The sequence below is a fragment of the Thermogemmata fonticola genome (genome assembly GCF_013694095.1).
Taxonomy (GTDB): domain Bacteria; phylum Planctomycetota; class Planctomycetia; order Gemmatales; family Gemmataceae; genus Thermogemmata; species Thermogemmata fonticola.
In genome coordinates, this window is the sequence record NZ_JACEFB010000002.1 from 461,372 (window position 1) to 576,714 (window position 115,343).

Sequence of the window (115,343 nt, forward strand, 5' to 3'; positions counted from 1 at the left end):
GCTGCCTCGACGAATGTGCAAGCTGGACCCGTCTCACCGGGTGGAAGTGGCATTGGTGCGGCCTTGCCGGACCGTGGAGGCCCAGCAGAGCGGGAAATGACCGATCGCGCCCGCAAAGTTCAGGAGCAAATCCAGGAGCTTAGCCGAAGTCTCGCCCAAGCTGAGGCCCTCGCCCAGCGGCTGAACTATAACCGTGCCGAGTTGTTGCAACGGGCCTGGGAACTCAAGCAGACGAAGGAGGGGCCAGAGGCTCTCCGTTCCGAGCACGACTCAGTTCCCAGCAGGCTAAAGTTAGAAACTGTGAGAACACCCTCGGCGAAAACGCGGCAATCTTCGGAGCCTGACAACAAACAGGACGAGGCGAATCAACGGCAGAACTGGCAAGTGTTGGAGTTGCTTCCGCCAGCCGCTCCTCCCCTGGTGGTCCGGGAATACGCCCCAGCGTTACCCCTGCCCGACTCACACCAGTCTGGAGACACCCTCCTGTGGATGCCCGTGATCATTGTCCCTGAAAGCGGCCAAGTGCAACTGCCACACGTCCTGGGAACGGCGCAGGGAGGGTATGACCTCATTGTGGCCGGCCATACCCAAGACGGTCGGCTGGGAGCAATCCGGACGCCGCTGTCGCAGATTTCGCCTCAACCGAGCCGTTGACGCCGCCGCGGATGCCGCCTGCACGTTTTCTGCTGATCCCGCCGATGGCGCCGCTAGGATCGGCCTTGCCCCTCCCATTTCCTTACTGTCCCGGTGCAATGCGCCCCGCTTTCTGGCCGATAGGCGCCATCAGGGGTACTACGCATGATGCCGAGGAACCAAACCAAAGCCAAAGGTCCGAGCCACGCGCGCGTTCCGCGGTGGGTTTTTCCCACTCTCGGCGTGATCGTGCTGGGAGTCGGCTTGCCGCTGTCGGTTCGCGCTCAAACCGTCGCTGTCATCGGCACTGAAACCGGAGGAGTTCCGGCCCCAGATGCCGGCCGGGTCGAAGAATCGGGAGTTTCGGGACCAAAAACTGCTTCCGACCCGCCCTCACCTCTACCCTCTGGCAAAGCGGTGGAGCCTTCAGGCCATCTGATCCGGCGTAAGGACTGGGAAGCCCGCCTCAAACCCGTTTCTCCCTTACCTCCTGCGGCAGAAGCGCCGCGGTGGAACATCACAGCCGCAGTCGGCCCCCCCTTCGGGCCGGGGTACTATCCCAGCGGTTGGCCTTACGGACCCCGCGTGGCGCCGCCCTGGAGTTATCCCGGTTTGGCCGCTGGTCCCTATGTGGGTTATCCCTGGGGTTTTCCAGGTTATTCTGCGCGGGCCGGCAGTTTCTGGTCCAATGGTCTGAGTCTCTATGGTCCGCCTGTGCCAGTGTACGGTCCCATTCCGGGGGTTTTTGGTAACGAAGACTTGGTCCGCCAATGGCGCGCGGTTCCTAATCCCGGTTTCCCGTTTGGATGGGTGGGCATTTTCGCGGCCTCGCCCCGCGTGAAGAATCCCACTGTCCGCGTCTGGCCCGCCCTGGAAGCAATCGGCGAAACCACTCCGGGCCACTCTCCCAGCATCGCTCCCAGCACGCCGGATGCGCCGCTTCCAGGATCAACCCTCCCCTTGCCTCGCCCCACGTCGTCCGCCGGATGCCTTACCCTCTCCATCCGCGTACCCCAACCCGCCGCTGAGGTCTGGATCAACGATTACAAAACGCAACAGACCGGGTTGGAGCGGTTGTTTGAATCTCCTCCCTTGCCAGAGGATCGCTTGTACGACTACCAGGTGACGGTCCGCTGGCAACAGGGGGGACAGTGGCGGCAGGAGAGCCGGCGGGTCCAGGGCCGCCCTGGCGAAGTCCTGCGCGTGGACTTTACCCGATAACTGACATATGGGGGCGATTTCTTCGCTCGAAAGGTCGAGGAACACACGCTGGGAAGGGGCCGCATCACCTCCGCAGTGACTTCAGAGAGCGAGTTTACGTCAGGGAGTGAGTTTACTTCAGGGAGCGAGCCAACTCTGGAATCCTCGATGTGACGGATATGTCTCACCTCAAAACCTTCTGTGTCGGCCAGGCACAGAGGGCGTGTTGGGGCGGTCCTTGCCGGGGGTGCATGTGCATCCTTTCACGCGATCGTCCGGCTTGGCATTGCCTTTGCATCCCTCCCTAGTCGGGTCGGAACACGCCGCATGGACCATTCCGGAGGGAGACATCATGAGCCAAACAGGATTGGAAGCCTTCGACAGCACGATTCAGACGACCAACATCTGGCTCAACGGGATCATGGAGCGGATGGGTTGGACAGATCGACATCGGGCGTATAGTGCCCTGCGGTCGGTGCTGCATGCGTTGCGGGACCATATGACCGTGGATGTGGCGGCTTCGTTTGCGGCTCAGCTTCCTTTGCTCATCCGCGGGGTGTTCTACGAAGGCTGGCATCCGGCGGGCAAACCGATCAAAGACCGCCATCGCTCGGCCTTTCTGGAGCAGGTCCGTCGCGAGTTTCGGGGCTACCCGGAGGCCGACATCGAGGAAGTGGTCAAGGCGGTGCTGCAAGAGATCTCACGCCATGTCACGACGGGGGAAGTCGAAGGGGTGAAGCAAATCCTCCCCCATGAAATTCGGGCGCTTTGGCCGTGACCACCTGAGTGGGTTTCGGAACAGACGGGTCCATCCCTGCGCACAGGACGGAATGGCAGGGGGCAGGCAAAGATAGGAGCCTCCCTGCTCTTCCGTCTCGGTGTTCCTTCGGGTATCCTAAACGCGAATGGGCTGCCGTTTCTTCCCGGATGGAACGCCGCAGTTCCCTCAGCGGGTAGCCCGAAAGGAGGGAGTTAGAGCTGCTCGTGCTACGGTGGCAAATCTCAACCCAGCTTCCCGACAATGAGGAAAAGGAGAGCTTGTCCATGCAACTGCCCATGCAGATCACCTTCCACAACATGGAACCGGATGCGGATGTCGAACAGATGGTCCGGGAGCGGGCCAATAAACTGGAACGATTCTACGAACGCATCATGTCCTGCCGGGTGGTGATCGACATTCCTCACCGCCATCACAAAAATGGCAACATGTATCAGATTCGGCTGGATATTACTGTGCCTGGCGGGGAGATTGCCGTCTCGCGGGAAGCACCGGGCCACACTCCGGCCAAGGCCCTCCCGATTGCGATCAAGGAAGCGTTTGAAGCGGCCATCCGCCAGTTGGAGGATTACGTCCGCAAGCTGCGGCATGATGTCAAGCACCTGGAATCTCTGCCGCACGCCAAGGTCCGGATCGTCTTCCCCGATCAGGATTATGGCTTCCTGATCACTGCGGATGGGCGGGAAATCTACTTCCACAAGAACGCCTTGGTCAACGCGGAGCTGCGGGACTTACAGCCGGGGACCGAGGTGGCCTTTGTGGAGCAGATGGGGGAGAAGGGACCCCAGGCCAGCACCGTGCGGGTGGTGGGCCGGCATGGCCACGCTTGAGACGCTGGAACGGACCCTGCCGTAGCGTCCGCCGGTCAGTCGCCGACGGTATCGGGGGCGAACCCCCGGCGCAGTTGATTGATGGTCACAGTGCGCGGCCAGAGGAATTGGAGCAGATAATCCGGCCCGCCCGCCTTGGACCCGATGCCACTGCGTTTGAAGCCCCCGAAGGGCTGCCGTTCCACCAAAGCACCAGTGATCTTTCGATTGATATACAAGTTCCCAACTCGGAACTCGGCAATGACTCGGCGCAGATGTTCCGGATGGCGTGTGTAGCAGCCGCCGGTGAGAGCGTAAGGGGTGCCATTGGCGATCCGCAGGGCATCCTCCAAGTCTTTCGCCCGCAAGACGGCCAGAACAGGACCGAAAATTTCCTCCTGAGCCAGCGGCGAGTCTTCGGGAACATCCGTGAAGATCGCCGGTCCGACGTAAAACCCCTGCTGTGCCAGGGGGCCTACCGAGGCGCGGTACACCAGGCGGGCATAATGTTCCGCCGCGGCTATGGTGCTCTCGATTCGCTGCCGCGCTTCGGCGTCGATCACAGGACCGATAAAACACGACGGGTCATCCGCCGGAGCGATCACCAGGCTGCGGGTTGCCTCGATTAGCCGATCCAGAAAGGCCTTATAAATCGGCTCCAAAACGATGACTCGCGAACAGGCCGAGCATTTCTGGCCGCTGTAACCAAAGGCCGAATCCACGACTCCTTTGACCGCTTCATCCAAATCGGCATCGGCATCCACGATGATTGCGTTTTTTCCCCCCATCTCCGCAATCACCCGTTTGACGTGATCCTGGCCTGGAGGAGTACGCGCCGCCGCCTCCTGAATCCACAAACCGACTCGCATCGAGCCGGTGAATGTGATGATCGAGACATCGGGATGTTCCACGAGGATCGGGCCGATCTCTTCCCCGATTCCGGGCAGGAATTGGACGACATTCGGCGGTGCTCCCGCCGCCTGAAGGCAGTCCATCAATTGGGCCGCCACGACCGAGGATTGCTCCGCGGGTTTGAGAATGACAGTATTCCCGGCGACCAGAGCAGCCGTGGCCATGCCGGTGAGGATCGCTAGCGGAAAGTTCCAGGGCGCGATGACCACAGCGACTCCCCGCGGTTCGTAAAAGTACAAATTGTCCTCTCCCGGCACATGGCAAGTCCGTGGCACCGCCAGGCGGAGCATCTCGCGCGCGTAATACTCGCAGAAGTCGATGGCTTCGGCGACATCAGCGTCGGCCTCACGCCAGGGCTTGCCAGTTTCGTAGATGATCCAGGCGCTCAGGTCCCAGCGACGTTGGCGGAACTCCTCGGCCAGACGGCGCAATAGCTCGGCGCGTTCTCGCACTGGTGTGTCCCGCCAGCGGGGGAAAGCCTGGCGAGCGGCCGCAATCGCCGCCTGGGCCTGCTCCGGGGAGGCCAAGGCAACCCGGCCCACAATCTCCGCTAGGCGCGACGGATTGACGCTCTCCAGCCAGCGGGCACCTGCCACGGCCTGCCCCGCAATCACCAATGGATAGGTGCCGCCGAACTGACTGCGGACCCGCTGCAAGGCCGCACGCATCTGTTCCTGCGCCCGGAGTCGGCTGAAGTCAGTGTGCGGCTCATTGCGGAACGCCGGCCAATCGGGTAGATCCGCCGGGGATAGGAACGGTCCATCGTTTGCCGATGACAGGGATAGTCCATCGTCTCCCCTTCCACCTCCTGACATTGGGCGAATAGGATGGGACGGAGGGGAGGGTTGGGACATCCGTAGAGAAGTAGGCGTAGCAGCAGCCTGATTCTGGGGATTCATGAGTAGAACCTCCTCGGAGGTTCCCTCCGCGAACCCTTGGCGGAGGAAGGAATCATTCGATGAGTTTTCCAACAGACGGCGGACTAAGTAAGCCATGCCGGGTAAAAGTTGGCCAAAGGGGGTGTAGATTCGGACGCGGCAGCCTAACGACCGCAGGGCGTCCTGAATGGGTTCCCCCATGCCATAGAGCATCTGGAACTCAAAGCGGGGCAGCGGCATTTCCCGTGCTTCGGCAGCGGCTAGCACGTGAGCCAGACTGCGAATGTTATGGCTGCCAAAGGCGGGGCGCAGCCATTCGCTTTGTTCCAGGAGGAAATCGCTGAGCTGCTCAAAGGCAGCATCGCTTTGCCACTTGCGCGTGAAGACGGGAACGGGCCAGCCGTTCTGGGCTGCGAGGACTGTTTCGTAATCCCAGTAGGCCCCCTTGACCAGCCGAATCCACACGGGATAGCCCCGGACGCGCTGGGTCCACTGGAGCAGCTCCTGGAGGTCGGCGGGTGTCTCCTTCAGATAGGCTTGCAGGGCGATGCCGACGTCAGTCCAGTCCCGGAACTCTGACTCACTCAGAACATCTCGGAAGATGTGCAAGGTCAAGTCCTTGACCGCATAATGTTCCATGTCGAAATTGACGAAGGCGCCGCGTTGCCGGGCCAGGCTCAGGATGGGGCGTAGGCGCTGGCGGACGGCGCCGCTGACCCGCTCCGGATCCATCGGGTCGAATTGGCTGTAAAGTGCAGAGAGCTTGATCGAGATGTTGACGCGGGGGATAGGTCCGCGATCATCACGATCGAGCAGGGGTTGTTCCGGCCAGGAGTGGACGCTCGGTGTCAGTCCTTCGAGCAGGTGGAGGTACTGGCGTTGCACAGCATCGGCTTCCGCCTCCGTGAGGGTGGCTTCGCCGAGCAGGTCCAGGGTGAAAGCCAACTGGCGCTGGCGCAAAACCTGAAGGGTTTGCAAGACTTCTTCGAGGGAGGTGCCGGCGATGAAGCGGCGCGCCAGGCGGCGGACCGACCACTGGGCGAGAGTGGCGAGCCAGCGCGACGGCAGTCCCCGTCGCGGTAAAAGGGGCAGAGTTGCCTGCACCCACCGGGGCAGATCGCTCTGCGCTTCCCGGAGGTAGGCGAGGAGATGGTCAGCGACATCCTCGGCCTGGGAGAGGGTGGGCAACGTATCGACAAAACGGAAGAGCTGGACCTTCAGCGCGCTATGGTGCATGCCGAGGCGCAAGAGGTGGTCATCGAACCAAGTGCGCGACAGGGGCTGAGGGGCGAACTGCTCCGCCCGCGCAAAAATTTCCCGGCCCCATTGCTGGGTGCGGTCCTCGATGGCCGCGGCGGAGATGGGCACTGTCGGCTCACGACCCATTGCTACTGGTCCTGATTCTCGAATCCCTGACTCGCTCCCGAAGCGGCGGCGCTATCCCATGGTTCCACCCGTATGCTACGCTTGTTCCACCGATATGCTACGCTGTAGCATGAGTAGCATGATCAGCAAAGGCGCAGCGAGAAATCGCGCACAGCAGTCTGCACCATTTTACGAGTGATAACCATGACGATTGACAAAATCGGCAGGTTCACGGTCTTGGAAACCCTCGGTGGAGGCGCTCACAGTAGCGTCCTCCGCATTCGCCGCGAAGAGGATGGGCGCGAGTATGTCCTTAAGCTCATCTCCATTGATAGTCCGGAAGACCTGAAATATCTCGACCAGGCCCGGCATGAGTTCCGCGTCGGGCAGATGCTCCAGCATCCGAACTTGGTCAAGGTGTACGCCCTGGAAGTCGAGAAGGGCTGGTTCACAGGGCCGAAGAAGGCCCGCCTGCTCATCGAATATGCGCCGGGCACGCCGATGGACAAGCTCCCCTTGCTGCGCCTGCCGAAACTGCTGCGGGTGCTGGAACGGATCGCCGACGCCCTCACCCACATGCATAAGCAAGGGGTCTATCACGGAGATATGAAACCAGGCAACTTGATCTACGATCGCGGCACGCGGGTCAAGGTCATCGACTATGGCTTAGCCTGGATTAGGGGGGAAGGCAAGAACCGCGTGCAAGGAACGCCGGAATACATGGCCCCGGAGACGGTGGAGCACAAGATCATCAACGAACGGACGGACATTTACAACTTCGGCGCCACCATGTACCGCTTGACCACCTTGCAACTCCCCCCCTGCTGGGTGCCTCCGGAAGGCGGATTGCCCCTAAATTCTCGGCTATTCCTGGAACAGCTCAAGCCGGTCCGTTCGCTCAATCCGGCGGTTCCTGAGCGACTGGCGGAGTTGATCCACGCCTGCCTCCAACCGAATGCCCACAAACGCCCCGAACGGATGAGCGTGATTCAAGGGGTGCTCGATGAATTGGCCGATGCCGCTGCCGCTCAGCTCGATCCTGCGGAATGGGAAGAGTGAAACTGCGAAATCGTGTCCCTAGCAGCCTCTTGCGACTATTTCTAGGGTTTTTCTGCACTGCAAACGAAGGAAGTACGAACGTCCTCCCTTTCCACAACCGCGCCCACTATGACTAGAAGTTCAAGTGCCGCGAGGGGGTACTACGATTGTGACACGGCGAGGCCCGGTTTCAGACCATACAAGAGGGCGGCGGGCCGCGATACGGGAAGGGCGGCTGCGGGTATGGCATCCATGATCCAGCGATTGATGCGGCGCAAACCCTGGAGATACCAGGGCGAGCCGAAGGGCCAGCTTTCCTGCTGCACCGCCGCTCCCAGACGGCGGTAGTGAGCGGCCAAGCGGCGGATGGCCGAACGGGATAGGGGGGGGCGTACTTCTGCTCCCAGAAACAAACGCAGACCCGGTCGGATCGCTTGGCCGAGCGTTCCTTGCCGGATGTGTTCCGCCGCGGGATGGAGCAAAGCCAGGCCAGAGATCGCCCCCAGATAGGAGGCAGCCAAACGTTCGGCTAGCACGGCAGCCTGACCGACACCGATGACGTAGACCCGCGGGTTGGGGGTGCTCCAGCGTTGGCAGGCCGCATCGAGCAGGCGTTGCAGATAGCCGATGTCAGCCGGCTGTCCTTCCGTCCAGCTCCAACGGATCTGGCCGTAGCTATTGGGAGTGACAGGGCGGCTGCCGCGGGGGCAGAGCACGATGTAGTTGCGGTTGCTCAGGTGGGGTACGCGCGCCAGAGTTTCCCACTCGTCGCTGCCGTGAGGATGGAGTAGCAGAACTAACGGGTAGGGGTATTTCGGCTGGTATTCCGCGGGAAGGAAGACAGGGCAGGGTCGGCGGCGCGCTCCCGGCACCCGCAATTGGCCCGGACCGGAAGGTTTGCTTCGGCGGAGCCGGTAAAAATCATCGTCCGGCATAGATCGCTACCTGTTGGAAGGGGTCTATTCACCCGTCAGGGCGTTCGTGCTGCTGGCGACCACCCTCTGTCACGCCTTGCTCTAGCGGAGGGTGTGCGACAACTCTACGTTGAGTTGCCCGCACATTCAAGGCAAAGACGCCACTTCTTGAGGAAAAATCGCCACGAGAACGATTTTTCCGCGCGATTACTCCGACTGCACATATTGCAGTGGAATGGGAAAACGGCGCGAAGTCAACCGACTCTGGCGATTTCAGCGGCTTTTTCCCGCTTGTGGCCATCGGGCGCGCGGAGTAACTGGCCGGATCGCTGCCATCCGTCTATCCGCAGCGCTCCGCACAATCGGAGCGACGCACAGACTCCGTCCGCCGCCCGACGGATTTTCGCCAGAGGAGAGTTTTTTAGACTGTCAGCCGCGACCCGGAAGAGCCGCCCGGATCCAGCAAGCCGCGCTCGTGCAGATAATTCAGGATCATCGCCACCCCCTCTTCCACACTCTGACGGGAAGCGTCGTAGGTTAGTTCCGGATGAAGGGGGGGTTCGTAAGGATCGTCGATGCCCGTGAAGCCCATGCCGCGCCCGGCAGCCACAGCAGCCCGCGCCTGCTGATACAGCCCTTTGGGGTCCCGCTCCTCGCACCAGGATAACGGCGTGCTCACGTAAATCTCGATAAACGGCAGCGGGCCGCCCTTGTTCTGCTCGTGAATCCGCCGTACTGCATCCCGGTCCTTGCGATAGGGGCTGATGAAACTGGTCAGGGCAAACACCCCGGCGTCAGCAAACAGGCGGGCCACCTCCCCGATCCGCCGGATGTTCTCCTCTCGATCCGCCGCACTGAAGCCCAGGCCAAAGCGCCGCGCCTGCTCTTCCGAATACCCCCGGCTTTCCATGAGGATCTTTGGCCCGGCGTTCAGTCCGAAGCGGATATTGTCGCCATCGAGCACATAGGCGGCGTGGCCCCGCTGGATCAGCACCTGTTCCAGGGCCACGGCCAGCGTGCTTTTGCCGGAACCCGATAATCCGGTGAACCACAGCGTTCCCCCGCTTTGGCGGAGCAACGCTCGCCGCTCCTCACGTGTCACCGCGCCGGGATGATAGAAAATCTGAGTGGGTTGAATGGTTTCCATGGGTGATCGCCTTCCTCTTTCCAACTCACCTCGCATACCGTTTTTCCCCCACGAGGGAGAAGATGTTTTAGTCTGAACCGCCTGTTGTGTCTGGGTGGGGGCTTATGGTCCTGGGCAGAGAGCTGATTGTGACAGAAGGGACGTTCTGAAGGCCATGTCCCCGTTGAGGGGGATTCTCCTTCCTGGGAACTGGCCGCGTTTTCAGGGTCCAGCCACGCGAAACTCAACCGCTGCCGACGGCCCGCTCCGGCGCCCCGCTGCATCGCTCACTTCGACCGTGGCCGTATAAACCCCCGGTTGCTCCGGCACCGGGAAGGCACAGAGCAGGTAGTAATCCCGGACTGGTCCGCGGGTGTAACGGTTCTCCTCGAAGCGCATGACCGGCACACGCCGCCGGCGGTCCGAGGGATCGGGCATAGACACGGGTTGGCCATGGGCATCGCGGATGACAACCGAGGCCTGGACCTGGATGAGCCAGCTTTCCCCGCGGGGTCCGCGACTTGGCTGTCCCCCGATGTTGCGGACCTCGATGTAAAGCTGAGCCAAGTCGCCAGGGCGATAGGGTGTGTTTGCTGGCCACAGTTCGTACCGTCGGTAGCCATGCACGGGGTGGCAGAAAGCGACGGTTCCCAGGCGTAGGGCGGCGTATTTTTCCAGCCGATCAGTCAGGGCTTGGAGTTGCCCCACCAGCTCGGCGGCAGCCTGGGCATCTTCACGCCAGCGTGTCGCTGCCCCGCTGCTGAGAATCGGTAACAAGGCCAAAACAAAATCCTGGTTTTCCGCCTCGAGCATGGCCAGGGCATCCAGGGCACGCTCCGGTTTCCCCTCCACGTGGGCGCGGACCGCCGCCAGCAGAGGAGGGTCTGGTCCTGGGGAAAGAGCCGCTGCCGCGGACGAGACCGGCCATACTGTCCAATTCTCGAACCGCTCCCGTCCGCCTTCCGTAGGCCGTTCCCCTCCTATTGGGCCGGGCGGCGAATGTTTCGTCTCCCCTCGATCCAGCCGGTCGGCTGCGCTGGGTGTCTCAGAAGAGCTTGGCCCTGCCAGGGGACCTGCGTTTCCTTCCGCCCGGCGCACCACCTCCCCCGGACGGCTCGGATAGCTGGCAAAATCCGTCACGGCTAAGGGAGGCGCCGGCGGACCTTCAGGCGGCGACTTGACCCGGCCTTTTTTATCCCCCTCGTCGAGTGCCGGGGGTGCAGGCCAGGGAAAAAGGGTCTTGCAGCCACAGACACCCGCCCACCACAAGCATGCGCTCACCAGGCCGATCCGCCGCCATTGGCTCCATTCCATTGATCCTCTCACCGTGGGGTGGTTCACCGTCTGAATCCTGCGAGCGGCCGGGTTGCTCCCCAGTCATGAATCCAACCCGCTGTCCCATACCTTGACCCTCCGTTGGCGCCAAGCCGACTCCGTCCCCTGCTACCTCGGTTTCGGTACCGGCACGCATCTCCCCTCCGCACGCTTGGCTTTGGGAACCGCTTACCTCACGCGGCCCTCTCCTCGGGGCAAGCTTGGGATCGCTTTTGACCCAATCGCCTCAATAAATGCTTGTGATCGGCGAATCTCCAAGTTAGACTAGTGGTGGATGTGATGGATAGGACAAACATCCCTTGGTGTGATAAACTTCCTGCGGGAGGTCAATCACCATGTATCGCCGAATGATCGGAATGATTGTTCTGCTGGTGATTTGTACAACTCTGGCCTCGGGACGGGCACAACCCCCGGTGGAGTCTCAACCTCCACGGGAAGCGGGCCAAGCAGATAGTTTGGTTCCCCTGACCAGGGGAATCAAAGTTCTGCTGAATGTCTACTTGCCCCTGGATTCCGGAAAAAACATTAGGGTGAACATCCATTACTACTCCGATCGTACGACGATCATTCCCCTGCCGGTGTGGGTGATTGTGGGAGAACCGGAGGTCTTCCTAGAAGGGAAGTGGCAAACCCGACCGCCAGTTTGGGCACCGCAAGCCGGGGATAGCAAAAACCCGCTCAGGATCCGCTTTCGCCTCCTCAATCTGCTAGCAGACGAGAAGACCCGCAAGGTCGTATACGATCATTTACGCCAAGTGGCCAAGTCACAACCGAATCAGGTCCAAATCCACTTCGATCAACCAAAACTCGCGGAGGATAAGTTTACTGTCTCATTGTTTCGCGTCAGGGATAAAGGGCCCCTGATGTTGGTCGCCGGTCCTCAGCAGATCTCCCAAGTATGCCTTCAAGATTCAGAGGGGGGATGGGTCGAAATGGAGATCCCGCCTCAGAATTTATCCCCGGCGCCTCAATTGCAGCAATTGCGTGTTCAAGTTCACGGTCCGATATATGCCCAACTCCGGCGGGAGCAAATCTCCGCCACGGTCAGCCAGCTCCGCTACTCGTACCACCAACTCCTCAACGATATCAAGCCGAAGTATCACTCGGCCCAGCCGGATTATCTCCTCTTCTTCCCTACAAAACAAGGTGTAGCGGAGCAACAGACCAGCTTTGATCGATTCCTGTTCCAGTACCTCTCGATTGAGTTGTCCGTGCGGCAGGACCTTTCGGCCAACGACCGCACCTTTCCCGAAAGCATGCTCCGTGAACTCGTTCGCATGACCATCAAAGAGGTGGAATTGCAACAAATTCAGGACCAGCAGACCGTGACGATCCTGCTCGGCCAGCAGGTCCACATCACGGCGACCTTGGGCGAAATCCGCCAGCTTGCCTCGAAAAAGCGGGCAGAACGGGAGCAGGCCCTCAAGGAAGCCCTCGATCGTCACTACAAGTATCAGCAGCAGCAATCGCGGGAAAGCAGCTCTGAGAGTTCCTCGCAAAAAAGCAGTGTTCGGGGTGGGGGGATTTCCGTGGGATTCCGAACCCCTGTCTACGGTGTGACGGCTTCGGGGACTTACTTTGAGGGGGGCTCCAACAAATCCAGCAACAAGTCCTCTGAGAAATCCTCCGAAGCGTCCAGCCAAGAAAACGACTACAAACACAATCTCGAATACCTCCAAAAAGCTTTGGATGAATTGCAGCAACACTTCCAGGGGAGCATGAAAACCCTCTCCGGTGTGGCTCTGAACCAGAAGTCTCTCAGCCAAAGTTTCGAGCAGCTTGAAGGGAGCTACAAGCAGTACCAATTCGTCACAGATTGGTATCGCTACGATTGGCCGCCTATTTCCTTGACCATGTCCGCCGACATTCTCGGCTGCATGCAGATGATGGAGGAGCGGTATCGGCAAGTCACGGATGCAGAACAGAAACTGCAACAATCCCTGGAGGCGGCCAACAAACAGCTCCAGGTGCTGCGTGCTGCGATGCAGGACAATGCCAAGGACTACCAGAAATTCTGGCAGCTGCTCACTCGCTGCCAGCAGGAGTTGGCGGAAATCCAGAAGCAAGTCAGCCAACTGCCGCAGGGCAAACTCCAGGAGAACATCCGGCAACTTTCGCAGCGACTGGAGATGCTGGAAATGTTCCTGGTCGGGCAAGCTCAACGCGTGTTGGCAGGACATCAAAATTACGTTTACCGCGTTGCGGCAAGCCGGGATGGTGGTGTGGTGGTGTCGGGGGGGAAGGATGGTCAGGTGTTGGTGTGGGATGGTGTGCGTGGTCAGTTGCGGCATCGGCTGGAGGGGCACAGGGGTGGGGTGTTGGGTGTTTCCGTGAGTGGTGATGGTGGTGTGGTGGTGTCGGGGGGTAGTGATGGTCAGGTGTTGGTGTGGGATGGGAGGAGTGGTCAGTTGCGGCATCGGCTGGAGGGGCACAGGGGTTGGGTGAATGGTGTTTCCGTGAGTGGGGATGGTGGTGTGGTGGTGTCGGGGGGTAGTGATGGTCAGGTGCTGGTGTGGGATGGTGGGAGTGGTCAGTTGCGGCATCGGCTGGAGGGGCACAAGGGTTGGGTGTTGGGTGTTTCCGTGAGTGGGGATGGTCGGGTAATAGTGTCTGGGGGTGAGGATAGGACGGTGCGGGTGTGGGATGTAGAGAGTGGGCGATTGCTCCATACGCTAGAGGGGCACAGCGATTGGGTGCGGGGTGTCTCCGTGAGTGCTGATGGTCGGCTGGTGGTCTCAGGAAGTGATGATCGCACAGTGCGGGTGAATTACCTGCCGTTGATAGCACTTACCAAAGCCAATCCGCGTTAGGGGATGAGCTTGGATTCGAGATAAACTCAGCCTCAGGTTGGCCGGCTTTATGACAGGAGGGGGGTATGGCCCCCTCCGTCTCATTTTCCTTGGACTTCTGGGTGGTGTGTTCCGGATGTGCATCAAGTAAGGGCGGAGGGGAGCTTGCAGCTCGTTCAGGGGGTAAGATTTTCGCCTCAGAGGTGGCAATTTGGCCGGCCGGACCATATTAGTGACGATGGGGAAAGGGAAAAGGTCGTGGTGAGCGTCGTGCAAGTCCTTCCAGTCATGGGCAGGCGCATGAGTACAGGATACTGGCTAGGGGTAGACCTGGGCGGGACGAAAATCCTGTCGGGACTCTTCGATGCCGAGATGAAACTGGTGGCTCGGTCCAAGCAGCCGACGGCGGCGGAGGGCGGCCCCAGTGCGGTCATCGGCCGGCTGGTCCAGGGGATCGAAGCCCTGCTCAAGGAGGCCGGCGTGGAGTTGCAGCAGGTGCGGGGGATGTGCATCGGCGTACCGGGGCAAGTGGAGATTGGCACCACGCGCGTCCGCTACGCACCGAACCTGGATTGGCGGGAGGTAGACATCCGACCCCTTCTGCCGGCGCATTGGACGTGGCCGCTGATCGTGGAAAACGACGTGCGTATGGGAACGTATGGGGAGTTCACCTACGGGGCAGCCCGCGGCTCGCGGCATGTCCTGGGCGTCTTCGTGGGCACGGGAGTGGGCGGCGGGCTGATCATCGACGGCAAGCTATACACCGGCTTCAACGGCAACGCCGGCGAGTTCGGCAACCTGGTGGTCCACTGGCGGCAGGGGACGATCCTGGAACACATCGCCGGACGCAAGTTCATGATGAAGCGTGCCAAGGACATCCTGGATGATGCCCCCAAGCGGGTCCGCAAGGAGTGGAAGGGGATAGATTTGGCCCATGTGCGTAGCTCGCAGCTTGCCGAGTTTTATCAGCGGGATGATCCAGTGGCGGTGCAACTGGTGGATGATGCAGCCCGTGCTTTGGGTGCGGCGATCGGCGGTGTGGTCAATTTCCTTAACCCGGAGGTGATCGTCATCGGTGGCGGGGTTACGACGGCCTTGGGGGACAGTTTCATCGAGCGCATCTGGGAGATTGCCCGCCGCTATACGCTGCCGTATGCCGCCGATGGAGTGCGCTGTGTCATGGCGGCGTTGGGGGATGATGCGGGCATCATCGGCAGTGCGGCCTATGCCCAGGCCCAGGTGTCAATGATTTCCGCCGCGGATGTAGCTTGAGTAGGGCACGAGTAAGCTGCCCCACCGGCGCTGTCCTCCCCGGTTTTCTGGTTCCGGAGAGCGAGGAGTGCCACGGAGCGGGGAAGGGGCAGGCCGGAGACGCCGGGGGAATCCATGAATCCAGCATGGCGTGCACGTTATGAGGTGGCGCGGACGGCGGTGCGCCAGGCGGGGCAATTGGCCCGGCGCTACTTCCATGCCACGGCCCTCGCGGTGGAGCAGAAGATCGATCAGACGCCGGTAACCGTCGCGGACCGCGAAGCGGAAGCCTTGCTGCGCCACGTGCTGACCGACGCTTTCCCTGACGACGGCTTTCTCGGCGAAGAGTACGGCAACCAAAATGGCTCCTCCGGGTACCGCTGGATCGTCGATCCGATCGACGGCACCAAATCGTTCATCCGCCACATTCCCCTGTGGGCGACGCTTCTGGGGCTGGAATATCGGGGGGAGTTGATCGCAGGGGTCGTTTACGCTCCGGAGATGGACCGCCTCTATCACGCCTTGCGGGGGGAGGGGGCCTACGTCAACGACCGCCCGCTGCGTGTGTCCCAGGTGTCCAGCCTCGATCAGGCGCTGTTATGCTACTCCAGCTTGCGCTGGTTTTTGGAGGCGGGGAAGGAGGATGTCTTTTTGGAATTGGTCCGGCGGACGGAGCGGCAGCGCGGCTATGGGGATTTCTACGGCTTTGTTCTGGTGGCAGAAGGGGCGGCCGACATCATGATCGACCACGGCCTGAGTCCCTGGGATGTTGCCGCGCTGATTCCGATCATCACCGAGGCCGGGGGCTGCATCACCGATTGGCACGGCCAGAATGCTTTCACCAGTAGTGCGGTCGTCGCCACGAACGGCTGCCTGCATACCGAGGTGTTGGGCATCTTGCAACGTGCCTGAAGTGCTGCCTTGCCTATCCTCTCTCCGCGGCAGGATCGTCCCATGATTGATCCGCACTTTTCCGCCATCTGAGGTCTCCTCCGGTTGCCACTTCCGCCCTGCTGCACGAAAAATACTCTCGACTGGCTTTTTGCGAGCCGTTGAGCTGTAACCTTTACTGCAACGAGGGAGAATCACGTATGAAATCTCTGGGGACTGCCTTGGGCACTGTGGCTCTGCTCGCCTTTTCCACCACCGCGCTCCAGGCCCAGCAGTGGGCCACCGTTAAGGGACGCGTGGTGTTTCCCGAAGACAAACCCATTCCCGAACGCAAGCCCCTCAATGTCACGCAGGACAAGGACCACTGCCTAGCCAAAGGTCCCATCCTCGATGAATCCATGATGGTCAATCCCAAGAATCGGGGCATCAAAAATGTGGTCGTTTGGCTGCGGCCCAATGACAAGGACCCCAAGTCCAAGTTCCTGCCCTCTCAGATTCATCCCGATTTTGCCAAACGCAAGCCTGCGGAGATCGTCATTGATCAGCCCCAATGCATGTTTGTCGATCGCGTTACCATCGCCCATCCGGGGGACAAGCTCATCGTCAAGAACTCTTCTCCCGTGGCGCACAACTTCTTCTGGAACAGCGGCAACAACGGCAATTACAACGTCACCATTCCCAAAATGGACCAATGGGTCATGCCGCAACCGCTCCAGTTTGAGTCCCCGCCCATCAAGTACTCCTGTACCATTCACGGTTGGATGACCGGCTACGTGCGCATCTTCGACCATCCTTACGTGGCTGTCACGGATGAAAACGGCAACTTTGAAATCAAGAACGCACCGGTCGGCAAGTTCCGCATCGTCTTTTGGCATGAGAACGGCTTCCTCGGCGGTGCAGCGGGCCGCTTCGGGCAGGAAATTGAAATCAAAGGTCCCGTGACAGAACTCAAACCGACGGTGTTCGACATTACACCCCGCCAGTGAATCGCCACCGGCTCGTGGGAGGATTCTGCAACCTCCTCTGCCCTGGATTGGGGCCAGCCAAGTCCAACTGTTGGAGCCGGTCCGCTCTCAGCTCGAAGGCGGACTACTGGGGGTGAATAAACTCAGTGATGAGACGGACCTCTCGGTTCGTCTTGATTTGTTTTTTGCGAAACCTTGGAACTATGGCGTCCGGATTGGCTGCGAGAGTCCTAGGAGGGCCGTGGGGGCACGGAATCAGCCGACGGTTACGATGGCGCGCTCGCGGTTGTCCGTGCGGTTGCCTTCGCGGAGCTGGCGGTGGCGCAAGGCGGCGGCGATGAAATCCCGGAAGAGGGGATGTGCCTGAGTCGGCTTGGATTTGAACTCCGGATGGAACTGCACGCCGACAAACCAGGGATGATCCGGTAGCTCGATGATTTCCACGAGTTGGCCGTCGGGGCTGCGGCCGGCCACGACCAGCCCGTGGGCTTCCAATTGTTCCACATAGCGGTTGTTGACTTCGTAACGGTGGCGGTGGCGTTCGCTGATCATTTCGGTGCCGTAAGCCTCGAAGGCCCGCGTGTCCCGCCGCAACCGACAGGGGTAGGCGCCCAACCGCAGGGTGCCGCCCAACTGGGCTACCTGCTCCTGCTCGCTCAAAAGGCAGACGACGGGGTGCGGCGTGGCTTTGTGGAACTCGGTGCTGTTCGCTTCGGCAAGCCCTACCACATGCCGGGCAAACTCGATCACCGCACATTGCAAGCCGAGGCAGATGCCGAAGAAGGGGAGGCGCGACTCACGAGCATAACGGATCGCTGCGATTTTTCCTTCGATGCCGCGCTTGTCAAATCCTCCCGGCACGAGCAGGCCATCGACCGCGGTCAACGCCGCTGCCGCTGCCGACTCGGAGGTCAACTTCTCCGCATCGATTCGGATCACTCGCACCCGCACTCGGTGGTAAATCCCGGCATGATCAAGGGCTTCATAAACCGACTTGTAAGCGTCCCGGTGCTTGACATATTTGCCGACGAAGCCGATCACGACCTCCCCGTCGGGATGAATCAGCCGGTCCACCATTTCCCGCCAATCGTCGATCTGGAGCGGTTGGGCATGGGTCAGCCCCAATTTCTCGACCAGAAGTTGATCCAATCCCTTTTCGGCAAAGCCTAGCGGCACCTCATAGACGCTGTATTCCTTGTCCTTTTCCTCAATGACAGCCCGGCGCTCGATGTTGCAGAACAAGGCGATCTTTTCGCATTCGCTTTCTGGAATTTCTCGTTCCGTTCGGCAGATGAGCAGGTCCGGCTGGATGCCGATGGCGCGGAGTTCCCGCACGCTGTGTTGAGTCGGCTTCGTCTTCAACTCGCCTGCCGCTTTGAGGTAAGGGACCAGGGTCAGATGAATGAACAAGCAGTTTTGTTTGCCGACTTCCAGGGCAAATTGGCGGATGGCCTCGAAGAAGGGCATTCCTTCGATGTCGCCCACGGTGCCGCCGATCTCGGTGATCACGACATCGACATCCGGGCCGGCCAGCTTGCGGATGCAGTTTTTGATCTCGTCGGTGATGTGCGGGATGACCTGGACGGTCTTGCCCTTGTAGTCGCCGCGCCGCTCCTTTTCGATGACGGAGAGATAGATTTTCCCCGTCGTATAGTTGCAATCTTTGTTCAGGGGGGCGTGGGTGAACCGTTCATAATGGCCCAAGTCGAGGTCGGTTTCGGCTCCGTCGTCCAAGACATAGACTTCCCCATGCTGGTACGGGGACATGGTGCCGGGATCGACGTTGATGTAGGGGTCCATCTTCTGCATGCGCACGCGCAGTCCCCGGCGCTCAAGGAGCATGCCGATGGACGCTGAAGTTAAACCCTTACCCAGGGAGCTGACCACGCCCCCCGTCACGAAAATGTGTTTGGTCATAGTTCTGCGTTCCCGCTCATGAAAAGAGTGGGAACGCGGCGTGAAAAATGCGCGTCGTCCCCACAAACTCCAGTATATGAGCGCCGCAGAAAGTGACCAATCGCAAAGGCGCGGAATCAGCCTCCGAGTTCCCTAGGCTGCCTGACGCTCTTGTTCCCTTCGATAGTTGCGGACAAACTCGGCATAGTCGGCAGGAGTGTCGATTCCCTTGTGAGCATGGGAAACGATTCCGACTCGGAGGGAGATGCCGAGCGCTAATGCCCGCAACTGTTCCAGTTGCTCGATCTGCTCCAGGGGATGGGGAGGCGTAGCCGCCAATTCCCGCAGAAAATGCCGCCGATAAGCGTAAATCCCCAAATGCTGGAGATAGAAGGGGGAAGGCTTCTGCCAATCGGGCGGGCCGTTCCGGTGGTAGGGAATAGGCGCGCGGGAGAAGTAGAGGGCACGCCCATGTCCATCGCAAACCACCTTGACCACGTGAGGACTGAAATAGTCCTCGCTACAGCGCAAGGGGGCGGCCAGGGTCGCCATCGGGCAGTCGCTATGGTTCCGCATCAAGGCGATCAGCGTCTCAACGTGGCTCGGCTCAATCTGGGGTTCATCTCCCTGAAGATTGACGATGACATCGGCTGTCAAACGGTTGGCGACTTCGGCGATGCGGTCGGTGCCCGAAGGATGGTCTTCTCGCGTCAGCACGGCCTGGCCGCCGAAACTTTCGACCGCTGCGACGATGCGCGGATCATCCGTAGCCACCAGTACCCCTTGCACGCCGCGGACGCGTACGGCCCGCTCATAGACATGCTGAATGAGATACTTGCCTGTTTCTCGAAGCAACGGCTTGCCCGGCAAGCGACTCGAAGTAAACCGAGCGGGAATGACAATGACGGCCTCCATCGCCGACTCTCCCTGAGTGAAGCATCGGAAAATCGGCGGCATTAGAGCAAAAAGCCAGGACGGGAACAAGGGCAAGGCGCTAGTCAGCAGTCGGAAAGGAGGAAGCCGATCAACCTTTCTCCCCCCGCTCTCCGAGCATGGCTTCCCACTGTTTGCGGAGCTTCTCGTGAGCCGGACCGCTCCCTTGCGCCAAATCCGCTACATCACTGAACGTCAGTTGTGGGTCCGGGAAAGGCAGGTGAGACAGAGCTTCCTCCAGCGTCCCTTTCAGGGCATAACGGTGGTCTTCGCCGATTTCGATGGGAATCTTCAACTCCCGGAGAGCCTCCAAATCCCTGTAGAAACCCCGAATGTCCAGGTGCAACCGCTTCATGATCTGTTCCCGCTTTTGCGGCCCTTTCTCCACCAGCTTCAAGAAGCGAAACAGCCGGATCAGACGTCCGCGAGTCAGACTTGGGCGAGCGGTACTGGTTCCCTTGCGTTTCATTCTGCCTCCTCTGAAGTTAGATGGTGTGACGTCAGCCCCATTCCCACGCCCTGAGCCAATCTTCTGTCACTTCTGCGAATCTGCTCAGGGGGATGGGCATGATGGTAGGCAGAAATTGCTCAGAAATCAAGTTGCTAACTGGGGAGAATGTCAGAATTAAGATGCCATCAAAAATACCAGTATTTCGTCCCGGTATTACTGAAAGCCCAATAGTAGTGGGAATTTTTGCTAACGTGGAGAAAATTGACTATTCCCTGGCGGAGGACGGCTGGCATTGGGACAACGATCAGACCATTTCACCGCCACGCCTTGCCTCGCCGTCTGACATTGGTTGGGCGGACAAGCGAGGGGTCTCCGGGATACATGCGGCCAGAACAAGGGGAAAGGCGGAGACGGAGTTGGGGAAAGAATCCCCAACGGTCCTGGGCCGCGGTTTCGAGAAATGGTGCTGTCTGGCCAGGCGACCTGCTTAGACGCGCAGTGCGAATCACCGCTGGATCAGGGCTGCCCGGAGTTTATGGAGTGCCACCGCTTGGACCTGACGAACCCGTTCCTTGGACAATCCCACAGATCGGCCCACCTGTTCCAGCGTAGGGGCGCCTCCGTTATCGCCCCACCCAAAGCGCAGCTTGAGGATTGCCTTTTCCCGGTCGGTGAGGAGGGGATGGTCATGCCGGAGGAACTCATCGATGGGGAGTGAGCTGCGGGGTTCGCTAGCTGGTGATGGCGTAGCAGCGGGGACGTTCGGTTCACCATCCGGGAGGGAATCGAAGGAGAGAGCTTGACTGAGCCGATCGGTGGCCAGCCGCTGATTTTGCCGCGATAAGGCACGAACAAGGCAGGTGTAGGCGTAAGTGCTGAAGCGGATGTTGAGCCAAGGATTGAAGGCAGCGACCGCGTGAATAAGCACAATGTGGCAGTCGCTGATGAAGTCATCGGTGTGGGACGCTTGCAGGACCCGGCGACGCACCGCACGAAAGATGAGCTTGCGATTGCCCAGCACGATCCGATCTCGCAATTGGTAGTAGGCATCCAGCCAGCGTTGCCGAGTGGCCTCCTGAGTGCTTTGGTGGGCGCGGTAGGCGGCGTAATGCATCCGGCGGGCGAACTCGCGGGTCAATTCATCGGGCATAAAAGGCTGTTGAGTGTCGGAAGTATCCTTCAGAAGAGGGGCAGGGTCATATTGCTGGATCGCTGTTTTCTCCCGGAATGAGGGATGGAAGACATAGGCTGGCAGGCGGTTGCGGCGGGACACGCGCCGCGTTGAGGTTGTGTGGGCAGGCATGGCACGCTCCTGAAAGTTGTACGTTTTGGACGATTTTCTTGCTGCCGCCACCTCATTATACCGTACTGCGAACGGAATGTTTCACCAAAAAACGTCCAAAACGAACATTTTTTAGGGGCAACAGGCATAGGCTTTCCTTCCCTTTCCAATTTCCTTGGAAAACAATAGGTTATGCTTTTCTGGCTCTGGCGTTCGGGAGAACGGCTATAATGAAGATGTGACTGTTGAGCAAAGGGGGCGGCTCGATGGCTGGAATCCGCGGGGTCAACAAAACGTATGAATCGTCCAGATAAAGTGGAAGCGGACAAACCTGGGGCGGGAGTTGACCTGCTCCCGGAACGATATGTGAGTACGCAGCAGGTGGCCGAGGCGTTGGGAGTTAGCGTCACGACAATCAAGCGGTGGGTGGATCAGGGCATCCTGCCGGCGCAGCGTACTGTGGGCGGACATCGTAAGTTGCCGCTGGGGGAAATCCTGCGTTTGGTCCGCCAAGGGGTACTCCCCCAGCCGAATCTTTCGGTGTTGCTGGGTACGACGGTCGAGACTTGCAGTTCCGACACGCAACTGTTAGCCCGCCAAATTCGCCAAGCCGCCTTGCGTCAAGATGGCGCCTTGCTGCGGACCCTCATCCGCGGGGCATACACCCAAGGGTTATCGATGGCCCAATTGGCGGACGAAGTGATCGTGCCCCTGATGCATGCGGTTGGGCATGGTTGGGAAAGCGGAACACTTGACGTGATGCAGGAACACCGCATCACGCAGGAGGTGGCCGCTGTACTTTATGAGCTGCGGGAACTGCTTCGCCCACCCTCGGATCGGTACCGGCCGCGCGCCATTGGCGGAGCACCAGAGCACGATCATTACCTGCTGCCGACGCTGTTGGCCCAGCTTACGTTATTTGATTGCGGCTGGAACGCGATCAACCTGGGACCCCATACCCCTGTCTCGGCGTTTCAAGCAGCGGTTGAGGAGTTGCGCCCCCGTCTTGTGTGGCTGTCCGCGACCCACCTGGTCGATGCTGAGTCTTTCCTGGCGGAGTTCAATCCGCAGGCCCGCGCCTGGCAGAGACAAGGGATCGTCATCGTCGTGGGCGGGCAAGCTCTGACTCAAGACATTCGCAACCGCCTCGTGTACACCAGCTACGGCGATGGCTTTCAGCAGTTGGCTGCGCTGGTGCAATCGCTCGAACCACATCCCGGACTACCCCGTCGAGGCCGTCCCCCGCAGGATCGCCCATGAAATCTCTGGACAAAGGCGTTTCTCCCAAACCGCTTCCCTCCAATTCTCCACTCCCTCCGGGTTTGCCCCGCGATTGCCAATTAAGTCTGAAACCCTCGCCGAGTCCGTGCCTCGTTCGGAATCCTATTTCCCCTTCGCCGGCAGTGTAAGGGGATGAGGGCAAGTTGCGCTCGAGGCGAGGGCGCAAGGTGCGGCCAGGAAAAATCAAGCGTGGTCCAGTGTGTTCGCTTCCACCTTCCGGGGGAGTGTAATGGAGGGCGGGAGGGTATGGTATAGTTCCAACAACGGCGCCCCTGAATCGCTCTTGTCTGCTCCCACGAGCGGGTTGATTGCTCCGGAAGTGACGCATGCCTGCCGCTGCTATCCTGGAACGTTTGTATCAGCCGTTCCCAGATTCTCCGGAACGTCCGCGCATTGAGGAGATTCCGGCTCGCTCCGTTCCGGAGCCGTATCACCGGCTGCTGGTCCATACGCACCACATGACGGTGACCGTGGAGGAGTTTTACGGTATGCCAGTTCAGGTGCGCGTCCTTGCGGTGAAGAAACACGGGCTGGACTATGCCCGGAAAATCCTGCTCCTTGCTGGGAGCCGCGTGGTGCAGTTCGGCTTGGTCCGGATCGACCTGTCGGTTTGCCCGGAGAACATCCGACAGGCCATTCTCGCGGAACAGATGCCACTTGGCCGGATTCTGATTGAGCACAACATGCTGCGGCGGATCGAACCGCAAGCCTATTTGCGTGTGACGCTCAGTGCCGCGATGGCCGAGTGGTTCGGGGTGGAAGCCGCCAGCCGCACCTATGGACGAGTCGGTGTCATTTACAGCGGGGAACGCCCGGTCGTGGATGTGCTGGAGATTCTCGCTCCGATTCCTCCCCCGCGAATCTCCCCGGTGTCAGGTTCTTCTGCGTGATCGGTTTGGGCAGTCTCTGGGTCGGATCGTCTCCGGGCCGTGTTCTCTCCAGGAGTGCCCCTTGGTGGGAGCAGTCAGGCCAAGGTCGCCAAAGCTAGGGCCAGGCGGCAGGCCTTGTCGAATTCGTCCAGGTCCACGAATTCCTGAACGGTGTGGATTTCGTTTTGCCCGGCGCCGAAGGTGACGGTGGGGATGCCGTGTTTGACCAGCCAGTTCGCGTCCAACCCGCCGTTGGTCACCCGGAGGACGGGATCGAGGCCAATGGCCTGAGCGGCTCGCACGGCCCGTTGGACCACCGGGGCGTCTTCCGCAAGCCGAAAGGGTAAATAATCGAGGCGGGATTGGAACACGACACGGCCTGTCCGCCCCTCGCAATCCTTGACTTTGCGGGCCGCCCTTTGAAAAGCGGCTTGATAGGCCGACGTGATTTCCCGGACGAATTGGGCATCGTGACTGCGGCTTTCCCCTTTGACATGAACGTAATCGGTGACCACATTCGTGGCATTCCCTGCGCTGCGGCCTTGGGCATCGCCGATATAGCCGATGTTGCTCGTGCCTTCCCGGCCGTTTTGGGTAATTTTTCCCCACCAGCCTTTGCGGAAAATTTCCTGCATGGCAAGGGCCAGGATCATAGTGGCGGAAATGCCTTTTTCGGGGGCCACTCCGGCGTGGGCTGCTTTGCCGTAGATGTCCACACTCCAGCGGTCCGCACCAATGGCCCCGACGGTCAACTCCGCTGCGTTGCGCCCATCCACGTTGAACCCCATCACCACGCCTCCCAAGTCTGCGGGATTCAGGTAGCGCGCCCCGTAGAGACCGCTCTCTTCCCGAACAGTGAACAGCAGCGTGATGGGTGGATGAGGCAATCCCTGCCGAATCAACTCCGCCGCGAGTGTCACCAGTACGGCACAGCCTGTCCGATTGTCTCCTCCCAGGGCGGTTTTGCCTTCGTGCACATTGACAACGCGGCGTCCTTCGACCTTCGGTTCGGCTCCCGCGCACAAAGGGACGGTATCCATGTGCGTGGCGAAGAGGATCGGGTCCGCGTGGCCGCGCGCTTTGCTCTTCGAGCGGCGGGGTAGATGGGCAGGAAGCTGGACGATCAGATTTCCCACCGGCGTCGGCTCTGGAATGCGTTGGTGGGCATCATCGAAGCGTATCGCCTCAGGAGGCACTCCCACCTCCCGCAGCATATCCGCAATCGTTCGGGCCACCGCTTCTTCTTGACCCGTCACGCCAGGAACCGCCAGCAAACGCAGCAACCGCTCCACGGCTGCCGCCGCATCGACTTCCATGAGGCTCTGTTTGCGTGCGGGCATAGACACCTCGTTCGCTTTGCAGGTTAGGTATCATCCCAACCCCAAGGAAAGGGCATTGATCCTAGCCAGGGAGGAAACCTATTCTACCAGGTTGGCTGGGATGTCTCTGGGAAAAACTTTCCATAGTGCATCGGGGATGTCTCAGGTTAAGATAGGGACGTTATAAGTAGGGGCGATTTGGAAGGACGAGTCCTCACCCTGGGGGCACCCATCATGACGGAATATCGTTTCAGCCGGCGTGTATTGTTGCAAGCCAGTGTCGTAAGCGGCGGCCTTTGGTTGCTGAATCGTTGGGGTTACGCCCAGGCAGGTCCGGGACCGAAGGCGGTGGTGCAAAAGGTCTGGGATCGGGGAGCGCACAATGCCTTCACCGATCTGCTTCGCTGGGGGGAGCGCTGGTATTGCGTCTTTCGGGAAGGGGCCGGACATGCCCAGGGGGCCGGAGTCATTCGCGTCCTTGCCTCATCCAACGGGCAGGACTGGGAGAGCCTGGCGGAAATCCGCAAAAAAGAGACGGACCTGCGTGATCCGAAGTTGTCGGTGACTCCGGAAGGCCAGCTTATGCTCGTGGGCGGGGCGGCGTTCCCAGCCCATCGCCAGCCGCTGACCGACCATTACTCCTTCGTCTGCTTTTCCAAGGATGGCAAAAGCTGGAGCGACCCGGAGCGGGTGCTCGAAAGTTGGCAGTGGCTCTGGCGGGTGACCTGGCACCAGGACACTGCTTACGGTGTGGCCTACACCTGGGACCCGAAACAGCGGGGTCATTACCGGGCCTTTCTGGCGAAAAGCCGCAATGGGCGGGCTTGGGACAAGGTGAGCGAGTTCGAGCCGCCGAATTGCACCGAGGCGAGTCTCGTCTTCCAGGGAGAAACGTTATTCTGTCTGCAACGCCGCGATGGTTCCCCCAATACGGCTCTGCTCGGCGAAAGCCAGCCACCCTACACGCGCTGGCAGTGGCGGGACCTGGGCATGTACTTCGGCGGCCCCCATTTCCTCCGCCTGCCGGATGGCCGATGGTGGGCCTGCGGCCGGCGCATCGAGCAGGGCAAACCTACGACGATCCTCGCCCAATTGGATGTCCAGGCGGGCAAACTCCGGCCTGTGCTCACACTCCCTTCCGGAGGGGACACCAGCTATCCCGGTCTGGTCTGGTATAACGAGGAGCTGTGGATCAGCTATTACAGCTCCCACGAAGGCAAAAGCAGCATCTATCTGGCCCGCGTTCGCCTCTGATTCCTCCAGAACTTCCGTACATTGCAAGCGATCCGCGAGGAGCGGAAGAGGCGGTCTGGAGTCGGTAAAAGGAAACAATCCGGAATCGACCCGAAGAGGTGATCCAGAATCCGCGAAGCGTCCATCAGTAGCGGTGCAGGTTTTTGGGGAACGATTCCCCAGCCCGATTGAAGGATTTCCTACCTGCGCTGTCAACCCGGCGTCATTCTCCTACAGCCAGTTGGACCCGCTTGAGGCCTGCCCCGGCATTCCCTTTCGTCGGCTGACCTGTCCACGGACTGATTCCCAAGCTCACTTATTCAGGTTTTCCGGACGTGTTTTGGGATCGGCGAGCAGGTGGGGAGCGATGCGGCCGTAGAGCTTCCAGGTTCGGTCTGGGCCGCAAACATAGACGGGATCGACGAAGTGCTGGCGCCAGAATTGTGGGCCGAACCAGACCAGATGGTCGGAATCGTGGAGATCGACCCAGACGTGTAGGTCTTTGAGGAGCAGATCGCGGCGAGCGGTGTAATCGGGTGCCAGGAAAACTTCCAGGCGCAGCTCTTGGACATGGGCTTTGGCCAGGGTCGTTTTGAAGCTGGTGCCCAAGCCAGGGACTTTGTCGGGCCGGATGTCCAAGCCGCAACCGCGGGCTGTCCCCAGTGTCATTGCGATGCCACCAGGACAATGAAGGACCGAGGCGACAACACCCCGCACCGGCATAATCTGCCCATCCGGTAAGGCATAACGGCTCTTGCCGTTGAGGGCGACATAGGTGAAGATCGGCAGGCCTTTCGGGGAAATGACTGCCGCCACGGCTGGATATTTTTCCAGGCCAGGCGTGACCTTGCCGGCGCGGCGCACCTCTTGTGTTTCCCGATAGCGGACCTGGCCGATAGGCACGGTGAGGTCCAGGCACAGGTCTCCCAAGTGTAGATGCGGTTGCCAGCGCTGTTCTGCTTGGCGCGTCAGGTCGCTGACCGACAGCAACATGTCACTGCCCAGGATCGTCTCCGCATCACCCGGCAGATCGACTAATTCCAGGGGAATCTGGGTCAAGCGGATCCACACATCCTGACTCGACGGCCGCACCGGCAGCAATTGGACCGCGGGAATGAACAGTTCGGGCAGAATGGCTTTCTTGCCGGGAGGCGGGGGATCGAAGCCCCATTTCCGCCAGGTCTTCATGCTGACAATCGACCGTCCCGGACGGGCTTCGTAGATGACCGTGATCGGAATGTAGCCCGGATCCCCTTTTCCAGTCGGAGGGGAATCGGAGGGAGGCGTTGAAGCCCCGGCACTCTTGGGCCGTGGCAGGAGTGCCGAGAAGTGACAGAATCCCGTCTTCTCATCGGTCAGGGGAATACGTACGCGCACGGCTCCGGTTGGGGGAGTGACGGGCTTGGGATGAACGACCGCTTTTTCCTGGCCCCTTATCGCTTCGTAGCTCAGCCCTACCAGTCCCAGGACCAGGACCCAGAAACGGCTGCATCGCAGAACAGGAACCATGGGCCGATCTCCTCGCGTTTTTCCCGGACTCCATGTCGGTTTTTCCTGGCTTCCATCTCAGACTGCTGGCGTTATCGAGAGTATAACTGCCCGGCGCTGGCTTTGTTGGTACCATTATGGCAGGAGGGCAAACTCCGGCGGGAGGACAGTACTAAAGAATCGTCTTAGCAAAGCTAAGTCTTGGCTCGCAGGTCATACGCTGATTTTTGCCAAGCGATAAGATGGACAATGAGCTTGAAAGGAGCAGCAATCCAAGAGTTGATTTCGGAAGTCCGGATTTCCCGGTTCTGAACGGTAGAGCGGAAAGAGGGGGAGGGGAGGGTATGAAGAGTTGGCTCCGAAGAGCGATGGCGGTGCTGGGAATTGTGGCGGGATTTGCAGGCCGCGGACTGAGTCAAACTCTGGAGGCGGAGGTCAAGACGCCGTATTTGTGGCGCGTGGTTTTGGACGCCGCCGAGCATCCGGCGCTGGGAGCGGGAGTGCGGCAACAGATCGAACGGGATGTGCTGGCCGCCTTGCAACCGGCTTTAGGCCCGTTGGGCACGGTCGAGGTGGTGGATATGTCCCAAACCCCACGGGAGAAGTGGGACCCTCTCTGGCAGCAGTATGAGGACAAAGGTTTTGCTGGTCTGGAAGCGGCGCGGGAACTGACCGGGATCAAGACGCACTTTCTGCGGATCGATTACCAGGAGGGGATGTATTTTCTGCGGGCGCGGCAGCATGACGGCTTCACCGGCTTGGTGTCGCCGCTCCGCCAGCAGCGCGTGCCGGCGGCCGAATGGCTGGGGCGTGCTGCCGGCTTGCTCCTGGAGCAGGACTTCGGCTTGTGCGGGACGATCGAGAAGGTGGAGGAAGGGGCCGGCACCGTCACGGTCCTCGTGCGCGGGGGGCAATTGGGCGGCTGGGAGCGCTGGGTCAAAGCGGGGGATGTGTTCGCCGTGGCCCAGGTGTTCCAGTCGGAGCGTCCCGCGCCGCCCCCTTTGCGGACGGCCACCGGCAAACTGATTGCGCCGACCTCTCCCCAACCGCTCAGCCTCACGGCTAGCCCCCGTGCATACACCTGTTTGCGGGTGAACCAAATCGGCCGGGACGGACGCTTGACCTGCACGGTGCTCAGCGCTTATCGCACGCCCCTGCCAACGGGACGGGCCTTGGGCTATCGCTGTCTCAAACTCGGCACGCGTGAAGGCCCCCTGACGATCCGGTTGATCAGCAGTGAAGGGTCCGGACCCCGGCTGGGCGGGCAGATCACGGTGCGCGCCCATGAGTCCGGCTTTCAAACGCCGCCGGCCCCGCGGGACACCTTCCTGTTCCAAGATGGCCTGTTCCGCTCGCAACGGCCGTACGCCCATCTGGCCTGTGTGGTCATTTCCGTCGGGCCGGGGACGGGCAGTCAGTTCCCCGTGCCGATCCTTACGGACGAAGTGGTCACTTTGCCCTTCGAGACGGATCCGAAGCGGGTGGAAGCCGCGGCGGTCCTCCAGGCTGTCGTGGCCTTAGCGAACCGGGTGGCCGATGCCCGCAACGCTCAGACCATCTGCTTCCAGGCCGTCAGCGAGTTGATTAAGAACGAGAAGAACGCCGAGGCCCTGGTCCGCGCCCAAGCGGGTTACCGCAATGCGCGGCTTGCCGCCCAAAGCATTGCGGAAGAACTGGAGCGCTGGCGGGAGCAACTGGACAAATCAGCCGAGGCCCGCCGCCTCGTCGCCGCTATCGAGCAACATCTGGCTGCCCTGAACAAGGCCAATGACGAACTTGGCAAGCACATCAAGACCCTGGAGGCGGTCGTCGCCCAGGAGAATGATCCCAAGGCGCTCGCGCGCGATGTCCAAGCACAGGCTCTCGCGGCGCGGATCACGATCCTCTTGGGCCGCGGAGATGTCGAGGAAGCCCTCACGGCCTATGACCAGTTGCTGTCCCTTGTCCCAAACGATGCCGAGCTGCGGAGCCGGCGGGATAAATTGCGACAAGAGTGGCAGCCGAAAAGTCCGGAGCACGCCAAAGCCCGCGACTATCTGCTCAAGACCTGGCCGGGTGTCGCCACTGTCGTCGATTTCCGCGATAGCTTGCCGCCTTTGGGCACCGCCGTCGAAGAATGCATGAAACATGGCGATCACTATACCCTGCGCAAACTGCTCCACCATTTCAACACCGCCGTGGTCAAACTCAACGAACTCCACGATGCCCTGGACCCCAACCGCGAACAGGATCGCAAGGACATCGAGCAGATCAGGAAGATCGGCGAGCACCTCGCTGCCTTGGAGAAGCGCATCCAGGATTACGTGGCCCGGTTTTCCGAAGCGGAGAAGCGCTAGGCTGGCTTGTTCGGAGAAGCGCCTTCCCTAAAAGGCAGCGCACCCCGGTTTTCCAAGCGGTCATTCTGTCGGTGTGAACGAAGTTGCCCCAGGACTTGGCCGAAGGACGGCCCGGTGGAATCCGGATGCCGGTGTCAAGGCGCCGGCGTTTTGGCGGGGGGAGCGGGCAAGGGGTGCAGGACGAAGGAGCCGTCGGACAGCGGCAGCAGAACGTCTTGGCCGGGCGTGAGACCAGGGGCAGCGATCGGGAAGATGCCGGGCAGATGGAGGCGGGAAGTCGCAAGGGATTGGCCTGTCTTGCCCGCAAGCCGAGTGATCCGCCCGGCCAAATCGACCGTCAACCAATCGCCGTCGGGAAGGGGTAGAGGCGGTCCGACCAACGCGGCGGCATGTTCCTCGGCCGGCTGGTGTACCCACAGAGGGGCATCCTGGTGAGGGTCCAGGCAGACCACGAGGCGGTTCGCCACCGTGTAGGTGACACGCCATCGTCCTTGAGCATCCTGGGTCAGGCCGAAGGCCGAGGTAGGCTGGCCCAGGGGTAAGGCACTGCCGGGCCGCCAGCGGCGCTGCGGCGCTTCGATCCGGTCGACGGCATAGAGCCAGACGTTGCCTGTCGTATCGGCGAGCAGGAAGTGGGAGGCGGAGCCGTCTTTGCGGAACAGGGGCAGGGGGGGAGCTGCTGGCCGCTCTCGCAGGGTCCACTCGCCGCCGTCATTCCAGCGGCTGCCGGCAGGCCAGAGCCACCGTTTGAGGGTCCGGCTCCCGTCACTACTGAGGAAACTGTCTTTGCCTGTGGGGCACAGCAGGGCGGGGGCGGCGCCACTTTCTCGACGTTCGATCCGCCAGAGGGGTCCCGGTTCGAGCCGATCCGGGGAGGTGAGACCTTGGCCGGGCACATAGCGGTAGATCAGCCCGTCAGCCAGGGGAAGCAGCAAGGTCTGATCCAGGAAGGCGGGGGGTCCTGCCAACAGAGCCGGAACGGTGACATGTCCATCGTGGGCCATTTTGCCGTCATGGATCAGCCGAATGAGCAAGCGCAACTGTCGGCGATCCCGCTCGACTTCCTCGTAAGGCGTTACCACAGCAGTAAGGGAGCGGTCGGCCGAAGTGGCGAATTGCGTCACTCCCGCCCGCTGAAGTGGGAGAGGCGCGAGGAGCTGATCGGCCCCGGCGAGGAGAGTAGCGGAGGGGTTGTTGAGCAGGTGGTTGTGAAGGGCGTAGATGCTGCCATCCTGTCCCAAGAGCAGGACCACATCCCCTTGCACGATCGGTGCGGCGGCCTGGGCCACGCCGAGTTGGCGGCGCCAGAGGATGGAGCCGTCTTTGAGCGCCACGAGGGCGGCCTGGTCAGCCGGTGGATCAACCCAGCGCAAGGCCAGGCCGGCTGTATCCCGCTGGGGGCTGAGCCACGGCTGATGCAAGGGGACGCCGATTGGACGGGGGGGATGCATGGGCACGATGTCCAATCCTCGCTGCGGGTGGATGCCCAAGCGGTATTTCTGCAAGGCGGAGCGGGCCAGCACGATGAAGGCGCCTTCCTCCGCGGGTAGGACGGCAGCCGGTAGCGGCAAGGCGGAAGAGTCCGGGGGCATCTGGAGGGCCAGGCGATCCGGCAACGGAGATAGCGGCGGGTCCGGACCACCCGCGGGATTGAGGGCAAAGAGCCGCAGGCGCCCAGCATCTGTGACAACTGCCAGCCGCTCCCCGTCGCTGACGGGGGGGAAGTAAGCCCAGCCTTCCAAGGAATACTCCATAGCGGCGGGTTGGACTTCCGGCGGAGGGGCATCGCTGGAGGGGCCGGCAGCGAGCGGCGGGAGCGAAAAGAGGCGTAGCTTCATGCTGCGTGCCCCATCGGCTTGACACAGGAGCAGGCGCTGTTCGGGGACGGCAGGGGGCAAGGCGGCCGCTTCCAGGATCAAAGGGGGGACTCGCAGGGTGCCTGGCTCATGACCGGTATGCAACACCTGCACGCACCGCAGGGGCAAGAGATTGTCTTCGTCATCGCGGGCATTACCGTCCAGCACAAAGACGCGACGAGCCTCGGCAGCAGCGAAGAGATAGCGACCCTTAGGTTCTACCGCTAGATGGGCAATGGGCTGGCCCAGACGGATGCGCCCTCGACGCGTCCCGTCGATAGCGTCGAACTCATAAATTGTTCCCCATTCGTCCCGCAGCGGCACGTAAGCTCGGCTCCCCATCACCACCGGCGGGGCAGCCACGGGAGCCGGCAGCGGTTGATACCAGCGGAGCGAACCGTTGCGTAACAGGCAAGCCACGACTCCATACTGCCGCTCGGCATGGTGAGCACAGAAGAGCACTTCGCTGATTCCTTCGGGCAGGGTGAGGCGGGCCAGCGCCGGAGGAAAGGTGACGTCCGCACCGACCCGCATGGCCCAGAGCAGGTTCCCGGACTCCTCATCCAAGGCGTAGAGGATGCCGCGGGCCACAATCGGGAAGATGGTCGGGGGGGCATCAGGATGGTGCGAGGCAGCGCGGGGGGCGGCAGGACTCAGGGCAGCACTACAGAAAATGGTGCGCGCTGGGCTGGCCGGTGCGGCTTGAGGGGCGGCCGGGTCCAACTCGTAACGGATCATGGCGCGAAGCCGAGCGCGTGCCTCCTTCAGCAACGCCTGGGCTTCCGGATCGGCTAGCCAACCCGCGGCAGCCAGCTCGTTCTCGGCGAGCGCGATCCGCGCATCCGTGATGCTGGCCAGATGCTGCCGGGCTTGAGCCAGCGCTTGCCGCCGCGATTGTTCCTTTTGCAATTCCCCTTCCAGGCGCGTCCACTCTTGCTGCCATTTGTCCAGCGGTGGATCGTCAGCGGCACGGAATGGTTCCAGACTCTTGAGCAGCTCTTTCCCCGCTTGCACCGTGGCACGGACCTTTTCTTCCAATGCCGCCTGACCAGAACGATCGCTACGGAACTTTTCCAATTGCCCATCGGCATAAGCCACCATGTCCTCGCAGAGTTTTTTCCCGGCCTCGAAAATATCGTGGCCATAGCCGGAGCCGGGCTTCGCCCAAGGGGAATCTTTCTGCTCGCTGACAAACTTTTGCCAGCGTTCGAGCGCTGGCGAATAGTCTTCGCGGTTGGTTACGGCCCGTACCGCTCCTTGCAATTCGGACAACTCCGCGAAGAAGCGATACTTGTCGTGATCCTCACTATTCGGATAGTCCTCGGTCAATTGGCGATAAGCTCTGGCCGCCTCCTTGTAGTTCCCCTGCTTGTAATGCTCTTCCGCAGCCGCTGCCAACTGCCGTTCGGCCAAGTCCTGATAGTAGAGCAGATAAAAGGCCATCGAGCCAAGCACAAGCAGCGTGGCGATCGACAGGCCGATGAGCAGAATCGGCGCCCAATGCCGCCGGCGGCGCTCCGGCAGCAACAGAAGCGAATCTTTTTCCCCCGAAGATGATGGGGGTGGCGTTGAGGAGGCGGTTTCCTGGAGTTCTGTCAGGACAAACGACAAAGGTGTGTCTCCCCGCGGTGTATCCATCCCTTCAGACCACGTGAACTCCTGGATCGCCGGGGATGGTGCAGGGAGAGTGGGAGCTGGCGGCTCGTCTTTGCCGGACGAGGGCGGGACAGCCGGCGGTGGAGGAGGAGTAACGGGGGCAGCCGGGACAGGCGGCGTCGGAACGGCCGGTCGGCGCGAGGATTTCGCTGGCGGAGGTACCGAGGGGTTCGTCGGTGAGGCTGCCGATGCGGGGGAAGGCTGGGCCGATGCTGGGGTTGTCCCACTAGTTGAGGCCGGAGGGGCCTCCTTTGGGGAACGTCGACCAGGGATTTTCGCCGGTGTGGTCGGGGATGCTGGGACGGCAGAGGCCGGTGCTTCCGCAGGCGAGTGTGAGGTCCGGGAGGGTGCGGCCGTGCGGGGTATGACGATTTGGGGAGGAAGAGAGGAGGCCGGCGCGGCTTCGGAGCGCGGTGCAGGAGCCGGAGGCGGCGGCTCGGGTTCCACCGGTGCTCCTAGAGGCTGCGCCCTGAAGATCTGACTGCACCCGCGATTGGGGCAGCGGATCATTTTGCCCGCCAATTCTGCCTGCAAATTGAATTTGGTCTCACAGTGCGGACATTGCACGATAATGGACACGGTCGCCCCCGTCACTGAAAGTACAGCCCCAAAATGAGGGCCTGACATACCAACTAGGACCCGGAAACTGCGACAACGGCCCACGAGACTGGCTAATTTTTCCCGCTGATCCGGCCGCGCGTGGTCTTGGGTCGCTTCCTGGTCCCAGCAGTTCAGTAAAACAGCGTGCCTACCTCATTCTAACGTACTGTTTTCCGTGGGGGAGTGGGGAGCCTGGGACGGGCTGCGCAGGTGCTGGTACACGCCGAAGTCATTGAAGAAGAGGCGTTTGGCCCAACGGTAGAGCAGGTTTTGTTCCGGGATTTCCTGGCCGGGGAGATATTGGGAAGGACGGGGCGTCAGGGCAGATAGCTCGGCCAAGGCGGTTTGGCGCACCGTGGTGTCGCGGGCGGCGTGGCGTTCCACCAATTGGCGGAGCAGGTCCGGGCGCTCCAGAACGATGCATCCGCGTGTGGTTCGGGCGGCCAAGCGGCGGAACTCTGCCAGAAAAGTCGAGTGGAGAAACTTCTCCTTGAGCGGGCGGCTATCGACCTGCGGATCGATCGATTCGCGGGCAAATTGGACGATCGGGCATGGCTCGATGTCTCCCCATGGATTGATGTGATGGCTCAGGCCGTTGGCGGCGGGACACAAGGCCTGGCCTTCCCCATCGTGATAAGCGTCGATGATGATGATGGGCTTGCGCGCCCGCATTTCCACGACAAAGCGTCGGACTTGCAGGGCTTCCTCCGCGGAAAGACACAACTCCGGTTGCGGATTCGGACCCATCGGCCGGTAGACGTGGAACCACGTGTACAGAACCCCCCACTCGATCAATTGGTCGATCCATTCTTCGCGGACCAGGTCGCGGAGGTTGCTGCGGCAGACACTGGTGCACACGCCGGTCAGCAGGCCGGCATCTAAAGCATGGCGCAACCCTTGCAAAGTCTTGCTAAGGACGCCGGACCGTCCTCGGCGGATGTCGGAGACTCGCTCGGTGCCTTCCACCGAAATCAGCGGGGTGACGTTCCCCATTTGGTACATGCGGCGGGCGCGCTCTGGCGTCAGAAAGTGGCCATTCGTGAAAATCTGGAAGTAGCAATCGGGGTGCTCCGCGAGCATGTCGAGAAGATGGGGGTGCATGAACGGTTCGCCCCCGACAATGCCGAAGAAGACGTTCCCCATCGGACGGGCTTCGCGGATAAGGCGGTGGAAGACCTCCGGACTCATCGCCTGCTGCCGGGCTGAGACATCCACCCAGCAGCCCTGGCAGCGCAGATTGCAGCTATTGATCACGGAAACGTACAAAAAGGGCGGGAAGAATTGTCCCCGGCGCAAGCGCAGCTTGTGACGGTGGACCGACAGCGCTCCCTTGAAACCCATCAAATACAACAGTCGCAAAAGCAGCCGCTTGTCGGCTTCCCGCAGGAGGCGGCTAACCAGGCGGAACGTGGCACCGATGGTCACAGAATGTACCCCGCAAAGGCTTGGATTTTTTCCCTCGCCATCCAGTGTGTGGCCGCAAGGCAACACCTAGCCGCAAAGTCACCTGGAGGCGTCGTCACGAACACCTCTTACAAGCAGTCTAGCAGCGTCGAGAGGACTGTCGAGCCGGGGGAAGAGAAAGCGGTATCCGGGGACAGGCGGGAGGGGCGGCCTTACAATCAACGGCATGAAACGGGGATGGAGACGGTGGGCCACGGTGATCAAGACTGTGCTGGCAGCGGCTATCGTGGTCGGCGTGGCCCGGCAATTTGTTCGTATCCTGGCGGATGCGGCCTGGCAGCAGGCTGGAGGGATTCCTCGCTGGGAATTGCTGCCGCTGGTGGGACTGTTGTATTTGGCGGCGCATACCTGTTGGGGAAGCTTCTGGGTGCGGCTGTTGCGCGAACAGGGGGTGGAGGTGAGCTGGTATGCAGGGTTGCGCTGCTACTTTGTCAGCCAGTTCGGGAAGTATGTACCGGGAAAGGCGTGGGTGATCCTGCTGCGGGTGGGAATGTTGCGGCAGGGCGGGGCGCCGGCGATGGCGGTCGCTATGACGGCGACCTATGAGACTCTGGCGAGCATGGGAGCCGGAGCGCTTGTGGCCGTGCTTTGCTTGCCGTTTGTCGGGGTGCTGCCGGTGGAGGTGGCCGGGCGATGGGGGTGGTTCCTCCTGGTGGCTGCTTTGCCGGCAGGTCTAGCTCTGCTGCACCGTACGCTGCACAGGTGGCTGCGGCAACGCGGGACGGCGGCCACGGCCGCGGCTCCTTCGTGGTTCCTCCTCGTCCAGGGAACCTTCCACGGCGTGCTCGGCTGGTTGCTACTTGGCCTGAGCCTGGGCCTGCTCCTGGAAGCGATGCAACCGGGGGGGGATTGGACCGGCTCGCGGGCGCTCGCTGTGTTGGGGGCGGTGGCGCTGGCCTATGTGGCGGGTTTTGTCGTTCTGGTTACGCCGGGGGGGCTGGGCGTGCGCGAATGGGTGCTGTTGCACACCCTGCCGCCTGTACTGGCGCAAGCCGATACTTCCCCAACGGTCCTGGCGGCTTTGGCAGCCCTGTACCTGCGATTGATCTGGACGGTCGCGGAGGTAATCTGTGCCGCCTTGCTCTATCTCCGCCCCGCCTCTCCGCCTGCTATGATATCTGAGAACCTGCCGCGCCAAACGCCACAGCCGTATGCCAGCAACATCCGCTAATCCTGGAAATACTGAAGCCTGTGAGTCGCTGATCTCGCTTGTGGTGCCCATCTACAACGAGCGGGACAATCTCCGGGATTTGCTCCAGGAGATTCAGCGAGTGTGGCAGTCGGCGGAGCTGGCGGGCTGGAGTTGGGAAGTCATCATCGTGGATGACGGAAGCACGGATGGCTCCTGGGAGGTGATTCAGGAGCTGGCGGCGGGGGAAGAGCGGCTCTGCGGCCTGCGGTTGCGGCGGAACTTCGGCAAGGCCGCGGCGCTTCAGGCCGGCTTTCACGCGGCACGGGGGGCGATCGTCATCACTCTGGATGGCGATCTCCAAGACGACCCGCGGGAGATTCCCCGTTTCGTGCAAGCCGTGCAGCAGGGAGCGGATGTGGTCAGCGGCTGGAAAGTCCAGCGGCGCGACCCCTGGCACAAAGTCATTCCCAGCCGGGTGTTCAACCGCCTGGTGAGCTGGCTGACCGGCGTGCGCCTCCATGATCACAACTGCGGCTTCAAAGCCTATCGGGCCGACGTCTTGCGGGAATTGCACCTCTATGGCGAACAGCATCGCTTTGTCCCCGTGCTGGCAGCGGAACGCGGCTTCCGCATCGCGGAGCTGCCGGTCCATCATCGTCCCCGCCGTTACGGCTATTCCAAATACCGCTGGCAGCGCTTCATCAAAGGCTTGCTGGACCTGGGCACCGTCTTTTTCCTGACGCAATATGAACACCGCCCCCAGCATCTCCTGGGCAGCACCGGTCTGATCTGCGGCACGCTCGCCGTGGTGGGGGTCGTGGCTTGCGTTGGCACCTTGCTCATCGGGGACGGCTCCGCCTGGTCTTCGACTGCTTGGGCCGGTTGGCTGCTGGCTCTGCTTGTGAGCTTGACTTTGGGACTCATCAGCGTTCAGTTGCTAACTTCCGGCCTGCTAGCGGAGTTGATCGTGGTGCGGACGATGAGCCAGGACGAAAGCTACGGAATCGCGGAAAGAACGCCCTGCAAGCGCGCAGCCCCGACCTCAGCCGTCCTGAAATCTCCGCCTTCGGATGAAACTTCCGCCGCTTCCGCTTGAGCCAAGGCAGCGGTGAGGAGGAGAAGCAACAGCGGAGCCTGGAGCATCAGCAGCGGTTGTGAGTATGGAGAAAGGACACGAGCTTTGGCGTCTGGCCTCGGGTGTGTTGATCGCGGCTTCAGTGGCGATTGCCACGGCCAAGGTGGTCAGCGCAGAGTTGCTTTACGAGCCGAGCCGCTTCACTCCGCCGGAAAGCGAGGGATATAGCCGCATTCGGCCTGATCCGCCTCGCTATTGGCCGGCGGTTCGCCCGGATCCGACGCCGATGTTCAGCTCCAACGATCGCTCCCGCTGGGCCACCGTGCGTGCTCTGGTCGATGAAGGCACCTATGTGATTGGCCGCCGTCACTACCCTGATCCCACGGATCCGCAGCGTTACGTCGATAGCGGCATCATCACCGAGCCGGCGTATCGCTCGCTGGACATCGTCCTCAATCCTGACACGGGGGAGTTTTACTCGAGCAAGCCGCCGCTGTTTGCGACCCTTGTTGCGGGGGAATACTGGCTGCTCCAGCGCCTCTTCGGCTGGGAAATTGTGCGTGACCGCTGGCTGGTCGTGCCGACGATCCTCCTGACCGTCAATGTCTTGCCGTGGGGCATCTTCCTGGGGCTACTCTCCCGCCACCTCTTCGCTCAGGCGGATCAGCTTGCAGGGGGCCTTTTCACGTTGGCAGTCGCAGCCTTGGGAACTTTCCTGCTCACCTTTGCAGGTACGCTCAATAACCATCTACCCGCAGCTTATTGCGTCCTGTTCGCACTTTATCCAGTGCTGAGGGCGATGGAGCAGCAGCGGCCCCTGACCCGCGGGGAGTACATCGGGAGCGGTTTCTTTGCCGGGTTAGCCTTTACCTTCGAGTTGCCGGCCCTGGCCTTCCTCGTGGCTTTGGGAGTGCCGCTTTTGTGGCAGCGGCCCCGATCGGTGCTGACGGGGTTCCTTCCAGCGGCTTTGCTTCCTATCATGGCCTATTTCCTCGTCAACTTCATCGCTTTGGGAATGGTCTCGCCGCCGTACAGTCAGTTCGGCGGTGCGTGGTATAACTTTCCAGGAAGTCACTGGGCCAAATGGGGGACACCTGGTGCCAAAGGGATCGACTTCAATCAGGAACCGACGCACATTTACGCCTTCCACTTGCTCTTCGGACATCATGGCTGGTTCAGCTTGACGCCGGTGTGGCTGGTGGCTCTGGCCGGTTTATGCCGGCAAAGCTATGGGGCACTGGCCGATCTACGCCGCTTGATCCGCCGGCAGCTTGAACCCCTCGGCTGGTCGCCGGCCTTGCTGGCGGTGATGATCCTCATCGTCTCGGCGGTGGTCTTCGGCTTCTACTTGACCCGCACGCAAAGCTACAATTACGGCGGATTCACGAGCGGGCCGCGCTGGCTCTTCTGGCTCATACCGCTTTGGCTGCTGGGATTGCCGAGGGCTGCTCAATTCCTGGCAGCTTCCCCCTGGGGACGGGGATTGCTCCTGTTGACCCTCGCGTTCTCGGTCTTCTCCGCCATGTATCCCGCGGCCAATCCCTGGAGACACCCCTGGATTCTCAACCTGCTGGAGTTTTGCGACATTCTCCATTACTGACAAGTTTCTGCCATCGGATAGGAAATGCGACACTCTCCGGAAATACGGCGGGTCAGTGGAGCAGAAAAGCATGAACGATGAATCCCCAGACTACGGTGTGGGATCGAAGCCGGAGGAAACGCTGCCCCGACAGGAGCCGCCTCTGGTGCTGCGGCTCGAATCCACGGAGACGGCGTTCCCGCCCCGGCGGCCCCGGCCTGGCCTGCTCGAAGCCGTGCTCTGGTGTGTTATCTTTTTGCTGACACAACTGACCGCCTCCCTGTTTGTCGTAGCAGGAGTTCTCGCCTTTTTTGCATGGTCCCAAGCGGAGCCGTGGGCCTTCGTCCAGGAGCAATTCGCAGCTTTGGCCGCAGCCCAGCAGTCGTCCAGCGAGAAGACCGAAACGGCGGACGCTCCGGACTCTGGGACTAAGACGGCGGACGCCCCAGAGTCTTCCCCGACGGAGGGAGCGGAAACGGCGGCAACTCCCTCCACGGTGCCGCGCGAAATCGCCTTGGCACTGGTTTACGGGATGCTGGCAGCCCAGGTGGCCTCGTGGTGGCTTATTCGGCAAGTAGTGCCCCACGTAGTGGGACGAAACTGGAAGGAACAAATCGGCTGGCGGCGGCCCCGTGCCGTGCAGATGCTTCTGGTCACTCTGACCATCGTGCCGTTTATGCTGCTCGCGGGCGGGTTGCAGGAATTGCTCCTGCGCCTGGGGATCGGTACGCACTTGCAGATTGCGGAGTCTCTGCGTGCACTGTTTCAGCATGCCCCTCTGATTGTGACCCTGGCAGCGGCCGCGGTGGGGCCGGGAATCGTCGAGGAGGTCTGGTGCCGGGGATTCCTGGGACAGGGGCTGATTGCCCGCTATGGCGTGATACCGGGGGTGTTATGGACCTCGCTACTCTTCGGTTTTTTGCACTTGGACCCGGCTTACGCCTTGATCACCGCCGCGATGGGCGTGTACCTGCACTTCGTCTTTCTGGCATGCCGCTCCCTGGCAGCTCCGATCTTCCTCCATGCGTGTAACAACGGTCTGGCCGTGTTAGCGTCCCTCAATCCCCAGGTGCTGCCGGTGCTGGCCGCGGATGCACCCGGCCTGTCGCTCTTCGGCTACGGACTGGCGGCCCTGGTTCTTGGCGTGTGCAGTTATGCCCTGTGGCGGACGCGCCCACGTGTCGCGGCGGGGACGTAAGCTGAGAGTTCCTCCTGCCTTGGGCATAGCTCCTCCTGTGCTTCTGGGGCAATTCCTCGGCGCGAGCTAGGCCCCAGCGGTAGAAGGCGGTTTGGCAGGTGTTGCAGCCGATGCCGCTGGCTAAGCCGATGGGCGGTCTTAGCATGCTGGCTCCGATGCCGCTGGCTTAGCCGATGGAAGCCCCCGATCGGAGCGGTGCCAATTCGCGCGGCAGCAGCTCCTTGATGAGGACAGCGGAGCGGCGGCCCTGGAGTTCGTACTTTTCGCGCCGAGAAGGGGGCAGATCGTCCGGATGGCCCAAGCGGAACCCTGCCTTTTGGATGAAGTAGTTGACGGCTTGCGTGGAGAGGGCGAACAAGCGCGGGATGCCTCGACTGCGGGCGACATTTTCCACAAAGGCAATCAGTTTCTGGCCGATGCCTTGATTTTCGTAGCGGCTGTCCACGTAGAGGCTGGCGAGTTCGGCCACATTCTGCTCCGGATAGAGGTGCAGAGCGACGCAGGCGACCGGATTGCGGTCCACCTCGAAGACGTAATAGTCTCCGATGATTTTTTCCAGTTCCGCCCGTGTACGCTTGACCAATTCGTCGTTAGCGATCCCCTGCTGGATGAGCGTATGGATGGCGCGGACATCCTTCTTCTGGGCTTGCCGGATGGATTGATACTCGTTGGCGTGGATGAGCGTGCCGATCCCTTCGTTGGAGAAGACTTCTCCCAGCAGCCCTTCCTGCTCGCGTCCATCGATGATGTGGACCCGCTCGATGCCTTCCTTGCAGGCGCGGATGGCATGTACGAGTTTGGTCACAATTTCCGGCGGCAAATCCTGGCGATGGCGCTTGAGGAAGGCGTCTGCTTCCTGCACGGGCATCTGGCGAATGACGGAGCCATCGGGCGCCGGGATGCCCCCTTCCGTGTTGAGGTAGATGAGTTTGATGGCGCGTAAGGCCTTGGCCACCTCCACCGCGACCGCATCGGAGTTGAGACGAAAAGAGTTGCCGCAGCCGTCGATGCCGATGGGCGGGATGACCGGGATGATGTCATGTTCGAGCAGGGTGGTCAGCAGGCCGACATCGACGCGTTCGACCCGCCCGGTGAAGAGGTGATCGACTCCGCCGAGGATGCCCGCGGGATGGGCGACGATGGCGTTGGGGCAGACAGCGCGCAGGTCGTTGGCCGTCAACCCTTCGAGAATCTCGTGGTTGACTCGATTGGCCGCGGTAATGGCGACTTGCAGAGTGGTGCGGTCCGTCACCCCGGTGCCGTCGAGGTCCGAGGGGGTGACGCCAATCATTTCGGCATAGCGGCGGATTTGGCGGGCCGCTCCATGGACCAGCACCACCCGGATATTGAGGCTGCGTAAAAGGGCGATGTCCAGGAGTAAATTGGGGAAGTTGTCATCTTCCACGACGGCGCCATCCAGGGCAATAACAAAGACCCGGTCCCGGAAGCGGGGAACGTAACGCAGGATTTCACGGAAATGGGTCAAGCGTTCGCGCATGGGTAGTCCGTGAGGTATTGCCGCTCAGACGAGGCTGCGGAGAGTGTTGGCAAGGCAGTTCCGATGCCGCGAGAAGGGATAACCTGGGCCGATCTCTCCAGACAGCCGCCGCTTGCCGTCTAGAATAGCCGCCGAGCTTGTGATGGAAACCACCCTCGAAGTCCCTCAGAATTTCCCAGTCTCTTAGGAGTACGCTATGCCGGAGAAGGTCGTGATCATCGGTTCGGGTCCTGCGGGCTGGACGGCGGCGATTTACGCGGCCCGCGCGGAGTTGCAGCCGTTGGTTTTTCAAGGCAACCCGTACGATGAGCGGAATCGCCAGAACGGGACGCTGCCGCTGGGCCAACTTGCCTTGACCACGGAGGTGGAGAACTTCCCCTCCTGGCCGCCAGGGGATACCCGGCAGTATCTGGCGACGGCCTTGCGCCGGGATGATCCCGATTTTCCCCATTGGGTGGCAGCCAATCAACCGCAGCCGACGCATGGAATCAATGGCCCGGAACTGATGGCCTTGATGCGGCAGCAGGCGGTCCACTTTGGAGCGCGGGTGGAGTCGAAAGACATCGTCAAGGTGGATTTGCGCCGCCGGCCTTTCCTGCTGACGGCCCACGATGGGCAAACAGTCGAGACCCACACGGTGATCATCGCCACGGGCGCGCGGGCCAACTACCTGGGATTGCCCAGCGAGGAGCGGTTCAAGAACCGGGGTGTATCGGCCTGTGCCGTTTGCGACGGCGCCTTGCCCCGCTTCCGCAATAAGCCGCTCGTGGTAGTCGGCGGCGGCGACTCCGCGGTGGAAGAGGCCACCTATCTATCCAAGTTTGCCAGCGAGATTCACCTTCTGGTCCGTCGCGATGTCATGCGGGCGAGCAAGATCATGCAGGAACGCATCAAGAGCAATCCTAAGGTGACCATCCATTGGCACACCGAAGTGGAGGAAGTGCTGGGAGATGATCAAAACGGCGTCACCGCCGTGCGGGTGCGTAACAATCAGACTGGCGAGAAACGGGTGATACCGGCGGCGGGAATGTTCCTCGCCATTGGCCACACCCCGAATGTGGCCTTCCTGGAGGGTCAGGTTGAGCTGACGGAGAAGGGATACATCCGCTGGACGACCCTGGGGCGGACGTACACGAGCGTCGAGGGGGTGTTTGCCGCCGGGGATGTCGCGGATGATTACTATCGCCAAGCAGTCACGGCAGCGGGCACCGGTTGCATGGCGGCCCTGGATGCCGAGCGTTACCTGGCCCACCACGGCCTGGCCTGAAGCGTTTCCTGCTGTCCCGGCTGGAGCGGGGCGGTCCCCCAATGGCAGCGCGGCTGGCTTTGGCCCCGCCTTTAGCCAGGGTTTTCTCCCCAAGCCCTGCTTGCTGGCTTCGCTGGCATGCTCGCTACACACGCAGACCGCGCGATCCTAGGCCCGCGTGCCGAAGTACCCTGCCGTCACGGCGATGAGCACCCCCTCCCAAATCTTCAGAGTATCCAGGCTCGGCTTGTCCGACATATTGGGGAGGATGACGAACTGAAAGAGCGTCTCGAAGAGCAACAGCAGCGTGGCGATGATGCCGAGCCAAGCGCGGATGGTCATGAATAAGGGACTATTTCGACCCAGGATGAAGCGCAAGAGCAATCCGCCGGCGAAGCCTCCGGCCAGGCAGGCGAGCAGGACCGGCCACTGGCCGATCTCGTCCGGGTTAGGTGTCAGGCGGGTTGGGAGCCGCTGCGGGTCCTTGTACAGCACATAAGCGATGACGGCGATGCTGCCGCCGACGAAAATAAACCGCATCAGCCAAGGTAGAAAGCGCTGGGTGTGTAACTCGGAGAGCGGCTGCGAGGCAAAGGCCAGGAAAACCATCGACAGTAAAAAGAAGTGGGCTAGGGGCACGCGCAGCTCCGCATCCGACGGATACAGCAGCACGATCCAGAAAAACGAGCAGATCAGCACCGAAAGGAAGCCGCGCACCGTACCCACCGGCAGGCCGTAGGTATGGTACTCTTGCCCATGCGGTGTCGTGGTCATGGCCTCTCCCCCTGCTGGCGGCTCTGGAAAGAACCTCTCTCACTATATCAAATTCGCTCCGCCGTAGGTTTTCTTTTTCGTCAGGGTCCAGGCGAAGGCCGCCGCCTCGCTCCGCCTCGATCCGCCCGCCTTTTTGCCCCGATCAGCTTACGCCGGAAACAAGCGGTGGAGCGGGATGGGATAGGGGCCGAGTTTGCCGCCGTAATTTCCCGCAGAAATCCGCACCACTCCCGGCTGGCACGCTGCGGTGATCCCCACCCGCATGGCTTCCTCCACGGCTGCCAGACTCAGCCCGTCGATGACAATCTCATATACCGCGTTGACGCCCTCCGGCAGCCGGCTTGCCACGCCGCCGCGGAGCGTGGGACAGTAGGCGTCGTTGGTGCTGGCTTTGAGCGCCTTGTACTTGCTCCCCACTTTGCTGCCGCTCCGCACGATCCCGCCGGGAAAAGGCAGGATCACCTCCGGAACTCGGCGGATGGCCTGCACCGCGGCTTCCGCCGCCGCGAGGGCTGCTTCCTGCGACCGCCCCAAAATGAGGAAGTTGCCCCCAGCCACCCCCTTGACCGTCCCGAAGGTCTCCTCGCAAAGAAACTCCCCGTCCATCGTGGGGATGCGCCAGTAGCGCTTCCCGTCCAGATACTTGCTGAGTTGCCAGCCGTCGCCAAAATAGCGCAAGGCGCCGCCCACCTTGATCGACCGCGCCGGGTCGATCGGCAGGCCGTTGTAACACGCCGTGGTGGCACACGTCAGCACGCACTGAGCCACCCGGTTGACCACGGCCTTCTGCAACGCATCCCGGCTGAAGGCGAACAGAAGCAGGCTGACACCGGGCCGTCCATCCGGCGTTTCCTGGGGGGATAACTCTCGCTCCAGGCCCGCTTCCGCATCGCATCCAATCACCGACGTCGCGTACCCCGTGGCGGCCTGAGCAGCAATCATCGCCCAGTGCGGCGACTGGGCCGTGATGATCAGCCGCGCGGCTGTCATCCCGAACGCTTCCGCAAATGTGTCCTCGATTTCTACCCCTTGCACAATTCGCATGGCCGCTTCCCGAACCGGTCCGGGAGTTGAGGGAGTCGTTGTGGCGTTCATCCTTTGCTTCTCGTTGGCGGGATCACTACTAACATAACGATACGAGGGAAACCTGGGAGATTGCCCCGATGCCTAGCCGCTACCTGCTCATCCCGATCCGCTCCAATAAACAAGGAGTGCAGGTCAATGTCGGCAAGGAGGGACCGGAATACCAGTCCCTGGTGACGGTGCTGACGATGCATCCGGAGGACGTGCGGGAGGCGGGATTGCAAGCGGGGCAGCCGGTGCGCGTGCGTACCGTCCACGGCGAGGCGGTGTTCGTCTGCCAGGAGGGAAATGTGCCACGCGGGCTGCTCTTCGTGCCCTATGGTCCGCCGACCTGCCGCCTGATGGGGGGAGAGACCGACGGTACAGGCATGCCGACCTCCAAAGGGTGGGAAGTGGAGCTGGAACCGCTTTCCTCCTCCGAAGTGCTTCACTCGGAAGCCGGGACGATTCCCGGTGCCAACGGCTGAAGAAGAATAATGAGGCATAGGGGAACCTTGGGAGGAAAAAGCCTCATGAAACCGACCGATCCGCAACTGGCCGCGCAGGAACAAGCAGGTTCGGCAGCGTGGGAGCAGATCGCTCCGGGACGTTTCATGCCTCGGCGTATTCGGGGCAGCTTCCGGGGCCGAGCTTTGGGGTGAACCTTCGCCCTGCCGCCGTCCCGTGCGGACGTCCCCACCGAGGAAAGCTCCCCGCTGCACCGGCTCCCCTTGGCCCTATCCTACCCTGCGGTTAGCGATGCGCTGATGGGGCCGGATGATAGCACTCCAGCGGAACTGGCTTCGCCTTCCTGAAGGCTGAAACCTCATGAATCCAACCCCCAAGGACGCACCGATGGAACTGACAGTGGTCAAAAATGCGGTTTGCACCTTCTGCGGCTGCGTTTGCGATGACATCGAACTCCACGCTGATGGCCAGCGCATCGTCGAAACCAAACGAGCCTGCATCCTGGGGGAAGCCTGGTTCAAGCATCACACGGCGGAAAAACTCTATCCTCCCGCTCTCATCGACGGCCAGGAGGCCACGCTCGACGAGGCGATTGAGCTAGCCGCTGACATTCTCCACAAGGCCGACCTGCCGCTCATCTACGGCCTGAGCAACATCACCTGCGAAGCCCAGCGTGAGGCAGTCTGGCTGGCCGAGACTGTCGGCGCCGTCATCGACAGCCACACCTCGCTTTGACACGGCCCCACCGAAATCGCTGCCCAGTTGGGTGGCAAAGTCTCATGTACCCTGGGGGAAGTCAAAAATCGGGCCGACCTGATCATCTATTGGGGAGGCAACCCGGCAGAGTGCCATCCCCGGCACTTCACCCGTTACACGCTGACCCAGAAGGGGAAATTCACTCCCCGCGGGCGTAAGGACCGCACGATGGTCCTGGTCGATATTCGGGAAACTCCTAGCTCCAAGGCCGCGGACATTTTCCTCCAGGTCCGGCCCGGCAAAGACTTCGAGGTCCTCACGACCTTGCGAGCCTTGATCAAGGGCCAGCCCGTGGATGCTGCCGCGGTGGCGGAAACTGGTCTGACTCTAGAACAGTTGCAGGACCTAGCCCAACGCATGAAAACGGCCCGCTTCGGCGTCCTTTTCTTCGGCATGGGCCTGTCCATGACCCGCGGCAAGCACATGAATAGCGCCGCGGCCCTCACCCTTGCGGCGGAACTGAATGCCTTCACCAAATTCGTGGCCATGCCCATGCGGGGTCATGGCAATGTCACCGGAGCGGATGTCGTCCTCCGCTACACCACGGCTTACCCCTTCGGTGTGTCCCTCTCCCGCGGCTATCCTCGCTTCAACCCCGGCGAGTTCTCCACAATCGACTTGCTCGTGCGCGGAGATAATGACGCTACCCTGGTCCTCGGTGCGGATCCCGGTGCCACCATGCCCCAACCCGCTATCGAACATCTCCGCCGCACACCCACCATCGTCCTGGACCCCAAGGTCACGTACACCAGCCGCCTGGCACGCGTGCACATTACCACCGCCGCCACTGGCATCAGCGCGCCAGGGACTGTCTATCGCATGGATGAAATCCCCTTGCCCTTGCGGCCCATCCTCCGCTCGCCTTATCCGACGGACGAAGAAGTGGTCCGCCGCATCCGCCAAACCATTCAGCAGCGCCACGGCGGCTTCCTCCCCACCGCTGACCATCTCCAACTCGCTTGATCGATTGCCCCTCTCCAACTCGCTGAGCGATCCTATACTCGCGGGATCGATTCGCCCCTGGGGTTGTGTTTCCCTGGGACGGGGCCAGCTTTTTTCGTTTTTTCATTGCCGCTCCCAGGCGTTCGGATTAGGCTTTCCTTCACCGTATCCCCCTAACTTCTTCGATTTCCTAACCTGATGCCAGGAGTGTGACCATGACGCCACGACGCCTCTTCCTGTGGGTGCTGGTCTGGGTGTGGCTGGCCCCGCCACTGCGAGCTGAAGTCGAGCCTCATCCCATCTTTTCCGACCACATGGTTCTCCAGCAAGGCACGCCCTTGCGGGTGTGGGGGAAAGCCAAACCCGGAGAAAAGATCACCGTGCGTCTGGAGCGGGAAGGCCAGCCTGTGGCCACGGCCATGGCGACTGCCGATGACAAAGGACGCTGGAGTGTGGAACTGCCTGCTCAGAAAGCCGGCACCGGCTTCACCCTGACCGTGCAAGGACAGAACACCGTCACCTTCAAGAATGTGGCCGTGGGCGAAGTCTGGATCTGCTCCGGTCAATCGAACATGCAATGGGAGCTGTGGAGACTCACGCGGAATGATCAGGGGAAGAAAGTGGCGGCCCAGGCCAAGCATCCCAATATCCGCCTCTTCACCATGCCGCGCCGCCCCGCTCTGACCCCTCAGGAAGATTTCCCCGTCTTGAAGATCAAAATGCAACGTGACAAGGAATATGACGTGGTCTTCGGCCAATGGCAGGAATGTACCCCGGAAACCGCCTATGAGTTCTCGGCAGTCGCCTACTTCTTTGGCCGCGATCTGGAAAAAGCCCTCAACGTGCCCATCGGCTTGATCGCTACCAACTGGGGCGGTACCGTCTGCGAAGCCTGGACCAGCCTGGAAGCCCTGGAGAGTGTACCGGACCTCAAATACCTGGCCGATCGCGCTCGCCAAGCCCAGCAAAGCCCGCCGCAGAAAAAAGGCCTCAATCCCAACATTCCCACGGTCCTCTTCAATGGCATGATCCACCCCTTGCTCAAGTTCCCCATCCGCGGCGCCATTTGGTACCAAGGTGAGTCCAACGCCCCGCGTGCCTACGAATACCGCACCCTCTATCCCACCATGATCCAGGACTGGCGCAAACGCTGGGGGCACGACTTTGCTTTCCTCGGCGTCCAGCTTGCTCCCTATTGGGATGGCAACTCTGAAGGCGTCCGCTATGCCGAGCTGCGGGATGCCCAATTGCATGCCACTCGCGTGCTTCCTAAAGTCGGCCTGGCGGTCATTACCGATGTTGGCGAGGAAAAAGACATCCACCCGCAGCAGAAGGAACCCGTCGGCGCCCGCCTCGCCCTGGCCGCACGGGCCTTGGCTTACGGAGAAAAAATCGTCTACAGCGGTCCCATCTTCCGCGAAGCCAAATTTGACGGCAAAAAGGCCATTCTGAGCTTCGACCACGTCGGCAGCGGATTGGTGGCCAAGGATGGACCCCTGGTCGGCTTCACCGCCTGCGGCACCGATCAGGTCTTCAAACCGGCTCAGGCCGTCATCGAAGGCGACAAGGTCGTCGTCACTTGTGACGAGGTCGATCGGATTGTGGCTGTCCGCTACGGTTGGGTGAACTTCGCCAAACCCACCCTCAATCTCTTCAACAAAGAGGGTTTGCCCGCCTCGCCCTTCCGCACCGATGACTTCCCCCTGACCACGCAGGGCAAGCCAAAGAAGTGACCGCAGCGCCGACGGTTCCTCCGTGAACTGAAAAGCGGCCAAACCGCTAACGGCCTCCGTGAAGTCGCCCTCGTCCAACCGCTGCCTACCGACCTGGTGCTCCAGGCAGCGGTTTTTTTGCTGCCCGCCCCTTCGCTAAGGTTGTCCCCGGCGCCCTCTATCCCTCTCGTTCTCACGTTCCCTAGCAGCTTCTACGCCTCGCAGCAGTGTTCCTATCCGGCCATCGTTCAATAGTCCGATCCAGCATTCCGAGGAAAATCACATTTGACTTGCCTCGTTTTATAGGACATAATTTCACATAAACTTTCCCCATCCCGGCTAGATTCGGCTAAGGACAACGGCAACTCGGCGGAGTATAAGCCCTCTTGCCCTCAAGGAAGCCAAAAAGATAGCTCATGCGAGTGGAACAATTGGGACGGAAAATCCCAGAATTATAGGACTTTTCAGATTTCTGGAAAAAAAATGGAAAATTTTTCTTGACAGGCAGCGATTTATGGGACATATATACAGTAAACAGGTGATCAGTTGAGAGAAGACCTGGCCCCGTGGCAATGGCCAGTTTCTTCTAAGGCCCAGAAAGAGGGTTTGCTGGGCTGAAACCTGACAGATGACAACGAAAAGGAGGCAGAACCATGATCACGGCGAATGCGGCACAGCGCGGGAAAGCGGCAACCCAATTGCCAGAGCGGCGGGGGGCGATCCGGGGAGCACAAACCAGCCGGTGGGGAGGTCGCTCTGTTGGTCGGGGGGGAGGAAGCGAGGCGGGGCGGCGGCGCGGCCAACAGAGGGGGAATTATCCGGGTACGCCCGGAATGATGTCGAGCACGATTTTGCCGAAGTGGATCCCCCGGCGCATCGCTTCGAGTGCTGCGGGCAATTCCGGGAGCGGGAAACGGCGATCGATGACGGGGCGGAGGCGATGCTGCTGGAGGAAGACGAGCATGTCCTCGAACATTTTTCGGGAGCCGACGAAGATGCCCTGGAGCCGGACCGCTTTCATGAGGATCGGCATGGGGTCGATAGTTCCTCGGCCCGCCAGCACGCCAATCAAGGCGATGTACCCTCCGCGGCGCACCGCCCGCAGCGAGCGCTCCAGGGTGCCGGCACCGCCGACTTCCAGAACGATGTCCGCACCTTGTCCTTCCGTTTGTTCGCGGACCCACCGATCCCATTCCGGCACCGTGTGGTAATTGGCTGTGGCGTCCGCCCCCAATTGAGCAGCCCGTTCCCGCTTGTGTTCCTGGCCGGACAGCAGCAGCACGCGCGCTCCCATTGCTTTGGCCAACTGCAAGCCGAAGATGGACACGCCGCCCGTTCCCAGCAACAGGACCGTCTTACCCGGTCGGCATTCGCCGCTGATCAAGGCATTCCAGGCAGTCAAGGCCGCACAGGGCAGGGTGGCGGCGCTGGCGTAATCCCAATCCTCCGGCAGCGGCACAGCACCGGCCTGCTCGAGCAAGACATATTGGGCAAATGTCCCATCGCGATCGGCACCGAGAGTCGAGCGGGCCGCCGTGTCTGTCAGCGGGCCGTCCGCCCACTTCTGCATGAAGCAGCCGATGACCCGGTCGCCCACGCGGAAACGATCGACATCCGGCCCCACGGCGATGACTTCGCCGGCGCCATCCGAACCGAGGATGCGCGGCATCGACAAGCGAGGATTGTAGCTTCCTTCTACGATCAGAACGTCGCGATAGTTCACCGAGACCGCATGGAGCCGCACGAGAATCTGCCCCGCTGCGGGAACAGGAATCTCGCATTTGGTCCAGCGCAAATGCTCGGTTCCGAAACCGCCGTCGAGCACCCAAGCATGCATTGGCATCGCCTCCTCCGATTTCGGGGTGATTATAGGAATTGTCCTCTCGCGGAAGATGAGCCATGTGCTAAACTAGGACTTGGGCACCATGTCCTGCGGGAAGCACGCAGAGTTTTTTCAGGGACGTGCAGACCGATGGCGGACTCGACCGACTCGCTCAAACTCGACGACTATCTGGCTCGACTGCTGGCCGCCCTCGACTCCGGAGTCGAAGGGGGGAACAGTCACGCCCCAACCGTGGACCTTTCGGCTCGGCAGGGTCTGCCGTCGCAGGGAGGTCCTCAGGCTGAGGCGGCAATCCCCGTGTCTCATGAGGGATCACTGAGCGAGGTCATACCGGGTCCGGGGAATGCGGGCGTTCCCCTGCGTGTAGCGCCGGGGTCCCCCTTGCGTATTGGCCGCTTTGAGCTGCGCCGCCAGTTGGGCAAGGGGGGGTGTGGTATCGTCTTTCTGGCCTTCGATCCGAAATTGCAGCGGGAAGTCGCCTTGAAAATCCCTCGCCCCGAGATGCTCTTGAGCGCGGACGCCCGCAAGCGATTGATCCGAGAAGCCCAAGCGGCGGCGGAATTCGATCATCCGAACCTGGTGCCAGTGTATGAAACGGGCGAGTTCGGTCCGCTGTGCTACATCGCCACAGCCTTCTGTCCGGGTCAGACTCTGGGCCAGTGGCTGGAGAAACAAGCCTTCCCGGTCCCTGTGCGTCAGGCGGCCCGCTTGGTCGCCATTGTCGCCGAGGCGGTTCAACATGCCCACGATCGCGGCGTCCTCCATCGGGACCTCAAACCGAACAACATCATCCTTCAACCGGTCCGAGAGGATCCCCTGGCGGAAGAGCCTCCGGTCGGCTCCTGCCAACTCCGCGGAGAATACTTCATTCCGCGGGTCGTAGACTTTGGCTTGGCTAAGCTCATGGAACGCGGTGAGCCATCCGATACGCGTACTTGGCAGATTCTCGGCACGCCGAAATACATGGCCCCCGAACAAGCTCTAGCCAAGCATCGGGATTTAGGTCCGGCCGCGGATGTCTATGCCCTGGGTGCCATCCTCTATGAACTCCTCACCGGTTGTGCTCCCTACGACGGTGCGACGGATGTCGAAGTGCTCCGCCAAGTCATCGATGGGCAGCTCAATCCGCCCCGCCAAATCCGGCCGGACATTCCCCGAGACTTGGAAGCCATTTGCCTCAAGGCGATGGAAAAGAATCCAGGCCGGCGCTATCGCACCGCGATCGACCTGGCCGATGATCTGCGGCGCTTTCTCGATGGCAAACCCACAATCGCCCGGCCGCTCAATTGGCTGGGACGCGTGGCTCGCTGGGCACGGCGGAACGATCAACTCGTCGCCTTGATCATCGTCAGTGCCATCGCGGTTGTTATGATCGGTGTGGGTACTTGGTACATGGGGGAGACACGCCGGCTCAAAAACGACCAGGAACGGGCGCGATCCGACCAAGAGCTACGCGCCCGCTTGGAACGTCAACGGGACTATGCCCAATACATCTATGCCACTTTCCTCTCCCTTCGCAGCGGCAATCGTGATGAAGCCAAGGATTACTTAGAAGCGGCCCGGATGATTGCGACGTACCTCAACGAACCTCTGGACTTTCCCTATCGCCACCTGAGCCGCCTGGTCCAGCTCCCACGCCAGGATATTCCTACTTTCGCAAACCGTGTCACTGCTTTGGCGGTTTCCGCGGACCTCCGCTACCTCTGCTGGGCATATCCCGATGGTACCCTCACACTCTGGGACATCGCCCAGTCCCGACCCGTGCAAACGTGGAAGCATACCACCCAGGAGATGCAGAATGCTGGGAAAACCTCGCTCCACCTCGCGTTTGTGGGACCCCAGTCCAAAACCCTGCTGGTGTGCAACGAGACGGCGGAGGCGCCCCACCTCAGCGTCTGGACCCTCCACTCCGAGGGTACGATGGCCCCACTTGCGAATCTTCCCGCCGTTTTCCAAAGCCCCTGGCTCCGTTGTGCGACCAGTCCCGATGGCCGTTTCAGTTGCGTCGAACATCGTGACGGCACTGTCCTCCTCTGGGATTGGTTCGAGCAGAAAGTGGCGGCGCAAACCCGCTGGCCTCAGAGCGTGAAGGAGATGCATGTGCGCACCCTGCCCTCCGGTTGTGAGGTGGCATTCGCCACCCGTGATGGAACAGTTGGGCTGTGGGATGGCCGTTCGCCCCCGCGGATGTTGCCTCCCCTCGATAACTCCTCACGCATCACCTCTCTCGCCTTCACAGCGGAGGGCAAAATTGCCTTGGGCAGCAACACCGGCTTATGGATTCTGGAGAAAGGTAAGCAGTGGAAGCAGCAGGGGAACTCGCCCGTTCGTTGGGTCTTTTCTTCCCCCCACGGTCTGTTGACTTATGTCAAGCCAGGGCGGTTTTCTCTTCAGCAGGAAGCCCGATTCTGGGAATGGCCCGTGGTGGAACATGGCGAGATCACGACGGCCGCACTCGATGCCAACGGGCGCTTGCTTTGCACTGCCGGTGAAGACGGCTTCGTGAGACTCTGGCGGATTCCCGGAGATCCCCACGAGCTGGGGGTTTTACAAGTTCCCCTCATCCAGGGTGTGTTCGTATCTGAAGAGTCTCCCCAAGGCGTGTTGCTTGATGCTCAGAAACGGTTTTTTCCTCTGGCTGATTCTCAGAATGCTCCTCTGCCCTCGCCCTCGCTCCCGATCCTCGATGCTTTCCTGACGCAGGACGGTTCCCTCCGAGTCTTTCTAGCGGACGGCTCCACGATTCGCGACGAGCAATGGACAGGCCCAAAGCGGCGGCTTGTCCGCCAGTGGCGCCTTCCTCCGGCAGCGCAAGTGCGTTGGGCCAAATTCTCCAGGCCGGCCGGCCACCTTCTCGCGGCTGATCACTTGGGCCGGCTGTACCTGTGGAATACCGCAGACGTACCCTCCGCAGCCCCGTCGATCATCGAGACCTCCAGCGGCAAGGTTGTGGCTGAAGCAGTCCTGGCTCGCGACGCTTCGTTGCTGGCAGCTCGCTGGGATCGATCGGCGATCAGCATATGGTCCGTGGCGGAGAATAGTTGGAAGCTCACCTTGTCCATTCCCGATGCGACCGATTTTTGTTTCGTGGAAAATAGCGGTTTTCTAGCGACGGCGGGCGAACGAGGGGCCATCCGCTTGTGGTCGCTGGAAAGCGGCCGGGAGGCGGCCACGTTCCTGGGACACATCGGTGCTGCCACCTGTCTTGCGCTGTCTCCAGATCAGCGCACTCTGATCAGCGGTGGAGCCAACGGCGAGGTAATTTTCTGGGATTTGCGAGCACAGCGGGAAGTCTTTCGTCAGCGCCGCCACGATGGACCCGTGCGCCACATTCGCTTCGCCAATCGAGGGCGCTGGCTCATCACCGCCACGTCCGATCAGGTCGCCCTCTGGCAAACTAGCGAATGATCACTTCGCGGTTGATGTGGATGTGGAAGGAACAGACAAGGGCTAAAAAAATTCACAATCTCACGAAAAAATTCGGTCGCTGAGGTCCTCCGTTTAAGGTTCTGTCGCTCTGGTCCGCTGTATTATTCCATGTTTCTCCTGCGCACGCGTGGTGACTCCGCGATGGGGCACCCACCAGCTTCACGCTGAAAGTTGATCCTAAAAGCGAATCCCGGCGGTGAGTAAGAGATTCACGTTATTGAGATCGCCCCCAAGCGGCGGCACGATGTTGGTCCAGTCATAACCCCATTCGACACGAAGGCCGCTGAAGAGAATGCAGCCGCCGAAAGGGACCTCGAGCGAGCCGTGGGCTGCCAAGTAAATGCCATGTGTGACATTCTGCCGTCGCGCATAACCGTTGACCTGATTGAGCGGAACCACATCGACGTGTGCGGTGCCCCATCGGCCTCCCACTTGCCCTCCGATGCGAACATTCCACCCTTCTTGCAGCCCGTTGGCGGCGGGGCCCCACAGCCACCAATCGCGGCCCAGAGCAAAATTGAAATTGGTGCGATGCAGACCCCGGATAGCGCTGAGAGTATAAAGGTCCGGTTGGGGAATCACCCGGCCCGTGAGCGGATCGCTGCGCGGCGGCTGACGAATATCCAGGAAAACCGGCTCCTGCTGCTCCCCGCGATTGTAGGTGTAACTCAGACCCAAATCGACAACCCAGGCCGCATCGTGGGTCGGATTGAAAAACAACGTGCGTCCACCGCCGCCGACCACCCAACCGACGTTGAGCCGCCCCACAAAATCCCCGGAGCCGAAAGGGAGATTAGGACCCGTGTACGTATAGAGTTCATACCCAATACGCCCATGCTTGCCGAGGGGGCCGCAGCACCCTGGACCTTCGGTGTAGTACGGACTCGGATAGGAACCCGGAGGCAAGGCCGGCGGGGAGATGACCGGAGGTTCAGTCCACGTTCCGGAAACAGGATTGGTGTTTGGGGCGGGAAGCGAATCGCCGTTGACGGCATCCCAAACATTCGGAACCCGAACCATCCCACGGCGAGAAGGAAAGCCACCGGCGGAAATCACCTCGTTGTGGCTGGACTCCTGAGCCAACGCTTCTGGCACGCGATAGGACGAAGGTAGATCAGCAGGAGTGACTGAGGGAATGTAAGCGGAAACGTCTCTTCCAGCCGGAAGGACTTGTCCCCAAACCGAGGTCGTAAGGACGAACAGCCCTGCGAGACAACCCAGAACACGCATGCCGCCCATACTCTGCCTCTTTCGTGTGGGTTTGTATCCCCCGTGATGGAGGCATACTAACCGATGTTCAGTTTCATCGGCGCAGAAAATGAGCAACTTCACTTTTTTGTCGATCCGGCGGACTTCGTAAAATACTTGGAACGGCGGGATAATACGAGTAATGAGGGGAATAGGGGGGAGTTGTTGTAAGGTAGGTTCCCTCACGGCGTTTTCGCGGGTGCTAACGCCGAAGTCGTATCAGATGGATTCGATAATGGGAGAGTGCTTGAAAGAGAGGGGAAGGAAAAGGTCCAACACAGGGCTGGCTCTTATTTTGCCGAGACGCCCAGAGTTGTGAGCATGAGGAAGGTCCCAAAACCGGCTCTTCCCGCTCCGAGGGTGAGGTGATCCATGCGCGTTCAGGAAATACGAGACCTTGAAGAGGGCGTTCGCTATCTACTCGAAGGTATCCGGTTGGCGCGAGTAGTTCCTCCGCCCCAAAAGGCCGCCATCGTTGATCAGGCGCTCGATTGGGCCGCATGGCTGGTCGCTGGAGGTGTTCCCCTGCCGCCGATGAGTTTCGTGCTGGATGTCGGCCAAATAGCCTCAGGACGTTTCTGGAGTGGCCGACAACGGGGTGCCGGGTCAGACTTTGGGCCAGACAAGCGTTTGGTACAAGCCTATGAGGACCGCTTGCTGGCGCGCCTCCCTTTAGACCCTGCTTTTGATCGAGCCGCCTCGGCCATCGCACGTTACCCTGAAGCGGAACGTCCCAAAGCCATTGCTTTTCTACTCAAGCAACTCGCGGCTCATTTGGAACTGGGAGGCGCCCATCTGTCATTGGAAGCCATACGGCGGCTGCAAGCCCGAGTGGAACAAATGGACCTATCCCAGATACTGGGAGAATATCAGTATGATCATATGTCACAATTGATGAGTGAATTATATACGGATTTGATACAATCTTTGCGGCGGGTACCTCTCTTGCTCCCGTGGGAGGATGTTGCGGCCTTGGAAGACCGCTCCGCGTTAGGCGGAATGGCACAATTCATCGCCTTGCGGCAGATTCGGCAACTGGTCTCCCTTTGGGAAAAAGCGATCAAGCCTCGTCCTCTCCGGTCGCGAGAGAGACGCAAGAATTGGACCACCCGTCTGTTGCAGGAAGATCAGTATCCAGTGGGTGGATTCGCTTCCATCGCCACGCGTGGCAGCATGGAGAGCCTCTTGCATTCTCAATTGGTGTACATGGAGAGAGAAAAACCCGATCTCTTTGATATTAAGTTTCTTCGCAACGAATTACTCTATTATTCACGTGATGAAAATAATTTTATAATAAATAGACGTGTATATGTATTTATTATCGATTATATAATCAATCTACGCTTCAAAGATTTTGAGTTACCATATGAGAGAATAATATTATTGCTCTCTTGGATTGTAACGATTATCCAGTGGCTAAACGAGCGCCTCACCGATGAAGCCATCAATTTTGAGATAAGATTCATCAAACATAACTCTCCTCACAAATATATCAAAGACACTTCTAGCTCTGAGGAACGTTGGGAGGAGCAAGGTTGGCTGGAGTTGCTCCTGAGGGATTGGATTGAACGGGGCGCGGCACGAGTGAGCGTCACGGACTCTCTCGATTCCGTGGTAGGAGAGTTGAAACAATGGAGCCACCGTGCGGATGTTTATTGTTTATATATGACTTCCAAGGAACAGGCAGAGAAGCAGAAAAAGGAAGAGGAACTATCCAAGGTCCAGGGTATCATGTTCACAAGCATGTGGATGGACGGTCCGTATCCATGCATAAGCATGGATCAGGAACAAACGAAAAGGGATGATATTAAGCCCATGGTAGCGTGGTCGCAAGCCCTGAATCGTTTGTTAGAACAATGGATATAGGATGTACAATGCCAGATATTTATACACACTATTTTATATATGATGGAGGCTTTCGTTATTTCACTGGGGATGCTGCGGTATGTTATGATGCCTGGTGAGCCGCTATGATTGATGTGCATATTCATGTCACACCACCGAATCTGCCCGCCGCCGGACCTCTCGCTCCCATCTTGTGTGATTCTCCCGAACGGATTGCCACGGTTTTACGCCGGGAAATGCGTCATGCCGGGATTCGCTTCGCCTGTGCCATCGGCTGTTGGAGCGCGGGCCAGCCAGAGGACCCCTTGGGCATCGCGGCGTCGCTAGCGGTTGCCGCTCAGACGCCCGGACTGCATGTCATCGGCGTGGCTGATCCAACATGGACTGATCCCTCACAGCTCCAAAAAGTCGAACAGATCCTGGCGCAGGGAACCGTCGTAGGCCTTAAGCTCTATTTGGGATACCTTCATTATGAACCATCACATCCTCATTATCGTCCGTATTATGAACTGGCGGCCCGTTATAATCTGCCGGTCTTTCTACACACGGGTGACACTTTCTCGCCCAAGGCGAAGCTGAAATTCGCCCATCCCCTCGGCGTGGACGAAGTAGCGGTGGATCATCCGGAGGTGCAATTTGTTCTCTGTCATGTAGGCAATCCGTGGATGCTCGACGCGGCAGAGGTGATTTACAAGAACCTCAATGTCTGGGCCGACCTTTCCGGTTTATTAATCGGGGATGAGCAGGATTTCGCGGGGGAAGCGATGCAAGAGCAGGCCGCCGAACTGGCCGCCCGCTTAGTCAAGGCCATCCGTTACTCGGAACGTCCCAATCGGTTCCTCTACGGCAGTGACTGGCCATTGGCACCGATGCTGGCGTACCGGAGTATTTTGCAGAGGATCCTCCCGCCTGCCTGGCATGAGTTGATCTTCGAGGAAAACGCCCGCCGCCTGTTCCGCTGGAGGTGATCGCTAAGAGGAATCGTGATCCGGCCTGCCGCCCGTTGCTGGCTCCGGTTCTGAGAGCTGCCCGTATCCCGTCGAAACCGGGTTTTTCTCATGCTCGCCCGCAGTTCGTGACGACGTAATGCACTGCGGGTGTCCGGGAAGCCGCGAGCCGATATAATGGGAGTGATCGTTGAAGAAAGATTGTGGTGGACTCGGCCTCGTCGCCAAGTGGTAAGGCAACGGTTTGCAAAACCGTCATTCGCCGGTTCGAATCCGGCCGAGGCCTCTGACAACAGGCAGCCTACCTCTGGTCACTTTCCCTGCTTTTCCCCCGCGATGGTTCCTGGCATGGGTTGCATTATTCCGGCGAACGTTCCGGTTGGCTCCCCTGGTTGTCTGGACTTGCCGATTGGCTCGATGTGGCGGTTGAGCTTTGGCCGCGGACCGGAGTTAGGCAGCCTAAGATACCGGGATCAGCAAAGCTGACCGAGAAGCCGTCATGAATTGAGATGAGTTCTTCTGTACACCACACGATACCTTGCGAAAACAAGGGACTTTCCGCATGTCTGCTGTTCATTCGTTCCTCTCTTGTTCCCCACCGTCCGGCAATGTCTGCGTTGTCCGCTGCGTTGCCCGGCGGAAGTGCTCATCCCTCACCTGTCAGTAGTGCGCCTCGGCAAGGGCGGGAGTGTGGCCAAGCCAGCTTGTGACTACATAAGGGGGAAACTCCTGAATCAACTCTGTTGCCCGGCTGCTTCGCAGATTGGCAAACATCTTGGGCCGGGCCGGTATGCCCGCACGGACGATGATCACCCGGCATGCCCTGAAGATACATGCCTCCATCCGCCGCACCCCTCACGCCCCAAACGCCAGAAGAACCTAAAGCGGGAAGTGTGAGAGGTGGAGCCAAAGCGGTGGAACCGCTCCCAAGGGAAGGAATTGGGATGGGGAGTGAGATAGGGCAAGCCGATAAAAATGGACTTTCACTATCGGCTTTTCCGATAGCTATTCTCCCCTCAGGAATGCCTGAATCTGTTCCCAGTCCCTGGGTCGCTGGGAGCGGTCCTACCGCCAGAGGAAGGCGGGGATGCCCGCCGCTGGGAGCGGTCCCATCGCCCGCAGCTCCGCCAGCCATTCCTCTTGCTCCGGTCGCAGCCGCCCGCTGTCGCTCTTCAGCTCGGCGAAGGCGAGCCGCTGGGAGCGGTCCCACCGCTGCCGCTGGGGATGCACCAGCACCAGTTCGGGAAAGCCTGCGCCATCCGCCGCCGCAGGCGTGAGCCAGCCGCCTTACCCCTTGGCTAGTCAGCACAACGGGGCCGCTACTGCTCCTGGCCTCCTCTTGAGCCTGAGCTTTACCTGGCTGCTATACTGTTCCGAGTTGCCCATCCTTAGAGTTGATCACATCCTAACTGCTTACGCACATGCCGCAACCACTCCACCTCCGTCAGGCCATCTGCACGAGTATAATACTCACAACCTAAATCCACGGAGAAAAATTTGTGGGGATCTTCCATTTGTTCCATCAAAGGAATCACCTCGTCCAGCTCTTTGCAGACTGTTCGAATCTCATCAGGAGTATGTTCACTTATAAAAGCGGCTATTGCTGCATCAGGACTTTCATAATCATCCAGAAAATCCTGGTGAAAATAGCCTGCTAGGAATTGCCAAAGATGGGGATATTTTTCCTTGGCTCTCATAGGGATTCCTCCGGTCATTGATTCTAGTTGTCTTGGAAAAGCTGTATGAATGCGATAACCTGTTGGTAAGGATGGATAACGTCTCAGGATGATTCGTACTCCTCAGACATTGATCAACTCTTTCGTGCAAAGCAGACTCTGACTAGTTACGTCACGCATTGTCACTTCTAGGATTAATCGCTTGCCCGATCCGGCCAACCAGGTTCGGACCTCGCTGGCTCGCATTTCCAAAGCCTCGGCGATCACCCGTTCGGCAGTTGCACGATCCGGGAAGGTGGAGGCTGCCTCCATCCTTGGGTTTCGAGCCAATCGTTGAGCAAGATATTCTAGCTCTTTGGCGACGTGTCTTGCTATGGTATGTCCTCCGGCAGCCTCATGGGCTTCCAGACCGCCACCGGGCACAAGGCGGCTGGCCGCTCCTTCGAGGGCAACTCCGGCTTCTGGGCCTGAATCGCTTGCGTTGGGACAGGAGGGCGTGGTGCTGCCACGTTTGAGCCAGCGGCCTCGGCCTCGGCGGTCGCTGCCGCTGTCGCTGGAGCACGCGGAGTTAGCGCTTGACTAGTCGCTGGGGTGGACGTGGGTCCTGGTCGAGGTGTCAGCGACACTTTAGCGAGACCGGCGGTAGCACCGCCGATTACAATGCCGATGCCCGTATCAACGACGAGCTGCCCACAATCAATCTGCCCACGATCAATCGCCTGTGATACGACACTGTTGGTAAGTCCCCCAGCACCCCCACTGAGTGCACCAATACCTATGACGGCCAAGGCCGAGGGATCGCCCGTGCCTGCTCCTACCACAGCGCCGAAGATCGCACCGGACACTGCACCTCCTGAAGCGGCTCCTGCTACCCCACCCCAAGTGATCGGCTCGCCCATGAGGGCATGGTAACCGACATATCCAACCACTCCGGCAACAGCTCCGACTACAGCCCCGATAGCTGCGGCCAACCAACTTGACAGCAGGCCACTCGGATCGAGGGAGTTGATCGGGTCATTGCCGACGGGGCGGTAGAGGTTGACATCCCCGGCGGCGTAGGAGAGCGGATCAAGGCTCGTCCAGCGGCCGAGGGTGGGAGAATAGTCGCGGAAACGGAAGTGGTACAGGCCGCTGGTGGCGTCGAAGCGGCCGCCCTGGTGCAGATAGACCCAGGCGAAGACGCTGGCCGCCAGGACGTTCCAGCCAACATCAGCACCGTCGGTTGGCCGAAGGGGTCGTAGATGTAACGTTCGACAACATTCCCACTGTCATCCACCAACGCCGTCACATTGAAGTTGGCGTCCTGAGCCACCCACAAGCGCTCGTCCAGTGTCCCATCGCCGTCGCTGTCCCGATCGCGGAGGATGAGGGCATCAACGTACACCGGACTCCACACATACTGCACCGTAGTGCTGCCGCCGACCCGCTCCTCCAACACCTGCCACTGGTCGGAGTAGTAGAAGTCCATGGTCACCCCGCCGACCGTCTCCTGCACCCGCCGATGCAGGCCGTCGTAGGCGTAGCTCTTCAGCGTCGCGCCCGCGGCGGACCCGAAGACGCCGACCGGCCTCTGGGATCGCTGCTCGCAAGGGCGGGAGCGAAGGCCGAGGACCAGGGGCGGTGTGTGCGTGATGATCTACTTGTTGATGCCGACGACAACGCCGAGGATGCCGACGCCGAGCCCACGTCGCCGTTCCAGACCATGCCCGTCGCAATCCAGCCCGCACAGGCAAAGCGGCTGCCGGTGCGTTCCTGGGGGCAGCCAGGGGCGTTCCTGATGCCCTGGCGGGGCATTTCGCACAAGCACTCGTCCACGAAGTCCAGACGCCCGCCGAGAAGTCCAGACGCCCGCCGAGACGGTTTACGGCGATCACGACGGCTCAAAACGCCGCTAGTTTCGCAACACCAAAGGCGAAGGCGAAGCCGGCTCGTGGTCGCCGAGGGCGTGGCGATAATTGCCGTTATCAGCTCAATGGTGGGGTTTTGGCGTCAAAATGCTGTCTACTTTTCGCCAGCAAGGGCGTCGGGACTGGTGCGATAAGGTTTGGCGTCAGCGTGGTCGTCAGCGTCGAGCGGTCGGCGTAGCAGAATTGAGAACTCGGAAATGCGATTGAAAAAACCTAGGGGCAAGGGTGGTCAGGCCGCGCCTCTGGCAGCAGATGCACTTCGCTTTTATATGCTGGCATCGACTTGCACGATGTCATTACCAAGCAGCAAGCGAAGCTGGTTGCTAATCTCCTTGAGCCTTTCCATTGGCACACGGAAGGAGATTTCGATTGTGTCATCGACAGACATATCGGCAGCCGCTTGGGGGTCAAGTTTCAGTACAAGTCGGCTCTCCTGCAACTGTGCTTTTACCACGCCGCCGTAGCGAGAGTGCCTCTGATCGTCAATCTCAATGTACAGCGTGTCGTGTCCCAATTCCAAGTCCCGTTGGGAAGGCTCAAGGTCCTTCTGCAACAAAACATACCGACTTGTCTTGAACTCATCATCAGCAAACCCAAGCATAGCTACATCGTCCTGGGTTTGGTAGGTAACGCAGGTCGCCGCAAACCTCATTGCCACTCTCCGTTCAGTTCCCCGCCGTCTAGGTGCGTGTCACCCCGTTTTCACGCCATCGGTAGATGATCGTTGCCCCCGATTCTCTGGCAGCCTGATTCATAATTCCCTTGCACGTAGGACAGGGTGGCCTTTGACCAGTAATAATCGTAGTCTCCCCACGTTGCAGCGGGATGTTCCGTATAGCTCTAGCTTCAGTGTGACTCGCCAGCGTGTTCCTTGGGAAGCCAAGGGCCTGTTCTTCCGGCGTCATATTCCCGCTGACGATACGCTCGTGATGCCGAAGTCGGCCCGAAGCGTCTCTTACCATGATGTTGGCGTTGTGGTGGGCGGGATCGACACCACGAGACCCCAGACGTGGGACGGGACTATTTGTTGGAGCATTGTACTCATTATGCGCCCAGAGGGCAAATCCCCACGTGCTGTCGCCGACGAAGTAAGTGTGATAGTCCGCAACACGGAGATTGTACAGCTTCTCCTGCCGTCCGGTCAGCCGCAGCGCTGTGACCGCCACGCTCTCATGGGGGTCTAAGCCTACGATTCGGTCGCCCGGCTTTAGCTCTCCCGCCGCCGTCCAGCCCTTGCCAAGGACGTAGAAGGAATGCTCCTCCGTCGTGCCGATGGTCCGCCCGCCAATGCACGAGCTACCACCGTCAATGACGGTGGAGCTTCAAAACACTTGAGCTTTTTCTCTTTCAGCGTTTGGTTTGGCCAATGTCGCAATTACTTTGGCTAAACATTACGCCAGATATTGCTTCCATGATAATATAGTAGGGAATATAATCTCTAATTATTTTATTGATTCGATTTATTGCTTAAATCTGGAATTTGTACCATTTTTTCCAATTCCGGGATAGCAACAAGTATATCATTCAATTCTTCTGGATAGATATTTAACCAACTCAATCTCTCGTGAGCAATCGATACTAGCCACGGATTATTGCAACGATACAAGCATAAATCTTCTGGAAGACTTGGCTGAACCCATTGATATAGTCCTGTAGTATGATTCAAAATTTCTTTTAATACACTCTCCGTAAAATTTAGGTAAACGATGGTGGCCACTTGATCTATCAAATTAGTACCCGGCCATTCGGATGCAATGTCTATTCTCTTTATATTTTCTTTGGTATGAATCAAAAATTTATGCCCGCCGGAATCTAAGCCTAAATCAAATCGTATAACGAAAGATATATAATCACAGTACCTGTATGCATAATTTAGGATTCTTGAATATATATTATCTCGTGGCTCTTCAAGTATATCATATTCTGTTAGTTCATTATCATTCATTTTATTTCACTCCTATGACTGGCATATAGTCTACTGGTCATATGTGTATATGTAGGAAATTTACTTTTTTACGATGTATATGTATCTCAGGACCCCGGAATAGTACATTGTATTCTTTGGCCATTTCCTTAATATCTCCACATCATCCATCGTGACTTCTCTCTTTTTCTGTTCCTTCGCTAGCTGGATTAAAGCGTCTTGATCGGGATTAAATTCCTTAACATCTTTGTACGCATTATGCGCCCAGAGGGCAAAACCCCAGGCCGCATCGCCGACGAAGTAGGTATGATAGTCCGCAACGCGGAGATTGTAGAGCTTCTCCTGCCGACTAGTCAGCCGCAGTGCCGTGACCGCCACGCTCTCACGCGGGTCCAAACCTACAATGCGATCACCCGGCTTCAGCTCGCCTGCCGCCGTCCAACCCTTGCCAAGGACATAGATCGGATGCTCCGCCGTCGTACCGATGATCCGGCCGCCCACTTCCAGCTCTAGCATCAACCCCACCCGCTCGAACGTCTCCTCCACCTTCTTCCACGCCAACGGCCCGCTCGGATCATGCTCGTCCCGTGACAATACCTCGTCATCAATCGTGATCTCATCAATCCGCCGCCACCCCTCACCCCACGACCCCCGCGCCAACAGCTTGACATCTCCCGTGAAACAGGCCTTGAAAAGCTGGGTGAAGTTGAGGACTGAACCGGTGGCATCCAACGCCGCTGCGAGATAATTCCCCTGCTCCCATTGCTCCTGGGCACTCAACAGCCCGCTGACACCTTGGGCGGCATTGATCGCCCGCACTCCCCAGCGCGCCGACGTGACCAACCCACAGGGACTGACAAACGTAGCGGCAAATCCAGCAACTTCACCTGTGACAAAGCCACCTTGATAAGCCCACGAACTGCGATCGATGACATCATCGTAGCTTAAGACACGATTGTAGTATTTGTACTTTTGAATTCATTAATGACTTCGAGCGGTTGGATGTCCACTGTAATTATCTCTGACTCATAATCTGTATGGTAAGCCTTGACGATAAGTCGCGTTGGTAGCTGATCCTTAGGGAAAATCCACGCTTTAGTCCAATACGGTGCGTCGTCGCCCACGTGAAACCCAAAATCCCCATTAGGCTTGACACGGTACTCGTACCCGTACGGCACTTCGTCGTAGCCTACTAACTCTAGATCAGATGTGTCTTTAGCACAGAGGGACCATACCGTTATCTTGGTAAAGTCCCCACAATAGTTGTCAAATAGGATCGGAAAGACCACACGTTTTTCAAGTCCTCTGACAATAACAGATCGGAAGACACGTTGTAAGATCTCTCGGTGAGTTTTGAGCCACTTGCCTGAAATGTTTTTATCGATTGTCTTTTCTAAGGCCATCACAGTAGCAAATGCCTGATCATCATCCATCTCTGGAGATAGGGAACCGTAACGGACAATATTCGGATAGATAATTATCGTAGTCTCAGGTGATGAAGCAAGAATGCGAATTCTCCACAGCGGATGTTTCTTTTTTAGCAATTTTTGGAGTTGCTCAATCATCTCTAGGGTAATATCATCATTATCATAAAATGATAAATTTAATGTACGATCTTCTAGACCCAAACATATACTGCCCCAATAATAGCGCTGTGCTTCGTCTGGTGTAAACCACCACTGGTTTGCATATCGACTAATAATCTTGCGAGCAGCGTTGCCAACTTCTACGACTTCCTCTAGTGTTAGTGGGGGTACGTCCCATGTAGTGTTGAGGTACTCTTCTGAATTTTCTGAGGACTGGTCTACCAAAACATTGTAAAATCCTACAAACTCAGTGGCAGAAGGAGTTTCGCGCAGATTCATAGTTGCCCTCGCTTTCTTTTGTCAATACAGCGAATCTTATCTTATTCACACCATATTTATTACTGTAGAGGTCGCATAAAGATCGGATTTTGCAATCGCCATTGAATTTCTTGCTTTTTTGCATAATACCATTCTTTAAAGACAATAGCTTGGTAAGGAAGGCCCTTGTCCACCAACTCTCGATAGAGGCAGTAGGACCCTTCGGCATTACTTGGACCGAATAAGTACCGCTCTGCACGAACAGCATCTCCGTCTTGAAGAGCTTGGATAGCTAGTTTAAAGTTATTGCTATTCGCAGCAACTTCCATGGCTTTAGCTGTTTGATCTATCTGCTCCCATGCAAAATAGCCAAAAATAGCTGAGACCATAATTGCTCCACCGATTACTGCCTTGTTGCCCATCTTACTACCCATTGGAGGGGGTATCATGCTTTGACTCACGCGCTGCTTTCCTGTTCCCCAAACGTACCTGCGACCTTGTTCAATCCAATCTTTAGCAGTTTGGCCAACTTTACGCGAGTTGGGATTGCGTTCCAAGTATGCCGCCCGTTCAGCCATAATCGCATCATTAAATGCCTTGATTTCCTTGTGAATTTTTCCTCTATAGTCTTTGCCATTTATCAAACTATTGATAAATTGTTCCATTTGCTCACCGCTAATTGGCTTCCGATTATTCTTTATTATCAACTTCATCAGTTCCTTCTTTATGATAATGTTGTATTCATAGTGTGAGACACCACCATATATTTTGTAGCCATGTGGCGGATATGCGGCACCAGAATAGGCTCCCATACCCATGAAATACGCATCATAGCTCAACCAAGGAGCTATCTCAGGGTCAGTAAGCACAGCCACAGGAACCCAGTGATGTCCAATCCCTTCGAGTCCGAACGGGTCTAATAGGTTAGTCGAATTGTTGCCGACGGTGCGGTACAGGTTCACATCCCCGGCGGCGTAGGAGAGGGGATCAAGGCTCGTCCAGCGGCCGAGGGTGGGGGAATAGTCGCGGAAACGGAAGTGATACAGACCACTGGTGACATCGTACCGGCCACCCTGATGCAGATAGAGCCAATCGTAGGCGCTGCCACCGGACCGAACGTTCCACTCCGTATCCAGCACCGTCGCCTGACCGAAGGGGTCGTAGATGTAGCGTTCGACTACATTGCCCGAGTTGTCAAAGATCGCAGTCACATTATAATTCGCATCCTGTACCACCCACAGGCGATCGTCCAGTGTCCCATCACCGTCACTGTCCCGATCCCGCAGCACCATCGCATCGACGTACACCGGACTCCACACATACTGCACCGTGGTCTGACCACCCACCCGCTCCTCCAGCAGCTGCCATTGGTCGGAGTAGTAGAAGTCCGTGTTCACCTGGCTGAGAGGTAAAAAGGACGCATCTGGGATACATCTATTATTGCTATTTTCTGCTCAAGAAAATTAGATGCGTCCCCTTTTCGGACCTTTTTCGGACTAGAGAGGACGACTATAATGGGGGCACTCCAGCCCTAACAACCTCCCCAGTTTGTTGACAAATGACGATCCAGGGCGACGGTCTCATACCACCCCATGTGAAAACAACCCAAGTCCGTAGTTCTTCGACAATGGTGGGATTCTCAAACGGCCAACCTCGTTGCTCAGCCTCTTGTTTGGCGATTGCTAACGCCTGACTTCGTGAAATACGAGGTTGAGGAACAAACAAGACCACTCTCAGGAAGCGCCAAAACCAACTCATGAAGGTTCCTCCACCTATCTGTTCAGAATGAAGTGACTCAGGGTGTACGCGCCATAGGTTATCCCACCAACGATGATACCATAACCACCACCCTCTAATATTACTCGCCAAACGGATAACTTGTAAGCACCATTCAATGGGTGTCTCAAACCTTGAAGCAGACTTCTTGTGGCATATGTTTGCGCTAAAGCCTCTTCAAGATAGCGAAGAAAGTGAGAGCGTTCGTAGCCCAGCATCCCAATATCGGCACGAAGTTCTCTGAGTGGTCCGTATCGTGGACTGAAAAACCTGTGGACAGATTCGTGGCGAACGGTGTCGATCAACGCTTGCCCACTCAGTCCAGGTCGAATCGTGATATTCCCAAATTTATCTGTTGCTCCTAGATAGTTGGAAGGAAGTGGGCCGTAGCTCCACGGAACGTTTGGAAGATTCCTAGGCAGCCTTCGCCAGGTGGTGTAGTTGCCGCCGAGACCCAACAGACCGGTGCCGACTTGCAGGCCATTTGCCCAGTTCAGGCCATTCTCGTAGATGTCATAGCCACCGCGACCCACCTGCACCGTGTTCTGAGCCGTGTCCCAAGACAAAGCATACCGACCCCAACGACCCACCTGACCCGGCACCTGCGTCAGCTTCCCCACGCCGTAGGTCGGCAACAACTCCCAACCCACCCGGGCGGCCAAAAACCCACCCTCGTAGTAGGGACGGTCCTCGTCCGCCACGGTCCAGACTTCCCACGGCTCAGCCCACAAGCCCAAGGTCACCAACGAACGCGTCGCGGTTGCCGCCGCATTCACGTTGGCTTGCAATCCAATCCGCAGCCCATCGCCGATTTCGGCAGCAGCGACGCTGGTCCAGTGAGGTGGAGGTTCCAGCAATGGTAACCCTTGTCTGGCTCGACGCTCATTGATTTGGCGGTCCAGTTCCAGACCCCGGTAGTATTCCCTTCTCAGTTGAATGAGATACTTGCCCGGATACCAAAAAAGTCCGCTGGGATCGAGGGAGCTGATGGGGTTGTTGCCGAGGGTGCGGTACAGGTTCACATCCCCGGCGGCGTAGGAGAGGGGATCAAGGCTCGTCCAGCGGCCGAGGGTGGGGGAATAGTCGCGGTGGCGGAAGTGGTACAGACCGTTTCAAAATGATCATAAGAGATGTCGGAGATGGTATGGCAAGATAGGTGGAAAAGCCACGGAGGACGAGAGGTGCTATGCCTAATCAAAGGTGGAACGGAGACTCATGAAGCGGTTGTGGGAGCCATTGCGGGATTGTTGCCCATACCTAACCCTATCCCCACGAGGGGCGGCTGTGGGTAAGCGACCGGAACGGCGTCTTCGGTACTGTCTATGTGCCGCGGTCAGGCGGCCGGTGGCGGGAACTGCACCGGGCTTTCCCTTAGCAGGCGACGTGCTAACGGCGGTTATGGGAATGGAGGCGGCAAGTGTTTGGGAGCGGCTCTGACAGCAAGTGCTGGAGGAACTGGACGCCGCTGCTGGTCGGTTAAGATGGAAGAATTTTTGACACCACGTTTGAACCGGCGCAAAAAGGGTCCGAGGTGGAAAAGACTGACTGGGCAGGGGATGAAGCTGAGCCTGGTGGAGGAGGGTAGGGTCGACCGCTTCCGATGATGACGGTGGCGAATCGCTCGAAGGTGAGTTTGGGTGTCGTCGGTGGTGGAGCTTGTGCTTTCACGCCTGGAGTGGCGGCTCTGAGTACCCGTTGTGGTCGATCATGCCTACGAGTGTGATTCACTGCGGCGGAGGTTGGGTTCAGCCGGATATGAGCTAGTCGTCCCGCATTGGAAGGGGCAGCGTCGGCGGACGAGTAGAGATGGTCGGCGGCTGCGGCGATTCCAACGTCGTTATCGGGTGGAAGCGAATGTTGCTTAGCTGCACACCGGCCGTTATGTGTTGGTACGCCACGAATGGTACACCCATCATTCACATGCCCTTGTCCTCCTCGCCCACCTCTTCACACGTTATGAAAGTAGTAAAAGTTTTCCGTGTGCCGTCCGTAGTAACTGCACACGGAGGGTGTCGGCCAAATTACTTCTTCATGCCACTGTCGGTATCGATCCTCCACATGACCAGCGGTTCAAAGGGGTTCCCAACAGCCAAGCGCGACCCGTCTGGGGAGACCGCCAATGCCCAGACCCTGTACTTTTTCAGAGTCTGTTGAACCGCTAGAAGCCGCTTTTGGCGGACTGACCACACCTTGAGTTCCCCCGCCGCCTTCTCCCCCTCGGCTGCCTTTCCACCCGAGACGAGTAGATCGCCATCGGGAAAGAAGGCTACTGCAAACGTTCCTGTACGGTGGCCACCCAGATCAGCTATTCGTTCACCCGTGGCTACCTCCCAGAGGCTCAGCCCGTACCCCTCCTTACGCGGCGCAGCCTCAGATAGATATGCCGCTACCGCCACCAGGTCTCCTTTTGGAGAAAGATCGATTCTCTCGAGTTCCGGAATGCCGTCTTGCAGGTTGCTGTCTTCAGGAAACACCGACCAATTCTTGACGATCTTAGCTTTCCCCTTATCTATCCCGCAGACGAACACCCGCCCCGAATCAGTACCGGCCACAAACAACCGCCCACCTTGGGCGAATCGTAAGCCGACCACCATCTGCCCACGATTCCACGGCTTGGGAAGATCGAGCGTCCACAACTGCCGACCGGTGGCCGCGTCAAAAGCCACCACGAACGAACTATTGCTTCCAGCGATAACGAGCGACCCATCGGGTGAGACAGCCACGGAGAGCAACTGATCCCCGCCCTCTTGGTGAGTGATGCGACGCACCAGTTCCCACTTCTGGGTATCCCACAGGCGGACCTCGTTATCGTCACCGCAACTTGCCATCAGTTTCCCGTCCTGCGAAAACGCCACATCCCGAACGCAGGCACTGTGCCCGGCCAACCGCACGGTCCGCTTGCGGGTGCCAACGTCGAACACGCTCAAGTGGGGAGCCAATCGATTTTCCGGAAGTGCGGAGCCGCCGACTAACAACTGCTTACCGTCTGGACTAAACATCAGAACGTCTGGGGCTACATCGGGATCGAACGCCTCCGGTCCAGTCAGCGTCACAGTCTGACGGGGTCTGGGTATAGAGGCCGCGCTCATTCCCAACGACACTAGCGAGGGAAACAGAATAGCGATGAGTGGGATGCCGAGATGCCTGACTTTGTCGTACCTCATGGGAAGTCCTCTAACAGGAGTGAAGTCCTCGAACAGGAGGGGCAGAGGGGCGATTCCCAGTCCTCACCATGATCCGGATCACCGCCTCCGTGACGGTGGAGCTCTTAGATCCGTAGTTCGAAGTCCCGCATGGGTGAATGAGCCTTGGTACAAGAAGATGATCCTTGAGTCTTGCACCGCTTGGCCGTTCATGGTTCCGGTCAGTGTAACCTTGAACTGCAAGTAGTATTTCACTTCCCCGCTCCTCACTGGCTTCATCCAATCCTCTACTCGGTAGACGATCTTAGCAGAGAATGTAACCTTTGGGTTCTCGATCCCGTAGTACTTCGCTGCGTCGATCACTTTCTTTTCGGCTTCGACCAGATTGGCATACTTTCTGAGCGCAATCATCAGGGTGGAACCGCTCGGAAAGTCCAAGCAGATAGTGCCAATCGTAGGCACTGCCACCGGACCGAACATTCCACTCCGCATCCAGTACCGTCGCCTGGCCGAAGGGGTCGTAGATGTAACGTTCGACAACATTCCCACTGTCATCCACCAACGCCGTCACATTGAAGTTGGCATCCTGCACCACCCACAAGCGCTCGTCCAGTGTCCCATCACCGTCACTGTCCCGATCGCGGAGGATGAGGGCATCAACGTACACCGGACTCCACACATACTGCACCGTGGTCTCACCGCCGACGCGCTCCTCCAACACCTGCCAGGAATCGGAGTAGTAGAAGTCCGTGATTACTCCACCCGCCGTCTCGCTGATCCGCCGATGCAGGCCGTCATAACGGTGCTCCGCCAGTAACGCGGCCGCGGCATCTTATACCTAACTTGGTCCTGCAGATTTCCCCCTGTCGCACCGGCGGATTTGGTCCCAGTCAAAAAACAGAAGCTCGGAACTGTCACCGCCACGCTCCAAGGCGACCCACACGCTACAGCGGCCTTCACAGATCTTGCGAACCTCACCAATCTCGCCTTTGTGTGGGCCGGCTGTTATTACCACCTGATCGCCAACGTAAAACGGAGCGCCGCGGGTGATACGCATCCAAAGACGCCAGATAAGATGACATAAAAAACAGCTCACAGCTACACTCCCACCCGCCCCCAAGAGAATGCTGATTACCCAATTCACACCTTGATCTTGCAGCTGCAAGGCTAACCACAGACCGATGGCCAAAGTCCCGGTCAACCAGCCAAGGAGAAAAAACACAGATGCCCCCGACGTTTCACTATGTGATGAAGATCTCATAGTTCCAGTACCAGAAGCAATGGGCAGGATCAGCCCAAACAACAAGTCCCTTTTCCTTCAGTGCTTACCTCTCGAGCGGCGCCTTCCATCAGTCAGGTTATTCGAGGGATAGGTTCTGAGGGGTACTCCCTACCGAAGGTAGGTTAGGAGAAGTTCGCATTCCCTCGGGGATAGCCATTCCTGGATGCCCACGACAATTGCCAATCTGCCGTCTTCCGCTTGAAAAAAGAAAAGATCTCCAAAAGCTTCTTTACCCACCGCGACGCCACCCCGGTATCGCATTACATTCTATTTTACAACAAAGTTAAGATAAGTCTGTTGAGTGTTATGAAATTAGTCGACACATAACTCAAGAAGAAATGCCCTCTTTCCCTTTATGATCAACGCGATACCTTTCTGCGGCTAACTGGTCAGTTCCCCGTCACACCAAAGAGTAGCAATACAATCTTCCCACCCCTCAACTATAATACAACCCTGTCTATAAAAAAACGGAGATTGGTTGCAAAGAGGAAGCATCAAAATCAATCCTTATTGTCTTATTAATTGGTATTAAGTATTCGTCATATCATGGTTCAAGAATTAACCATAATTGGACTTGTATTATTCATTGGTTATTGACAGTGATACTTTGTAACGCTATGTGTTGTTATGCTGCTCAGTCACGGTAGTTCTACTTTTCTTAGTAGAGTTTACGATCCATCAACTGTACGCGGGCTATGGCAACAGTGTTACCTGCGTCTCTCGCTGCGACTTGGGCGTAAAAATTTCGTGCCGCCAGCCTTGCTCTTCAGTAACTCCTAGTTGTCGAAGCTCCTGCAACGTTATACTTTGCATTCGTAAACGCGCCCCTTGAGCACCAATGCCCCAACGGATTATGTTTCGCCCCCACCCTTGGAATGTTATTCCGCCAAAGAGGCCGTTTGGTAGAACCGAGAGTCTGGGAACGTTGGGATTAATGCTACCTGCACCCCAGGCTCAACTGGCAGCGAGTCGTGCACCCAACCAGCCGCCTCAAAAACTGGCACTGGCATCGGCAGTAACCAGTCGATGCAGTCCGCCTCCGCAGCCCAATCCAGTCGCATCTCATGCAGAGTTCTCAGACCCCTCTCTGCTATCAGTAGCTGCGGAGTCCTCGCCTCTAGATCATACTGCAGCCATACATCCCATTTTCTGGAGTAATGTTTCTAAAGTGAACTTCCCTCATCCCGACGAACGGAATCCCGGTCGACACTTGTAGGTCGGGGATGTGAATTATTCCTCTTTGGGGTGGAGCTTGGGTAAACGGAAGCCGGGGGGTAGATTACTACCCTCAGTCATGGACGGGGGCCTGGGTGAATATGCCCATGCGGCGGTATTTCTCGTAGCGCTGTTGCAAGAGCGATTCCACGGAGAGGGGGAGCAATTCCCGCAGGTAGCGTTTGAGCGCGGCTTTGAGTGCGGTCGCCGCCTCGCGCGGGTCCCGATGAGCACCGCCGAGCGGTTCCGGGATGATGTGGTCGATCACTTGCAGCCGCAGCAAGTCCTGAGCGGTGAGTTTCAGCGCTTCTGCGGCTCGGGCTTTGGTGTCGTCATTGGCGACGCGCCAGAGGATGCCTGCACACCCTTCGGGACTGATCACGGAGTAGTAGGCGTACTGCATCATGGCCACGCGGTCGCCGACCCCAATCCCCAGCGCGCCACCGGAACCGCCTTCCCCGATCACGACGCAGATGATGGGGGTGGGCAGCCGAGTCATTTCCAGGATGCTCGTGGCAATCCACTGGGCTTGCCCGCGCTCTTCAGCCCCAATGCCGGGAAAGGCACCGGGGGTGTCGATCAGGCAGATGACCGGCAGGTGAAACTTCGCGGCCAGTTTCATCTTGTTGAGAGCTTTACGATACCCTTCGGGATGGGCGCAGCCGTAGTAGCACTGCTGTCGTTCGGCCAGGGTCTTGCCTTTTTGCTGACCGATGAGCATGATCTTCTGGCCGTCGAGGCGGGCAAAGCCGGTGCGGATGGCCCGATCATCCCCGAAGGCCCGATCCCCGTGCAGTTCCACGAATTCGTCGAAGATCATGTCCACGTAATCGAGGAACTGCGGCCGCTGACGATGGCGGGCGATCAGGATCGTCTCCCAGGGTTTGAGCTGGGCGTAACGCTCCCGTTTCAGAGTGAGCAATTCGCGTTTCATCTGGCGGATGGCTTCCAGGCCATCGGGACCTGACGCGGTGGCTTCCAATTGGGCGAGCCGCTCTTCCAACTCATGGATGTCCTGCTCGAAGGGCAAAGGTTCGGGCAATGTCACGGGCATGAGCGGCTTTCTCCTTCGCGGGAACGAAGTCGCTCAAGGAATCCTGGGGTTATATAGCCTTTTCTTCCGGCCATTCTTGCGAGCGTTATCCGGCTTCTTCTTCCGGACTTTCTTTGACTGATTTATAAATTTGCGGGATTTTTTTCAAGGAGATGAGGACCTCGTGGAAATTTTGCGGCCGCTCTTGGGGTTTCTTCGCTAGCATGCTCAGGACGAATTGGGAGAACTCCTCCGTGAGGTCCGGGTTGAAAGCAGAGGGTGGAGCCGGGCGTTCTTTGAAATGCCGCATGAGCAAGTCATTGACACTGCTGCCGCGAAAGGGGGGCCGTCCGGTCGTCAACTCGTAGAGGGTGCATCCGAAACTGTAGATATCCTGCCGCGGGTCGGGGAGCTGGTCCAGAATCTGTTCAGGACTCATGTAGCTGGGGGTGCCTTGCGGTTTGCCTTTGCGGTGGAACCAACGGGCAAGACCGGTGGGAATCTTTCGGGCGATGGCGAAGTCGATGATCTTGGTGTCGCCCGTGGCGTTGACCAGGATATTATCCGGCTTCACGTCGCGGTGGACGTAGCCCATCGCATTCATGTAAGCCAAGCCGGTCGCCGCTTGCTTGAAGATTTTGCGGCTGTGCTGCTTGATGAAGTCAAAATCTTTGGCTTGCAAACGCAGGCGCAGAGAGCCGGAGGGGAAGAACTCCATGATGAAAAACGGGTTCTCCTTACCCCGGTGGACCTTGAAGATGCGCACCACGTTCGGGTGAGACAGGGCGATGCCAATTTCCGCTTCGTGAAAGAGAATGCGGCGCTGTTCTGGGTCGGCGGCGGCTTCCGGAAGCAGCAGCTTCATGGCGAAATGCCGCTGGCTGGTCGGTTCCACCACCTCGAACACTTGCGAATTCTGCCCCGGATGGAGCAGACTGCGAATCCGATAGCCTCCGATGATCTCGCCGATATCCGCCATAGAGTGCTCTCGCTGCCTCAGCCTCGAGCCGGTCTGCTTCTGATGCCGCCGGCCCGTTTTGCTTTTCCGCAAGCAGACTACCAATACTCCTCGAAGTGTATATTGCCTTTCTGTTTAAGCGAGGGAATGTCGGCCCGAAAGCCTCGCTTTTCCAAAATTTCGATGACACCGGGCGGTTGAGGATAGGTGACGGCCCCGGTGTTTTTGTCCCGCTGCGGAACGCCGATCATCTTCGGGTTGCCGCAGAGATAAACATGTGTTCGGGCCGGATCGAGGGCTTGGCCCATCCGCTCCTCCAGTTCGCCGCTGCTGATCAGGTCCTGAATATACACCTTGCGTGTCTGTCCCGGTTCGCGTGTGGTCAGGGGCAGGTAGAGATAATGCGGATAAAGTTCCATGAGCTTCTGGTGGGTGTTCCAATAGCCCAGGTCTTGTTTGTAGCGGACGCAACAGACGGACACGATGCGTCCCGTATGGCCGCGGCGGAGCAGCTCCCAGATCATGGCATTGTGCGGGGCCTCGCCGGTTCCCGTGGCGAGGAACACCACCGTGTCGCCGGGGCGGACCGGTTCGAGTGTGTAATGGCCGGTGATCTTTTCCCCCATTTGGATACGGTCCCCGACTTGCCGAGTGAACAGCCGAGGAGTCAGAGCAGGCACGCGGCCATCGGGATTGTGCCGAACCAGGACGATGTAAAATTCCAGCCAATCTGTCCGGCTCGGATCGTAAAGCTGATCGGGACGGTCGTCCTCCAGGATGGGACAACTGATCGAATAGGACCGGCGGACGATCCGCATCTGATCCTCCGGGGTCAGATGCTCCTCCTGGCATCCTTCCAAGCGAGGCTCCCAATAGCCGAGACCCAAGGTGCAGTATTGGCCGGGTTGATAGGCGGGGCGCGGAAAATCCGGACGAACTCGTAAAATCATCAAATCCGAATGGATTTTTTTGAGGTAAACGATGGTGGCATTATAACGTCGCGTTCGGGCCTCGTGAATTTGCTCAGGAGTCATCGGTCGGCAATCCCTCTGGGAAGTCGATTTATCCCCTGTGGGAAAACGGTTTGTTCGATGTTTGAATGTCCCACCCGGCATTCTGGAGTCGTTCGGCTCGAACCAGCTCGGCAGTACCGCACTCCGGCGACACAGTCCCTGATTTCGCCGCGTTTGCGCCCAATGGCTGCTGTTCGCTACGCAGAACTCCGCCGTCGAAGAGAAGCTGTACTCTCTTCCCTTCGCTGCCAGCCGTTCCGAGAGCATTCCGCTGGTGAGAACCTAGCGATTCGGCATCCGTTCCCTTACGTCCAGCGGTTCCCTTACGCCATTATAGAAGATGGATTCTCGCATGCCGGAGTTTGCCAATCTGCCCCGGGGGAGGAGACCATCTCGCTCACGGTACGGTCGGAACGCTGGCCAGGGCCACAATGTGCCCCAGAAATGTTATGTCTCATCAGCGGTTTTCTTCTCTTGTGCCGAATCAGCGATTCTCTTGTGCCGAATCAGCGATTTGCCCGAAAAGCGGGAGTTTTCAGTCAAAGCCGGGATGGTTTCCATCCGCAAAGGGTTTCAATCCGTGGCCAGCGGTAGTCCGGCTGCTTTCCACGCCGCCATGCCTCCGAGAACATTGCTCACGGAGGAATACCCCACGCTCTTGAGGTAAGACGTGGCGATGGAGGCGCGGTAGCCGGAGCCACAGACGACAGCAACGGGTCGGTCTTTGGGGACCTGCTGGAGGCGTTGCTGGAGCAAGCCGCCGTGGATGTGGATGGCACCGGGAATGTGGCCGGCCTGCCATTCGGCCTCGGTGCGGACATCCAGGACGAACGGGGGCGAGCCGCGCTGCAACTGCTGGTCTAGCTCATGGACGGAGAGGGTTTGCACGCGTTCCAGGGGATAGCCGGCGGTTTCCCAAGCATCGATTCCCCCGTCGAGGTACCCTTGAATGTCGTCCAGACCGACGCGAAGCAGATGGGTGACCACTTCCGGCAGATCGGCCGGCTGATTGATCACCAGAATGATCGGCCTGTCGTAAGGGAGGACCCAGCCGGCCCATGTCGGCAAATTGGCGCCCAGGGGGATGTTGATCGAACCGGGAATGGCCGCGGCGGCGAACGCCTCTTTGGGCCGCACGTCCAAGATCAGGCAATTCTCGCAGCGGCGGTGGTAGAGGTCTGAAGCACTCAAGGGCCGTTGGCCGGGCAGCTCCGGTCCGATGATACGGGGGCCGCGGGCGTTGACCTGCTTCATTCGGCTAAAGTAAGCCGGGGCGATGGGCATGCCGGCGAGCAGGTCGGCGATCCACTCCGCTTCCGGTTTCTGCCGCAGGGCAGGACTGAAGCGGCGCTCGTAACCCAGAGTTGTGGAGGGACGCGCACCCAGGGCTTTGCCACACAGGGAGCCAGCACCGTGACCGGGGTAAACTTCCGTAAAGTCGGGAAAGGCCGGGAGTACGGAGAAGACGCTTTTGTAAAGCTGATGGGCCAGGATTTTCTGCATCTCGGCGCCGAGCAGGTCCGGCCGACCGACATCGCCGACGAAGAGGAAATCGCCGGTGAGCAGCAGGGCGGGAACCTCGCGGCTGCGCGGCTGGTCATAAACGGCCCAGGTGAGGTGTTCCAGCGTGTGGCCGGGAGTGTGAATCGCTTCCAAGCGCAGGTTGCCCAGGAGCAGATCGTCACGATCCCGTAACACCCGGTCGGCGTAGGGCGGCGTCCATTCGGGGCCGCCGAGACCGGAAACATGAACCGTGGCGCCGGTCCGTGCTTTCAATTCCGCAGAACCGCTGACGAAATCGGCATGGACGTGTGTTTCCATAATGTGGGTGATGCGGTATCCCTCGCTCCGCGCCAGACGGAGGAAATCCTCAACGTCCCGCGTCGGATCAATCACCACCGCTTCCTTACTTTTCGGATCGCCGATCATGTAGGAGTAAATGGCTAAACCGGGAACGAATCGCTGGTGGAAGAACATGGTCTCGGCTCCTGGAGTGTCCGCTGGCAGTTTGGTGTCACGGTACGATCCGCTTCGTCCGGACTCCTGTCATCAGGAAGGATTCGCCAGCCGGAGAAAAGTTACAGAGGAGCGCCAAAGCTGCGGGAGCGTTTGCACAATCACCGCACCACCGACGATCAAGATCATGACAGCGAAAAGGCGTTGCAGGGTCGGCCCGGAGAGATACCGGGAGAGTGCCACACCCAGCATCATGCCGCCCATTCCCCCCAGAATAAACGGAAGCAGAACTCGGCCGCTGGGAAGCGAACCGGCCCAGAGATAACCCATCGTGCCGGAGAGGCTGATCAGGAAAATCACCAGGAGCGAAGTTGCCGCCGCCCGCGGCATGTCCATCCGAGCGATCAGGACCAGAGCGGGGACGATCAGAAATCCGCCGCCGATGCCGAAAAGGCCGGAGAAGATCCCCGTGAGCAGGCCAGCACCAAGAAAGACAAGCCAGCGCCGCGACGAGGAGGAAGCCGGCGAAGACAACGGGAGGGAAGTTGCTCCGCCTGAGGGCACAGATAGGGAAGGCGCATCCTCTGCTCGGGAAGGGGCAGGGGAAGGGCTGATGCGAGAACGATGCTCCGCCCCGGTGCTGGCCGAGTCCGCGCGGGATTTTTGCCACATCCGCACCGCTACGATCCCCATCAGGAGGGCAAAGCCGAGCAGGAGAATGTCTTCGTTGAGTCGGTGGCCCACGAAGACGCCGAGGGGAGCGCCCAGCATCCCAGCCAGGGAAAAGAGCCAGCCTGCGGGCAGGTCCAGTTCCCCCCGCATCCAACGGGCGATGGCCCCGGCTCCGGCGATGGCCCCCACCGTGATCAGGGAGATGCCGATCGCGTCGCGCGGGGTCGCTCCTAAGCCATAGACGAGCAAGGGAACCGCCAGGATCGAGCCGCCCCCACCCGTCAGCCCCAAGGACAGTCCGACCACCGCACCCAGAGCCAAACTCATTGCGGAGAACATAGCGGCGTTGCGGGTGAGGGGGATGCGGGTGCAGAAGAGTCGGTCGTCGATGCCGCAGAAGCCGGTGCTGAGGCGCAGCTTCCCCCGCATTGGTTCCACGGCAGCCGAGCGATGAGCAGAGCCATGCCGCACCAATCCGTGATGCCCGCAAAGATCAGCCCCGCTCCAAAAAACGCCGCACCCAACAGGAAGGCGGGATGCACCAGGTAACCCAAGATCGTGAAGGCGAGAACGCCCGTGCCGATGGCAATGCGGGTCTGCCGCTCGATGGACAGCACCATCCGCTTGCCGCGAACGACGGGCACGCCGGCTTGTTCACAGGCCACCGTACCCCCTTCGACCAGGAAGACGTTGGCATAGCCAGCATTCAAGAGTCTTTCGCAAGCGGTTTTGGCCCGATTCCCAGATCGGCAGATGACGTAGATCGGCTCCTGCGACTGCCCGTTGTACTCCGCCAGCACTTTCTGCGGATCGAACTTGTCCAGGGGAACCAGGCGTGCCCCCTGGACGTGGACTTCCGTGTATTCCGCCGGCGTTCGCACATCGATCAGTCGGATCGGCTGACCCTTCGCCAACAGTTCCTTGAGTTCTTGCGGGGTGATGGTTTTCAAACTCATGGGGATAGCTCCTTGTTCCTGAGTCCGCCTAGAAGCGAACCGAAGCATTCTCGCCCCCAATACGCTGAGGCGTCTCTTCGGGTGACATTGGGAATGATGCGGATCGGGCCAAGGGGGTTACAACAGGGAAGGCGGTGGTTTGCCCGAACGCTTAGACAGCGTTGGCAGGAGCGTAGCAGGAGGCAGCGGCTTCTGTTCGTCTTGTAGGGAAAGGTCTGTTCGTCTTGCATGGAAAGGCCAGAGAGGGTATGCGATGACTCCGTGCGAGGAGCAGGGCGAAGAATCGGCTCGATCGGCTGCCTGGTTTTGCAGGAGGGCCGGGGGGCGAAGTTTATGGGGATGCCATCGGCAGGCAGCGAGATGGGGATACCATCAGCAGGTAGCGAGAGGTGGAGCCAGCACTGGCTGGAGCTGGGCCGGCAGGTGATCGCCCAGGAATGCCAGGCTTTGGCCCAGGCAGCGGAACGATTGGATGGTGGTTTTGTGCGGGTGGTAGCGGGTTTGTGGCGGTGTTCGGGGCGAGTGGCCGTCGTGGGGGTGGGCAAGTCAGCGGATGTGGGGCAAAAGATCACCGGCACCTTCAACTCGACGGGAACGCGGAGCTATACCCTCGATCCTATCCGGGCGGTGCATGGCGACCTAGGCATGGTGGCGCCGGAAGATGTCGCCTTGCTGCTGTCCCACAGTGGCGAATCTGAAGAACTGGTGCGGCTGTTGCCCGCTTTGCGCCAGCGGACCGCTGGGATGTATGCCATCACCAGCCACGGATCGAGCCGGTTGGCTCAGGCGGTGGACGCCGCCGTGCTCTACGGGCCTTTGGCCGAAGCCTGCCCTCTGGGATTGGCACCAAGCAGTAGCACCACCGTCATGCTGGCCATTGGGGATGCCCTCGCCTTTGTGCTCATGGAGCAGCGCCGTTTCACCGAGGACGATTTCGCCCGCAATCACCCCGCAGGCAGTCTGGGGCGGCGATTGGCCCGCGTGACCGACTACATGCGCCGGGACAAGGAATTGCGCCTGGCTCCGGCCTCGGCGACCGTCCGCCAGGTGTTCACCCAGGCTCGCCATCATGGCCGCCGCACCGGCGCTATCATGCTCCTGGACGACCAGGGGCGGCTCGCAGGGTTGTTCACCGATAGCGACCTGGCCCGCTTGTTCGAGTCCCGCCGCGACGAGGCCCTGGATCGACCCATTGCCGAAGTCATGACCCGCCAGCCGATCGTCGTCCGCCCCCAGACCCGATTGGCCGAGGCGATCGACCTGCTCCGTTCCCACAAAATCAGCGAACTGCCCGTCGTCGATGATCAGGGCCGGCCCCTGGGTATGCTCGACATAACCGATCTGATCGGAATGGAGCAGGAAGCCATCGCCGCCGAACCGGTCCCCCTGCGCATCCTGGGCCAGCGCAAAAGCGCCTAGACTGGTGCAGGGAAAATCTCCGGGGCAGCAGTAGCGGGGAAGCTGCCGGCCCCCACCGCGGCCGGTTCAGAACACCTGGGAGTACCGGCGCTCATGGATGAACTTTCGCCACCACCGCACCCGCCCAGACTCCCCCTTCAGCAACGCATCGGGCGCATTCGCTGCCTGGTCCTTGATGTTGATGGGGTCCTAACAGATGGACGGTTGTATTACACAGCCGAGGGAGAACAGGCCAAGACGTTCCACGTGCGGGATGGCTCTGCTCTACGGTTATGGAAACTGGCCGGAGGATGCGCGGTGATCCTTTCCGGGCGGAGTAGTCCCGCGGTGGCGTGCCGTGCCCAGGAATTGTCCATCGATGTCGTGCGGCAGGGGTTGGCGGACAAGGCTTCAGTTTTGCCCGACGTCTGCCGTGCCTTGCAGGTGGAGTTGTCCGAGATGTGCGCGGTGGGAGACGACTGGCTGGACGTGCCTCTGTTGCAACGGGTCGGAGTGGCGGCGGCTCCCGCGGATGCTTGCCCGGAAGTGCTCCAGCGCGTCGATTATGTGACCCCGAGCCGCGGCGGACAGGGAGTCATCCGGGACCTCGTCGAATGGCTGTTGCGGCAGCAAGGGAAGTGGGAAAACACCTTGGCACGCGCCTGGCAGGAGAGCGAGGGAGTCAAGCGAGGCGAACATTCCAGCCGATGAGTTAAGGATGGATAATGTCCGGGGTGCGATCGGGTAGCAAGATGATGCGGGAGGGTGCGTGACAGCACGACGGCTCTTGCTGCTGGTCATGAGTCTGGTCGTCTTCGGACTGGCCTACGGTTCTTATGCGCATTTCTTCGGCTGGCTGGATGGTTTGCCGGTGCTGCCGGAGCGGTATTTGATACCCGCGCAGGGGGAATTCCGCTATCCGGAGCAACCCGTGACGCCGACTTTGGAACTCCTCAAGCAAGCCTTTGGCGAACACAGCCCGGAGGTGGAATCGCTCGGTTATCCCACGCGTCTGGCCTTCCGGCGGGGGGATACCACCTTAGTGGTCGCCTGCGGCCGGCCTCCCGCTCAGCCGGATTCCCACCGCGTGACGGTGGCACCCTTCAGCGCCGCCGTTTTTGGCAAACCGAAGCCGCCCCACCAACTCCAGCCAGGAGAGACGGTCGAGATTGCTACCTTCCACGCGGATAAAGCCGTGCTGGAATTCGATCGCATCATCCGGACTCCCACCGACATGAACGAGGCCCGCTTGGTTCGCCTGGAGTTGATCAGCGATCCGGAGGCGGCCGTCAGCCGCAGCGACCCGCGGGTGGGGATCGTGCACATGACGCATAACCAGCGTTCCCTGGACCCGAACCGCTGGCTGATTTTGCGGACGCCCGGTCCGGTCTTCTATCGCGACAATCGGGCGTCACCGAACATGCCCGTACTCGGTCCGGACATTTGGACGGATGCGCCGGTAGAGATTGTAGATCGTGCCAATCTGCCGCGCCGGGATGGAGGCCCTGTCGCTTATGCCTCGATGCCGGCTGCGGAGGTACGCCAGCCCAGCGTCGTCGCGGCCATTCTCGCCGGTGAGCGTTTGCCGCCGCCGACGGTCACGGCCGTGGGCCTGCGCGTCTATCTTCAGCCGCGCTCCTCAGAGGCCAGCGGCAAACCGAAAGCGCCCTCTTCCCCTGTATCACGCCCCGGTCCTTTCAGTGGCCTGCGGCGGGTGGAACTGCTGGAGCAAGTCCGGCTCCATCTCTGGATGGAAGCGGGCGGTGCGTCTCTACTCGGCATGCAACGCACACCCGCGGTTCCTGCCGAGAAGATACCGGCTGTCCTAGCCAGCGCCGGGGGACTCGTGGCGGGACACCAGCATCTGATCCACCATCACCGGGAATTGCTGCAAGTCGAAACCCGCGGTCCGTTCCTGTACGACGTGGAAAAGAACACAGCCCGGTTCGAGGTGCTGCCCCAAGTGGACCCCCATTTGCCCAACGATGTCCAAGTCACGCGCATTGCGCCGGCATCGGGCATCCAGAGTCTGTTCACTCAAGTGCTGGAATTGGAACTGGAGGGTGGCAAGCCCGCAGCTTCCCCTGCCGCTGCCGGCCCTGCGGTTCCGAGTGTCCCGCCACGAACCGCTCCGGCTTCCGCGCCGCCGTCCACCCATCGCCTGCGCCGCTTGCATGCTTGGACCTACACGCCAGGACGCATTCTCACCGTTTCCTCCGAGGCCGATCAGTTGCATGCGACGGGGATCGATCTGGTCCACGACGCCCAGCAGCAAAAAACGACTTTGACGGGCATTCCGCTCATCGCGGTCCAGCAGCGCCATGTGTTGACCGCCGGCGCGCCGCAAAAACCGGCCGAGTTGATCTGGGAGCCGGATGTCGGGTCGGTAGCGGCTTCCGGCAGCCCTCCTGCTCCTGCTGCCCCTCGGCCCTCCGTCAATAACCGGCGCCATCGTCTGACGGTGCGCGGTGCCGGACGCATCGAAATGCACGACCCAGAACGCGAAGGAACCGTTTCCGCCTCCTGGCAGGAGTCGTTGACCTACCAGGCCGATCCTGCGGCGGACGTACCCTCCGATGTCATCACCTTGACAGGTTCGGCGCGGTACGAAGACCCCGGCGCGGATTACCGCTTGCTGGCGAACCTCCTGCGCTTGTGGGTGAAGCGCTCCCGTGAGGCCCAGGCTGCCTCCGCACGTCCAGGACTTTCCGCGGACCGCCCGGCGGCCTCCGACACACCATCCGCCCCCGCCCTTCCTACGCGAATCCAGGCGTTGGGAAATGTATCGGCTCACTCCGCCGAGCTGATTATCGAGCACACCGATCACCTGAACGTGCTGATTCGGGATGACAGCCCGCCAGAAGAAACCACACGAGGACCGCGGAACCCCACGGTTCACGGACCGCCTTCACCGGGGCCGACCGCTTCCTCACGACCGGCGAGTCCACCGCAGCCGCCCGCAGGTGACAGGGGTAAAGCGGGAGATGCCTCAGCAGCAGCCCCACCGCAGACTCCGGGGCGAGCGGAAGAGACCCCGGCGCAATCCCCCCGGAAGCCGCCCCTGAAGCTCCGAGCACGAACGATCGATACCTGGCTGGCTCGTACTCCAGAACGGCTCCCCGCCTCTGGTACCAAAGGGCCTTCGCCGCTAGTTGCCCCGCCTGCCGCTTCCCCGCCGCAAAAAACGAGTGCGAATCCTCCCCTTGGGGCTGCATCCGAGAAAATCACCTACAAATACACCTTGGAACGTGCCCGATGCGAAGGCATGGTGTCCGTCCACCAGGACCCCGCTGATCCGTCCAAAGTCCGCGGAACTGACATTCGTGGCAGCCTCCTGCTCATCGACCACACCCCGGAAGGAAGCATTCTCACCCTCCACGGCTGGGACAATCGTCCCGGCGAGCTGCATCATGAAGGGACCTCCTTGATCGGTCCGTGGATCAAAATCGATCAGGTGCACAACCTCGCGGTCATTGAAGGCCGAGGCTCCATGGCGGTGCCTGCCACGACCGATCTGGCCGGCAATACGTTAAGCAAGACGGAACCGATTGTCATCCATTTCCGCGACGGGATGACTTTCAAAGGAGCGCTGCGAACGGCGGAGTTCTTTGGACGAGTAAGTGTCGCCCAAGGGGATTCCGGCCTGACCTGCCACACGATGCGGGTGATTTTTGATCGGCCCGTGTACTTTGCCACGCTGCGGTCCCCTAGCGAACGTTCCGAGAGCAGCCCAGCTCCCCGTCAGCCCAACGGCACATCCCCCCGGCCCGCCGCGCCGGATGCCTCTTCTTCTTCGCTCCCCGGCCCGCCGCAAGCCTCCTCATCCCAGCGGACGGCGGCTGAGGACAATCCCCGGATTGAAGCGGTGCACTGTTATCCTTCTCCCGCGGACACGGCGGAACATTTCCGGGAAACTCTGGTCTATTTCCACCAAGTGGAGCGGGATGCCGCCACGGGTCGCTTGCTCCGCCAGCAGCAACTGGAAGCTCAGGAACTGACCTTGCTGGCCCAAGCCCGCGATACCGAGCAGTCTGCGCCATATCGCTTCTTGGAAGCTCATGGTCCGGGCGTCGTGCGGATCTGGGGGCCGGGAGTCTCCGAAGTTGCTCCCTCTGGCGCTCCCGCTGGCTCGCCTTCCGCGCCGGCGGTGGAGATGCAGTTGACCATCGTGCAGTTTTCCCGGCGCATGATCGCCAAGGATAAAGGCCGGAACTACAAGGAAGCGACCTTTTATGACAACGTTCAGGTCGTGCACGTGCCCACGGAAAATCCCCATCTCGAAATCAAGCGTCCGGAACTGCCTCCGCGGGCTGTGCTCTTGACCTGCCAGAACAAACTTGTGGTTTGGACCTATCGCCGAGGGGAAGAACCGCCCCGGCAGCATATGCACGCCTATGGGAACGCCTATCTCCAAAGTGAGGAGTACGCCGGCTCAGCCGAAGTGATCAAAAACGAAGGCAAACTCGTCATCCTGGAAGGGTCAGGGGCCGCGCCGGCGACGATCCGGAAGCGATTCCGCGGCGATGAGCAAACGGCCCAGCGGATCATCTACGATCGCGCCACCCAGCAATTCACGGTGGAGGGGAGTCTCGGCGGTGCCATTCTCGCTCCGAGTTCTCCCGCCTCAAAAGGGACAGCACCGAGACCCCTTCCTCCTCGACTCCCTCCCCGCCCGTGACGGCAACCCAGGTTCCTTGAGACGAGGAGATGAGGAATCGGGTCAGCGTGTCCCTCAGTGGTCGGCCTTCTTCCGTTCTCCGCCCGGCGGATTGGCAGGGGTCAGGGTGCAGGGTTTGGCCATGATGGCAATGATGAGCGTCTCGCCGTTGCGGGTGCGGTAGGGAGTGACCACTGGAAAATACTTGTCACAGACACAGGTGTAAGAGAGTTGTTCGACACCGGGAGCAGACACGGTGAGTCGAACCCGGCCCCGCGCGTCCGGCGAGGTGTCGATTCGTACCTGCGCCTGTTGTTTTTCCACCAGGGTGAACAAACCCTGTTGCCCGACGGGTATCGATTGGGCTTCGACGGCGGCCAAGCGAAAACTCCGCAACTTCGGTTCCCGCTTGCGGACCTCGCGGGCCAACTCCTCCAGGGCCGGGTCTATGGGACCGGCGGCACTGCTGGCCAGGATCACCACCACCGTGACGCGAACAGGTCCGGCGGGACCCTCACCAGCCCCGAGCAACGACCAACACAAGCAGTACGCCGGAACAAACATCGATCATGCACTCATTCAACGCCCAGAAAGCCAGAGCACAGGCACGCTTCCTTCCGGATGGACCAGCGGAGGAACGCCAACCTGTCCGGCGGAATGGGTCACGAGGTCGATGACCTCGATGTCTTCCTGGCGGGCCAAGGTCATCGGTCCCTCCAGGGGCGGGCGGCCGATGGGCAGCCATCCTTCCCCCATGTTCGGGACGCGCTCCAGGAGGACCTCCGTTTCGCTGGCGAGCGGCAGGGGAGGAACCAGGGCCGTCTCCCGCGACGCGGAAGGTGGAGACGGCTCGGAAACCACCCCGTGGGACAGCAGTTCCTGTTTCTTCTCCGGCGGGGGATGACCGTCTGGGCCGCGCATCGGATTGGGGAACCCCCAAAGTCCAACGAGGAGTAGTCCCGCCGCCACAGTCCCGGCTCCTAGCGCAATGCCGGCGAATCGAAGCCGAAGGCGAGAACGCCGCCGAGGCGGAAGGACACTTGGAACCGGGGCGCACGCCTGTAGAATCCGTTGGGCAGCAGCTTCCCATGCCGCGGGAGGCGGGTCTTCGGGGGCGGTGGCGGCCATCATCTCCCGAAGAGCATGGCCCAGGGCCTGCTGTTGCTGAACTTCCTCCCAAGCCTGCGGATGCTCTGCCAGCCAACGTTCCACCTGCTCGCGGGCGGCGCCTTCCAATTGACCCTCGGCGTAGGCTGCCAGGTAGGCGCGACGGCACGCGTCGCGGAAAGGGGAGTCCGGGTTCATGGGTCGGGTACCTGTCGGGCGAGCAAGGCTCGGAGCTTCCGGCGGGCGTGGAACAGCCGGCTCATCACGGTTCCCAGGGAAACTCCCTGGACGTCGGCAATCTCCCGGTAGGTCAGGCCACCGTCCACGTAGAGGACGAGCGCCTGCCGCTGCAAGGCGGGGAGGGACGCCAGAGCCGTTTGGACCTGCTGTCTCAGTTCCTCGCCGTCGAGCCGCTCCTCACGGGGGGAGTGCATCGAGGACTGCAAGTCCGCCTGTCGGGACCAGGATTCGCAGCGGTTGTGCCGTTGCCGCTGCCGTCCGATGTCTAGGGCCACGCGGCTGACCACCCGCATCAGCCAGGTCTTGAACCGGCTTTGGCCGCGGAACTGATGCCATTGGGTCAGGACCTTGATGAACCCCTCCTGGACGGCATCCAGGGCATCGGCCTCGTTTCCGAGAAGCCGCCAGGCCACCCGGTACGCGGCGGTTCGGTGCCGCTCGAAGAGCAAGGCGAAAGCCAGCGGATCCCCGGATTGGCCCCAGCGCGCCAGGAGCAGCTCGTCGCTGGCCAGACGCAGCCCCTCCTCTCCGGCCTTGCCCACGGGGGACTGAGCGCCTCGCTCCGCTGGCAGACTTTCCTTCTCGCCGGACATCGGCTCTCCCCCTGCTTTAGACGGAAAATCCCAGCTCATCCATGCAATTCCCTGCTGGAAAGTCCGTGCTCCTGGCCGTCGCGGCGGACTCCGGCGGCGGTCCCGGCTGAGCTTGTCTCTCCGGCTGCTTCCATATACTATATGGACGATCCGTGGCTTACAGTCACGGAGGCCGGTTTCAGCCCAGCGCTTTCCCCCAGCGGGAGTTGGAGTTATGGCCAAGAAACGGCGCGGACCCTCACGCCTCGACCTACGACGGCAATACGAAGCCCTCGAAGCCAGCGGACAAGAGGACGACGACGAACTCGACGAAGAGGCCGACGAGGCCGAGGACCTCGACGAGGATATCGACGACCTGGACGACGAGGACCTCGAAGACGAGGACCTCGAAGACGAGGAAGAGGCCGAAGAGGAAGAGTTCGAGGACGAGGACGAGGTCCCGAAGAAGAAAAAGAAGAAGAAGAAAGCCAAAGCGGCTCCCAAGCCGGCGGCGAAACGGCCAGCACGCGAAGAACGCCGACGAGCCGTTTGGGTCATCTTCGACAACACCAACAAACGGGTCGAAACTTTCCCCTTCCAGCAACGGGCCGCTGCGGAGGCCGCCCTCGCCCGTCGACTCGAAGAGAAAAAAGGCCACTACTACCTCAACCTCGTCAAGGACCCCATCGGGGAATAGTTCTCCTGCCGCTCGGCTTCCCGCCGTCGGTGAGATTCCTCCCAGACTCCGCCCTTCGTCAGGTTACGCTATCGCCTCTGACTCCCCGGATGTGCTCCGGGGAGTGGGTTTCGCGCGGAGGAAAAAAGTTCTTCCCGTTCTCGATTTCCCCCTGTCTATCAGGCGCTCGAAACTGTCGCTTTCTCGCGGAGCATATCCTGGACTTCTTCCAGCCGCCAACTGATCCACAGAACATTGGGCAGCCGGATGGTTTCCCGTTCCGCTCCGGCCGTGCGCACGATCAAGTCTCCGGAGAAAAAGCCCAGAAGCCAGTGGCGGAACAGGTCATCCCGTTGCTTCTCGAAGGCAATTCCCATGGTGTCGAACGATCGGATGGAAGCGCCGATGTGCTCGCACACCCGGATTTGCCCTGGCGTGACGATCATGTAAGTGCGGCGGTCGAAGATGAAGACCGAAACCGCCCACATCAGGAAGACCGCGGTGGCGACGAATAGATACCCCGCCAAGTTGATGTATATGTGCAGGTGGAAGACCGCGCTGAGCACCGAGTCCCAACCGCCGGGGATCAGGGTGATGATCAAGGCGATCAGGGCCAGAGTCAGCAAGACCAGGAACGACCAGAGGCCGCGCATCGGTACATTCGTGATCAGAATGACCAACAGCAGGACCACGCAGAAGACCGGTCCCATCCAGGCCCGCTCGGAGACCCGCGGCTTGAAGGGCGGGTCTTCGCTGGGGTTTTCCGTCGCCAAGCGAGCCTGCTCCAGCGATTTCGTGGGGCGGGAAACCGCCAGGCGGTACACGATCGTTTTCTCGTCGGACAGTTCCGCCAACAAAGTCAGCTTGGAGCCGTCGGGCACGATGGCCAACCGCGTGTTGTCGAAGTAGGTGATCGCGGCCAGAATGTAGCCCAAAACCCAGATCGGCCACCAGTAGAACAGCATCGAGTGGCTGATCAGCTTGATCTCCCGCTTGGCGGCTGGAGCCGAACTGCCGCTGGTCGTAGGCGTACTCATGGTTCGCGTCCTTTAGGTCTGGAGGAAACACCTTCCACCGGAACACTCTGACTACAGGATTCGCTCCTGGGAGGATTTTCTTTGGCGGCGGGTGCCGCGGCTTCCCCAATTTCACCACCGTCCGACTTGGGGTGTGCATCAGGCTAAAGGAGTATTCCGGCCCTGTCAAGCGTGAGACTGCCAGAATTGCCGCAGGCGGCTTTGACGCACCTCGCTACATTCGTCCAGCCCTGGTGCCGAAACCGCGCCCCTCGGATGGAGCGAAAGAGCACGCTTCCCAGACACCGGGGATGCATGCCGGACGGGTCGGGACAACTCCTCCCAAAACTGCCTGGATGGCTTCCCCCTCCTTGGCGGGTCTGGGCAAAGACTCCTCAACCGCAAGACGCGGAAAGGCAGGCTGACCATTCCCTGGCGGCGGACCTCCCATGGTGCGGGCGTTTCCAGGCCGAACACCCAGCGGTTCGAGTCCGGACCGTCGATTCCCTCCTCGGATTGGCTGCGGTGTGCCAGGCGATAGTGGGAGTGATTCCCAGCGCTTGGCGAACCGTGTTCGGGACTGTTGGGTCGCTGTAGAGCCGCGACATCTGTTCGCTGTGGCATGATGATGCCCTGGGTCGGAGAAAGAGTTTGTCTAGGCACTGTAAATATGTACCAAAAAATGCCTGAAGTCAATAGGAAGTGAACATTTTTTCCAAAAATTTTTCTAAGTTGCTGGAAAACAGAATGTTATGGAAGGAAAAATTTTTTCCGACAGAGTTTGGCTACCTCGGAGAGAGCAGGGGAGTGGTGGTGCCCTCATCCCCCGGCCCCTTCTCCCGCCGCTGCGGTGGTGCCCTCATCCCCCGGCCCCTTCTCCCGCCGCTGCGGTGGTGCCCTCATCCCCCGGCCCCTTCTCCCGCCGCTGCGGGAGAAGGGGAGATGAAGAGGTGTGCGGCGGCGGGGGGGTTGCGGGGTCTGGTTTCCGATGGTACGCTGAAGCAGGTGGTTGCTAGGGGTGTCCCTAGCCGGCCCGGTGAGTGAGGCCGTTCGAGTGGCCGTGCGAGAGTGGAGGGTGAGGTATGCGCCGGCTGATGATCGCCGTTTTGGTCGCTGGTGGTTTGGCCGCTTCGTGGACAACTTGGGCGAATCCTCCTACGGAGGAGGCGAAGTCCCCCCACACCTTGGACAAACGTGTCGCCGCGCTGGAGAAGCGAGTGACCGAGCTGGAGCAACGAGTAGCCGAGCTGGAGGTCCAGTCCAAGGTCTCGTCGTCCTCGGCCATCGCTGTCAAATTGATTGGGAATTGGGCTGCGCGTGATGACAAACTTGGGGTGGTCGGGCTGCGGTTTATGGACGACGGGATGTGCCGCGTGGCCACCGTTGATCGTGAGAATCGGGTCGATTTCGCCTGGGGAACCTATGAGGTCGTGGGTAAGGCCGTGATGCTCATCCTTAAAGACGATTACGACCCGAAGGGCAAAGGCCCTTACCGCACCAGCTTTCTCATTGAGTCGATTGACGACAAGAACTTGACAATCCTAGGTCAGTTGCCGAACAAGGGGATCACGTTCGAGAGGCAGTAAGGGGCGTTCAATCTAACTCGGTAGGGGGCGGATGGCTGGGGACAAGTTTTTTCCCCGCTGCATTGCTCCAGCTTTTCCCGTAGGGCGAGGTGAGTTGTTCCAGCGCTGGGGTGGTGCCCTCATCCCCCGGCCCCTTCTCCCACTGCTGCGGGAGAAGGGGAGATGAAGAGGCGGGTAGGGGCAGGGCTGCGGGGATCGGACTGAGTGACATCAAAGTATCAGCGATGACACTGCGATTGGCGGCGGACGGAGTCCATCCTCCAGGGTGATGTCAGGTTTATGTCACCTTTCCTTTCCATCTTCAGGTCCCGATTATCGAACGGTCCCATGTCCTGGGGTGCGGTTTCCCAGCGCTAGGTGGTGCCCTCATCCCCCGGCCCCATCTCCCGCCGCTGCGGTGGTGCCCTCATCCCCCGGCCCCTTCTCCCGCCGCTGCGGTGGTGCCCTCATCCCCCGGCCCCTTCTCCCGCCGCTGGGGTGGTGCCCTCATCCCCCGGCCCCTTCTCCCGCAGCGGCGGGAGAAGGGGAGATGAAGAGGTGTGCGGCGGCGGGTTGCAGCAACGGCGAGAAAAGGTGATAATATCTTCATAGACAAGGCTTTCTTCCTGATGGGACGCGCGGCAACGTGCCGGCTTGCGGGGAACTGCGGGCCGGGCGCGAGCCATTGGGGGGAAAGTGAGCCGATCTGCGTGGGATCGGCCGTCCGCGTTGTGCGTGGACGAGTAGCCATGGTAGGAAGTTTATATTTGCGGAGCGAGCGGTTCAGGGCAGTGGTCCGTGGTCTGCGAGCTTTACTCGCGGGCCTGCTGGGGTGTTTATGCTATCTGGCCGGCGGGATGGTATGTGCGGTGTGGATGGGGGACGGCCGTGCGCCGGGCTGGCGTCGCCGTTTCCGCAGCCGGGATGGCCACGACCTGCCGCCGCCGAGGTCTAAGCCGAGGACCCTCAGGAACCGTTCGCTTCCTGGAGTATACGTCCTATGGAGCCGCTCCATGCCCTGCTCGCCGGTGCGGCAGCGCTTGTGGCAGCGGGCGGAGGCGGATATTGGTGGTGGCGGCGGCGACAGGCGCCCGGCCCCGCCGATTCGGCTTCCCCTGCTCCTTCCCCACCGGCGGATCATGTTGCTAGACCTGCCTTTACTCCTTCTCCCGCGGTTAGCAGTGCGAGCCTTGCCGCTGTTTCCTCCGCCCCGCCTGCCGCAGTTCCCGCTTCCACGGACGGCATGGCGGCGGAAAAGTCTTCGCAGGTCCTGCTGGAATCGCAGCGGGAAGCCCGTGTGCTGGTGGAACAGGCGCGGGTGCAAGCCCAGCAGTTGCTCCGTGATGCCGAGCTGCAAGCGCGCGATTTGGCCATGCGGCGCCGGGAGGAACTCAATCGGGAACTGGAAGCCGCTCGTGCGGAGCTGCGCGAACAGGAACGGCGGTTAGAGAAGCGCGAAGCCGCCCTGGAGCAGAAGCTGCGCGAACTCCAGCGAAAGGAAAAACACCTCGAACAGACCCGCGAAAAACTCGCCGAACGGCGGGAGCAGTGGGAAAAAAAGCACCACCAGCTTGACGAGCTGCTCGCCCAGCAGATGCAGCAGTTGCAGCAGATCAGCGGTCTGAGCCGGGAAGGGGCGGAAAAACTTCTGCTGGAACGGCTGGAAAAGGAGCTAGCGGCGGAGCTGGCCGAGCGCATTCGCCGCCATGAGGAACGCGTTCGGGAAATTGCGGAGCAAAAAGCGCGGGAAATCCTGGCGACGGCCATCCAGCGCTGGTCCGCCCAGTACACTTCCACGCTGACCGTCAGCACCGTCGATATTCCCTCGGACGACATCAAGGGTCGCATCATCGGCCGGGAAGGGCGCAATATCCGCACCTTCGAGAAGATCACCGGCGTGGATGTCATCGTGGACGATACCCCCGGCGTGGTCGTGGTGTCGGCCTTCGACAACGTGCGGCGGGAGACGGCCCGGCGTGCTCTGGTCCGGCTCATCGAAGATGGACGCATCCACCCCAGCCGCATCGAAGAGGTGGTCAGCGAAACCCAGGCGGAGATGGAAAAATACCTCATGGAGTTGGGGCGTCAGGCCGCCCGCGATGCCGACGTGCAGTTGCTGCACGACAAGCTGATCCACCTGCTCGGCCGCTTGCATTTCCGCACCTCCTACAGCCAAAATGTCCTGGCGCATTCGGTGGAAGTGGCCCATCTCTGCGGGCTGATGGCCGGGGAGCTGGGCTTGAACCCCGCCCTGGCCCGGCGCTGCGGCTTGCTCCACGACATCGGCAAAGCCGCAGACCATGAGATGGAAGGCGGCCATCCCAAGGTGGGGGCGGAACTGGCCCGCCGCTATGGCGAGAACAACCCGGATGTGCTCCACGCCATCCAGTGCCATCACGATGACATCACCAGCGACCACATCTACACCGTGCTGGTCGCCGCCGCCGACGCCATCAGTGCCAGCCGTCCCGGTGCACGCCGCGAAACCCTGGAAAAATACATCCGCTGGATGGAAGAACTGGAAGCGGTCGCCTGTAGCTTCCCCGAAGTGGAACAGGCCTTTGCCATCCAGGCGGGACGCGAGTTGCGGGTCATCGCCAACGCCCACAAGACCACGGACGCCGACGCCGCCCGGCTCTGCCGTGAAATCGCCCGTGCCATCGAGCAGCAACTGGACTACCCCGGCGAGATCAAAGTCACCGTCATCCGCGAGACGCGCTTTGTGGACACGGCCCGCTGAGCGCCGCGGTCGGGAAGCGAACCGGAGGCGGGGTCGGCTTCCCTAGCGGGGTCGGCATTCCTAGCGGGGTCGATTTCCCCGGATTCCTTGGATATGCCGCCGATGCCGCCAGCAAGGAGGACGCCGACCGTAACGATGGCAGCGGGTCCAGAAAGGCCGGTCGTAGGGATCGGTCCCTGGGCGAAAGCCTCCGCGGCGGAAGCAATTTCCTGGCAAACGGCCGGCGGCGGGGGTACGTTGAGAGAAAGAGGAGGCGTGGTGCCGGCGGGGGCAGGTCCAGGCGGCAGCGGACGAAGGAGGCGCAAAGCCATGTGTCCAGCGAAGTCTTGGGTGCGCGGGGCCAGTGCGCTGTGCGGTTTGGTGTGGATCGGAGCGCTGACCGTCTGGGGTCAACCTCCGCGGCCACCGGCGCCGGCGGACCCCCTCGCCCGACGGCAGGTCGCGGACCAGAAGGCCCAGGCAATGGTCCAGGAAGCGATCACTCTGGCCCAGCGCTATGCCCGGACCAACCCGGCCAAAGCCGTGCAGGTCCTCCGTAGCGCCCTGGCGGACATCGAAACCTCCGCGGCGATCAGCCCCACCATGCGGCAGCAGTTGAGCGGGCAGTTGCAGGCGGCCATCGCCCAGGTCCAGGGTCGGCCCGTGCCGCCTCCGCCCGCCGAACCCGGACGCCCCAGCCCGCAGGACCTCCAGAAAAGCCGACAGCAAGCCTACGAACGCTACCTCGCTGAAGTCCGCGACGTGCAGGAGGCCATTCAGCGGATCGCCCAGTTGCAAGAGCGCGGCCAGCTCGAAGCCGCTCAAAAACAGATCGACGAACTCGCCCGGCGCTACCCGGACAACCCCGCCGTCCTTCTCCTTCAGGACAAGGAGCGCTTTGCCCAGGGGGTGCGGGACGCCCAGACCTTCGCCCGCCTCCAGGCGGACCGCCTCGCCGCCCTCCAGCGGGACATCCTCCGCTCCACCCTTCCGCCCCTGCGCGATGTCGAGTTCCCCCCGGATTGGAAGCAAAAGACCGAGCGCCGCCTCCAGACCGTCCGCCTCACCGAGCGGGAAAAGAAGATCATCGACGCCCTCGACAAGCCCACCAGTGTGAACTGGCAGAACGTCATGCTCGAAGAGGTGCTCCAGGAACTGTCCAATCAGCTTGGCGAAAACATCCTCATCGACAAGCGCTCGCTGGCGGACCTGGGCATCGACTTGCAGCGCCCCGTCACCCTCCGGGCCAACAACCTGTCCCTGCGGACCGTCCTCCGCCAGGTCCTGGCGACCTACGGCCTGACCTACATCGTCAAGGACGAAGCCATCCAGGTGATGACCGTGGAGAAGGCCCGCGGCTTACTCGTCACCCGCGTCTATTACCTCGGCGACCTGGTCCAGGGGATCGGACCCTTCGGCGGCGCCCCGCAATGGGGGACCTTCCTCGATCTGCAACAGACCCTCCAGAATGTTGAGCTGCTCATGCGCACGATTCAGACGTCGATCGATCCGCTCTTTTGGCGGGAGAATGGCGGGCCGGGGAGCATCATTTTCCATTATCCGAGCATGTCGCTCATTGTGCGGGCGTCGGCGGAGGTGCACGCCCTCTTCGGCTCCCGCCTCGCCGGCCGCTGACCATCCCTCTTCTATCCTCTGCCGCACTTAGGTGCCGCAATGGTGGGCTACGCCTCCGCTTCATCGTCCTCGTCGGTCCTGGCTGGGTCTTCGCCCTTCAACTCACTCAGCGCCTGGCGGAGACCGTCCAGCTCATCCTCGGTCAAGCCCCAGAGGCGGGCGGCGGCGCGGTCAATCTCGGCTTCCACCTGCGCCAGTTCGGCCTGAGCGGTTACATTCCCACCATAGGCCGCCGGGGCCAGTGCGTGGGCGCGGCGGGAGAGGGTGGAAAGTTGGAGATGATTCGCGTTTTTCGAGTCAAATGCTGGAATAGTTACTTTTTCAGCAATATGGGTAGTCTGCTGAATGGCGATCGCGTAGGACCACACGGTAATAGTCACTGGCACGCTGTTCAAGACGGCAGCAATGTAGAATGCCTGCTTATCATCCTGGCAGTCAATTAGCATCAGCTTGTGGTCTGGAACAATGCATTTGCCGTCCCGCGTTCCAACAACCGCTACAGTGAACCAGGCTGATTGTTCCCGCCACACCACCTTCCACGGGGCGAAGGTGTAATCGCCGACGTTGAAGATGGAGTAGAACGGCCCGGTCTCGATCACCTGCTTACCCTGCTTGCGGGTGAAGTAGCGCTTGAAGCCGGAGCGCTCGCGCAGCACGGCCTCGAAGCGCTTGAGATAGGCCCAGGTTTTGGGGTAGCGGCTCTGCATTATCTTGGGGTCCAGCCCGCGCCGCAGTTTGGGGTCCTGGGTCATCAGTAGGTAGGCGGAAGGCTGCGCCAGCCAGCGTTGGACATCGCGCCCGCGCACCAGCGGGTAGAGCAGGTCCGGCTCGATTTCCACCGTCACTACCTCCACCTTGCGTTTGGCGCCTTCGGTCACGTTGCGCACGATCCACAACCCATCGGGCCGCTCGGCCACCTTTTCCAGCCAGTACACGCTGTTGGCCCAGGTGGTTGCCCCAGCATGCGCCTGATAGTCCGATTTCCCCAGCACCTTTTGCACGGCTCCGAGGGCAGCCGGGCGGGCGGTGAGCCAGGCACTGGTCGGGTCGTTCGGGTCTACTGGCGTGGCCTGAAATTGCAAGCGGCGGGTTTGCGCCAGGACTTCCTCTAGCGTGCTGTCGTAGTCCAATCCTCGGCCACGGCTGATCTTTTGCCAGTAGGTGTAGTCCACGGGGTAACAGGTAGGTTGTCCCTTTTGCAGCACAAAGACGCTAGTGCGGGTGCTGGCCCCCTCGAAGACTTGCAGGCGGCTCAGGTCGTCCACGTGAATGACACGCAAATGGGGCCCATTTTCGCCGATTCGAAAGCGGCGGAAGCCTTGCCCGGCGCCGCTCGTCTTCCATACGCTTTGGGTGATGACGAAGCCCAATTTGCCGCCCGCTTTGAGGAAACTGGCGATCACGGCATAGGTCATTAGGGTCGAAAGGTCCTTTTTCCCTTTGCCCAGGATGGTGTCCATGCCGGAATGGACGAACAATCCCAATTCCTGCCAGAGGGGCGCGGAGCGGTCCCGGTAGGCTTGGGGCAGGCTTTCCCAGTTGATCCACGGGGGATTACCGACGATGTAGTCGAACGGCTCCAGGAAGAGGGGCATGAAGGCGTTTTTGATGACCCTGGCCCAGATGCCGTCAAGGCCGTCGCGGTGTAAGGTTTGCAAGCGTTCAAAGAGGTCTCGCAGGGTGGTTTCGTGGGTCGAGTCCGCGTTCAGTTCCGGCAATTCGCGGCGGCAGCGTTGCAGGAAAGCGTCGGTGGTGAAGCCGCCGGTGATATACTCTTCGAGCAGGTCGGTCAGTTTTTCGATTTTGGCGCGGCTATCCACAGCCAGGGGCAAGGGGAGGGGTCCGACGGCGGTTTCCAGGATGCGGCGGTTGTGTTCCCACAATCCCTGGCCTAGGGTGGGGGTCAGGATGCTGTCGGCCAGGTAGATGGGCAGTTCGACTTCGCGGCGGCGGTAGGGGAGCAAGTCGGCGATGGCCAGGAGGAAGTTGACACGTGCGGCCATGACGGCCAGGGGGTTGAGGTCCAGACCCGCCAGGTTGTGGAGGATGAACTCCAGGGTATCGGCTTCGGCTAGTCCCGCCTGGCGGCAGTTGGCCTTGAGGGCGCGGGCCGCCAGCACGAGGAAGGTGCCGGAACCACAGGCCGGGTCGAGCAGGCGTTTGGGGGAGAGGGGGGAGACTGCTCCGGATTTGGGCATTTGGAAGAGCGGTTCATCGAGTTGGGCCAGCAGGTGCTCGGCGAGCCAGTCCGGGGTGTAGAACTCGCCGAGGTCGTGGCGGATTTCGCGGGGCAGGAGATAGTGGTAAAGCTTTTTGAGCAGGTCGCGGGCGGAGTGGGGGTCATCCTGAACGGTGACGGGGTTGTAATCCGCTAGGCGCTGAAGCACTTGGCCCAGGGCGGCCTCCACGCTGGCATCCCAGGCATCGAGATACCAGGCGAAAAAATCCCCTTCCAGGAGGTTTTTGAGGCCCAGGGTGCGAAAGAAGCCGCCGCTTTCCAGGTTTCGCAATTCGCGGCGTAAGGCATCCCCTGCCAGAGAAGCGACGGTTGTCAACGGGGTGGCACCGAGGGCACCACCCGCATAAGCTTGCAGCACCAGTCGGGCGATGTTTTTGACGATGAAGGCGAAGTAGGTTTGCAGGGCGAAGAAGAAGCGCGGCATGTCGGTCTGTTCCGGCTTTAGTCCCATGCCCTGGAGGAAGTCGCGTAACTCCGCTTTGTGCTGCAACTGTCCGGCGGCGGCCTCGTAACCGGCCGTCTCGCCGAAAAAGAGCTGCCACTGCTCAAACAGGCGGGCGGTCAAATCGTCGGCGTGGTCGCTGAGGGCGTGGTACAGAGCGCGGGTCACCTCCTGACTAAGGGGATTGTGATTGCCGAAATCCTCGACCAGGTTTTCCGGAATCAGGGCGCGGCCAGAGGACAGGGAGAACAGGGAGCGCAGGAAGCGTTCACACGAGGCCGGGTTGACGGGCAGCGGTTCCTCCACGATCCAGTGGCCCTGATGATAACGGACGAAGATGAAGAAGCTGCCGTCAAAGGCCACTCCGAGCAGGCGATCACGCTCGTGGCGTTCCGTTTGGGCTAAACCGGCGATGTAATTTTTGACCTGTTCGACGGCGTGGGCGGTCGGCCCGTGGGTCAAGTCCCTGCGCAGTGAGCCAGGCGGCTCGTATTCGATAACCAGGCGGTTATAGACTGCATCGGCGCGGCCGGTGGCCAGCGTGTATTGCTCGCGGAAGAACAGGTCCACGCCCAGTTCCCTTGCCAGGCGTTCGATCTCATTGTTCATCTGCCGCTCAAACTCTGCCTCGTTGTGGGCACTCCGGGTGGCGCGGAGCGTGTCCTGAGCAAAAGCCGGCGCTAATTCCCGAATTCTCTGATAAGTTTGCAGCATCGGGGCTGATCCCAAGGTGGCAAGGATTGGCTTTACTGTGTTGTAACAGCGTAGAACAGACTGCCAGAGCACGCAAGGGGGCATCTACGGAGCATACCCGCATCCTTCACCCTCGAAGCGTGAGGCTCCCACAGCGCGGGGAGACAGGAGCGAGGAACGGACCGCCGCTAAGACAGCGAGAATGCAGCACGGGGGGAATGAGGGAACGGTCCAGGAGCAGTGGCGCAGGGGGACGTCCGCTGCTTCCCCTCGCTCAGGCAGCGGCTGAGGCGGTTCAGGGCTTCCTGCCAGTGCCCCGGATGCTGGAGCAGGCCGAGGCGGACCATGTTCCGTCCGCTTGGTCCGCAGAGTTCCCCCGGTAGAACCCGCAGCCGATACTTCCGCTCCAAAACCTCGGCCCATTGTCGGCCATCGAGGCCCAACGCCGCGGTCGAAATCCACAGAAAGCCGCCCTGGCCACTATCCCCCGTTTCCAGCCCCCAACGCTGGAAGAGGTCCCCCGCCTGCTGCCGCTGCTTCTGCCAGCGCTGGAACAGGGCCGGTCGTTCGTGCTGCGGTCGGCTTTCCTCCAGGCAAGCAGCGGCTAGCCATTGACAGGGCGTTGGCACCACGGCAGCGTGGAGATGCTGAAGCGCCTGGCAGGCACGTAAAACCACGCGGGGGCCGATCAGCCACCCGACCCGCCAGCCCCGCACGTTGTGCGACCAGCTCAACGAATCGGCGAGGAGCAGGTGCGGTCTGATGCCGGGGATCGCTTCCCACCGCGCCGCCTCTCCCCGCGGATGCAGTTCGGCAAAGGCCTGATCCACGTACAGCAACACATCATGGGCCGCCGCCAGCCAGGCGATGTACTCGCGATCTTCGGGATGAAAGACCGCCCCCGTCGGGTTCACCGGGTCCGCCAAAAGCAGCATGCGCGCCCGCCGGATGGCTCGCTCCAGCACGGCACGGGGAAAGCGGCACCACCCGTCCTCCACCCAGGTGGGCACCCACGCGAGGCGTGCCCGTCGGCTCTGTGCTCCCCAGGCCAAAAGCGGCGAACAGGGGTCGAAGAGAACCACCCGATCGCCAGGATCAAGGCACGCCTCCAGCGCCAGGCTCAAAGCGCCGCTTCCGCCGGGAGTGATCAGCACATTCTGAGGGGAAATCTCCGCAGCGGGGACGTAGCGGGCGGCCACCACAGCGCGCAACTCTCCGCATCCGCCAGCGGGAGGCAGAGCATTGCTGCTGTGGCTCGGCGGCAGAAAACTCACGTTCCGAATCGCCCCGTGCCGCAAATCGATCACCCCGCCCCCGTGAGCCTCTTCCCCCCACGGCAGCGGTGCGGACAGGACTTCTCCCGGCAGCGAGAGCATCGCGCGGGCCAGGCGGTTTACGGTTTCGCTCTCCGCGGCATTCCTCCAGAGCCAAGCCGTGGGGGAACGACTCCTCCCCCGCCACCGCCGCCACCAGTCCGTTGCCCACCGGATCATCCTTCCGCCTCCGGCTCCAGCCAGCCCTGTCCATCCGGCCCGCATTCTGAGCGATTCCCTCCCCTGCTGTAAAGGGGACCTTGCCCGTGGGAGGAGCCGGGGACGGGAAGCAGGCGGCTGTTCGCCTTCACGCAGGCATCGTCTGGCCTTTCCCCACGGTTACACTTTTCAGACAGGACGGTGGAAAGAACCGGGGCGCACCGCCGTCAGTGCTCCCCGGCTCCTGTTCCCTTCGAGCGGAAGAAGGACGGAATGTGCTGTCCGAATGATGTCACCAATCGTTACCCAGCACTTCCCGGCCGGAAAAGGTGGAGGCCGCCCGATAGGTGTTGAGACTCATCGAATCCAACACAAAGCGGACGGAGCCATCGGCCAGGGCGAAGTTCGCCCCGCCGGGATGCATGCTGCGGAAGGAGTACACGTTCGGCCAAAAGCTGGGGGACACATTGACGCCCGCCGGCCGGATGAGCAGGGTGCCGAGGTTCAGGGGGATGGCACACACCCCATTGGCGCCGTTGGCATACGCCCAGGCATTGTGATCATTCATGATGCCCACATCTTCCCCAATCATCAAAGTGTTGCTGGTGCCATCCGTGATGTACTCCATGCGGAAGCGGCGGCGGTTATCCTCCCGGCAGAAGATGCCATTGCCGCAATTGGCGCCGACCAATCCATCCCCGCCGGACCAGCCGGTGTTGTTGGTGTAAGCACTGGCGCTCCCCCCGTGGGTGTAGTGCGAACCGGAGACCCCCTTGTAGCTCGTCGAGGCCATGACGAATCCCCCCCAGTTGGCCACGTTGGTGCGGGTATCAGGTGTCGGATCGCTCGGACAGCGGAAGGTGGGAACCACCGTCCGGAACAACTGCTGGCCCGTCGCACTATTCATCGGGGCTTCCGGATTGTTGGCCAACCCGCCGGCACGATAAAGATTGTCTTGCTCAATGAACGGCAGGAGCCGGGCCAGAAAGCTCCACTGCCGCTCACTCTGGACGCAGCACCCGCGCCCCGTGAGCGGATCGCCGTTGTAAGGGAATCGTCCGTTCGCATCGTGGTAGCTGTGCACCGCCAGCGCGATCTGCTTGAGATTGTTACTGCACTTCGAACGGGCCGCCGCCTCGCGCACCTTCTGCACCGCGGGCAAAAGCAGGCCAATGAGGATGGCAATGATGGCGATCACGACGAGCAGTTCGATCAGCGTGAACGCCTCCCGCTGCGACATCGACCGTTTCATGAGACCACCTCCACGCGTGAATGAAAATCGACATGCGGTGAGGCTGATAAACCCGATAACACCTTGAGACCTCACCACCAACCCCACACTAAATCGGCGAAAAGATGAATGCAAGATGAAAATCGAAAAAAATGTTTGACGATCATCTCTGGGTATTCATCGGGAAGCGACGACTGGGCACTGACCCTCAAGAGCCACTCTCCCGGATGGCTGGCAACAGGCGGCGAATGACGAGCAGGGGAACAGGAGGACAAAAGGGCCGGGGTAAAGGGTGGAGTTGCTGTGCCGTGAGCGGCGAGCGGGGAGGGGTCAGAAACCAATCGGGATTTCCCGGTCATGAGGGAGACAGAGACGGTTTCCGACCGCATTGTTCCCGTGGAGTTCGGATTTCCTCCGCGTCTTGCTCTCGGCGTATTTTTTTGGTAATGTGACAGTCATAATCATCCCCGCCCTTCCAGAATATCAGTTCGCCCCTATCCCCAGGAGGGCCCTATCGTGCCCATTTCTCAAACGTGCCCGCAATGCCGTGTGCGTTTGCGCGTCCCCGACGAGAAGGTGGGCCAGGCGATTCGCTGTCCGAAATGCGGGCACAGCTTCCCAGTGACTCTGCTCGCGGAACCACGAGGCCATCAGGACGGAACCGGTGACAATCCGGTGGCACGCACCGAGCAGAAGCCGACCGAGCAAGGGCCGGGGTGGGAAGTCATCGACCGGGCGTCGTCTCCGCCCCTGGTGGCTCAGGTGGTTGAAGATGAAGATGAATCGGTCCCCCTGCCGACGAAACCGCGGAAGTCCCGCAAGGCTGCAAAAAAGGCCGATTCCCTGGAGACCGTCAAAGTCGTCGGCGGGGTGATAGCCGCCATCTTGGGCGTCATCGGGGGAGTATATTTGCTTCTGGTTTTTTTGGGTTTTGCGGGCACCGCCTCGTCCGCCTACGGGGAGTTATGCGACATTTTTGAAACGGCTGCGACCGCGCTGGAAGACGCCCGGCAACCTCAAAAGCGGTCCGCCGCCGCCCAAAAACTCTCCGAACAAGCCAAACGGCTGCAAGCCTGGACGGACAAATACAAGGACGCAAAAGCGGAAGAGGCCGCCATCAAAGCGGCGCTCCGCCGCTATGAGGAACGCATGGAAAAAGCCCTCGTACGCGTCGGTATCGCCGAACAACAATTGCAAGATGACCCGGAAGCGATGAAGGACCCCAACGTGTCCCAAGCTGTGCGCGCCTGGCGAGTGGCCCTTCTGGGCTTGGCAAGTCAGACCGACCCCCTTCACAAATTCAAGCCCTCCCGCCGCTGAATGACGAGCCACGAGGACGGCATAGCCCGACTCTGCCCTTGCGCCCCGCCCTCGCGCCGCGGACGACTCCCACTTCCAGCCGCCGCGGCCTCACACATCGCCCGGTGACAAGCCCTGGTCACGGAATGATGCGGCACTTCGGCAGCGCCTTTTGCAACTCCTGCTTTCCCGCCCTGGTGACCCTGGTGTCAAAAAGGATCAACATTTGCAGATTCTTCAGCGCTGCCAGCTCCTTCAGCCCGGCGTCGGTGATGCGGGTGCCGCGCAGCTCCAGCTGTTGCAGATGTTTGAGTCCGGCTAGCTCCCGGAGTCCGGCATCGGTGATACGGGTGTGCGCCAAGTTCAGCGATTGCAGGCTGGCGATCGGTATCAGCTCCTTCAGCCCGGCGTCGGTGATGCGGGTGCCACGCAGCTCCAGCCGTTGCAGGCGGGGCAAACCGGCGAGCACCTTCAAGCCTTCATTGGTGATGGCGGTGTCTTCCAGGAAAAGGGCTTGCAACTTCTTCAGCCGGGCTAACTCCCGGAGTCCGGCATCGGTGATGCGGGTGCGGTCGAGGTGCAGGGTTTGCAGCTCCGTGAGTCCGGCCAGTTCCTTCAGCCCCGCGTTGGTGATGTAGGTTTGGCTCAAATCCAGCGTCTGAAGATGGGGGAAGCCGGCCACGACTTTCAAGCCGGAGTCGGTGATCCAGGTATACCTCAGGCCGAGCATCTGTAGCTTCTTCAGTCCGGCCAGCTCTTTCAGCCCCCGATTGGTGGTCCAGGTTCCGCTCAGGTTCAGAACGTGCAGGTCGGGGAAGCCGGCCACTACTTGCAGCCCGGAGTCCGTGATTCGGGTATTGACCAGGTCCAGCACGCGCAGTTTGGTCAGCCCGGCCAACTCCCGAAGCCCCGCATTCGTGATCTGCGTAAAGTTCAGATTCAACGCTTGCAAGTTCTTGAAACCGGCTAGCACTTTCATCCCCGCATCAGTGATCCGGCTTTGGCTCAGATTCAGCGAGCGCAGGTCCTTGAGACCGGCCAAGGCGGCCACCCCCGCATCCGTGATCGAATTACCGTACAGGCCGAGCACTTGCAGCTTTTTCAGCCCGGCGAGTCCCTTCAGCCCCGCATCGGTGATCGCAGAGTGGCTCAGCTCCAAGGCGTGCAGGTTCGTCAGTCCTGCCAACTCCTGGAGTTCAGCATCGCTCAGGCCGGAGAAACTTAGGTCGAGGACGTGCAGACTCCTCAAGGCGGCCACGTTTTTCAACGCCGCTTTGGTGATCGGGCTGAAGCGGAGGTCCAGGCCAAAGGGCACGCCGGGATCGGGCAGTGGCGGCAGCGGCTCATCGTGGCTATAGGCCAGGGCTGGCAAATCGCCCGGCTGGCCTTGCTCCAGAGGCACAAATTCCCACTCCAGGGTGAGCGGGGTTTGCCGCATCCAGCCGATCTGGGCGCCGGCTTCTCGCCACTTGTGGGCCACTGCGGCGGGCAGAGGCGTGGGCGGGTTTGCCGTTTTTGGCGGCTCCGATGGTGCTTTGGGAGATTGATCCGTCTCGTGTGGCGGCTGCGGTTGGGCTTCTGCCGGCGGGGTTTCGAGGAGTCCCAGGAACAGGGGGATCGAGGCGAGCAGGGGGAAATGACAGCGTGGCGTCATGGTCCGCTCTCCGCGCAGGTACGTTTGAGAAAAATATATCAAATGGCCCAGGCACTTGAGTTGGCGTAGCCAGAAAAACGTTGGGGCGGTCAGGGGATGGTGGAGCGCTTGAGACTGGAGGTGGGCTGCTGAGTGAACAGCGGATGTCAGCGGGCGGCGGGGTTTTGGGCTTGGCGGTAGCAGTGGTCGAAGAGCAATTGCCATTCGAGGAGCTGGACGCGGCGGGCGAGCATTTCCGAGTCGGAGCCGGTGCCGCGGACCGCTTCGCAGAAGTCCACGAAGGCGTCCGGCGAGGTGAAGCGGTAGCCGAGGTGGGGCGCGAGCCGCTGGAGCTGTTCCAGCACCGGATGCGCACCGACACGCCGCCACCAGTATTTGCTGTTCCAAGCGTCGGGTTCCCGGCGGTGCAGGATGGCATGCCAGAAGCTGCCTTCCGCAGTGGGCAGGCTTTGGCTGATCTGGTGCGACTGCTCGAGGAAGTCGAAGTAAAGCCACAGGCCCGCCAGGCAGGGAGCGGGGAGCTGCAAGCGAGCGAGGGAGGGTTGGCGGGAGAGCACCGGCTGGCCCGGCCCCAACTCCGGCAGGCGCTCCTCGCGCAAAAGCTCGGCCACTTCCGGACCGTAACGGTTGGGATCGAACGGGAACGGCCAGTCCATCGCGGGGCGACCCCTCCAGGCATGCACCGCTCCCCCGGCATCAGGCCGGCCTCCGTCAGGCCGGGATCAATCCGTCAACCGACGCGGAACCAGAAAGCCGGCGGGGAACAGCGAGCGACTCGTCGGATTCACGGACGCAGGCGGATTTCTATCGTTTTACCCGCCTCGATGACTTCCGTCAGCCCGGAGCTTTTCGGATCGGCATAGCGCGGGGGCACGTCCACGAACTGGAGCACTTCCTTCCCCTTGCTCTGTTGCAGGTGGAGCTGCTGCTGGCCGCGGAGCATCTGGGTGTTGACGCCGATGTACACCTTGCCGGTGGGGGCGTTGGGCAGGGTGAATTCGCCGCCGGGGCCGAGCTGGGCGGACGCGCTGCGTCCATCGTCAGTCACAAAGGTAATCAGACCGGCCTCCACGGGTTTGTCCCCCAACAGCACCTTGCCCGTGACGCTGACTCCCGCGCTGGAGGAGCCGCCGCCACATCCGGTCAGGGAAAGTGCACAGGACGCCGCCGCTAACAGGAATGCCGCAACGCGCCGACGGTGGGAAACGCAGAGCCGGTGTATGTCGATCAAGGGAAAGCCTCCTTCGTCTTCAGGGTGGTGTGGCAGGGCTGTTTGCTCTTCGTGCTGTTCGCTTTTCACTTGCGGGACTCTCTCCCGCGACACTCTCTCCGTGACAAGCCAGCGCCAGGGGGGCCCGATGCGGGAGGGGGAGCACCCCCCTCTCCGTGTTCCGAGCAGCTCCGAGTGAATCGTCAATCTCCGGCAACATGACGGTCCGCTCTTCTTCCCAGCAGCGGGAGAGTGAGCCACGCTGGCCAGGTGAGAGTGGGAGCGGGAATCGCAAGGACCGTGCTCAGTTCCAATCGGGTCCGAGCAGGCCGCCATCGTTGGGCAGCACCGCCAGGCTCCAGGTGGCGACGGAGATATTGGCGTTGACCATGCGGACGCTGCCGTCGCCGAGCAGGGCCAGGGTGCCGCTGGTGCTATGCCCCTGAGCCGGGAATTGCCAGAGGTTGCAGTCAGCAGGACGAGGGTTGACCTGGGGGACGGGGAAAAGGCGGTAATTGGGATCGGCGGGATTGCTGGTCCAGCCGAGGTTGATGCGGGCGAAGACAGGCCAGAACTTGTCATCCGCCGGATGGCCCCAACCGACGCCGCCATTTTGGCAGCGCATCCGCTTCTCGGCGACAAAGACAGTGTTGGAGGTACCATCGGTGATGCCGACGAGTTTCTTCGCGCCCGCGCCGTTGTTCCAGTCCCAAATGTTGTTGGGGTAGGCTTCGGGACGGCCGAAGACCTGCCAATTGCAGGCATAGCTGGCCAGGGCCACGTCCACCGGGTTGGTCGTCCACATCCAGGATATCGGCGGGTTATTGAAGCCGCCGACCAGTACTCCTCCGCCCGGATCGGAAGAGTCATTCGGAGCTTGCAGGACTTTGAGAGGCACGCTCATGGCAGCCTGCGTAGCGTTGATCGCGCCCAAACCGCTGCCGGGCCAGTTGGTGATGGAAGCCTGAATCACCCCTTGCTCGAAGAAGGGGAGCAGGCAGAAGAAGAAAGTGCCGTCGCTATTCGTGTAGCCGCCCCGATACGGGGGATTGTTCCACCAGAAGGCCACCGCGGGCGGCAGGACGCCGTATTGGTCGTGGCCATTATGCACGGCCAGGCCGATCTGCTTGAGGTTATTCATCGAGGTGGCGCGAGCGGCGGCATCCCGTACCTTCTGCACCGCAGGCAAAAGCAGGCCGATCAGGATCGCAATGATCGCAATGACGACCAGCAGCTCGATGAGCGTAAACGCGGTTGAACCGCCCCGACGGCGGGGAGAGGAAAATGATGGCATGGTGTCACTCCCAGTTGCTAAACCTTGTGCCTCTTCACGCTGAGTTATTCGTAGAAACATCATTTCTTCAGGTCAATACCCGACGGAGCGGCGGGTCTTACAAAAAGCGGAAAAAGGCGAGGTGTACACCTTTTGGCATGGAGTGCTCAGCGGGCCGGGGGGACATTGTGCGAGGGCGGATCAGTAAACCGACGCCATGGGCGGAAGCAGCACTCGTTGTGCCAGAGTAGGTTCTGGAGACGGGAACGGCAGGAGGGAAAAGGGCGCTTCCTCACCGCCGAGGGACCGAAGGAGTTTCTGGCACAGGCTTTGCCGAATGTTGCTTGACCTCGGAGTGTGGTATGGTGGGTCCGGTGGGGTGACTGAGGGCAGTGAGTCTAACAGCACGTGCGCGGCTGGGGAGGGGACGTGATGGCAAGCCGCTGGATTCGCTGGTTTCGGGAGCTGAGTTTGTCCGATGTCGGGTTGGTGGGCGGAAAGAATGCCTCGCTGGGGGAGTTGTATCGGGAGTTGACGCCGGTGGGGGTGCGGGTGCCCAATGGCTTCGCGGTGACCGCGGAGGCATACCGGCATTTCCTGCGGGTCCATCAGTTGGAAGAGGTCATCCAGCGGGAGCTGGCCGGTTTGGACACCCGCCATTTGGAGGAACTGGCGGAGCGCGGGCGGCGGATTCGTGAGGCGATCCTGAGCCGGCCGTTGCCGCCGGAGCTGGCCGGAGAGATCGTGGAAGCCTACCGGTCCTTGTGCCAGGAAGCCGGGGCGGAGATCGAGGTGGCGGTACGCTCCAGCGCGACGGCGGAGGACCTGCCCACAGCGAGCTTCGCGGGGCAGCAGGAGTCGTATCTGAACATCCGCGGGGAACGGGGCGTGCTGGAGGCGGTCCAGCGCTGCATGGCGTCGTTGTTCACCGACCGGGCGATTTCCTACCGCGTGGACCGGGGCTTCGAGCACATGGCGGTGGCGCTGTCCGTGGGGGTGCAGCGGATGGTCCGCTCGGACCTGGCCTGCGCCGGCGTGCTGTTCACGCTGGACACCGAGAGCGGCTTTACTGACGTGGTGCTCATCCACAGTGCCTGGGGCCTGGGCGAAAGCGTGGTCAAGGGACGGGTCGACCCGGACGAGTACATGGTGTTCAAGCCGACCCTGCGGGCTGGTTTCCGTCCGATCCTCAAGCGGAGCATCGGGGCCAAGCAAGAGCGGCTGATCTATCGCCGCGGCGGGGGGACCAAGGCGGTGCCGACCCCGCCGGAGGAGCGCGAACGCCTGACGCTCCAGGACGAGGAAGTGCTCACCCTGGCCCGCTGGGGATGCCTGATTGAGGAGCACTATTCCCGGCGGCAAGGGCACTGGGTGGGCATGGACCTGGAGTGGGCCAAGGATGGCCGCAGCGGCGAGCTATTCATCGTGCAGGCCCGCCCGGAGACGGTGCATACCCGCCGGCCACACTTGCAGCGGGAAGTCTACCATCTGGAACAGAAAGGACGCCTCCTGCTCCAGGGGCGCAGCGTCGGGGAAAAAATCGGGGCCGGAACGGTGCGGGTCATCCGCGATGTCCACGAATTGTCCCAGTTCCAACCCGGCGAGGTCCTCGTGGCAGATATGACCGACCCGGATTGGGAACCGACGATGAAGATGGCGGCGGCCATTGTCACCAATCGCGGGGGGCGGACCTGCCATGCGGCCATCGTCAGCCGGGAGATCGGCGTGCCGTGCGTCGTAGGGACTGGCACCGCCACGCAGCAGCTCCGCACCGGCCAGGAGGTGACCGTCTCCTGCGCGGAAGGGGAAGTGGGCAAGGTGTACGACGGCCGCCTGGCCTTCCGCAAAGAGATGCTCGACCTGCAAACCTTGCCGCAGCCCAAAACGCGCGTGCTGGTGAACATCGGCGACCCGGACCAGGCGCTGGCCCTCTCCTTCCTCCCCGTGCAAGGCGTCGGCCTGGCTCGCATCGAATTCATCATTTCCAGCGCCATCCAGGTCCATCCGCTGGCTTTGACCCGCTTCGACCAATTGCCGCCGGGAAGCGAACGCGACCGCATCGACCAGCTCAGCCGCCACTATGACCCGGACAAGCCACGCTACTTTGTGGAAAAGCTCGCCGAAGGCGTGGGACGGATCGCCGCCGCTTTCTACCCCCGCGAAGTCATCGTCCGTCTGTCGGATTTCAAAAGCAACGAGTACGCCCACCTCCTCGGCGGCCACCATTTCGAACCGCAGGAGGAAAACCCCATGCTCGGCTTCCGCGGGGCCTCCCGCTACTACGATCCCCGCTATCGGGATGGCTTTCTGCTGGAATGCCAGGCCATGCGGCAGGTGCGGGACGAGATGGGCTTGAAAAACGTCCACCTCATGATTCCCTTCTGCCGCACGCCGGAGGAAGGCCGCAAGGTGATCGAGGTCATGGCCCAAGCCGGCCTCGTCCGCGGCGCCGAGGGGCTGAAGGTGTACGTCATGGGCGAAATCCCCACCAACGTGCTGCGGGCCGCCGAGTTCGCCGAGGTCTTCGACGGCTTCTCCATTGGCTCGAACGACCTGACGCAACTGACCCTGGGACTGGACCGCGACTCGGAGCTGGTCGCCCACCTGTTCGACGAGCGCGATCCGGCGGTGCAGTGGCTGATCGCCGAGTTGATCCGCCAGGCCCATCAGCGGGGCCGACCCGTGGGCATCTGCGGCCAAGCGCCGAGCGACTATCCGGAGATGGTCCGCTTCCTGGTCGCCTCCGGCATCGACAGCATCTCGCTCAACCCCGACGCCGTGCTCAAGACCCTGCCCGTCATCCTGGCGGCGGAGCAAGAGCAGGAGTCCATCGCCAAAGACGCTCAGGCAGCCGGGTAGAAGAAGGAATCTTGACCCTCTCTGCCCCAGGCCAGGGGGAAACTTGACGCTTCTGGCTGGTCGTCGTGGCGGAAGCAGGGAAAAAACAACCTCTCCGGCGGCACTGAGCCGGCGCTTCGGGGGGAAAATCCAGGGATGAATCACCGCGTCGGGAAGGGAGCAAAGGACTCAAGCGGGGGGAGTGCCCCGGCGGGGTCACTTTTTCGCAGCTTGTTGGGCCTTGCGGATGGCACGCATGCGGGCGGCTTCCTTGCGGCGGCGCACTTCGCAGGGCTTCTCGTAATATTCGTGAGCTTTCAACTCCCGCTTCATGCCGCTGCGCTCGATCAGCTTTTTGAACCGCCGCAGAGCAGCACTGATCGGTTCTTTGTCATGCACGCGCATCTTCAGACCCATACACGCTCCTCCTTTCCTTCACGTGGACAGACTAGCATACCAAAGACCCAGAGAAACAGGGACACAGCAGCACCGTCCTTCCCTCTCTGCCACCGCAGCAGATGTACAAGGAAGGATTGTGCCGCTTCCTGCGCTTGTGCCTAGTTTTCGGCTCGGTCGCAGCATTTCTATTATATCGTCTCGCCGGAAGGGGGAACATGACGGCGAACCCTTTGACCGCATTCTCCCCCGCTAGTGCGGACCTCATACGAGGGGACCCAACGCTGGTGCGGACCCCAGGCGAGGGGACCCTATACGAGGGCGGGCCATCGTCTCAACCTGCCGCCGGTCCCTCGATCTCGATGCTGCCGGAAGCTATAGTCTAGTGTTTTCGCGTCCCGCGGCGAGTATTTCCTGCGTGGTGGGGGGCGCACTTGGAAGAGTCAGCACCGTTGCGCCGGCGGAAGAAAACCCTCCACCGGTCGGGAATGTGCCGCCCGTGAGAGGTTGCCGGAGAGGGGGCGAAGGGAGAATTACGCCATGCCCAATTCCCGCTTGAGCGAGCTGTACCAGTCGCTGAACCAGCCGCGCTTGACCTGGGTCTGCCCGGTATCCTCCATGACCGTGATGACCATGCGCTGGAGTTCGCGTTCGTTTTTGCGCCCTTTGACGGCATTTTTGGCGGTGTTGACGATCATGTCGAACTCTTTGCGATCGATGCGCCCATCGTCTCCCATAGCGGCCTGGAGCTGGTCCTTGATCTGCTGAATGAGGCGGCTTTCGAGGATGTAGTCGTTCTCATCGCAGACTTGGGCCAAGGCGGCGCGGGCGGAGTCGATGTTCACACCCATTTGGATCGCCGTTTGCAGGATTTCCTTCTCCTCGTTGCGGTCGATGTACTTGTCGTCGTAAGCCCGCAACTTAATTTCGTTGACGAAGCGGCGTTTGACTTCTTCCATCGAGGCCATAGTCGTTACTCCTCTGTGGCAGTTGGGACGATGCCCAGAGCAATTACCCTCACCCTCGTGTCCCCGCGACCGAGGGAGGAAGCTCCTCTAGGTAGGTCATTCGCTCCCGGCGGCGAAACATTTACCTAACTCGATGATAAAGGCTCTGCGGGAGCTGTCAACAAAAGTTGCAGCATCTTTCTGAACGGGGGGAAGCCAAGACAGCCGAGGATGCGGAAGAATCCGACATCCAAGCCGTCGCATGCGGAAGGTATTGGCATCCACATCCTGTCGTATGCGGAAGGGTCCGACATCCAGGCCGCCGCATGCGGGAGGTTCCGGCATTCATCCCATCGGGTTGGAGAGAATCTGCGGTTTGGAGAAACTCTACGGGAAGCGACGGTTGTTCTGTCCGGAGGTTTTTCTGTCTTGGGGGCAGACTGGTTTTAGCCCTTTTGCTCGGTTTCAGCCCTTTTCATACGGCGAGATGGGACGGAAGGCCATTTGCTGGGCATCCAGGCCGCCATCCACAACGACGATGGTGCCGGTGGCATAGGCGGCCTTGTCCGAGGCCAGAAAGACATACCACCAGGCGACATCCTCCACGGAGGCGATGCGGCGCAGGGGAATCTGTTCCATGACGGCGTGGCGTTCGCTGGGGGTGGATTTGAGGCCGAAATCGGTCAGCGGCGTCTCGACCAAGCCCGGCGCGACGGCGGCGGTGGTGATGCCGAAGGGAGCCAATTCGACCGCTAGTTGCCGACAGAGAGCATTGATGGCCCCCTTGCTGGCGTCGTAGAGGGTATGCTGGGGTTCGCTGCGGCTGGCGTTGAGCGAGGAGCTGAAGAGGATGCGCCCCGGACGCTTCTCCGCTTTGAGCCGGCGGACAAACTCGCGAGACAGGGCGATCGCCGACCAGACGTTCAGGCCGAAGATGAAGTCAAAATCCCGGCGGGTGAGCTGTTCCAGCGGCGGCTCTTTGTACGTGCCCACGTTGTTGACCAAAACGTCCAGGCCGGCGAAGGCCTGCCAGGCTTCCGCCAGCAGGCGCTCCGGTTCCCCCTCCTGAAGCAGATCGGCCTGGATGTAGCGGGTGTGTTCGTAGTCGCTGAGGATGCGTTGGACTTCGGGGCAGTGGGGCAGGGGTTTTTCCGAAGTCAGGACGACCTTGGCTCCGCTAGCCGCAAAAGCGCGGGCCACCCCCAGGCCGATCCCTTGACTGCTCCCCGTGACTAACGCCGCTTTGCCGCTGAGCATGCCAACACCTCCCCCGAAGACCGCGGCGAAACCCCCACTCTCGGCGGAAGCCCCCCCTGTCGGCGGCGGAAAAACTCGCCTTGCTGTGGAATCCCCGCTATCGGCGGCGGAAATCCCACCTTTGGCGGAAACTCCGTTGCTGGCGGCGGGAGAATATCGACCCGGATCGCCTCCCGGAATCGCCTTGCCAAACGGGAGTCCTGCGGTTGCGCCGCTTTTGGCCAATATAGTAAGCCCTAGGGTGCAGGCCGTCAGCACGGAATCCTCCCGAATGTCGGCACGGAAGCGCTTGGATGGGCAGTAGGGGGCAGTTCGGTACCAAGCAGAGGCGGAGAGAAATGAGCACGGGCGGTGCGGTTCAGCGCTGGGTGGCGCAAGTTTGGCAGCGGCCGGCGAGTGAACAAGACGCGTTTTTGCCGGAGGGGCCGCGCTTCTTCCGCTGGCACGGGAGGGAGGCCGTCATCTGGGTCAACATCCAGACAGGCCGCGAGGCAGATCGGGGGCGGCTGATGGTGGCGGCGACGGAGGCGGAGGGACCCGTGGAGGTGCTCAGCTTCGACTGCCCGGGCCGGCCCGGCTTCGTCCTGCCTACCGATCGGGACGGGGTGGTCCTGGTCGGTCTCGATCATTGTCTCTGCCTGTTCGACTTGGAGAAAAGGCTGTGGTCCTCCCCGTTGGTCCATCTGCCGCGGCCGCATCCCCGCACGACGATCAATGACGGCGAGGTGACACCGGATGGCCGGGCCATCGTCTTCGGCACCAAGGACCTGCTCTTCCGGGAACCGCTGGGGTGCTTGTATCTGTACGACGTACCGCAGCGCCGCCTCCATGTTCTGGCCGAAGGACAAACCTGTTCCAACGGCAAGGTCATACGCCAGGAAGCGGAAGGCTGGATGCTCTACGACATCGACACCCCGACGCGCCAGGTGCGCCGCTACCGGCTAGACATCGCCGGCGGCCGAGCGCAGTTCCTGGACGTGGCCCTCGATTTGCACGGGTGGGAAGAATTCCCCGATGGGATGTGTGCGGCGGATGAGCAGTCCGTGATCATCGCTTTCTATCATCCGGGGGACCGGGACGTAGGCCGGGCGGTGCGCTTCGACTTGGAGAGCCGAGAAGCGGTGGAGGAGTGGGAGGTGCCGTTTTCCCCACGGGTGACCTGCCCGCTGCTGCTGCCCCCGTCTTCACCGCCGGGCCGTGAGCGGGCACGGCTGATCCTCACGACGGCGGATGAGGGCATGCCCCCGGAGGTCCGCCAGCGTAATCCGAACGCCGGGTGCCTGTTCCAGGCGCCGACGAGTTTGCCCACCGCGCCGGAACCCGCCGTCGTGCGCCTGGGGGAGGGGTAGGGGAGCAGGTCCGAACATCAGGAAGAAAGCAGGTGAACGACGAAAGGAACGAGCGAAAGGACCGAGCGAAGGGTTCTATCCAGTGGGGTGGTCATGAGTGAGAGCAAAGGATGGTGGCAAGCCGGGGCCGTGGGGGGGCTTTGCGGGGCCGTGCTGGCGTTGGGGGTGAGTCGCTGGCTGCCTCCGGCAGTTCCGCCGCAGTCTCCGACACCGGCGCCCCAAGCCGCGGAGACCCTCGTGGATGAGGGAGCCAAGCAGTTTGTCGAACGCTGCCTGTCCCACATCAAAAATCACCGCCTGGAAGAGTTCGCCCAGGAGGCCAAGCAAAGCCGAGCGGTGGTCGCCGAGGAGGACTTGAAGAAGTTCCTGGAGCGGCTGCAACGGGACCGGGAATTGTCCCTGCGGAGTTTTGGCCCGCCGTTGGGCGAATACGAATTGTTGCGGGTGACGGCGCCCAGTCCTTCGCTGGTCCGCTTCATCTATTTGGAACGGTTCGAGCGCGGGGCCGTCTGGTGGGTCTTCGTCCTCTACCGCACGCCGGAACGCTGGCAGATGGCCTGGGTGGATTGGGGGGCCAACCTCGCCATCCTGTTTGCCGGTCTGTCCTGAGCGCGCCTCTCCCGGCATCCCGTGCTTTTCACCTCCCGATGGTGGATCTTCGGGGAACCATTCTTTGGGGAAGAAACGGCTGGCGGAGTTGGGGAAGCGGCTTTTTCCCAGAAAACAGGGGTGCTGCCACGGTTTGTGTCAGCTTTCTCCAGTCCGGTCCTGGCGGTGATCTCCGAAGGTGATCTAGAGGAAGTGCGACAGTCCGACAGTGCGGCAGTCGGAGACGTACTGACCATCCACCGTCACGAGGCGGTCCGTTGAGCGGAGAAGGCAGCGGGAATGGGGGCCGGCGCTTCGCGCGGGGGCCGTTGGGCGGTGGCCAGGAGGCATTCCGCCTTGCCGGCGACGTAGCAGAGCCAAGCGGCGACATCGGCGGCGGGCTTCCACTGGAGCAGGCGGAGGTACCAGCGCGGCCCGCACCGGGCGATCCGCCGCTGCGCACTGGAGCGGAGCCAATCGACGTGGACCACGCCGCGAACGCTGTGGACCCAAAACTGCTCGGCGGTCAGCATCGCCGTCAGAGTTTCCGGGGTGAAGTGGGTCAAATGGCGGGGCAGGTCCAAGCCGAACCAATCTTGCTGGAACCAGCGGGCCGGCCAGGAGGCGAAGTTGGGCACGGCGACGATCAGGTAGCCGCCGGGAACGAGGAGTTCCCAAGCGCGGCGGAGAATGAGGCGCGGCTGGTGGACGTGTTCCAGGGCCTGCCACATCGTGATGACGTGGAATGATCGAGGGGCGAGCTGGGGGTGGGGCAGGGAGCCGAGCAGAGCGCGGAAGCCCCGTTGTTGCAAGGCATGGACCACCTGCGGGGCGATGTCCAATCCGACGGTCTCCCAACCGCAGGCCGCCATGCGCTGGAGGAACGCTCCGCTGCCGCAGCCGAAGTCCAGCAGCCGGCCGGGGGGTTGGCACGGCAGGCGCCCGCGGCGCTCCGGACAGGGCCGGCCAAACAGCCGCGAAAACCATAAGGGCTTGGGGCGGGGCGGGCGGCGGAACCGGACCGCATGCGGTGCGTAATCCTGGGGGTAGAAGCGGAACATACTCGCCGCATCAGGACGGGGATTGGTGTAGACCAGGCCGCACTGGCGGCAGCGCACCACCGCAAAACGCAAGCCCCGCTGGCCGCCCGGCAACGGGTCTGCCGCCTCCAGCACCAACTCCGCCTCCGCCTGTCCGCAGAGCAGGCAATCCG

General features: G+C 60.7%; 91 protein-coding genes, 1 tRNA gene and 3 pseudogenes (2 of these 95 running past the window's edge). 38 read left to right on the forward strand and 57 right to left on the reverse strand.

Annotated elements, in window-relative coordinates:
- The 4 genes from H0921_RS05280 to H0921_RS05295 form a co-directional block, all read left to right on the forward strand.
- On the forward strand, positions 1–654 hold the 3' end of the coding sequence (locus tag H0921_RS05280) for a zf-HC2 domain-containing protein (RefSeq protein WP_194536987.1). Its footprint begins 3,648 nt before the window's first position; only the last 654 of its 4,302 coding nucleotides appear in the window; its start codon lies beyond the left edge, outside the window; it ends in the stop codon at positions 652–654.
- Between the two features lie 144 nt (positions 655–798).
- On the forward strand, positions 799–1,854 hold the full coding sequence (locus H0921_RS05285) for a TIGR03000 domain-containing protein (protein ID WP_194536988.1): 1,056 nt from the start codon (positions 799–801) through the stop codon (positions 1,852–1,854).
- A 331-nt stretch (positions 1,855–2,185) separates the two neighbouring features.
- Positions 2,186–2,611 (forward strand): DUF2267 domain-containing protein, encoded by a 426-nt coding sequence (locus tag H0921_RS05290; protein WP_194536989.1) that lies wholly within the window; start codon positions 2,186–2,188, stop codon positions 2,609–2,611.
- 266 nt (positions 2,612–2,877) lie between these two features.
- Positions 2,878–3,441, forward strand: a complete 564-nt coding sequence (locus H0921_RS05295; protein WP_194536990.1) for an HPF/RaiA family ribosome-associated protein — start codon at positions 2,878–2,880, stop codon at positions 3,439–3,441.
- A gap of 35 nt (positions 3,442–3,476) precedes the next feature.
- Here H0921_RS05295 and pruA read toward each other — a convergent pair whose 3' ends face one another.
- Positions 3,477–6,596: an L-glutamate gamma-semialdehyde dehydrogenase gene (gene pruA, locus H0921_RS05300; RefSeq protein ID WP_194536991.1), complete on the reverse strand. Its 3,120-nt coding sequence runs from the start codon at positions 6,594–6,596 to the stop codon at positions 3,477–3,479.
- Positions 6,597–6,779: 183 nt separating this feature from the next.
- On the opposite strand from pruA, the gene H0921_RS05305 reads away from it, so the two are divergent.
- Positions 6,780–7,634 carry a serine/threonine protein kinase gene (locus H0921_RS05305; protein ID WP_194536992.1) on the forward strand — a complete coding sequence of 285 codons (855 nt, stop codon included), beginning with the start codon at positions 6,780–6,782 and terminating at the stop codon, positions 7,632–7,634.
- A 140-nt stretch (positions 7,635–7,774) separates the two neighbouring features.
- Here the strand turns inward: H0921_RS05305 and H0921_RS05310 are convergent, their stop codons facing one another.
- The 3 genes from H0921_RS05310 to H0921_RS05320 form a co-directional block, all read right to left on the reverse strand.
- A complete protein-coding gene (locus H0921_RS05310; RefSeq protein ID WP_194536993.1) occupies positions 7,775–8,548 on the reverse strand; it encodes an alpha/beta hydrolase in 774 nt (257 codons plus the stop codon).
- Between the two features lie 400 nt (positions 8,549–8,948).
- Complete coding sequence (gene cysC, locus H0921_RS05315) at positions 8,949–9,674, reverse strand: adenylyl-sulfate kinase (RefSeq protein WP_194536994.1); 726 nt, start codon at positions 9,672–9,674, stop codon at positions 8,949–8,951.
- A gap of 201 nt (positions 9,675–9,875) precedes the next feature.
- Positions 9,876–10,967: a hypothetical protein gene (locus tag H0921_RS05320; RefSeq protein ID WP_194536995.1), complete on the reverse strand. Its 1,092-nt coding sequence runs from the start codon at positions 10,965–10,967 to the stop codon at positions 9,876–9,878.
- 356 nt (positions 10,968–11,323) lie between these two features.
- Here H0921_RS05320 and H0921_RS05325 point away from each other — a divergent pair, with 356 nt between their 5' ends.
- The 4 genes from H0921_RS05325 to H0921_RS05340 all read left to right on the forward strand — a co-directional run bounded on the left by H0921_RS05325 (position 11,324) and on the right by H0921_RS05340 (position 16,905).
- On the forward strand, positions 11,324–13,798 hold the full coding sequence (locus tag H0921_RS05325; protein WP_194536996.1) for a WD40 repeat domain-containing protein: 2,475 nt from the start codon (positions 11,324–11,326) through the stop codon (positions 13,796–13,798).
- Positions 13,799–14,077: 279 nt separating this feature from the next.
- Positions 14,078–15,049: an ROK family protein gene (locus H0921_RS05330; RefSeq protein WP_194536997.1), complete on the forward strand. Its 972-nt coding sequence runs from the start codon at positions 14,078–14,080 to the stop codon at positions 15,047–15,049.
- A gap of 114 nt (positions 15,050–15,163) precedes the next feature.
- Entirely contained in the window at positions 15,164–15,940 is a 777-nt protein-coding gene (gene hisN / locus H0921_RS05335) for a histidinol-phosphatase (RefSeq protein ID WP_194536998.1), read from the forward strand.
- Positions 15,941–16,119: 179 nt separating this feature from the next.
- A complete protein-coding gene (locus tag H0921_RS05340; protein ID WP_194536999.1) occupies positions 16,120–16,905 on the forward strand; it encodes a hypothetical protein in 786 nt (261 codons plus the stop codon).
- A gap of 234 nt (positions 16,906–17,139) precedes the next feature.
- Here the strand turns inward: H0921_RS05340 and H0921_RS05345 are convergent, their stop codons facing one another.
- The 4 genes from H0921_RS05345 to H0921_RS05360 all read right to left on the reverse strand — a co-directional run bounded on the left by H0921_RS05345 (position 17,140) and on the right by H0921_RS05360 (position 21,467).
- Positions 17,140–18,801, reverse strand: a complete 1,662-nt coding sequence (locus tag H0921_RS05345) for a CTP synthase (protein ID WP_194537000.1) — start codon at positions 18,799–18,801, stop codon at positions 17,140–17,142.
- A 132-nt stretch (positions 18,802–18,933) separates the two neighbouring features.
- Positions 18,934–19,695 (reverse strand): 3-deoxy-manno-octulosonate cytidylyltransferase, encoded by a 762-nt coding sequence (kdsB, locus tag H0921_RS05350; RefSeq protein ID WP_194537001.1) that lies wholly within the window; start codon positions 19,693–19,695, stop codon positions 18,934–18,936.
- Positions 19,696–19,804: 109 nt separating this feature from the next.
- On the reverse strand, positions 19,805–20,182 hold the full coding sequence (locus H0921_RS05355) for a hypothetical protein (protein ID WP_194537002.1): 378 nt from the start codon (positions 20,180–20,182) through the stop codon (positions 19,805–19,807).
- Between the two features lie 487 nt (positions 20,183–20,669).
- Positions 20,670–21,467 (reverse strand): sigma-70 family RNA polymerase sigma factor, encoded by a 798-nt coding sequence (locus H0921_RS05360; protein WP_194537003.1) that lies wholly within the window; start codon positions 21,465–21,467, stop codon positions 20,670–20,672.
- A 276-nt stretch (positions 21,468–21,743) separates the two neighbouring features.
- Between H0921_RS05360 and H0921_RS05365 the strand changes: the two genes are divergently transcribed.
- Positions 21,744–22,706, forward strand: coding sequence for a helix-turn-helix domain-containing protein (locus H0921_RS05365; RefSeq protein ID WP_194537004.1), 963 nt, complete (start codon positions 21,744–21,746; stop codon positions 22,704–22,706).
- 347 nt (positions 22,707–23,053) lie between these two features.
- Positions 23,054–23,617, forward strand: coding sequence for a hypothetical protein (locus H0921_RS05370; RefSeq protein WP_194537005.1), 564 nt, complete (start codon positions 23,054–23,056; stop codon positions 23,615–23,617).
- 74 nt (positions 23,618–23,691) lie between these two features.
- On the opposite strand, the gene H0921_RS05375 is transcribed toward H0921_RS05370, so the two are convergent.
- Positions 23,692–24,912: a M20/M25/M40 family metallo-hydrolase gene (locus H0921_RS05375; protein ID WP_194537158.1), complete on the reverse strand. Its 1,221-nt coding sequence runs from the start codon at positions 24,910–24,912 to the stop codon at positions 23,692–23,694.
- Between the two features lie 237 nt (positions 24,913–25,149).
- On the opposite strand from H0921_RS05375, the gene H0921_RS05380 reads away from it, so the two are divergent.
- Positions 25,150–26,169: an exo-alpha-sialidase gene (locus H0921_RS05380; RefSeq protein ID WP_194537006.1), complete on the forward strand. Its 1,020-nt coding sequence runs from the start codon at positions 25,150–25,152 to the stop codon at positions 26,167–26,169.
- Between the two features lie 291 nt (positions 26,170–26,460).
- Here H0921_RS05380 and H0921_RS05385 read toward each other — a convergent pair whose 3' ends face one another.
- Positions 26,461–27,657 carry a hypothetical protein gene (locus tag H0921_RS05385; RefSeq protein WP_194537007.1) on the reverse strand — a complete coding sequence of 399 codons (1,197 nt, stop codon included), beginning with the start codon at positions 27,655–27,657 and terminating at the stop codon, positions 26,461–26,463.
- A gap of 323 nt (positions 27,658–27,980) precedes the next feature.
- Between H0921_RS05385 and H0921_RS05390 the strand changes: the two genes are divergently transcribed.
- Positions 27,981–29,972 (forward strand): coiled-coil domain-containing protein, encoded by a 1,992-nt coding sequence (locus tag H0921_RS05390; RefSeq protein WP_194537008.1) that lies wholly within the window; start codon positions 27,981–27,983, stop codon positions 29,970–29,972.
- 134 nt (positions 29,973–30,106) lie between these two features.
- Here H0921_RS05390 and H0921_RS05395 read toward each other — a convergent pair whose 3' ends face one another.
- Complete coding sequence (locus H0921_RS05395; RefSeq protein WP_194537009.1) at positions 30,107–33,466, reverse strand: outer membrane protein assembly factor BamB family protein; 3,360 nt, start codon at positions 33,464–33,466, stop codon at positions 30,107–30,109.
- A gap of 771 nt (positions 33,467–34,237) precedes the next feature.
- Entirely contained in the window at positions 34,238–35,509 is a 1,272-nt protein-coding gene (locus tag H0921_RS05400; RefSeq protein WP_315851848.1) for a radical SAM/SPASM domain-containing protein, read from the reverse strand.
- Positions 35,510–35,744: 235 nt separating this feature from the next.
- Here H0921_RS05400 and H0921_RS05405 point away from each other — a divergent pair, with 235 nt between their 5' ends.
- The 4 genes from H0921_RS05405 (at position 35,745) to H0921_RS05420 (ending at position 40,532) form a co-directional block, all read left to right on the forward strand.
- Positions 35,745–36,719 (forward strand): lysylphosphatidylglycerol synthase domain-containing protein, encoded by a 975-nt coding sequence (locus H0921_RS05405; RefSeq protein ID WP_194537010.1) that lies wholly within the window; start codon positions 35,745–35,747, stop codon positions 36,717–36,719.
- Complete coding sequence (locus H0921_RS05410) at positions 36,700–37,776, forward strand: glycosyltransferase family 2 protein (protein WP_228499031.1); 1,077 nt, start codon at positions 36,700–36,702, stop codon at positions 37,774–37,776. Before H0921_RS05405 ends, H0921_RS05410 begins: the two co-directional genes overlap by 20 nt.
- A 64-nt stretch (positions 37,777–37,840) precedes the next feature.
- Positions 37,841–39,355, forward strand: coding sequence for a hypothetical protein (locus H0921_RS05415; protein WP_194537011.1), 1,515 nt, complete (start codon positions 37,841–37,843; stop codon positions 39,353–39,355).
- Between the two features lie 70 nt (positions 39,356–39,425).
- Positions 39,426–40,532 carry a CPBP family intramembrane glutamic endopeptidase gene (locus tag H0921_RS05420; protein WP_194537012.1) on the forward strand — a complete coding sequence of 369 codons (1,107 nt, stop codon included), beginning with the start codon at positions 39,426–39,428 and terminating at the stop codon, positions 40,530–40,532.
- A gap of 166 nt (positions 40,533–40,698) precedes the next feature.
- Here the strand turns inward: H0921_RS05420 and argA are convergent, their stop codons facing one another.
- Positions 40,699–42,030 (reverse strand): amino-acid N-acetyltransferase, encoded by a 1,332-nt coding sequence (gene argA, locus H0921_RS05425; RefSeq protein WP_194537013.1) that lies wholly within the window; start codon positions 42,028–42,030, stop codon positions 40,699–40,701.
- Between the two features lie 196 nt (positions 42,031–42,226).
- Here argA and H0921_RS05430 point away from each other — a divergent pair, with 196 nt between their 5' ends.
- Positions 42,227–43,297 (forward strand): NAD(P)/FAD-dependent oxidoreductase, encoded by a 1,071-nt coding sequence (locus tag H0921_RS05430; protein ID WP_194537014.1) that lies wholly within the window; start codon positions 42,227–42,229, stop codon positions 43,295–43,297.
- A gap of 147 nt (positions 43,298–43,444) precedes the next feature.
- On the opposite strand, the gene H0921_RS05435 is transcribed toward H0921_RS05430, so the two are convergent.
- Positions 43,445–44,050, reverse strand: a complete 606-nt coding sequence (locus tag H0921_RS05435; RefSeq protein ID WP_194537015.1) for a hypothetical protein — start codon at positions 44,048–44,050, stop codon at positions 43,445–43,447.
- A 147-nt stretch (positions 44,051–44,197) separates the two neighbouring features.
- Positions 44,198–45,145, reverse strand: a complete 948-nt coding sequence (fhcD, locus tag H0921_RS05440) for a formylmethanofuran--tetrahydromethanopterin N-formyltransferase (protein ID WP_194537016.1) — start codon at positions 45,143–45,145, stop codon at positions 44,198–44,200.
- 68 nt (positions 45,146–45,213) lie between these two features.
- Between fhcD and H0921_RS05445 the strand changes: the two genes are divergently transcribed.
- From H0921_RS05445 to H0921_RS05460, 5 genes and pseudogenes are all read left to right on the forward strand, one after another.
- Positions 45,214–45,600, forward strand: a complete 387-nt coding sequence (locus tag H0921_RS05445) for a molybdopterin dinucleotide binding domain-containing protein (protein ID WP_194537017.1) — start codon at positions 45,214–45,216, stop codon at positions 45,598–45,600.
- 45 nt (positions 45,601–45,645) lie between these two features.
- Positions 45,646–45,774, forward strand: a complete 129-nt coding sequence (locus H0921_RS18130; protein ID WP_261345449.1) for a hypothetical protein — start codon at positions 45,646–45,648, stop codon at positions 45,772–45,774.
- A 193-nt stretch (positions 45,775–45,967) separates the two neighbouring features.
- The gene (locus H0921_RS05450) at positions 45,968–46,315 is read left to right on the forward strand and encodes a molybdopterin-binding domain-containing protein (protein ID WP_194537018.1); all 348 of its coding nucleotides are present in this window, start codon (positions 45,968–45,970) and stop codon (positions 46,313–46,315) included.
- Between the two features lie 12 nt (positions 46,316–46,327).
- Positions 46,328–47,299: pseudogene (locus H0921_RS05455) on the forward strand (formylmethanofuran dehydrogenase subunit B); the annotation flags it as partial.
- 194 nt (positions 47,300–47,493) lie between these two features.
- On the forward strand, positions 47,494–49,011 hold the full coding sequence (locus tag H0921_RS05460; RefSeq protein ID WP_194537020.1) for a sialate O-acetylesterase: 1,518 nt from the start codon (positions 47,494–47,496) through the stop codon (positions 49,009–49,011).
- Between the two features lie 793 nt (positions 49,012–49,804).
- On the opposite strand, the gene H0921_RS05465 is transcribed toward H0921_RS05460, so the two are convergent.
- A complete protein-coding gene (locus H0921_RS05465) occupies positions 49,805–50,833 on the reverse strand; it encodes a zinc-dependent alcohol dehydrogenase family protein (RefSeq protein ID WP_228499033.1) in 1,029 nt (342 codons plus the stop codon).
- A 129-nt stretch (positions 50,834–50,962) separates the two neighbouring features.
- On the opposite strand from H0921_RS05465, the gene H0921_RS05470 reads away from it, so the two are divergent.
- Complete coding sequence (locus H0921_RS05470) at positions 50,963–54,241, forward strand: WD40 repeat domain-containing serine/threonine protein kinase (protein ID WP_194537021.1); 3,279 nt, start codon at positions 50,963–50,965, stop codon at positions 54,239–54,241.
- Between the two features lie 198 nt (positions 54,242–54,439).
- On the opposite strand, the gene H0921_RS05475 is transcribed toward H0921_RS05470, so the two are convergent.
- Positions 54,440–55,501 (reverse strand): hypothetical protein, encoded by a 1,062-nt coding sequence (locus tag H0921_RS05475; protein WP_194537022.1) that lies wholly within the window; start codon positions 55,499–55,501, stop codon positions 54,440–54,442.
- A 381-nt stretch (positions 55,502–55,882) separates the two neighbouring features.
- Here H0921_RS05475 and H0921_RS05480 point away from each other — a divergent pair, with 381 nt between their 5' ends.
- From H0921_RS05480 to H0921_RS05490, 3 genes are all read left to right on the forward strand, one after another.
- A complete protein-coding gene (locus tag H0921_RS05480) occupies positions 55,883–57,376 on the forward strand; it encodes a hypothetical protein (RefSeq protein ID WP_194537023.1) in 1,494 nt (497 codons plus the stop codon).
- Between the two features lie 104 nt (positions 57,377–57,480).
- Positions 57,481–58,323: an amidohydrolase family protein gene (locus H0921_RS05485; RefSeq protein WP_194537024.1), complete on the forward strand. Its 843-nt coding sequence runs from the start codon at positions 57,481–57,483 to the stop codon at positions 58,321–58,323.
- Positions 58,324–58,516: 193 nt separating this feature from the next.
- Positions 58,517–58,588: transfer RNA gene (locus H0921_RS05490), tRNA-Cys, on the forward strand.
- Between the two features lie 374 nt (positions 58,589–58,962).
- Here H0921_RS05490 and H0921_RS05495 read toward each other — a convergent pair.
- From H0921_RS05495 to H0921_RS05600, 23 genes and pseudogenes are all read right to left on the reverse strand, one after another.
- Entirely contained in the window at positions 58,963–59,145 is a 183-nt protein-coding gene (locus tag H0921_RS05495) for a hypothetical protein (protein ID WP_194537025.1), read from the reverse strand.
- Positions 59,146–59,367: 222 nt separating this feature from the next.
- Positions 59,368–59,547 (reverse strand): annotated as a pseudogene (locus H0921_RS05500) (VRR-NUC domain-containing protein); the annotation flags it as partial.
- A 143-nt stretch (positions 59,548–59,690) separates the two neighbouring features.
- On the reverse strand, positions 59,691–59,999 hold the full coding sequence (locus H0921_RS05505) for a contact-dependent growth inhibition system immunity protein (protein WP_194537026.1): 309 nt from the start codon (positions 59,997–59,999) through the stop codon (positions 59,691–59,693).
- A 102-nt stretch (positions 60,000–60,101) separates the two neighbouring features.
- Positions 60,102–60,401, reverse strand: coding sequence for an RNase A-like domain-containing protein (locus H0921_RS05510; RefSeq protein WP_194537027.1), 300 nt, complete (start codon positions 60,399–60,401; stop codon positions 60,102–60,104).
- Positions 60,350–60,907, reverse strand: a complete 558-nt coding sequence (locus H0921_RS17780) for a hypothetical protein (RefSeq protein WP_228499035.1) — start codon at positions 60,905–60,907, stop codon at positions 60,350–60,352. The genes H0921_RS05510 and H0921_RS17780 overlap by 52 nt, the downstream gene beginning before the upstream one ends.
- Before the next feature lie 114 nt (positions 60,908–61,021).
- A pseudogene (locus H0921_RS18480) lies at positions 61,022–61,171 on the reverse strand (RHS repeat-associated core domain-containing protein); the annotation flags it as partial.
- 979 nt (positions 61,172–62,150) lie between these two features.
- Positions 62,151–62,537 carry an Imm10 family immunity protein gene (locus H0921_RS05520; RefSeq protein WP_194537028.1) on the reverse strand — a complete coding sequence of 129 codons (387 nt, stop codon included), beginning with the start codon at positions 62,535–62,537 and terminating at the stop codon, positions 62,151–62,153.
- A 28-nt stretch (positions 62,538–62,565) separates the two neighbouring features.
- On the reverse strand, positions 62,566–63,195 hold the full coding sequence (locus H0921_RS18300; protein ID WP_315851854.1) for a polymorphic toxin-type HINT domain-containing protein: 630 nt from the start codon (positions 63,193–63,195) through the stop codon (positions 62,566–62,568).
- A gap of 137 nt (positions 63,196–63,332) precedes the next feature.
- On the reverse strand, positions 63,333–63,830 hold the full coding sequence (locus H0921_RS05535) for a hypothetical protein (protein ID WP_194537029.1): 498 nt from the start codon (positions 63,828–63,830) through the stop codon (positions 63,333–63,335).
- A gap of 60 nt (positions 63,831–63,890) precedes the next feature.
- Positions 63,891–64,652 (reverse strand): Hint domain-containing protein, encoded by a 762-nt coding sequence (locus H0921_RS05540; RefSeq protein WP_194537030.1) that lies wholly within the window; start codon positions 64,650–64,652, stop codon positions 63,891–63,893.
- Positions 64,653–64,753: 101 nt separating this feature from the next.
- On the reverse strand, positions 64,754–65,674 hold the full coding sequence (locus H0921_RS05545; RefSeq protein ID WP_194537031.1) for a hypothetical protein: 921 nt from the start codon (positions 65,672–65,674) through the stop codon (positions 64,754–64,756).
- A gap of 59 nt (positions 65,675–65,733) precedes the next feature.
- Positions 65,734–66,999 carry an RHS repeat domain-containing protein gene (locus tag H0921_RS05550; RefSeq protein WP_315851850.1) on the reverse strand — a complete coding sequence of 422 codons (1,266 nt, stop codon included), beginning with the start codon at positions 66,997–66,999 and terminating at the stop codon, positions 65,734–65,736.
- 426 nt (positions 67,000–67,425) lie between these two features.
- Positions 67,426–68,535, reverse strand: coding sequence for an RHS repeat-associated core domain-containing protein (locus H0921_RS05555; RefSeq protein ID WP_194537165.1), 1,110 nt, complete (start codon positions 68,533–68,535; stop codon positions 67,426–67,428).
- A gap of 915 nt (positions 68,536–69,450) precedes the next feature.
- Positions 69,451–70,593 (reverse strand): WD40 repeat domain-containing protein, encoded by a 1,143-nt coding sequence (locus H0921_RS05560; protein WP_194537032.1) that lies wholly within the window; start codon positions 70,591–70,593, stop codon positions 69,451–69,453.
- A gap of 283 nt (positions 70,594–70,876) precedes the next feature.
- A complete protein-coding gene (locus H0921_RS05565; protein ID WP_194537033.1) occupies positions 70,877–71,293 on the reverse strand; it encodes a hypothetical protein in 417 nt (138 codons plus the stop codon).
- Positions 71,294–71,410: 117 nt separating this feature from the next.
- Positions 71,411–71,833, reverse strand: coding sequence for a KOW motif-containing protein (locus H0921_RS18485; protein WP_390622544.1), 423 nt, complete (start codon positions 71,831–71,833; stop codon positions 71,411–71,413).
- 714 nt (positions 71,834–72,547) lie between these two features.
- Complete coding sequence (locus H0921_RS18490) at positions 72,548–72,790, reverse strand: DUF4951 domain-containing protein (RefSeq protein ID WP_390622545.1); 243 nt, start codon at positions 72,788–72,790, stop codon at positions 72,548–72,550.
- A gap of 352 nt (positions 72,791–73,142) precedes the next feature.
- Positions 73,143–74,123 carry an acetyl-CoA carboxylase carboxyltransferase subunit alpha gene (locus H0921_RS05575; protein ID WP_228499039.1) on the reverse strand — a complete coding sequence of 327 codons (981 nt, stop codon included), beginning with the start codon at positions 74,121–74,123 and terminating at the stop codon, positions 73,143–73,145.
- Positions 74,124–74,208: 85 nt separating this feature from the next.
- Complete coding sequence (locus H0921_RS05580; RefSeq protein ID WP_194537035.1) at positions 74,209–75,081, reverse strand: serine/threonine protein kinase; 873 nt, start codon at positions 75,079–75,081, stop codon at positions 74,209–74,211.
- A gap of 77 nt (positions 75,082–75,158) precedes the next feature.
- The gene (locus H0921_RS05585) at positions 75,159–76,094 is read right to left on the reverse strand and encodes a ferredoxin--NADP reductase (protein ID WP_194537036.1); all 936 of its coding nucleotides are present in this window, start codon (positions 76,092–76,094) and stop codon (positions 75,159–75,161) included.
- A gap of 552 nt (positions 76,095–76,646) precedes the next feature.
- Complete coding sequence (locus tag H0921_RS05590; protein WP_194537037.1) at positions 76,647–78,050, reverse strand: MBL fold metallo-hydrolase; 1,404 nt, start codon at positions 78,048–78,050, stop codon at positions 76,647–76,649.
- Positions 78,051–78,122: 72 nt separating this feature from the next.
- Entirely contained in the window at positions 78,123–79,130 is a 1,008-nt protein-coding gene (locus H0921_RS05595; RefSeq protein ID WP_194537038.1) for a sulfite exporter TauE/SafE family protein, read from the reverse strand.
- Positions 79,025–79,657, reverse strand: a complete 633-nt coding sequence (locus H0921_RS05600; protein WP_194537039.1) for a rhodanese-like domain-containing protein — start codon at positions 79,655–79,657, stop codon at positions 79,025–79,027. The genes H0921_RS05595 and H0921_RS05600 overlap by 106 nt, the downstream gene beginning before the upstream one ends.
- Positions 79,658–79,990: 333 nt before the next feature.
- Between H0921_RS05600 and H0921_RS05605 the strand changes: the two genes are divergently transcribed.
- The 3 genes from H0921_RS05605 (at position 79,991) to H0921_RS05615 (ending at position 85,733) form a co-directional block, all read left to right on the forward strand.
- Positions 79,991–81,076, forward strand: coding sequence for a KpsF/GutQ family sugar-phosphate isomerase (locus tag H0921_RS05605; RefSeq protein WP_228499041.1), 1,086 nt, complete (start codon positions 79,991–79,993; stop codon positions 81,074–81,076).
- A 93-nt stretch (positions 81,077–81,169) separates the two neighbouring features.
- Positions 81,170–81,766, forward strand: coding sequence for a KdsC family phosphatase (locus H0921_RS05610; RefSeq protein ID WP_194537040.1), 597 nt, complete (start codon positions 81,170–81,172; stop codon positions 81,764–81,766).
- Positions 81,767–81,824: 58 nt separating this feature from the next.
- Positions 81,825–85,733 (forward strand): hypothetical protein, encoded by a 3,909-nt coding sequence (locus tag H0921_RS05615; RefSeq protein WP_194537041.1) that lies wholly within the window; start codon positions 81,825–81,827, stop codon positions 85,731–85,733.
- A gap of 54 nt (positions 85,734–85,787) precedes the next feature.
- Here H0921_RS05615 and H0921_RS05620 read toward each other — a convergent pair whose 3' ends face one another.
- Genes H0921_RS05620 through H0921_RS05630 form a run of 3 tightly spaced genes read right to left on the reverse strand, consistent with a single transcriptional unit; the run spans position 85,788 to position 87,691 of the window.
- Entirely contained in the window at positions 85,788–86,276 is a 489-nt protein-coding gene (locus tag H0921_RS05620) for a hypothetical protein (protein ID WP_194537042.1), read from the reverse strand.
- 15 nt (positions 86,277–86,291) lie between these two features.
- Positions 86,292–87,017 carry an anti-sigma factor gene (locus H0921_RS05625; RefSeq protein WP_194537043.1) on the reverse strand — a complete coding sequence of 242 codons (726 nt, stop codon included), beginning with the start codon at positions 87,015–87,017 and terminating at the stop codon, positions 86,292–86,294.
- Positions 87,014–87,691, reverse strand: coding sequence for an RNA polymerase sigma factor (locus H0921_RS05630; RefSeq protein WP_228499042.1), 678 nt, complete (start codon positions 87,689–87,691; stop codon positions 87,014–87,016). Before H0921_RS05630 ends, H0921_RS05625 begins: the two co-directional genes overlap by 4 nt.
- Positions 87,692–87,866: 175 nt before the next feature.
- Here H0921_RS05630 and H0921_RS05635 point away from each other — a divergent pair, with 175 nt between their 5' ends.
- Positions 87,867–88,328 (forward strand): hypothetical protein, encoded by a 462-nt coding sequence (locus H0921_RS05635; RefSeq protein WP_194537044.1) that lies wholly within the window; start codon positions 87,867–87,869, stop codon positions 88,326–88,328.
- Positions 88,329–88,486: 158 nt separating this feature from the next.
- Here the strand turns inward: H0921_RS05635 and H0921_RS05640 are convergent, their stop codons facing one another.
- Positions 88,487–89,344: a hypothetical protein gene (locus H0921_RS05640; RefSeq protein WP_194537045.1), complete on the reverse strand. Its 858-nt coding sequence runs from the start codon at positions 89,342–89,344 to the stop codon at positions 88,487–88,489.
- 1,061 nt (positions 89,345–90,405) lie between these two features.
- On the opposite strand from H0921_RS05640, the gene H0921_RS05645 reads away from it, so the two are divergent.
- Positions 90,406–90,909 carry a hypothetical protein gene (locus tag H0921_RS05645; protein ID WP_194537046.1) on the forward strand — a complete coding sequence of 168 codons (504 nt, stop codon included), beginning with the start codon at positions 90,406–90,408 and terminating at the stop codon, positions 90,907–90,909.
- Positions 90,910–90,916: 7 nt separating this feature from the next.
- On the opposite strand, the gene H0921_RS05650 is transcribed toward H0921_RS05645, so the two are convergent.
- Entirely contained in the window at positions 90,917–91,120 is a 204-nt protein-coding gene (locus H0921_RS05650) for a hypothetical protein (RefSeq protein WP_194537047.1), read from the reverse strand.
- 768 nt (positions 91,121–91,888) lie between these two features.
- On the opposite strand from H0921_RS05650, the gene rny reads away from it, so the two are divergent.
- The gene (gene rny / locus H0921_RS05655) at positions 91,889–93,628 is read left to right on the forward strand and encodes a ribonuclease Y (protein WP_228499044.1); all 1,740 of its coding nucleotides are present in this window, start codon (positions 91,889–91,891) and stop codon (positions 93,626–93,628) included.
- Here the strand turns inward: rny and H0921_RS05660 are convergent.
- Entirely contained in the window at positions 93,565–93,939 is a 375-nt protein-coding gene (locus H0921_RS05660) for a hypothetical protein (RefSeq protein ID WP_194537048.1), read from the reverse strand. The genes rny and H0921_RS05660 overlap by 64 nt on opposite strands.
- Between H0921_RS05660 and H0921_RS05665 the strand changes: the two genes are divergently transcribed.
- A complete protein-coding gene (locus tag H0921_RS05665; RefSeq protein WP_194537049.1) occupies positions 93,938–95,242 on the forward strand; it encodes an STN domain-containing protein in 1,305 nt (434 codons plus the stop codon). The two genes, H0921_RS05660 and H0921_RS05665, sit on opposite strands and share 2 nt — an antisense overlap.
- A 47-nt stretch (positions 95,243–95,289) precedes the next feature.
- Here H0921_RS05665 and H0921_RS05670 read toward each other — a convergent pair whose 3' ends face one another.
- The 3 genes from H0921_RS05670 to H0921_RS05680 all read right to left on the reverse strand — a co-directional run bounded on the left by H0921_RS05670 (position 95,290) and on the right by H0921_RS05680 (position 101,340).
- The gene (locus H0921_RS05670) at positions 95,290–98,637 is read right to left on the reverse strand and encodes an N-6 DNA methylase (protein ID WP_194537050.1); all 3,348 of its coding nucleotides are present in this window, start codon (positions 98,635–98,637) and stop codon (positions 95,290–95,292) included.
- Between the two features lie 167 nt (positions 98,638–98,804).
- Entirely contained in the window at positions 98,805–100,109 is a 1,305-nt protein-coding gene (locus H0921_RS05675; protein ID WP_194537051.1) for a pyridoxal phosphate-dependent aminotransferase, read from the reverse strand.
- A 271-nt stretch (positions 100,110–100,380) separates the two neighbouring features.
- Positions 100,381–101,340, reverse strand: a complete 960-nt coding sequence (locus H0921_RS05680; protein WP_194537052.1) for a DUF1559 domain-containing protein — start codon at positions 101,338–101,340, stop codon at positions 100,381–100,383.
- Between the two features lie 495 nt (positions 101,341–101,835).
- On the opposite strand from H0921_RS05680, the gene H0921_RS05685 reads away from it, so the two are divergent.
- Positions 101,836–102,639 carry an MJ0042-type zinc finger domain-containing protein gene (locus tag H0921_RS05685; protein ID WP_194537053.1) on the forward strand — a complete coding sequence of 268 codons (804 nt, stop codon included), beginning with the start codon at positions 101,836–101,838 and terminating at the stop codon, positions 102,637–102,639.
- A gap of 118 nt (positions 102,640–102,757) precedes the next feature.
- Here the strand turns inward: H0921_RS05685 and H0921_RS05690 are convergent, their stop codons facing one another.
- The 4 genes from H0921_RS05690 to H0921_RS05705 all read right to left on the reverse strand — a co-directional run bounded on the left by H0921_RS05690 (position 102,758) and on the right by H0921_RS05705 (position 106,776).
- Positions 102,758–104,272, reverse strand: coding sequence for a leucine-rich repeat domain-containing protein (locus H0921_RS05690; protein WP_194537054.1), 1,515 nt, complete (start codon positions 104,270–104,272; stop codon positions 102,758–102,760).
- Positions 104,273–104,418: 146 nt separating this feature from the next.
- Complete coding sequence (locus H0921_RS05695; protein WP_194537055.1) at positions 104,419–104,928, reverse strand: hypothetical protein; 510 nt, start codon at positions 104,926–104,928, stop codon at positions 104,419–104,421.
- Positions 104,929–105,056: 128 nt separating this feature from the next.
- Positions 105,057–105,503, reverse strand: coding sequence for a hypothetical protein (locus H0921_RS05700; RefSeq protein WP_194537056.1), 447 nt, complete (start codon positions 105,501–105,503; stop codon positions 105,057–105,059).
- Positions 105,504–105,786: 283 nt separating this feature from the next.
- Positions 105,787–106,776: a DUF1559 family PulG-like putative transporter gene (locus H0921_RS05705; protein ID WP_194537170.1), complete on the reverse strand. Its 990-nt coding sequence runs from the start codon at positions 106,774–106,776 to the stop codon at positions 105,787–105,789.
- Positions 106,777–107,187: 411 nt separating this feature from the next.
- Here H0921_RS05705 and ppsA point away from each other — a divergent pair, with 411 nt between their 5' ends.
- On the forward strand, positions 107,188–109,614 hold the full coding sequence (ppsA, locus tag H0921_RS05710) for a phosphoenolpyruvate synthase (protein WP_194537057.1): 2,427 nt from the start codon (positions 107,188–107,190) through the stop codon (positions 109,612–109,614).
- 195 nt (positions 109,615–109,809) lie between these two features.
- Here ppsA and rpsU read toward each other — a convergent pair whose 3' ends face one another.
- The 3 genes from rpsU to H0921_RS05725 form a co-directional block, all read right to left on the reverse strand.
- Positions 109,810–110,010, reverse strand: coding sequence for a 30S ribosomal protein S21 (rpsU, locus tag H0921_RS05715; protein WP_194537058.1), 201 nt, complete (start codon positions 110,008–110,010; stop codon positions 109,810–109,812).
- Positions 110,011–110,522: 512 nt separating this feature from the next.
- Entirely contained in the window at positions 110,523–110,957 is a 435-nt protein-coding gene (locus H0921_RS05720) for a hypothetical protein (RefSeq protein WP_194537059.1), read from the reverse strand.
- Between the two features lie 444 nt (positions 110,958–111,401).
- Complete coding sequence (locus H0921_RS05725; RefSeq protein WP_194537060.1) at positions 111,402–112,193, reverse strand: SDR family NAD(P)-dependent oxidoreductase; 792 nt, start codon at positions 112,191–112,193, stop codon at positions 111,402–111,404.
- Positions 112,194–112,531: 338 nt separating this feature from the next.
- Between H0921_RS05725 and H0921_RS05730 the strand changes: the two genes are divergently transcribed.
- On the forward strand, positions 112,532–113,542 hold the full coding sequence (locus tag H0921_RS05730) for an SMP-30/gluconolactonase/LRE family protein (RefSeq protein ID WP_194537061.1): 1,011 nt from the start codon (positions 112,532–112,534) through the stop codon (positions 113,540–113,542).
- Between the two features lie 93 nt (positions 113,543–113,635).
- Complete coding sequence (locus H0921_RS05735) at positions 113,636–114,151, forward strand: hypothetical protein (protein WP_194537062.1); 516 nt, start codon at positions 113,636–113,638, stop codon at positions 114,149–114,151.
- Positions 114,152–114,393: 242 nt separating this feature from the next.
- Here the strand turns inward: H0921_RS05735 and H0921_RS05740 are convergent, their stop codons facing one another.
- Positions 114,394–115,343: the 3' portion of a class I SAM-dependent methyltransferase gene (locus tag H0921_RS05740; protein WP_194537063.1), read on the reverse strand. 79 nt of this gene lie beyond the right edge of the window; the window shows 950 of its 1,029 coding nt (coding positions 80–1,029); the start codon falls outside the window, past its right edge; its stop codon occupies positions 114,394–114,396.

What these genes read in the sequence shown, in the direction of transcription:
- H0921_RS05410 (WP_228499031.1), top strand. Translation starts at nt 36,700, where the DNA reads ATGCCAGCAACATCCGCTAATCCTGGAAATACTGAAGCCTGTGAGTCG.
- H0921_RS05635 (WP_194537044.1), top strand. Translation starts at nt 87,867, where the DNA reads ATGGCCAAGAAACGGCGCGGACCCTCACGCCTCGACCTACGACGGCAA.
- H0921_RS05480 (WP_194537023.1), top strand. Translation starts at nt 55,883, where the DNA reads ATGCGCGTTCAGGAAATACGAGACCTTGAAGAGGGCGTTCGCTATCTA.
- H0921_RS05330 (WP_194536997.1), top strand. Translation starts at nt 14,078, where the DNA reads ATGAGTACAGGATACTGGCTAGGGGTAGACCTGGGCGGGACGAAAATC.
- H0921_RS05730 (WP_194537061.1), top strand. Translation starts at nt 112,532, where the DNA reads ATGAGCACGGGCGGTGCGGTTCAGCGCTGGGTGGCGCAAGTTTGGCAG.
- H0921_RS05295 (WP_194536990.1), top strand. Translation starts at nt 2,878, where the DNA reads ATGCAACTGCCCATGCAGATCACCTTCCACAACATGGAACCGGATGCG.
- H0921_RS05645 (WP_194537046.1), top strand. Translation starts at nt 90,406, where the DNA reads ATGCGCCGGCTGATGATCGCCGTTTTGGTCGCTGGTGGTTTGGCCGCT.
- H0921_RS05690 (WP_194537054.1), bottom strand. Translation starts at nt 104,272, where the DNA reads ATGACGCCACGCTGTCATTTCCCCCTGCTCGCCTCGATCCCCCTGTTC.
- H0921_RS05610 (WP_194537040.1), top strand. Translation starts at nt 81,170, where the DNA reads ATGGATGAACTTTCGCCACCACCGCACCCGCCCAGACTCCCCCTTCAG.
- H0921_RS05285 (WP_194536988.1), top strand. Translation starts at nt 799, where the DNA reads ATGATGCCGAGGAACCAAACCAAAGCCAAAGGTCCGAGCCACGCGCGC.
- H0921_RS05320 (WP_194536995.1), bottom strand. Translation starts at nt 10,967, where the DNA reads ATGGAATGGAGCCAATGGCGGCGGATCGGCCTGGTGAGCGCATGCTTG.
- H0921_RS05695 (WP_194537055.1), bottom strand. Translation starts at nt 104,928, where the DNA reads ATGGACTGGCCGTTCCCGTTCGATCCCAACCGTTACGGTCCGGAAGTG.
- H0921_RS05705 (WP_194537170.1), bottom strand. Translation starts at nt 106,776, where the DNA reads ATGCCATCATTTTCCTCTCCCCGCCGTCGGGGCGGTTCAACCGCGTTT.
- H0921_RS05325 (WP_194536996.1), top strand. Translation starts at nt 11,324, where the DNA reads ATGTATCGCCGAATGATCGGAATGATTGTTCTGCTGGTGATTTGTACA.
- H0921_RS05495 (WP_194537025.1), bottom strand. Translation starts at nt 59,145, where the DNA reads ATGGAGGCATGTATCTTCAGGGCATGCCGGGTGATCATCGTCCGTGCG.
- fhcD (WP_194537016.1), bottom strand. Translation starts at nt 45,145, where the DNA reads ATGAACGCCACAACGACTCCCTCAACTCCCGGACCGGTTCGGGAAGCG.
- H0921_RS05290 (WP_194536989.1), top strand. Translation starts at nt 2,186, where the DNA reads ATGAGCCAAACAGGATTGGAAGCCTTCGACAGCACGATTCAGACGACC.
- H0921_RS05470 (WP_194537021.1), top strand. Translation starts at nt 50,963, where the DNA reads ATGGCGGACTCGACCGACTCGCTCAAACTCGACGACTATCTGGCTCGA.
- H0921_RS05580 (WP_194537035.1), bottom strand. Translation starts at nt 75,081, where the DNA reads ATGGCGGATATCGGCGAGATCATCGGAGGCTATCGGATTCGCAGTCTG.
- H0921_RS05585 (WP_194537036.1), bottom strand. Translation starts at nt 76,094, where the DNA reads ATGACTCCTGAGCAAATTCACGAGGCCCGAACGCGACGTTATAATGCC.
- H0921_RS05680 (WP_194537052.1), bottom strand. Translation starts at nt 101,340, where the DNA reads ATGAAACGGTCGATGTCGCAGCGGGAGGCGTTCACGCTGATCGAACTG.
- H0921_RS05545 (WP_194537031.1), bottom strand. Translation starts at nt 65,674, where the DNA reads ATGAATCTGCGCGAAACTCCTTCTGCCACTGAGTTTGTAGGATTTTAC.
- H0921_RS05600 (WP_194537039.1), bottom strand. Translation starts at nt 79,657, where the DNA reads ATGAGTTTGAAAACCATCACCCCGCAAGAACTCAAGGAACTGTTGGCG.
- hisN (WP_194536998.1), top strand. Translation starts at nt 15,164, where the DNA reads ATGAATCCAGCATGGCGTGCACGTTATGAGGTGGCGCGGACGGCGGTG.
- H0921_RS05720 (WP_194537059.1), bottom strand. Translation starts at nt 110,957, where the DNA reads ATGGCCTCGATGGAAGAAGTCAAACGCCGCTTCGTCAACGAAATTAAG.
- H0921_RS05435 (WP_194537015.1), bottom strand. Translation starts at nt 44,050, where the DNA reads ATGACCACGACACCGCATGGGCAAGAGTACCATACCTACGGCCTGCCG.
- H0921_RS05735 (WP_194537062.1), top strand. Translation starts at nt 113,636, where the DNA reads ATGAGTGAGAGCAAAGGATGGTGGCAAGCCGGGGCCGTGGGGGGGCTT.
- H0921_RS05345 (WP_194537000.1), bottom strand. Translation starts at nt 18,801, where the DNA reads ATGACCAAACACATTTTCGTGACGGGGGGCGTGGTCAGCTCCCTGGGT.
- H0921_RS05575 (WP_228499039.1), bottom strand. Translation starts at nt 74,123, where the DNA reads ATGCCCGTGACATTGCCCGAACCTTTGCCCTTCGAGCAGGACATCCAT.
- H0921_RS05395 (WP_194537009.1), bottom strand. Translation starts at nt 33,466, where the DNA reads ATGGATACACCGCGGGGAGACACACCTTTGTCGTTTGTCCTGACAGAA.
- H0921_RS05605 (WP_228499041.1), top strand. Translation starts at nt 79,991, where the DNA reads ATGGGGATGCCATCGGCAGGCAGCGAGATGGGGATACCATCAGCAGGT.
- H0921_RS05640 (WP_194537045.1), bottom strand. Translation starts at nt 89,344, where the DNA reads ATGAGTACGCCTACGACCAGCGGCAGTTCGGCTCCAGCCGCCAAGCGG.
- H0921_RS05365 (WP_194537004.1), top strand. Translation starts at nt 21,744, where the DNA reads ATGAATCGTCCAGATAAAGTGGAAGCGGACAAACCTGGGGCGGGAGTT.
- rny (WP_228499044.1), top strand. Translation starts at nt 91,889, where the DNA reads ATGGAGCCGCTCCATGCCCTGCTCGCCGGTGCGGCAGCGCTTGTGGCA.
- H0921_RS05535 (WP_194537029.1), bottom strand. Translation starts at nt 63,830, where the DNA reads ATGAATGATAATGAACTAACAGAATATGATATACTTGAAGAGCCACGA.
- H0921_RS05375 (WP_194537158.1), bottom strand. Translation starts at nt 24,912, where the DNA reads ATGGAAGTCGATGCGGCGGCAGCCGTGGAGCGGTTGCTGCGTTTGCTG.
- pruA (WP_194536991.1), bottom strand. Translation starts at nt 6,596, where the DNA reads ATGGGTCGTGAGCCGACAGTGCCCATCTCCGCCGCGGCCATCGAGGAC.
- ppsA (WP_194537057.1), top strand. Translation starts at nt 107,188, where the DNA reads ATGGCAAGCCGCTGGATTCGCTGGTTTCGGGAGCTGAGTTTGTCCGAT.
- H0921_RS05590 (WP_194537037.1), bottom strand. Translation starts at nt 78,050, where the DNA reads ATGTTCTTCCACCAGCGATTCGTTCCCGGTTTAGCCATTTACTCCTAC.
- H0921_RS05560 (WP_194537032.1), bottom strand. Translation starts at nt 70,593, where the DNA reads ATGAGGTACGACAAAGTCAGGCATCTCGGCATCCCACTCATCGCTATT.
- H0921_RS05340 (WP_194536999.1), top strand. Translation starts at nt 16,120, where the DNA reads ATGAAATCTCTGGGGACTGCCTTGGGCACTGTGGCTCTGCTCGCCTTT.
- rpsU (WP_194537058.1), bottom strand. Translation starts at nt 110,010, where the DNA reads ATGGGTCTGAAGATGCGCGTGCATGACAAAGAACCGATCAGTGCTGCT.
- H0921_RS05460 (WP_194537020.1), top strand. Translation starts at nt 47,494, where the DNA reads ATGACGCCACGACGCCTCTTCCTGTGGGTGCTGGTCTGGGTGTGGCTG.
- H0921_RS05675 (WP_194537051.1), bottom strand. Translation starts at nt 100,109, where the DNA reads ATGATCCGGTGGGCAACGGACTGGTGGCGGCGGTGGCGGGGGAGGAGT.
- H0921_RS05420 (WP_194537012.1), top strand. Translation starts at nt 39,426, where the DNA reads ATGAACGATGAATCCCCAGACTACGGTGTGGGATCGAAGCCGGAGGAA.
- H0921_RS05380 (WP_194537006.1), top strand. Translation starts at nt 25,150, where the DNA reads ATGACGGAATATCGTTTCAGCCGGCGTGTATTGTTGCAAGCCAGTGTC.
- H0921_RS05520 (WP_194537028.1), bottom strand. Translation starts at nt 62,537, where the DNA reads ATGAGGTTTGCGGCGACCTGCGTTACCTACCAAACCCAGGACGATGTA.
- H0921_RS05465 (WP_228499033.1), bottom strand. Translation starts at nt 50,833, where the DNA reads ATGCCAATGCATGCTTGGGTGCTCGACGGCGGTTTCGGAACCGAGCAT.
- H0921_RS05310 (WP_194536993.1), bottom strand. Translation starts at nt 8,548, where the DNA reads ATGCCGGACGATGATTTTTACCGGCTCCGCCGAAGCAAACCTTCCGGT.
- H0921_RS05670 (WP_194537050.1), bottom strand. Translation starts at nt 98,637, where the DNA reads ATGCTGCAAACTTATCAGAGAATTCGGGAATTAGCGCCGGCTTTTGCT.
- H0921_RS18485 (WP_390622544.1), bottom strand. Translation starts at nt 71,833, where the DNA reads ATGAGATCTTCATCACATAGTGAAACGTCGGGGGCATCTGTGTTTTTT.
- H0921_RS05660 (WP_194537048.1), bottom strand. Translation starts at nt 93,939, where the DNA reads ATGGCTTTGCGCCTCCTTCGTCCGCTGCCGCCTGGACCTGCCCCCGCC.
- H0921_RS05450 (WP_194537018.1), top strand. Translation starts at nt 45,968, where the DNA reads ATGGAACTGACAGTGGTCAAAAATGCGGTTTGCACCTTCTGCGGCTGC.
- H0921_RS05625 (WP_194537043.1), bottom strand. Translation starts at nt 87,017, where the DNA reads ATGAACCCGGACTCCCCTTTCCGCGACGCGTGCCGTCGCGCCTACCTG.
- H0921_RS05620 (WP_194537042.1), bottom strand. Translation starts at nt 86,276, where the DNA reads ATGTTTGTTCCGGCGTACTGCTTGTGTTGGTCGTTGCTCGGGGCTGGT.
- H0921_RS05390 (WP_194537008.1), top strand. Translation starts at nt 27,981, where the DNA reads ATGAAGAGTTGGCTCCGAAGAGCGATGGCGGTGCTGGGAATTGTGGCG.
- H0921_RS05415 (WP_194537011.1), top strand. Translation starts at nt 37,841, where the DNA reads ATGGAGAAAGGACACGAGCTTTGGCGTCTGGCCTCGGGTGTGTTGATC.
- H0921_RS05665 (WP_194537049.1), top strand. Translation starts at nt 93,938, where the DNA reads ATGTGTCCAGCGAAGTCTTGGGTGCGCGGGGCCAGTGCGCTGTGCGGT.
- H0921_RS05505 (WP_194537026.1), bottom strand. Translation starts at nt 59,999, where the DNA reads ATGAGAGCCAAGGAAAAATATCCCCATCTTTGGCAATTCCTAGCAGGC.
- H0921_RS05370 (WP_194537005.1), top strand. Translation starts at nt 23,054, where the DNA reads ATGCCTGCCGCTGCTATCCTGGAACGTTTGTATCAGCCGTTCCCAGAT.
- H0921_RS05385 (WP_194537007.1), bottom strand. Translation starts at nt 27,657, where the DNA reads ATGGTTCCTGTTCTGCGATGCAGCCGTTTCTGGGTCCTGGTCCTGGGA.
- H0921_RS05305 (WP_194536992.1), top strand. Translation starts at nt 6,780, where the DNA reads ATGACGATTGACAAAATCGGCAGGTTCACGGTCTTGGAAACCCTCGGT.
- H0921_RS05430 (WP_194537014.1), top strand. Translation starts at nt 42,227, where the DNA reads ATGCCGGAGAAGGTCGTGATCATCGGTTCGGGTCCTGCGGGCTGGACG.
- cysC (WP_194536994.1), bottom strand. Translation starts at nt 9,674, where the DNA reads ATGGAAACCATTCAACCCACTCAGATTTTCTATCATCCCGGCGCGGTG.
- H0921_RS05725 (WP_194537060.1), bottom strand. Translation starts at nt 112,193, where the DNA reads ATGCTCAGCGGCAAAGCGGCGTTAGTCACGGGGAGCAGTCAAGGGATC.
- H0921_RS05360 (WP_194537003.1), bottom strand. Translation starts at nt 21,467, where the DNA reads ATGCCTGCCCACACAACCTCAACGCGGCGCGTGTCCCGCCGCAACCGC.
- H0921_RS05475 (WP_194537022.1), bottom strand. Translation starts at nt 55,501, where the DNA reads ATGGGCGGCATGCGTGTTCTGGGTTGTCTCGCAGGGCTGTTCGTCCTT.
- H0921_RS18130 (WP_261345449.1), top strand. Translation starts at nt 45,646, where the DNA reads ATGAAACCGACCGATCCGCAACTGGCCGCGCAGGAACAAGCAGGTTCG.
- argA (WP_194537013.1), bottom strand. Translation starts at nt 42,030, where the DNA reads ATGCGCGAACGCTTGACCCATTTCCGTGAAATCCTGCGTTACGTTCCC.
- H0921_RS05445 (WP_194537017.1), top strand. Translation starts at nt 45,214, where the DNA reads ATGCCTAGCCGCTACCTGCTCATCCCGATCCGCTCCAATAAACAAGGA.
- H0921_RS05650 (WP_194537047.1), bottom strand. Translation starts at nt 91,120, where the DNA reads ATGTCACTCAGTCCGATCCCCGCAGCCCTGCCCCTACCCGCCTCTTCA.
- kdsB (WP_194537001.1), bottom strand. Translation starts at nt 19,695, where the DNA reads ATGGAGGCCGTCATTGTCATTCCCGCTCGGTTTACTTCGAGTCGCTTG.
- H0921_RS05630 (WP_228499042.1), bottom strand. Translation starts at nt 87,691, where the DNA reads ATGAGCTGGGATTTTCCGTCTAAAGCAGGGGGAGAGCCGATGTCCGGC.
- H0921_RS05355 (WP_194537002.1), bottom strand. Translation starts at nt 20,182, where the DNA reads ATGAAACGCAAGGGAACCAGTACCGCTCGCCCAAGTCTGACTCGCGGA.
- H0921_RS05485 (WP_194537024.1), top strand. Translation starts at nt 57,481, where the DNA reads ATGATTGATGTGCATATTCATGTCACACCACCGAATCTGCCCGCCGCC.
- H0921_RS05595 (WP_194537038.1), bottom strand. Translation starts at nt 79,130, where the DNA reads ATGCGGGGGAAGCTGCGCCTCAGCACCGGCTTCTGCGGCATCGACGAC.